The 115,343-nt window shown below is 63.9% G+C and carries 95 protein-coding genes, 3 pseudogenes and 1 other annotated feature; of the genes and pseudogenes, 53 read left to right on the forward strand and 45 right to left on the reverse strand.

Going from position 1 to position 115,343, the window contains the following annotated elements:
* The 4 genes from ACZ1JX_RS12225 to ACZ1JX_RS12240 all read left to right on the forward strand — a co-directional run bounded on the left by ACZ1JX_RS12225 (window position 1) and on the right by ACZ1JX_RS12240 (window position 3,374).
* Complete coding sequence (locus tag ACZ1JX_RS12225; protein WP_465123817.1) at window positions 1-930, forward strand: VOC family protein; 930 nt, start codon at window positions 1-3, stop codon at window positions 928-930.
* Window positions 923-1,684, forward strand: coding sequence for an SDR family NAD(P)-dependent oxidoreductase (locus ACZ1JX_RS12230; protein WP_465123818.1), 762 nt, complete (start codon window positions 923-925; stop codon window positions 1,682-1,684). The genes ACZ1JX_RS12225 and ACZ1JX_RS12230 overlap by 8 nt, the downstream gene beginning before the upstream one ends.
* A 43-nt stretch (window positions 1,685-1,727) precedes the next feature.
* Complete coding sequence (locus ACZ1JX_RS12235) at window positions 1,728-2,555, forward strand: alpha/beta fold hydrolase (RefSeq protein WP_465123819.1); 828 nt, start codon at window positions 1,728-1,730, stop codon at window positions 2,553-2,555.
* Window positions 2,556-2,705: 150 nt separating this feature from the next.
* Window positions 2,706-3,374, forward strand: a complete 669-nt coding sequence (locus ACZ1JX_RS12240) for a TetR/AcrR family transcriptional regulator (protein ID WP_465126408.1) — start codon at window positions 2,706-2,708, stop codon at window positions 3,372-3,374.
* On the opposite strand, the gene ACZ1JX_RS12245 is transcribed toward ACZ1JX_RS12240, so the two are convergent.
* Window positions 3,371-4,111, reverse strand: coding sequence for a MerR family transcriptional regulator (locus ACZ1JX_RS12245; RefSeq protein WP_465123820.1), 741 nt, complete (start codon window positions 4,109-4,111; stop codon window positions 3,371-3,373). The two genes, ACZ1JX_RS12240 and ACZ1JX_RS12245, sit on opposite strands and share 4 nt — an antisense overlap.
* A gap of 146 nt (window positions 4,112-4,257) precedes the next feature.
* On the opposite strand from ACZ1JX_RS12245, the gene ACZ1JX_RS12250 reads away from it, so the two are divergent.
* The gene (locus ACZ1JX_RS12250; RefSeq protein WP_465123821.1) at window positions 4,258-5,373 is read left to right on the forward strand and encodes an alkane 1-monooxygenase; all 1,116 of its coding nucleotides are present in this window, start codon (window positions 4,258-4,260) and stop codon (window positions 5,371-5,373) included.
* 88 nt (window positions 5,374-5,461) lie between these two features.
* On the opposite strand, the gene ACZ1JX_RS12255 is transcribed toward ACZ1JX_RS12250, so the two are convergent.
* The gene (locus tag ACZ1JX_RS12255) at window positions 5,462-6,901 is read right to left on the reverse strand and encodes an aldehyde dehydrogenase (protein ID WP_465123822.1); all 1,440 of its coding nucleotides are present in this window, start codon (window positions 6,899-6,901) and stop codon (window positions 5,462-5,464) included.
* 31 nt (window positions 6,902-6,932) lie between these two features.
* The gene (locus tag ACZ1JX_RS12260; protein ID WP_465123823.1) at window positions 6,933-7,973 is read right to left on the reverse strand and encodes a 2Fe-2S iron-sulfur cluster-binding protein; all 1,041 of its coding nucleotides are present in this window, start codon (window positions 7,971-7,973) and stop codon (window positions 6,933-6,935) included.
* A gap of 189 nt (window positions 7,974-8,162) precedes the next feature.
* Between ACZ1JX_RS12260 and ACZ1JX_RS12265 the strand changes: the two genes are divergently transcribed.
* The 12 genes from ACZ1JX_RS12265 (at window position 8,163) to ACZ1JX_RS12320 (ending at window position 19,610) form a co-directional block, all read left to right on the forward strand.
* Window positions 8,163-10,133 carry a TonB-dependent receptor gene (locus tag ACZ1JX_RS12265; protein ID WP_465123824.1) on the forward strand — a complete coding sequence of 657 codons (1,971 nt, stop codon included), beginning with the start codon at window positions 8,163-8,165 and terminating at the stop codon, window positions 10,131-10,133.
* A gap of 27 nt (window positions 10,134-10,160) precedes the next feature.
* Window positions 10,161-10,778: a hypothetical protein gene (locus ACZ1JX_RS12270; RefSeq protein WP_465123825.1), complete on the forward strand. Its 618-nt coding sequence runs from the start codon at window positions 10,161-10,163 to the stop codon at window positions 10,776-10,778.
* 64 nt (window positions 10,779-10,842) lie between these two features.
* Window positions 10,843-11,562, forward strand: coding sequence for a hypothetical protein (locus tag ACZ1JX_RS12275; RefSeq protein ID WP_465123826.1), 720 nt, complete (start codon window positions 10,843-10,845; stop codon window positions 11,560-11,562).
* 6 nt (window positions 11,563-11,568) lie between these two features.
* On the forward strand, window positions 11,569-12,171 hold the full coding sequence (locus ACZ1JX_RS12280; protein ID WP_465123827.1) for a cytochrome c oxidase subunit 3: 603 nt from the start codon (window positions 11,569-11,571) through the stop codon (window positions 12,169-12,171).
* Window positions 12,168-12,437: a cytochrome C oxidase subunit IV family protein gene (locus ACZ1JX_RS12285; RefSeq protein ID WP_465123828.1), complete on the forward strand. Its 270-nt coding sequence runs from the start codon at window positions 12,168-12,170 to the stop codon at window positions 12,435-12,437. Before ACZ1JX_RS12280 ends, ACZ1JX_RS12285 begins: the two co-directional genes overlap by 4 nt.
* 21 nt (window positions 12,438-12,458) lie before the next feature.
* Window positions 12,459-13,403, forward strand: coding sequence for a DUF7064 domain-containing protein (locus tag ACZ1JX_RS12290; RefSeq protein ID WP_465123829.1), 945 nt, complete (start codon window positions 12,459-12,461; stop codon window positions 13,401-13,403).
* 15 nt (window positions 13,404-13,418) lie between these two features.
* On the forward strand, window positions 13,419-14,552 hold the full coding sequence (locus ACZ1JX_RS12295) for a phosphotransferase family protein (RefSeq protein WP_465123830.1): 1,134 nt from the start codon (window positions 13,419-13,421) through the stop codon (window positions 14,550-14,552).
* Complete coding sequence (locus ACZ1JX_RS12300) at window positions 14,549-15,034, forward strand: hypothetical protein (RefSeq protein WP_465123831.1); 486 nt, start codon at window positions 14,549-14,551, stop codon at window positions 15,032-15,034. The genes ACZ1JX_RS12295 and ACZ1JX_RS12300 overlap by 4 nt, the downstream gene beginning before the upstream one ends.
* Window positions 15,031-16,011 carry a DUF7064 domain-containing protein gene (locus ACZ1JX_RS12305; protein ID WP_465123832.1) on the forward strand — a complete coding sequence of 327 codons (981 nt, stop codon included), beginning with the start codon at window positions 15,031-15,033 and terminating at the stop codon, window positions 16,009-16,011. The genes ACZ1JX_RS12300 and ACZ1JX_RS12305 overlap by 4 nt, the downstream gene beginning before the upstream one ends.
* Window positions 16,012-16,025: 14 nt before the next feature.
* Window positions 16,026-17,126, forward strand: a complete 1,101-nt coding sequence (locus tag ACZ1JX_RS12310) for an NAD(P)-dependent alcohol dehydrogenase (protein ID WP_465123833.1) — start codon at window positions 16,026-16,028, stop codon at window positions 17,124-17,126.
* Between the two features lie 29 nt (window positions 17,127-17,155).
* The gene (locus ACZ1JX_RS12315) at window positions 17,156-17,944 is read left to right on the forward strand and encodes an enoyl-CoA hydratase/isomerase family protein (RefSeq protein ID WP_465123834.1); all 789 of its coding nucleotides are present in this window, start codon (window positions 17,156-17,158) and stop codon (window positions 17,942-17,944) included.
* Between the two features lie 94 nt (window positions 17,945-18,038).
* A complete protein-coding gene (locus ACZ1JX_RS12320) occupies window positions 18,039-19,610 on the forward strand; it encodes a long-chain-fatty-acid--CoA ligase (protein WP_465123835.1) in 1,572 nt (523 codons plus the stop codon).
* A gap of 87 nt (window positions 19,611-19,697) precedes the next feature.
* Here ACZ1JX_RS12320 and ACZ1JX_RS12325 read toward each other — a convergent pair whose 3' ends face one another.
* From ACZ1JX_RS12325 to ACZ1JX_RS12370, 10 genes are read right to left on the reverse strand one after another with little or no spacing between them, the layout of a single operon-like run.
* Window positions 19,698-20,810: an alkene reductase gene (locus ACZ1JX_RS12325; protein WP_465123836.1), complete on the reverse strand. Its 1,113-nt coding sequence runs from the start codon at window positions 20,808-20,810 to the stop codon at window positions 19,698-19,700.
* A 13-nt stretch (window positions 20,811-20,823) separates the two neighbouring features.
* Window positions 20,824-21,768 (reverse strand): NAD(P)H-dependent flavin oxidoreductase, encoded by a 945-nt coding sequence (locus ACZ1JX_RS12330; RefSeq protein ID WP_465123837.1) that lies wholly within the window; start codon window positions 21,766-21,768, stop codon window positions 20,824-20,826.
* Complete coding sequence (locus ACZ1JX_RS12335) at window positions 21,765-22,616, reverse strand: MaoC/PaaZ C-terminal domain-containing protein (RefSeq protein ID WP_465123838.1); 852 nt, start codon at window positions 22,614-22,616, stop codon at window positions 21,765-21,767. Before ACZ1JX_RS12335 ends, ACZ1JX_RS12330 begins: the two co-directional genes overlap by 4 nt.
* A 1-nt stretch (window position 22,617) precedes the next feature.
* Entirely contained in the window at window positions 22,618-23,532 is a 915-nt protein-coding gene (locus ACZ1JX_RS12340) for an SDR family NAD(P)-dependent oxidoreductase (protein ID WP_465123839.1), read from the reverse strand.
* An 11-nt stretch (window positions 23,533-23,543) separates the two neighbouring features.
* Window positions 23,544-24,722, reverse strand: a complete 1,179-nt coding sequence (locus tag ACZ1JX_RS12345) for an acyl-CoA dehydrogenase family protein (RefSeq protein WP_465123840.1) — start codon at window positions 24,720-24,722, stop codon at window positions 23,544-23,546.
* The gene (locus ACZ1JX_RS12350; protein WP_465123841.1) at window positions 24,722-25,048 is read right to left on the reverse strand and encodes a hypothetical protein; all 327 of its coding nucleotides are present in this window, start codon (window positions 25,046-25,048) and stop codon (window positions 24,722-24,724) included. The genes ACZ1JX_RS12345 and ACZ1JX_RS12350 overlap by 1 nt, the downstream gene beginning before the upstream one ends.
* Window positions 25,045-25,920, reverse strand: a complete 876-nt coding sequence (locus ACZ1JX_RS12355; RefSeq protein WP_465123842.1) for an HpcH/HpaI aldolase/citrate lyase family protein — start codon at window positions 25,918-25,920, stop codon at window positions 25,045-25,047. The genes ACZ1JX_RS12350 and ACZ1JX_RS12355 overlap by 4 nt, the downstream gene beginning before the upstream one ends.
* On the reverse strand, window positions 25,917-26,369 hold the full coding sequence (locus tag ACZ1JX_RS12360; protein WP_465123843.1) for a MaoC family dehydratase: 453 nt from the start codon (window positions 26,367-26,369) through the stop codon (window positions 25,917-25,919). Before ACZ1JX_RS12360 ends, ACZ1JX_RS12355 begins: the two co-directional genes overlap by 4 nt.
* Before the next feature lie 13 nt (window positions 26,370-26,382).
* Window positions 26,383-27,582 carry an acetyl-CoA acetyltransferase gene (locus tag ACZ1JX_RS12365; protein WP_465123844.1) on the reverse strand — a complete coding sequence of 400 codons (1,200 nt, stop codon included), beginning with the start codon at window positions 27,580-27,582 and terminating at the stop codon, window positions 26,383-26,385.
* Window positions 27,582-29,009, reverse strand: coding sequence for a hypothetical protein (locus ACZ1JX_RS12370; RefSeq protein WP_465123845.1), 1,428 nt, complete (start codon window positions 29,007-29,009; stop codon window positions 27,582-27,584). The genes ACZ1JX_RS12365 and ACZ1JX_RS12370 overlap by 1 nt, the downstream gene beginning before the upstream one ends.
* A 138-nt stretch (window positions 29,010-29,147) precedes the next feature.
* Between ACZ1JX_RS12370 and ACZ1JX_RS12375 the strand changes: the two genes are divergently transcribed.
* From ACZ1JX_RS12375 to ACZ1JX_RS12420, 10 genes are all read left to right on the forward strand, one after another.
* Window positions 29,148-30,038, forward strand: a complete 891-nt coding sequence (locus ACZ1JX_RS12375) for an SDR family oxidoreductase (protein ID WP_465123846.1) — start codon at window positions 29,148-29,150, stop codon at window positions 30,036-30,038.
* A 7-nt stretch (window positions 30,039-30,045) separates the two neighbouring features.
* Window positions 30,046-31,209, forward strand: coding sequence for an acyl-CoA dehydrogenase family protein (locus tag ACZ1JX_RS12380; RefSeq protein WP_465123847.1), 1,164 nt, complete (start codon window positions 30,046-30,048; stop codon window positions 31,207-31,209).
* Between the two features lie 74 nt (window positions 31,210-31,283).
* The gene (locus tag ACZ1JX_RS12385) at window positions 31,284-31,763 is read left to right on the forward strand and encodes a MarR family winged helix-turn-helix transcriptional regulator (protein WP_465123848.1); all 480 of its coding nucleotides are present in this window, start codon (window positions 31,284-31,286) and stop codon (window positions 31,761-31,763) included.
* Between the two features lie 21 nt (window positions 31,764-31,784).
* Entirely contained in the window at window positions 31,785-32,546 is a 762-nt protein-coding gene (locus ACZ1JX_RS12390) for an SDR family NAD(P)-dependent oxidoreductase (RefSeq protein ID WP_465123849.1), read from the forward strand.
* A 24-nt stretch (window positions 32,547-32,570) separates the two neighbouring features.
* Window positions 32,571-32,999, forward strand: a complete 429-nt coding sequence (locus ACZ1JX_RS12395) for a PaaI family thioesterase (protein ID WP_465123850.1) — start codon at window positions 32,571-32,573, stop codon at window positions 32,997-32,999.
* The gene (locus ACZ1JX_RS12400; RefSeq protein WP_465123851.1) at window positions 32,996-33,787 is read left to right on the forward strand and encodes an enoyl-CoA hydratase-related protein; all 792 of its coding nucleotides are present in this window, start codon (window positions 32,996-32,998) and stop codon (window positions 33,785-33,787) included. The genes ACZ1JX_RS12395 and ACZ1JX_RS12400 overlap by 4 nt, the downstream gene beginning before the upstream one ends.
* 19 nt (window positions 33,788-33,806) lie before the next feature.
* Window positions 33,807-35,048, forward strand: coding sequence for an acetyl-CoA hydrolase/transferase family protein (locus tag ACZ1JX_RS12405; RefSeq protein ID WP_465123852.1), 1,242 nt, complete (start codon window positions 33,807-33,809; stop codon window positions 35,046-35,048).
* A 2-nt stretch (window positions 35,049-35,050) separates the two neighbouring features.
* On the forward strand, window positions 35,051-35,980 hold the full coding sequence (gene kce, locus ACZ1JX_RS12410; RefSeq protein WP_465123853.1) for a 3,5-dioxohexanoate:acetyl-CoA acetone transferase: 930 nt from the start codon (window positions 35,051-35,053) through the stop codon (window positions 35,978-35,980).
* A gap of 10 nt (window positions 35,981-35,990) precedes the next feature.
* Window positions 35,991-37,400, forward strand: coding sequence for an AMP-binding protein (locus ACZ1JX_RS12415; RefSeq protein WP_465123854.1), 1,410 nt, complete (start codon window positions 35,991-35,993; stop codon window positions 37,398-37,400).
* The gene (locus ACZ1JX_RS12420) at window positions 37,387-38,655 is read left to right on the forward strand and encodes an enoyl-CoA hydratase-related protein (RefSeq protein WP_465123855.1); all 1,269 of its coding nucleotides are present in this window, start codon (window positions 37,387-37,389) and stop codon (window positions 38,653-38,655) included. Before ACZ1JX_RS12415 ends, ACZ1JX_RS12420 begins: the two co-directional genes overlap by 14 nt.
* A gap of 36 nt (window positions 38,656-38,691) precedes the next feature.
* Here the strand turns inward: ACZ1JX_RS12420 and ACZ1JX_RS12425 are convergent, their stop codons facing one another.
* The 7 genes from ACZ1JX_RS12425 to ACZ1JX_RS12455 form a co-directional block, all read right to left on the reverse strand.
* Window positions 38,692-39,012 carry a DMT family transporter gene (locus ACZ1JX_RS12425; RefSeq protein ID WP_465123856.1) on the reverse strand — a complete coding sequence of 107 codons (321 nt, stop codon included), beginning with the start codon at window positions 39,010-39,012 and terminating at the stop codon, window positions 38,692-38,694.
* A 28-nt stretch (window positions 39,013-39,040) separates the two neighbouring features.
* The gene (locus ACZ1JX_RS12430; RefSeq protein ID WP_465123857.1) at window positions 39,041-40,012 is read right to left on the reverse strand and encodes a DUF7064 domain-containing protein; all 972 of its coding nucleotides are present in this window, start codon (window positions 40,010-40,012) and stop codon (window positions 39,041-39,043) included.
* Window positions 40,013-40,047: 35 nt separating this feature from the next.
* Entirely contained in the window at window positions 40,048-41,046 is a 999-nt protein-coding gene (locus tag ACZ1JX_RS12435) for a DUF7064 domain-containing protein (RefSeq protein WP_465123858.1), read from the reverse strand.
* Between the two features lie 40 nt (window positions 41,047-41,086).
* On the reverse strand, window positions 41,087-41,581 hold the full coding sequence (locus tag ACZ1JX_RS12440) for a hypothetical protein (protein WP_465123859.1): 495 nt from the start codon (window positions 41,579-41,581) through the stop codon (window positions 41,087-41,089).
* On the reverse strand, window positions 41,578-42,807 hold the full coding sequence (locus ACZ1JX_RS12445; protein ID WP_465123860.1) for a phosphotransferase family protein: 1,230 nt from the start codon (window positions 42,805-42,807) through the stop codon (window positions 41,578-41,580). Before ACZ1JX_RS12445 ends, ACZ1JX_RS12440 begins: the two co-directional genes overlap by 4 nt.
* Before the next feature lie 42 nt (window positions 42,808-42,849).
* Window positions 42,850-43,818, reverse strand: a complete 969-nt coding sequence (locus ACZ1JX_RS12450) for a DUF7064 domain-containing protein (protein ID WP_465123861.1) — start codon at window positions 43,816-43,818, stop codon at window positions 42,850-42,852.
* An 82-nt stretch (window positions 43,819-43,900) separates the two neighbouring features.
* On the reverse strand, window positions 43,901-46,231 hold the full coding sequence (locus ACZ1JX_RS12455) for a TonB-dependent receptor (protein ID WP_465123862.1): 2,331 nt from the start codon (window positions 46,229-46,231) through the stop codon (window positions 43,901-43,903).
* Between the two features lie 258 nt (window positions 46,232-46,489).
* Between ACZ1JX_RS12455 and ACZ1JX_RS12460 the strand changes: the two genes are divergently transcribed.
* Together ACZ1JX_RS12460 and ACZ1JX_RS12465 are read left to right on the forward strand one after the other, a co-directional pair.
* Complete coding sequence (locus ACZ1JX_RS12460; RefSeq protein ID WP_465123863.1) at window positions 46,490-47,731, forward strand: TetR/AcrR family transcriptional regulator; 1,242 nt, start codon at window positions 46,490-46,492, stop codon at window positions 47,729-47,731.
* Window positions 47,732-47,904: 173 nt separating this feature from the next.
* Window positions 47,905-48,177, forward strand: a pseudogene (locus tag ACZ1JX_RS12465) (IS6 family transposase); the annotation flags it as partial.
* Here the strand turns inward: ACZ1JX_RS12465 and ACZ1JX_RS12470 are convergent.
* Window positions 48,174-49,444 (reverse strand): IS3 family transposase gene (locus tag ACZ1JX_RS12470; protein WP_465123864.1). Its coding sequence is split into 2 segments (ribosomal slippage): window positions 48,174-49,156 and window positions 49,156-49,444, totalling 1,272 coding nucleotides; the frame shifts between segments, so codons are not numbered across the junction. The pseudogene ACZ1JX_RS12465 and the gene ACZ1JX_RS12470 overlap by 4 nt on opposite strands.
* Window positions 49,049-49,163 (reverse strand) — a sequence feature (AL1L pseudoknot). (Overlaps the previous gene by 115 nt.)
* Before the next feature lie 51 nt (window positions 49,445-49,495).
* Here ACZ1JX_RS12470 and ACZ1JX_RS12475 point away from each other — a divergent pair.
* Window positions 49,496-49,968, forward strand: a pseudogene (locus ACZ1JX_RS12475) (IS6 family transposase); the annotation flags it as partial.
* Window positions 49,969-50,093: 125 nt separating this feature from the next.
* On the opposite strand, the gene ACZ1JX_RS12480 reads toward ACZ1JX_RS12475, so the two are convergent.
* The 5 genes from ACZ1JX_RS12480 to ACZ1JX_RS12500 all read right to left on the reverse strand — a co-directional run bounded on the left by ACZ1JX_RS12480 (window position 50,094) and on the right by ACZ1JX_RS12500 (window position 56,193).
* Complete coding sequence (locus ACZ1JX_RS12480; protein WP_465123865.1) at window positions 50,094-51,425, reverse strand: family 1 glycosylhydrolase; 1,332 nt, start codon at window positions 51,423-51,425, stop codon at window positions 50,094-50,096.
* Window position 51,426: 1 nt separating this feature from the next.
* Complete coding sequence (locus tag ACZ1JX_RS12485; protein WP_465123866.1) at window positions 51,427-52,344, reverse strand: alpha/beta hydrolase; 918 nt, start codon at window positions 52,342-52,344, stop codon at window positions 51,427-51,429.
* Between the two features lie 92 nt (window positions 52,345-52,436).
* Window positions 52,437-54,800: a TonB-dependent receptor gene (locus ACZ1JX_RS12490; protein WP_465123867.1), complete on the reverse strand. Its 2,364-nt coding sequence runs from the start codon at window positions 54,798-54,800 to the stop codon at window positions 52,437-52,439.
* Window positions 54,801-54,878: 78 nt separating this feature from the next.
* A complete protein-coding gene (locus tag ACZ1JX_RS12495; protein WP_465123868.1) occupies window positions 54,879-55,283 on the reverse strand; it encodes a C-glycoside deglycosidase beta subunit domain-containing protein in 405 nt (134 codons plus the stop codon).
* Entirely contained in the window at window positions 55,276-56,193 is a 918-nt protein-coding gene (locus tag ACZ1JX_RS12500; RefSeq protein WP_465123869.1) for a sugar phosphate isomerase/epimerase family protein, read from the reverse strand. The genes ACZ1JX_RS12495 and ACZ1JX_RS12500 overlap by 8 nt, the downstream gene beginning before the upstream one ends.
* A gap of 142 nt (window positions 56,194-56,335) precedes the next feature.
* Between ACZ1JX_RS12500 and ACZ1JX_RS12505 the strand changes: the two genes are divergently transcribed.
* Both ACZ1JX_RS12505 and ACZ1JX_RS12510 read left to right on the forward strand, forming a co-directional pair.
* The gene (locus tag ACZ1JX_RS12505; RefSeq protein WP_465123870.1) at window positions 56,336-56,950 is read left to right on the forward strand and encodes a TetR/AcrR family transcriptional regulator; all 615 of its coding nucleotides are present in this window, start codon (window positions 56,336-56,338) and stop codon (window positions 56,948-56,950) included.
* A gap of 54 nt (window positions 56,951-57,004) precedes the next feature.
* A pseudogene (locus ACZ1JX_RS12510) lies at window positions 57,005-57,247 on the forward strand (DDE-type integrase/transposase/recombinase); the annotation flags it as partial.
* Between the two features lie 164 nt (window positions 57,248-57,411).
* Here the strand turns inward: ACZ1JX_RS12510 and ACZ1JX_RS12515 are convergent.
* From ACZ1JX_RS12515 to ACZ1JX_RS12540, 6 genes are all read right to left on the reverse strand, one after another.
* On the reverse strand, window positions 57,412-59,073 hold the full coding sequence (locus ACZ1JX_RS12515; RefSeq protein ID WP_465123871.1) for a flavin-containing monooxygenase: 1,662 nt from the start codon (window positions 59,071-59,073) through the stop codon (window positions 57,412-57,414).
* Window positions 59,074-59,144: 71 nt separating this feature from the next.
* Window positions 59,145-60,257: an NADH:flavin oxidoreductase gene (locus tag ACZ1JX_RS12520; RefSeq protein WP_465123873.1), complete on the reverse strand. Its 1,113-nt coding sequence runs from the start codon at window positions 60,255-60,257 to the stop codon at window positions 59,145-59,147.
* Window positions 60,258-60,282: 25 nt separating this feature from the next.
* Window positions 60,283-61,086: an alpha/beta fold hydrolase gene (locus ACZ1JX_RS12525; RefSeq protein WP_465123874.1), complete on the reverse strand. Its 804-nt coding sequence runs from the start codon at window positions 61,084-61,086 to the stop codon at window positions 60,283-60,285.
* A gap of 25 nt (window positions 61,087-61,111) precedes the next feature.
* Window positions 61,112-61,573, reverse strand: coding sequence for a nuclear transport factor 2 family protein (locus ACZ1JX_RS12530; RefSeq protein WP_465123875.1), 462 nt, complete (start codon window positions 61,571-61,573; stop codon window positions 61,112-61,114).
* On the reverse strand, window positions 61,570-62,877 hold the full coding sequence (locus ACZ1JX_RS12535; RefSeq protein ID WP_465123876.1) for an acyl-CoA dehydrogenase family protein: 1,308 nt from the start codon (window positions 62,875-62,877) through the stop codon (window positions 61,570-61,572). Before ACZ1JX_RS12535 ends, ACZ1JX_RS12530 begins: the two co-directional genes overlap by 4 nt.
* 21 nt (window positions 62,878-62,898) lie before the next feature.
* On the reverse strand, window positions 62,899-63,654 hold the full coding sequence (locus ACZ1JX_RS12540) for an SDR family NAD(P)-dependent oxidoreductase (RefSeq protein ID WP_465123877.1): 756 nt from the start codon (window positions 63,652-63,654) through the stop codon (window positions 62,899-62,901).
* Between the two features lie 345 nt (window positions 63,655-63,999).
* Here ACZ1JX_RS12540 and ACZ1JX_RS12545 point away from each other — a divergent pair, with 345 nt between their 5' ends.
* From ACZ1JX_RS12545 to ACZ1JX_RS12585, 9 genes are all read left to right on the forward strand, one after another.
* Complete coding sequence (locus ACZ1JX_RS12545) at window positions 64,000-66,267, forward strand: TonB-dependent receptor (RefSeq protein ID WP_465123878.1); 2,268 nt, start codon at window positions 64,000-64,002, stop codon at window positions 66,265-66,267.
* A gap of 17 nt (window positions 66,268-66,284) precedes the next feature.
* A complete protein-coding gene (locus ACZ1JX_RS12550; RefSeq protein ID WP_465123879.1) occupies window positions 66,285-67,028 on the forward strand; it encodes an SDR family NAD(P)-dependent oxidoreductase in 744 nt (247 codons plus the stop codon).
* Window positions 67,016-68,047 carry a phosphotransferase family protein gene (locus tag ACZ1JX_RS12555; protein WP_465123881.1) on the forward strand — a complete coding sequence of 344 codons (1,032 nt, stop codon included), beginning with the start codon at window positions 67,016-67,018 and terminating at the stop codon, window positions 68,045-68,047. The genes ACZ1JX_RS12550 and ACZ1JX_RS12555 overlap by 13 nt, the downstream gene beginning before the upstream one ends.
* The gene (locus ACZ1JX_RS12560) at window positions 68,044-69,699 is read left to right on the forward strand and encodes a long-chain-fatty-acid--CoA ligase (RefSeq protein ID WP_465123883.1); all 1,656 of its coding nucleotides are present in this window, start codon (window positions 68,044-68,046) and stop codon (window positions 69,697-69,699) included. Before ACZ1JX_RS12555 ends, ACZ1JX_RS12560 begins: the two co-directional genes overlap by 4 nt.
* Window positions 69,696-70,352, forward strand: a complete 657-nt coding sequence (locus ACZ1JX_RS12565; protein WP_465123884.1) for a TetR/AcrR family transcriptional regulator — start codon at window positions 69,696-69,698, stop codon at window positions 70,350-70,352. Before ACZ1JX_RS12560 ends, ACZ1JX_RS12565 begins: the two co-directional genes overlap by 4 nt.
* Before the next feature lie 31 nt (window positions 70,353-70,383).
* Window positions 70,384-71,151 carry a CaiB/BaiF CoA transferase family protein gene (locus ACZ1JX_RS12570; RefSeq protein WP_465123885.1) on the forward strand — a complete coding sequence of 256 codons (768 nt, stop codon included), beginning with the start codon at window positions 70,384-70,386 and terminating at the stop codon, window positions 71,149-71,151.
* Window positions 71,152-71,247: 96 nt separating this feature from the next.
* Window positions 71,248-72,774, forward strand: coding sequence for an IS21 family transposase (istA, locus tag ACZ1JX_RS12575; protein ID WP_277788710.1), 1,527 nt, complete (start codon window positions 71,248-71,250; stop codon window positions 72,772-72,774).
* Complete coding sequence (istB, locus tag ACZ1JX_RS12580) at window positions 72,764-73,543, forward strand: IS21-like element helper ATPase IstB (RefSeq protein WP_086740912.1); 780 nt, start codon at window positions 72,764-72,766, stop codon at window positions 73,541-73,543. The genes istA and istB overlap by 11 nt, the downstream gene beginning before the upstream one ends.
* A 47-nt stretch (window positions 73,544-73,590) precedes the next feature.
* Window positions 73,591-74,040 carry a CoA transferase gene (locus ACZ1JX_RS12585; protein WP_465123886.1) on the forward strand — a complete coding sequence of 150 codons (450 nt, stop codon included), beginning with the start codon at window positions 73,591-73,593 and terminating at the stop codon, window positions 74,038-74,040.
* Between the two features lie 365 nt (window positions 74,041-74,405).
* Here ACZ1JX_RS12585 and ACZ1JX_RS12590 read toward each other — a convergent pair whose 3' ends face one another.
* Both ACZ1JX_RS12590 and ACZ1JX_RS12595 read right to left on the reverse strand, forming a co-directional pair.
* Window positions 74,406-79,406: a choice-of-anchor L domain-containing protein gene (locus tag ACZ1JX_RS12590; protein WP_465123887.1), complete on the reverse strand. Its 5,001-nt coding sequence runs from the start codon at window positions 79,404-79,406 to the stop codon at window positions 74,406-74,408.
* Window positions 79,407-79,764: 358 nt separating this feature from the next.
* Entirely contained in the window at window positions 79,765-80,904 is a 1,140-nt protein-coding gene (locus ACZ1JX_RS12595) for an ROK family transcriptional regulator (RefSeq protein ID WP_465123888.1), read from the reverse strand.
* 288 nt (window positions 80,905-81,192) lie between these two features.
* Between ACZ1JX_RS12595 and ACZ1JX_RS12600 the strand changes: the two genes are divergently transcribed.
* From ACZ1JX_RS12600 to ACZ1JX_RS12640, 9 genes are all read left to right on the forward strand, one after another.
* Window positions 81,193-83,556 (forward strand): TonB-dependent receptor, encoded by a 2,364-nt coding sequence (locus ACZ1JX_RS12600; RefSeq protein WP_465123889.1) that lies wholly within the window; start codon window positions 81,193-81,195, stop codon window positions 83,554-83,556.
* A gap of 81 nt (window positions 83,557-83,637) precedes the next feature.
* On the forward strand, window positions 83,638-84,870 hold the full coding sequence (locus tag ACZ1JX_RS12605; protein WP_465123890.1) for a glycerate kinase type-2 family protein: 1,233 nt from the start codon (window positions 83,638-83,640) through the stop codon (window positions 84,868-84,870).
* Window positions 84,871-84,872: 2 nt separating this feature from the next.
* Window positions 84,873-86,141 carry an MGH1-like glycoside hydrolase domain-containing protein gene (locus ACZ1JX_RS12610; RefSeq protein ID WP_465123892.1) on the forward strand — a complete coding sequence of 423 codons (1,269 nt, stop codon included), beginning with the start codon at window positions 84,873-84,875 and terminating at the stop codon, window positions 86,139-86,141.
* The gene (locus ACZ1JX_RS12615; RefSeq protein ID WP_465123893.1) at window positions 86,138-87,403 is read left to right on the forward strand and encodes an MFS transporter; all 1,266 of its coding nucleotides are present in this window, start codon (window positions 86,138-86,140) and stop codon (window positions 87,401-87,403) included. The genes ACZ1JX_RS12610 and ACZ1JX_RS12615 overlap by 4 nt, the downstream gene beginning before the upstream one ends.
* Window positions 87,387-88,292: an ROK family protein gene (locus tag ACZ1JX_RS12620; RefSeq protein ID WP_465123894.1), complete on the forward strand. Its 906-nt coding sequence runs from the start codon at window positions 87,387-87,389 to the stop codon at window positions 88,290-88,292. The genes ACZ1JX_RS12615 and ACZ1JX_RS12620 overlap by 17 nt, the downstream gene beginning before the upstream one ends.
* A gap of 3 nt (window positions 88,293-88,295) precedes the next feature.
* On the forward strand, window positions 88,296-89,126 hold the full coding sequence (locus ACZ1JX_RS12625; RefSeq protein ID WP_465123896.1) for a class I mannose-6-phosphate isomerase: 831 nt from the start codon (window positions 88,296-88,298) through the stop codon (window positions 89,124-89,126).
* A gap of 451 nt (window positions 89,127-89,577) precedes the next feature.
* The gene (locus ACZ1JX_RS12630) at window positions 89,578-92,079 is read left to right on the forward strand and encodes a TonB-dependent receptor (RefSeq protein ID WP_465123897.1); all 2,502 of its coding nucleotides are present in this window, start codon (window positions 89,578-89,580) and stop codon (window positions 92,077-92,079) included.
* 169 nt (window positions 92,080-92,248) lie between these two features.
* Window positions 92,249-93,040, forward strand: coding sequence for a FadR/GntR family transcriptional regulator (locus ACZ1JX_RS12635; RefSeq protein ID WP_465123898.1), 792 nt, complete (start codon window positions 92,249-92,251; stop codon window positions 93,038-93,040).
* Window positions 93,041-93,222: 182 nt separating this feature from the next.
* Complete coding sequence (locus tag ACZ1JX_RS12640; RefSeq protein ID WP_465123899.1) at window positions 93,223-94,860, forward strand: flavin-containing monooxygenase; 1,638 nt, start codon at window positions 93,223-93,225, stop codon at window positions 94,858-94,860.
* Window positions 94,861-94,968: 108 nt separating this feature from the next.
* Here ACZ1JX_RS12640 and ACZ1JX_RS12645 read toward each other — a convergent pair whose 3' ends face one another.
* Both ACZ1JX_RS12645 and ACZ1JX_RS12650 read right to left on the reverse strand, forming a co-directional pair.
* On the reverse strand, window positions 94,969-97,302 hold the full coding sequence (locus ACZ1JX_RS12645) for a CaiB/BaiF CoA-transferase family protein (protein ID WP_465123900.1): 2,334 nt from the start codon (window positions 97,300-97,302) through the stop codon (window positions 94,969-94,971).
* Window positions 97,299-98,537: a CaiB/BaiF CoA transferase family protein gene (locus ACZ1JX_RS12650; protein ID WP_465123901.1), complete on the reverse strand. Its 1,239-nt coding sequence runs from the start codon at window positions 98,535-98,537 to the stop codon at window positions 97,299-97,301. Before ACZ1JX_RS12650 ends, ACZ1JX_RS12645 begins: the two co-directional genes overlap by 4 nt.
* An 81-nt stretch (window positions 98,538-98,618) precedes the next feature.
* On the opposite strand from ACZ1JX_RS12650, the gene ACZ1JX_RS12655 reads away from it, so the two are divergent.
* The 3 genes from ACZ1JX_RS12655 to ACZ1JX_RS12665 are packed head-to-tail and all read left to right on the forward strand — an operon-like array spanning window position 98,619 to window position 102,196.
* A complete protein-coding gene (locus ACZ1JX_RS12655; protein ID WP_465123902.1) occupies window positions 98,619-100,292 on the forward strand; it encodes an AMP-binding protein in 1,674 nt (557 codons plus the stop codon).
* Window positions 100,289-101,107 (forward strand): enoyl-CoA hydratase/isomerase family protein, encoded by an 819-nt coding sequence (locus ACZ1JX_RS12660; protein WP_465123903.1) that lies wholly within the window; start codon window positions 100,289-100,291, stop codon window positions 101,105-101,107. Before ACZ1JX_RS12655 ends, ACZ1JX_RS12660 begins: the two co-directional genes overlap by 4 nt.
* Before the next feature lie 39 nt (window positions 101,108-101,146).
* Window positions 101,147-102,196, forward strand: a complete 1,050-nt coding sequence (locus ACZ1JX_RS12665; RefSeq protein ID WP_465123904.1) for a zinc-dependent alcohol dehydrogenase family protein — start codon at window positions 101,147-101,149, stop codon at window positions 102,194-102,196.
* Window positions 102,197-102,260: 64 nt separating this feature from the next.
* Here the strand turns inward: ACZ1JX_RS12665 and ACZ1JX_RS12670 are convergent, their stop codons facing one another.
* From ACZ1JX_RS12670 to ACZ1JX_RS12710, 9 genes are all read right to left on the reverse strand, one after another.
* A complete protein-coding gene (locus ACZ1JX_RS12670) occupies window positions 102,261-103,736 on the reverse strand; it encodes an aldehyde dehydrogenase family protein (protein ID WP_465123905.1) in 1,476 nt (491 codons plus the stop codon).
* Window positions 103,733-106,027: a hydantoinase B/oxoprolinase family protein gene (locus tag ACZ1JX_RS12675; RefSeq protein WP_465123906.1), complete on the reverse strand. Its 2,295-nt coding sequence runs from the start codon at window positions 106,025-106,027 to the stop codon at window positions 103,733-103,735. Before ACZ1JX_RS12675 ends, ACZ1JX_RS12670 begins: the two co-directional genes overlap by 4 nt.
* Window positions 106,028-106,038: 11 nt before the next feature.
* The gene (locus tag ACZ1JX_RS12680; RefSeq protein WP_465123907.1) at window positions 106,039-108,165 is read right to left on the reverse strand and encodes a hydantoinase/oxoprolinase family protein; all 2,127 of its coding nucleotides are present in this window, start codon (window positions 108,163-108,165) and stop codon (window positions 106,039-106,041) included.
* An 83-nt stretch (window positions 108,166-108,248) separates the two neighbouring features.
* Entirely contained in the window at window positions 108,249-109,019 is a 771-nt protein-coding gene (locus tag ACZ1JX_RS12685) for an SDR family NAD(P)-dependent oxidoreductase (RefSeq protein ID WP_465123908.1), read from the reverse strand.
* A gap of 20 nt (window positions 109,020-109,039) precedes the next feature.
* Entirely contained in the window at window positions 109,040-109,978 is a 939-nt protein-coding gene (gene meaB, locus ACZ1JX_RS12690; protein WP_465123909.1) for a methylmalonyl Co-A mutase-associated GTPase MeaB, read from the reverse strand.
* Window positions 109,979-109,992: 14 nt separating this feature from the next.
* Window positions 109,993-110,427 carry a cobalamin B12-binding domain-containing protein gene (locus tag ACZ1JX_RS12695; RefSeq protein WP_465123910.1) on the reverse strand — a complete coding sequence of 145 codons (435 nt, stop codon included), beginning with the start codon at window positions 110,425-110,427 and terminating at the stop codon, window positions 109,993-109,995.
* A 14-nt stretch (window positions 110,428-110,441) separates the two neighbouring features.
* The gene (locus ACZ1JX_RS12700; RefSeq protein ID WP_465123911.1) at window positions 110,442-112,127 is read right to left on the reverse strand and encodes a methylmalonyl-CoA mutase family protein; all 1,686 of its coding nucleotides are present in this window, start codon (window positions 112,125-112,127) and stop codon (window positions 110,442-110,444) included.
* Window positions 112,128-112,195: 68 nt separating this feature from the next.
* Window positions 112,196-114,016, reverse strand: coding sequence for a flavin-containing monooxygenase (locus ACZ1JX_RS12705; protein WP_465123912.1), 1,821 nt, complete (start codon window positions 114,014-114,016; stop codon window positions 112,196-112,198).
* Window positions 114,017-114,051: 35 nt separating this feature from the next.
* Entirely contained in the window at window positions 114,052-115,281 is a 1,230-nt protein-coding gene (locus tag ACZ1JX_RS12710) for a CaiB/BaiF CoA transferase family protein (protein WP_465123913.1), read from the reverse strand.
* Window positions 115,282-115,343 lie beyond the last annotated feature (62 nt).

Raw genomic sequence — 115,343 nt, forward strand, 5'->3', positions numbered from 1 at the left:
ATGGAACATCCTGATCATCCGCCGATCCGCTTTGCGCGCCTGGGTTATTGCCGCCTGCAATGCTCGGACCTTGCAGCGACGACCCGGTTCTATCGCGATGTGATGGGGCTGGCCGTCAGCCGCGACACGGGCGGCGAAGTCTGGCTGCGCTGCAGCGACAAGCCCTATGACATCATGCTCACTCAGGGCGAGCCGGGCCTAGTCGGGGCCGGCTTCGAGATGGAAAGCGCAAGCGATCTCGATCGCGCCTTCGCGCGGCTTGAGCGCCTTGTCGGCGATGCACGCTGGCTTTCCCCGGACGAATGCCTGGCGCTCCAGGTTGAACGCGGCCTTGCCTTCACCGACCCGGTCGGCGGGCTGTGCTGTACGCTCTACGTCGGGCAGGCTTGCGCACCCTCATCGTACGTCCCGCAGGGGGTCAAGATCGCCCGGTTGGGACACCTCGTCCTGAATGTCCCCGACCTTGAGGCCGCGCACGAATTCTGGTGCGATGCGCTGGGCTTTGCCGTTTCCGACCGCGTCGAAGGCGTGGCGGAGTGGCTGCGCTGCTGGCCCAATCCGCTGCATCACAGCCTCGCCTTGCTGCAGCATACGGCAAGCACGTTGCACCATATCAACTTCATGGTCACCGATATCGACGACATCGGCGTGGCGATGAATCGCATCAAGGCGGCCGACATCCCGATCGTGTTCGGGCCGGGTCGGCACCTGCCCTCGACCAGCATATTCCTCTATTTCCTCGATCCTGACGGGAACACCAACGAGTTCAGCTTCGGCATGGAGCTGTTCGAGGAGCATGGCGCCCGCCTCCCGCGCGAGCTGGAGCACAAGGCCGAAGTCATGGACATCTGGGGCAGCCGGCCCGATCCGCGCTTCGGCAAAGGGCAGCCGGTTCTCCCCGTCCGCGCGCCGGAGGCAGCGCATGGCTGACCGACCGCCACCACTGGACGGACAGGTGGCCATCGTCACCGGCGCAGGTCGCGGGATCGGCCTTGCCATAGCCCGCAGGCTGATCCGCGACGGGGCCAGCGTGGTCGTCGCCGATCTTTCCGCCGAGGCTGCGGCGCAAGCCTGCGAAGCGCTGGGCAAGGAGCGGACCCTTCCGTTCTCTGGCGACCTCTCGGAGGAAGCAACCGCGCGAAAGCTGGTCGATGCGGCAATGGCTTGGCGCGGCAAGATCGACGTCCTGGTGAACAATGCAGGCGGCGGGGTGCTGCGCCCGTTCCTCGACCACACGCCCGAGACGCTGCGCGCCACAATCGACCGCAACCTGTGGACCGCGATCTGGTGTTCATGGCTGGTGCTCCCGCACATGAAGGCCGCTGGCTTTGGCCGCATCGTGATGATCGGTGCGGATTCGGTTCGCAACGGCCTGTTCGACCACGCCGCCTACAACGCGGCAAAAGGCGGCATGCACGGCATGACCACGGGCCTTGCCCGCGAGTTCGCGACCTGCGGCATCACGGTGAACACGGTCGCACCCTGCGCCGTGCAGACAAGCCAGCTTGAAGAAGTGCGGGCGACCAATCCCGACCTTGTCGACAAGGTCTGCGCCATCATCCCGATGGGGCGTCCTGCCGAAGAGGACGAAGTGGCCTCGATGGTCGCCTATCTCGCCTCACCCGAAGCCGCCTTCGTGACCGGACAAGTGATCAGCGTGAACGGCGGCACGACAATGCTCTAAACCAGCGCAACAGCTGGAAAACCGGAATGCTGGGAGAACAAGAGTGACAGACAATCCCGAGATCGGGCGCAACGTCAGTGTTGCAGGGGTGGCGACGAACTACATCGCCGCAGGGTCCGGCGAACCGCTGATCCTGATCCACGGTTCGGGACCGGGTGTCACCGCCTATGCCAACTGGCGCGGCGTCATTCCCGATCTTGCCAAGGACTTCGCCTGCTTTGCGCCCGATACGCTGGGCTTTGGCTACACCGATTTCCCATCGGACATTCGCGGCTTTTCCATGTCGCGATGGGTATCGCATCTGGTCGGCTTCATGGACGCGCTGGGCATCGCCAGAGCCCATTTCATCGGCAACTCCTATGGCGGCGCACTGACGCTCGCGCTCGCTGTCAGACACCCCGGGCGCGTCGGGAAGATCGTGCTCATGGGCGCGGCCGGACTGCCGTTCCCGATCACCGAAGGTCTGGAAAAGGTCTGGGGATACCAGCCTTCGCTCGAGGCCATGCGAGACCTCATGACCACGTTTGCGTTCGACCCTTCGCTGGTCAAGGACGAGATCGTCCGTTCGCGCTACGAGGCGAGCATCCGGCTCGGCGCGCAGGAGGCCTTTTCCAGCCTGTTCCCTGCCCCACGCCAGCGCTGGCTGGATGAACTGGCGACCGCCGAAGAGGACCTCAAGGCCCTGCCGCACCCGACCCTGATCGTGCATGGCCGCGAGGATGTCATCGTGCCCGTGGCGCAGTCCGTCCGGTTCAGCGAACTCATTCCCGACAGCGAACTGCACGTCTTCGGCAACTGCGGCCACTGGACCCAGATCGAGAAGCGCGATCGCTTCGTGGGCCTCGTGCGTGCGTTCCTGAAGCAAACCTGACAAGTAGGCGCTGGGTTCAAGGTCGCCTGGTTTGCGACTACGTGTGCGGCCAACCGGGAAACTGCGGCATTCCGGTGCAAGGGCTGGTAGACGAACCATGACTTGGCCATCAATACGTTTTCAGAGCAGGAGGACAGTCGGCGCGTGACAATGCCCGAGCAGCAGGATGACCAGCCCGGCCATCGCCGCGGGCCGGAAGGGTCTTCGGCAGGGTCCGCGAAGGCCCGGAGCCGACGTTCTCAGGCGGAGCGCACGGAAGCCATGCGCGCCCGGTTATCGGTCGAGGCCTACAGAATCGTGGCCGAAAGCGGGGTGCGGGGCCTGACGATCCGCTCGCTTGCGGCCGCTGCCGGCGTTTCGCAGGGCGCGGTCCTGCACCATTTCCCCGACAAGAATTCCATCGTCCTGCTGGCCATTGAGCAGACGCTGACTATGGCGCGCGAGGACAGCCACCGGTGGCTCGAAAGCACCGGCGACGCCGAAGGCGTTTTGCGGGCCATGCTTTCGGAATTCCATGCGTTCTTCTTCAGCGACCGGTTCTGGGTGGCGATGGGGATCACCATCGAGGCATCGAAGGATGCAGACCTCTTCAGGGCGGTGCGCGCCATGGTGGCAAGCCTGCGCCTGCCCGTGTATCAGGCTTGGGAACAGCGGCTCGTGGAACTGGGGTGGGATGCGGCGCGTGCGCAGCGCGATGTCCGGGCTGCGGCAGCGCTGGTCTCGGGCGCTGCTGTCCGACGGTTCTGGGCCGACCCTGACGACGTGTCGCGGGCCATCGAGGACGAATGGATCGCAGCGCAGCTGGCAGACCTGCGTTAGGCCTCGGCCTGCCGTCCCGAGCCGGGGGGAACGATCCTGACCTCGTCGCCGCGTGTGGCCTTGCCGATGTTGCGCAAGAAGGTTTTCAGGCGGATCAGGCCGAAAAATTCGAGCATAGCTGGCAATGCAAACTCGAGCATCGCCGCGGCCTCATCCTCCTCGATCCGTCCTTCGACCTGATCGAGAAAGATGCGCGCTTCCTTCCCCGCCACGTATTCGGCGGCCTCGATGTAATATCCGAGGATCTCGGGCGGAAAGCCGCGGTCCTCATCAAAGCCATGCTGCCGCATGCGCCCCCAGATGTTGACCAGGCCCGCATCGGTGACGCTGAGCGAAGGCCCGCGCGGACCCTTCTCGATCGAGATCACCCCGATCTTGTCGAGCGCGCGCGCATCATCGGCAGCATGCGGGTTCTGCTTCGCCAGCGTGCTGACAGGGACCAGGCTCTGCCGGACGCCTACGCGCGCCGCCAACAGTTCCTCAAGGTGGCCGAACGCCGTTGCGCCCACGGGTCTCGTTGCGACGCCGCCGCTCAGGACATGCTTGATCTGCGGCAGGGTCATCGCTGAATCGCGTTGCAGCTTGCGTACCGCGAGAATGGCCCGGACATGCTCTTCGCCATAATCCGCGACGTTGCGCGCAGGTCGGCTCGGCTCGGGCACAAGGCCTTCGCGCAGATAGACGCGAATGGTTTCGCGGTTAACCCCGGTTTTGGCTTCTAGCTCCCGCATCTTCATGGCCGCATGCTTAGCGTTTCATAGCGGCGCTGTCTGCCCCCAGCTAAAGCGGAAACGGAGAAACAATTTACCTGTTTACGAATCTCTTTTTTTGCGTATTATTAATACGCGAAATTGAACCGTCGGAGAAGGCGGGGGAGAGAAACATGGACTACGCGCGGTATTATCTGGGTGTCGCCCTGCAGCTGGCAGTGATCGCCAGCTTTGCGGTGGGTGGCCATTGGGTCTGGCTCGGCATTGCATCGCTGCCTGCCTTCGGGATCATCGACTCTTTGCTGCCAAACGATTTTGCCGTGCGCCGCATTCGTCATCGCGCGCTGGCCGATATCCCGGCGTGGCTGTGCTCGCTGCTTGGCCCGGTAATCTACATTGCCGCCGCTTTCTGGGTAGCCCGCACACCCGACGCCAGCGGCTGGGACTATGCCGGAGCCATCCTTTCCTGCGCCTGGCTTAGCGTGATCCCGCTGGTGCCCGCCACCCATGAGCTTTACCACCAACGCGGCAAGTGGCGCCGGTTCATCGGGCGCTATGCCCAGATCTGCTACCTCGACAGCACGCGCGAAATCGCCCACGTTGTCGGCCATCACATCCACGTGGCAACGACCAAGGATGGCGACACTGCGCCGCGCGGCGTGCCATTGTACGTTTTCACGCCCAAGGCCGTGGTGCATTCCACGCTTGAGGCCTGGCGCTCGGAAAGCGACAATCTCGAGAGCCTGGGCAAGGGCCGTTGGTCGATCGGGCATCGACTCTACAAGGCCATCCTCGCCCAGGTCCTGTTCCAGACCGTGGTCCATATGATCGGCGGGTGGACAGCCAATGCCGTGGTCCTGGCTGGCATGGTTGGTGCACGCTTCTGGGTGGAGAGTTTCAACTACTTCCAGCACTACGGGCTGATCCGGCTTGAAGGCTCACCGATCCATCGTCGCCACGTCTGGAACCACTTGAAGCCGCTCTCGCGCATCCTCGGGTTCGAGATCACCAACCACGCCGATCATCACACCAACAGCTATGCTGCCTTTCATGAACTGAAGCCCGATACCCAGTGGATCCCCATGCCATCGGTATTCGTGTGCTTCTTCTCTGCGCTGATCCCGCCGCTGTGGCACAATCTGGTGATCATGCCCGCCCTCAAGCGCTGGGACAACGAACTGGCGAGCCCCGAAGAACGCCAGCTGGCCCGTGAACAGAACCGTCGCGCTGGATGGCCCGACTGGTTCGACGAAACCTCGACCACCCCGGATCGCGCAGCAGCCGCCTGACCCTCGCCAGCGCTACACATGAAAGGGCCTGCCAGTAATGGCAGGCCCTTCGTCATTCGACCGGGCGACCAGCGCGGTCGCCCGGACTTCACCCCATCACGTAGATCGACTTGAGCTGTTGGTAGCTGCTCACCGCTTCGGGTCCGAACTCGCGCCCGAGGCCGCTGGCCTTGATTCCGCCGAACGGTGATCCGAGCGATGGCATGTAGCCGTTCACGCCAACCGTACCGCTTGCCACCTTGCGCGCCACGTCGAGCGCATGGGCGCTATCAGCCGACCACACCGAGCCGCCGAGGCCATAGTCGCTGTCGTTGGCGATACGGATGGCCTCGTCCTCGCCATCATAGGGGATGACGGCGAGCACCGGACCGAAGATCTCCTCGCGAGCGATGCGATCGGTGTTGTCGACATCGGCGAAGATCGTCGGCTCGACGAACCAGCCGCGATTGGTGGCCTTCGGGCGTCCGCCGCCTGCCACCAGCCGGGCCTCATCCTTGCCGATGGCGATGTACCCCTCGACCCGGTCACGATGCGCGGCCGAAGCCATCGGGCCGACGTGCGTTTCCGGATCGAGCGCATCGCCAACCGTCAGCGCCGAGGCAAAACCTGCCAGCGCATCGACGACCTCGCCGTAGCGGCTGCGCGGTGCGAGGACGCGGGTCCCGTTGAAGCAGGCCTGCCCGTTGTTGAGCATGCAGGCAAAGGGCACCCCCTGCAGGAAGCTGCCGATGTCGGCATCCTCCAGCAGGATAGCCGCCGACTTGCCGCCAAGTTCGAGCGTGACCGGACGAAGCAGTTCGCCACAGGTACGCGCGATGGAACGGCCTGCCGGGGTGGAGCCGGTGAACGCCACCTTGTCCACACCAGGATGCGAGACGAGATAGGCCCCGACGTCGCGGTCTGCCGCCACCCAGTTGAGAACGCCCGCCGGAACGCCCGCTTCGAGCGCGGCTTCTGCGATGATGTAGCTGTCGAGCACGGTGCCGGGTGATGGCTTGATCACTACGGTGCAGCCCGCTGCCATGGCTGGCGCAATCTTGTTGAGAGCTAGCGTCACCGGGAAGTTCCACGGCACGATTGCCGCCACCACGCCGATCGGCGAGCGCTCCACCAGCGTTTCCTTGCCCATCTGCGAGGCGCGGACATCGGGTTCGCCCAGCGAACGGGCCAACGCGGCGTAGTACTGAACGACGCCGATTGCGAACTGCCCTTCGAGCTGGCTGCTCACCGCCAGCGGCATTCCGTTCTGTGCACTGACCGCGCGGGCGATGTCGTCGCTGCGGGCGGCAAGCGCACCCAGGAAGCGATCCATGACATCGGCGCGCTCGGCTGGCGTGGCACGCGCCCAAGGGCCTGCGACCAAGGCCTGGCGCGCGGCGGCAACAGCCGCATCGACATCGGCTTCGACCGCTTCGGGCACCGTGCCGATAACCTCCTCGGTCGATGCATTGACCAGAGTGAACTTGCGGCTGCTCGCGGGTTTGACCCATGCATTGCCGATGAAGAATGTGTCTCGTGATTGTGTCATGGATCCTCTTCCAATCAGTATTTGCCGGGCATCAGGATTTTCCGGTGCCGGCATCGGTGAACTTGTCGTAGAAAATGGATGTTATGGGGACGCCCGCCGCGACGAGCGCGGCAACGCCCGCGTCGATCATGCCCGGCGGGCCGCAGAGATAGCCTTGCAGGTCGGCACTGCCTCCGAGGTCCATCAGGGCCGAGGGAATTTCTGCGGTGACCAGACCGTAGCGGCGTCCGGCAACCTGCTCGTCCGACAAGGCGGGACGAAACTCGAACCGGCCGCGCCAGCGCGACGCGATCTGCGCGATTTCATCGATGCAATAGAGGTCGCGCTCGGTCCGACCACCGAACAGCAGGATCGCATCACGCTCGACGCCACGGGCGGCTGCGTCCTCGAGCAGGCTCATCAGCGGGGAAAGGCCGCTACCTCCGCCGATCAGCACGATCGGTCCCCTGCCTTCGCGTAACCAGAACCCGCCGTGCGGCGCCTCGATGTCGAACTCGGCCTGATCGAGCTGCCCTGCAAAGAGCGCTTCGGTGAACGCGCCGCCCGGAACCAGCCGGATGAAGGCGGAAAGGCGGGTCTGGCCTCCCGGTTGGGGCGCGGCGCTGAACGAGTAGGATCGCGGGCCCGGCATGCCTGCGCAGGTGACGCTCATGTACTGTCCGGCCCGATACTCGACCGGTGACGCAACCTCCCAGGTCACAGCCCGGATGTCGTGCGTGAGATCGCGTTGCTCGACGATTCGCCCCTTTGTCGAGCGCGCTGCAGGCCCACCCATTGGAACGTCGACGACAAGGTCGCTCTCGGGGACCGCCTGACAGGCGAGGATGTATCCGGCCTGCAGTTCTTCGCGGCTCAGCGTGTAGCCGAACGGGGTGATGGCATCGACCTTGCCTGCGAGCAGGCGTGTGCGGCACGAGCCGCAAGTGCCCACGGTGCAATCGTGGGGATAGGCGATGCCCGCCTTGAGTGCCGCCTCCAGCACGGTTTCATTGCGCCCGACCTCGTAGCTGAGGCCCGAGTCGGCAATCGAGACCTTGGGCAGGGGTCTCTTTGCAAACCACTTACTGAACATCTCCCATTCCCCTTGAAGCGCTGCCCGATCAGGCAAATTCCCGCCTTGCGCCGCGACCCCTGTAACAAATGCTGGGCCATGTCGTAAAGCAGTTGACATTACCTCCATCTATCCTAAATTACGTAGAGAGGTCACGCAAAAACGACGGCAAGGCCGCGGATCGTGACAAGGGAAGAGAGGGAGGAAGCCATGAAGGCCATTGGGCACGTCAGCCTGTGCGCGATTGCGATTGCCATGACGACACCGGCGCATGCCGCCGATAATTCCAGCGAGACGCCGCAGCAGGCGCAGGCACCTGAAGGTCCGGGCCTTGCCGAAATCGTCGTGACGGCGACGAAGCGGTCCGAGAACTTGCAGAACGTGCCAGTCGCCGTCTCTGCCATTCCGGCCTCGGCGCTGCAGGCCAAGGGCGTGTTCGAAACGTCCGACCTCAGCAATTCGATGCCGAACCTGCAGGTGTCCTCGCCTTACGGCCAACAGCAGCCGAACTTCTCGTTGCGCGGCGTTGGCGTCGGCACCGAATTCAACGCGAATGCGGCATCGCCCGTCGGCGTCTATGTCGATGAAGTGTACCAGGCATTCCGCGCGAGCCATGGGCAGCAGCTTTACGATCTCCAGCAGATCGAAGTGGTGCGCGGCCCGCAGGGCACGCTCTACGGAAGAAACACGACCGGCGGCGCGATCAACTTTATTACCAAGGGTCCCTCGCTTTCGGGCACCGAAGGCTATGTGACGGCGGGATACGGCAACTATAACCGGGTCAATGCCGAAGCGGCGCTGGAATTCACGCCGGTCGAAGACAAGCTCGGCATCCGCATTGCCGGGACTTACGTCAACTCGGACTCCTATGTGCACAACCGGCTGGCAGCTGGCCTCAACACCTCGGCTGCCGGAGGCGCATCGGGCCTCAACCGCAATTCCGGCATCAACCCGGGTGGCGCTGAAACCTATGGTGGTCGCCTGATCATTCGGGCCAAGCCGACGGAAACGATCGACCTCAAGCTCAAGCTCTATGCCGCGCGTTCCGAAGGCGGCACGGAAACCCCGATCCCGACCGGACAGTCCAAGACCAACGACCTGATCGACTACACCAGTTCGAACTTCCTGCTCGGCGGACTGTTCGGCGCACTCTCGCCTGCGGGACTCGTGCCTGCCAGCTACAGCCAGGCGGGCCGCGGACTCGGCATCAACGAGATCGAGGCAGACACCGTCGGGATCGCCAAGACCCGCGCCCGGGGAGCCGTGTTCGATGCCCGCTTCGAACTGTCCGACAACCTGAAGCTCGTCTCCATCACCGGCTATGACGATGGACTCTACCAGCAGACTGCCACCGATTGCGACGCGACGCCGCTGCGTCTGTGCTCGATCGGCTACAAATCGAAGTTCCACGCCTTCAACCAGGACGTGCGGCTCGATTACAATGGCGGTCGCTTCAAGATGATCGTCGGCGCCTATTACGGCAAGGACACGGTGACAGCAGACAACACGCCGGACTTCTTCAACTTCACCAGCGATGTCCGCGCTGCGTTGGGCCTGCCGAACACCTATTTCAACCCCGGCGGCGCTTTCAACGGCACAGCTCTTTCCGCTGGGTCTCTACCCACCGGTATCCGCGCGAACCAGCACTTCAAGCAGATCCGCGACAGCTACGCGATCTATGGCGAAGGCAGCTACGAAGTCACGCCCACGATCAAGTTCACCGCAGGCCTGCGCTACACCTGGGACAAGAACAAGTTCCGCGACGGCGTCACGACCTATTTCGACGACGCCGGCAACGCCCGGCTGATCACGGTTTCGAACTTCCAGCAGGGCGGGGCATTTGCGCCATACTTCCTGCAGGCCGTGCGAAACGAGGCCGGCAACGTGGTGATACCTTCGTTCCAGGACCTGGGCATCCCTGTTCCGGGCGGACTGTCTCGCGACGGCTCATCGGGCAAGTTCTCAGGCCGCGCCATCATCGACTGGAAGCCGACGGATGGCGTAATGGTCTATGCCAGCTACAGCCGTGGCTATCGCGCCGGCACCTTCAACGGCCTTGCCTATGGCAGCGCCAACCAGGTGTACTTCGTGAAGCCCGAGCAGGTGAACGCCTACGAAATCGGCCTGAAGTCGCGTTTCTGGGACAACCGCGCACAGTTCAACATCTCCGCGTTCATCTAAGACTATCAGGGCCAGCAGGGCCAGGTCGTGGACGCCACGGCGACGGCGAACCTGATCTCGCTCGATGGCACGATGAAGGGCATCGAGGCAGAACTCACCGTCAAGCCGATCGAAAGCCTGACTCTGAACGCAAGCTTCGGCCTGCTGGACAGCAAGTACAAGGGCGGTGCCTGCCCCGCCAATCCCGCCACGATCCCGAACTTCCCCGCACAGCTCGGAAGCTGCGTGGTTTCCTCGGGCGGGCCGGTCAGCGTCGCGGGTAACCCCTTCCCGTTCGCGGCCAAGTCCTCGGCCACCCTCGGGTTCGATTTCAACGCGTTCGACAACGGCACGACCAAGCTGACCTTGCATGGCGATGCCAACTACACCGGCCGCTTCTACTTCGACTCCTTCAAGGACTACAGTCGTGGTCCGCTGACCGCCGTGGCATCGGGCAAGTTCGGACAGGGCGAAGGCGACTACTGGCTTCTCAACGGGCGGATCACCCTAACCCATGCGAACTACTCGCTGGCGGTCTGGGGCAAGAACCTGACGAACAAGACCTACTATCCCTACGGCATCGCCATCGAAAACCTCTTCGGCAACGGCTATCGCGTTCGCGCCCAGCCCCGCACCTTCGGCGTAGAGGCGACGATGCGCTTCTGATTTCTCCACACCTGCCGGGGCGGAAGGCCAACTTCCGCCCCGCTTTTTTCTTCGGAGATCATTGATGTCATTGTCTGACGAAAAGACCGTCGACACACGCTACTGGCGCTTCTGCGCCTGGATGGGGCCGCTGTTCGTGGCGGTATTCTATTATTGCTGGGGCGTTCTGGGCCACAATTTCCCGCCCTTCACGCCTGATACGCCAGCCTCTGAAGTGGCCGGATGGTTCCGGGAAAATGCCAATGGCGCAAGGCTCGGCATGGTCGTGGCAATGACCTTTGCACCTGCCTATGGCGTCTGGGGCTATTCGCTGGCCAAAGTTCTCGAACAGGTGGACGGCAAGGACACGATCCTCGTCCAGCTCGCTCGTGTGGGCGCTGCCTGGACGACGATCACCGTGCTGATCCCGTCATCGTTCTGGCTGACCGCAGCATTCAGGCCCGAGGCCCTGCCCGACTGGATGATCCAGATGCTCTATGACATGGCATGGCTGCTGATCGACCTTGCCTATGCCGTGACCTCGGTACAGCTCTTCGCGTTGGGGGTGGGCTTCCTCGGTGACAAGCGCACCAAGCCGCTTATCCCCAAATGGCTGGCCTGGTATGGCATCTGGGTCGGGTTCATGTTCATCATCGAATGCGTGATGCCCTATTTCCGCAACGGTGCATTTGCACGGTCGGGCATTCTCAACTTCTGGATCGAGTTCCTGATCTGGATGGCTTGGGTGCCTGTCCTTACGGGCTACGTCCTCAAGGCCATAGGCCGGATCGAGCGCGGCGAGTAGGCGCAGATGCAAGGCCGCAGTGTCACCGAGGACGAGGGCCGCCTGCCGGGGGACACGCCGGGAGATTCAGGCGTCTGGTTCTTCATCCTGGCCGACATGTGCGCCTTTGCGGTGTTCTTCCTCGTCTTTATGGCAGGGCGCGCCGCCGCTCCGGAGGCTTACGAGGCCGCCCGCACGCACCTCGACCTGCGCTTCGGCCTTGCCAACACGCTGATCTTGCTGACCAGCGGTGCGTTGATGGCCAAGGCAACACGCGAAGCGCAGGCTGGCCGCTGGCGCAAAGTGCAACAGTATCTGATGCTTGCGCTTGTCAGTGGCCTGCCTTTCGGCCTGTCCAAGGCTCTCGAATGGAAGGCCAAGCTGGCGCAAGGGCTGGGGCTGACCACCAGCGAGTTCTTCACCTACTACTTCGTCTTCACAGGCGTTCACTTCTTGCATTTCGTGATCGGCCTGATCGTGCTCGTCGCGCTGTTCGTGATGGCTGGCAAGGAGGATCTGGCAGGTACGGATCGTCTGCGCTGGATCGAGGCTGGCGGGGCGTACTGGCACATGGTCGACCTGCTGTGGATCGCTCTCTTCGCCATGCTTTACCTGCTGCGTGCCGCATGACCGAGGGGCAAGGCAGACCGCTTTCCGTTGCAGCGATATGGCTCATGCTGGCTGGCGCAAGCCTTGCCGGGTTTGCCCTTGCCGAAGGCCTTGCACCTGCGCGCATCGCAGCGACGGCCGCCGTGCTGCTGGCGGGGCTCAAGATGCGCCTCGTCGTCGGCCACTACATGGACGTCGGCTGGAACACCCGGTCGCTTCGCCTGCTGCTTGAACTGTGGCTGATCACAGTGATGACAATACTGCTGGCCGGATACTGGCTGGCATGAACACAAGACCGGGAGATTGCGATGTTTGACAATTCCGTGCTGGCCGAACCAGAAATGGCAATCGATCCAGTGCACGACGGGCGTCACGAACTGCCCGATATCCTGCAGGCGCGGGAGTCCATTCCCTACATCGTCGTCCTGCCCGAACATCGCATTGCCTTCTTCACGTATACCTGGGTGAACAGGAACAGCGAGGCAGGCGCGGCGCTTGCCGTGTTCGGCCCCGGCGTCGGCGGGGCGCCCATCCAGCAGCGGCTTGCCGATCGTCCCGTCCCGCGCGACATGGGTTTCGACGATTGGCGCATCGACAGCTTCCGCATGGCGCAGGACCTCAAGTTCGACCGCGCCTCGCTGTTCTGGGAGACGCCGGAGGCGACGGTCGATGTCACTTTCGAGGCCTTCCACCCGCCCTACTCCTATGGCGCAGACCCGCGTGGCTGCCCGAAGTATTGCGCGGTGGACCGCATCGAGCAGGCAGGGCGCGTGCGGGGCACATTGCGGATCGGCGATCGGGTGATCGAGGTCGATGCCACGGGGCACCGCGACCATTCCTGGGGCACACGCGACTGGGTGCCGTTCCAGCAATACGAATGGTTCGTCGGCCAGGTCGGCACGGACGTGTCACTCCACTTCTGGCGCTTCAACGCTCTCGGCAAGGAACACGTCAGGGGTTACGTGTTCAAGGACGGCCTGATGAGCGGCGTCGATACGGTCTGCGTCGATGTCGACTATGACGAACGGTATCTCCAGACTGGGTACCGCGCCAGCATCGTCGACCGCGCGGGCCGGGCAACCTCTGTCGAGGGCAGCGTCTTCGGGACCTACTGCCTTGTCCCCGATCCCTCAATCAGCCTCAACGAAAGCGGTGCACAGGTCCTGATCGATGGCAAGGCGGGCGTTGGCTGGATGGAGTGCGCTTGGCCCACCACCTACCTTGAGCACATCCGCGCCAATGGGCCCTACTGAGAAGGCAGGAACACCATGAACGACATGGAAACCGTCCACCGCCGCATACTGGATCGGCGCGCGGCCAATCGCAGCCTCCCCCCTTATCGCGCGGCCCTGATCCCCGAAGTGACAGCGCTGCTTGAGGGATACTTTGCCACCGTAAAACCCGGCACAAGCGTTTCGGGAGTCAGTCGCGTAGGTGGCGGCGCTTCGAAGGAGCAGTTCTTCTTCGCCCTCACCGACACCGATGGCTCAGCCGAGCAATACCTGCTGCGGATGGACCCACGCTCGGCCATTACCGAAACCGATCGCGAACGCGAGTTCGTCCTGCTCGAGGCGATGAAGGACTGCGTGCCCGTGCCCGAGGCGGCATGGATCGACGCTGCGGGAAGCCATTTCCCGCAACCTGCCGCGATCATGAAGGTCGTGCGGGGTGTAACCAAGCCGAGCGGCTCGGGCATAAAGGTCTCCGGCCTCGGTACTTGGCTGGGCGATAGCTTGCGCGCGAAGCTCAAGGACCAGTTCCTTGATCACCTCGTCTCGATCCACCGCTACGACTTCCGCGCCAACCCGTTGCCCGGCTTCGACGTTCCCGATCAGGACCCGAAGCAGGCTCCGCGCTGGGGGATGAACTACTGGCGCGAACTCTGGCGGATCGACCAGGGCGAGACGCGCCCTGTCCTCGCGCTGGCGGAGCAATGGCTGCTGGACAACATGCCGGATTGCCCGCCCGAAAACCTCGTGCTCACCCACGGCGATTACCGGACCGGCAATTACCTGTTCGACGAGAATAGTGGCGAAATCACCGCGCTGCTCGACTGGGAGCTGGCACGCATCGGCGATTTCCACGAGGACCTCGGCTGGGTCCTCATGCAGATCTTCGGCACTTGGGAGGATGGCAATTTCCGCGCCAGTGACCTGTTCGGCCGCGAGGAGTTCATCACGGAATACGAACGCCGGTCCGGACGCACGGTCAACCGCCGCACGCTCCACTATTACGACGTCCTGTCGAGCTACAAATGCTACGTGATCTGTGGCGCTAACGGCCCTGCCGCAGCCCGCTCGCAGCACAATCACCAGGACGTACTCCTGACCTTCCTTGCCTCGGCCACCGCAATGTTCGCCGGTGACCTTGTCCGCCTGCTCCAGCAGGGAGAACCAGCATGAGCCCCGATATCGACGAACGCCTCGCCAGCGTGGTGCGAGCGCTGTCTGAAGTGATCCTGCCCCACCTGCTGCCCGATACCTCGCTCGCGCAGGAGCAGGTCCACCTCTGCATCGGGCACCTGCAGATAATCCGGGCGCAGATCGACGAGGCCCCCGCCTTCGAGCGCGGCGAACTGGAAGATGCCCTGACCTTGGCAGAGGCCCTGTCGGCAGGCATCTCGGGCGGTGAGCAGACGACGATGGCTCTTTCCGCATTGACAGTTGCGAGGACCGAGGCAGCGACGCTGGGCGAAAGCCCCTCGGCCGTCAGGGTCGGTCGCCAGAACGTCCTTCAGGCAATCGACGCGCTCGTCAAGGCTGCGGCCTGCGATGCCGATGCGCAATCGCGGGCATTCCTTTCGGCAGAGATCCTGCGCCACGAGAGCGAGCGCTCGCTGAAGGACCGCCAGTGGTTCGCCCCCTTTGGCTTTGACACGCTGTGATCCGCCCGGAAGATTTCGACTTCCATTTCGGCGAGGACAGCACCTGGCAATGGGCTGAAACGCTTGCGCTGCCCTTCTGCGTTCCCGAAGCGAACATCAACGCGATCGTCTATCTCGTCATGCGGCCAAAGCTCGGGGTGGCCATGTGCGATATCACGATGATCGACCGCATCGCCCCGCTCTGGGAGGAGCAGCTTTACGTCGACAACATGCAGCACCTGCCGTGCCCCGAAACGCTGCTGCGGTTCTCCCTGCCAAACGGCCTGTCCTTCGAAGTGATCGAGCCGCTCAAGCTTTACCGGCTGCGCTACGAGGGCTTCGACGAAACCGGCTTCGACCTTGAATATCGCGCCCTGCACGAACCCTACGACATCAACGATCCGGCGATGGACCCTACTGCCGCTGCCCGCACCGGGCCAGCCTGGGACGCAAGCTGGTCGGGACATTATGAACAGACGTACCATATAACGGGAACGCTTATCGTGCGGGGGCGCGAACTGCGCGTAGACTGCGTAGAGACTGGAGATCGCAGCTGGGGGCCAAGGCCCGAGCGCAACAACGGTTCCGTGATCTGGTGGCATGCGAGCTTCGGAGAGGGCTTGACTGTTCACCTGTTTACTGGTCACGATATTGCAACCCGCACGACTCTTGGCCCGCATGTTTCGGGTTACGTTCTCGAAGGCGGGGAGGTGTTCGGCCTCGTGTCGAGCGAAGGTGAGCAGGACTACATGGGTGCCATGGCAATGGGAGGGAGGCTTTCGGTGACCGACGTTCGCGGCAAGCGCTTCGACCTCACCTATTCCACGGTGAACGGCTGCTACTGGGCGCCCTGTCCTTCCAACACCTACCTGCAAAGCTCGCTCCGCGTCTCGTGCCAGGCGCCCGATGGGCTGCACCTCGGCCATGGCGTGCAGCAGATCGGCCTGAGCCGCGGATATCTCACGCGCAACCGCGATGCGATCCGCACCCGCTATTGAAGGAACAGAACCACATGCAAGCAACCGCCGCCGTATTGAACCAGCCCAACGGCCCGTTTGCGGTCGAAACCGTCGACGTCGCGGCACCGCAGGCGGGCGAAGTGCGCGTGGCGATCAAGGCGGTGGGCATCTGCCATACCGATCTGGTCATTGCCTCTGGCGTCATGGGCCTGCAGTTCCCTGCAGTGCTGGGTCACGAAGGCGCAGGGATCGTGGAGTCCGTCGGCGAAGGCGTCACCAGCGTGAAGCCAGGCGACAAGGTGCTGCTGACGTTCAATTCCTGTGGCGGCTGCAAGCCCTGCGCGCACCACGAGCCGGCCTATTGCAACAGTTTCGTGCCTCTGAACATGGTGGCTGCCCGCGCCGACGGATCGACCCGCATCACGCGTGACGGGCAGCCGGTGGCCGACAACTTCTTCGGTCAATCCTCGTTCTCGTCTCTGGCGGTCGCCAACGAGCGCAATGTGCTGAAAGTCGATGACGATGCCGATCTTGCGGCACTCGCCCCGCTCGGCTGCGGCATCCAGACCGGCGCGGGCGGCGTGCTGCGCTCGCTCGGCGCACGCACGGGAGAGACGCTGGTGGTGCTGGGCGCGGGTGCAGTTGGCCTTTCAGCCCTGCTCGGCGGATGCATCGCCGGATGTGCGACGATCATCGTCGTCGAACCACAGGAAGCCCGGCGCGCGATGGCGCTCGAACTGGGCGCGACCCATGTTCTCGACGGACAGGGCGACGTTGCCGCCGCAGTGCGCGCCATCGTTCCCGAAGGCGCGGACATGGTGCTGGATACCAGCGGCTTCATGCCGGTGGTGCAGCAAGCGGTAAACATGCTTGCCAATCGTGGCAGGCTGGGCCTGCTGGGCGTTCCGGGATCGCTTGACGCTGCACTGTCGGTGCCGATGCTGCAACTCCTGACCCAGGGCGGGACCGTACGCGGCATCGTCGAGGGGGATTCCGATCCTCAGGTCTTCCTTCCCGAACTGCTTGCACACCACAAGGCCGGGCGGTTGCCGATCGAGAAGTTCTCGCGGACCTACGCCCTTTCGGAGATCAATCAGGCCATCGAGGACGCGCACCATGGCAAAGCCATCAAGGCCATCCTGCTGATCGACTGACATCGCGTGCTTTCAGGAGCGAATCCCACATGACCTACAGCGCCATGCGCCTCGAGCGCGAGGACGGCCTCGTCCGTCTCACCTTTTGCCAGCCGGCCCGCGGCAATCCGATCGACGGCACGTTCTGCGCCGAGTTCTGCGACGTCGCCAACGAACTGGCGTCGGACCCGACCGTGCGCGCCATTCTCGTCACGGCGGAAGGGCGCAATTTCAGCTTCGGGGGGGACATCGCGATGTTTCTGCAGAACCTCGATGCCCTGCCGATGCAGATCCGCAAGTGGACGGCCGACCTGCACATGGGCATCGCCCGGATGCAGCGCCTCGATGCCCCCATCGTTGCCGCCGTTCAGGGCATCTGCGCGGGCGGCATGGCAGGCATGATCGCGGGGGCCGACATCATCGTGGCCGAATCCTCGACCCGGTTCGTCGCCGCCTATGCCGGGATCGGCTATTGCTGCGATGCCGGAAGTTCGATCATGCTCAGCCGCCGTATGGGGCTGGCACGTGCGCGCAAGTACCTCCTGCTCAACGAAACGCTCGATGCCCAGACCGCACTGGCCGCAGGGCTGTGCGACGAAGTGGTCGAAAGCGAGGCGGTTCTGGCACGGGCCGAGGCGATAGCCCGCCAACTCGCATCGGGGCCGACCGCGGCCTATGGCGAGATCCGGCGCCTTCTCGTCTCGGCCGCGAGCGAGCCCTTGGACGCGCAGCTCGAGCGCGAAGCGCAAGGGCTTGCCCGCATTGCCGGGACCGCCGACGCCCGCGAAGGGCTCACCGCCTTTGGCCAGAAGCGCAAGGCCCGGTTTATCGGGCGCTGAGAACGGCTCCGGCAACATTCTATAATTTGCAAGCGAGCGCAGGATGGTTTAGGCCTCACTTAGTAAACTGGTTTCCTTTGGAGAGGATTCGGAGATGTGGGTCTATCCCGAAGTGCGCACGCTTGGGGAATTCATCGAATACCATGCGCGCCACAGCCCTGACCGGCGCGCACTGGTAAGCGGCGCAAGGACGATCGGTTTCGGCGCCTACGATGCGATCGCCAACCGCATCGCCAACGGCCTGCTGGCGCGCGGCATCGGCGGGCAGGACTGCGCAGGCGACCGTGTCGGCTTCCTCGGTCTGAACAGCCCGGACTTCTACTTCGCGCTCATCGCCTCCGCCAAGACAAGAGCCGCCTTCATCCCGTTCAACTGGCGGCTCTCTGCGCCGGAACTGGCGCAACTCCTGCGCGACAGCGCGGCGCGGCTGGTCTTCGTCGAGCGCGGACTGACAGACCTGTGGCACGCCGCCGCCGACCTTGCGGACGTGCCGGTCGAGGTCGTGTGGTTCGATGGCGAAGACACGCTCGAAGCGCAGTTTGCCGCGCAGCCCGCCAGCCGTCCTGCCTTGCACATCAGCGAGGAGGACACAGCGATCCAGCTCTACACCTCCGGCACGACCGGCGTCCCCAAGGGCGTGATGTTGAGCCACGGCGGGTTCAACCGCATGCGCCTGTGCGAGCATCTCGAACCTGCCTATGACTGGCACGACGGCGACATCTTCATCAATCCGCTGCCAAACTTCCACCTCCTGTCCATCGGCATTGCCTTCCAGTGCCTCTACAATGGCGTAGCCATCTCGATCGTGCGCCAGTTCGATCCGGCCGTCGTGTGCGAGACGATCCAGCAGGACCGCCCGACGCTGCTGACGCTGACCCCGACGATGATCCAGATGCTGCTCGATCATCCCCGGGCCGAGACGACCGATTTTTCTTCGATCCGCCTCACCCTCTATGCGGGATCGGCTATCTCGCTCGGCCTGATCAAGCGCGCCATCGTGCGGATGCCGGGCAAGTTCATGCAGTTTTACGGTGCAACCGAGGCAGGCGGGGCGTTCTCGATCCTGCGGCCCGAAGAGCATGACCTCGAAAACGAAGCCAGGCTCCAATCATGCGGACGCCCGCTGCCGCTGATCGAATTCCGCATCGTCGATGCCGACGGCAACGACGTGGCCGAGGGCGAACCGGGCGAGCTGGTCGCCCGCTCGCCCGCCATCACCACCGGTTACTGGAACCAGCCCGAAGCGACGGCCAAAGTGCTGGAGAACGGCTGGTATCGTACCGGCGACGTCGCGCGGCGCGATGCCGAGGGCCTGTACTACATCGTCGACCGGGTGAAGGACATGATCGTCTCTGGCGGCGAGAACATCTACTCCGCCGAAGTCGAGAACGCACTTTCGACGCATCCCGAAGTGGCGCAAGTGGCGGTGATCGGCGTGCCCGACGATCGCTGGGGCGAGGCGGTCATGGCCTGCGTCATCCGGCGCGAGGGCAGCACGCTCGATGGTCCGGCGCTGATTGCCCATGCCCGCACGATCCTTGCAGCCTACAAGGTGCCCAAGCGTGTCGAGTTCATGGACAGCTTCCCGCTGGTTCCGAGTGGCAAGGTCTCCAAGAAAGACCTGCGCGCGCCCTATTGGGCCGAAGCCGGGCGCAATGTCGCCTGAACCAGTCGGGACCTGAAGAGGTCGGGCGAGGCAGGCCTGTCAAAAGCCCCGGCCTCGCCCTCCCCCGCTTCCGCTTGCCCCGGAGCTTCAGCTCACGTGGGCAGGCGGATAATCGGTATAGCCTTTCTCTTCGCCGACATAGGCGTAGTCGAAGTTGGGCTGTGCCAGCGGCAAGCCGTTGCGCATGCGCGTGACCAGATCGGGATTGGCGATATAGGGCCTGCCGAACGACACGGCGTCGGCCTTGCCCGCCGCGATGCAGGCATTGGCTGCCTGACCGTCGAAGCTGCCGTTCTGCACCAGCACGCCGCCGAACAGGGCGCGGACGCGGTCGATCACCGGGTTCACCGGCTTTTCCATGAAGCCCGAAGCAATCGGTTCGATCAGGTGGAGATAGGCGATGCCGAAGTCCTGTGCGATCTGCGCGACCGCTTCGGCCAGCGCACCCGGATTCTCGTCGCCCATGCCCTTGCGGTCGCTCGTCGGGCTGATGCGGATGCCAACGCGGCCGGGGGGGGCCGAGCGCATCACCGCCTCGAGCACTTCGCGCAAGAAGCGTGTGCGATTGGCGAGGCTGCCGCCGTAGGCGTCGGTCCGATGGTTGGAATTCGACTGGAGGAACTGGTCGATGATGTAGCCATTGGCGGCATGGATCTCGACTCCGTCGAACCCTGCGCGCAGGGCATTCACCGCGCCCCTGCCATAAGCCTCGATCACCCGGGCGATGTCTTCCGCCGTCATTTCACGCGGGACGACATAGGATTTCATCGGCAGGAAGCCGCCGGCATAGTCGGGCGGTGGCGGGGCCATGGTCTCGCCCACGCCGGCAATGGCCGACGGCCCGATCGGCTGCGCGCCGCCGATATAGTCCGGCAGGACGAGCCGCCCCATGTGCCAAAGCTGCGCGAATATCCGCCCACCGGCGTCGTGGACAGCCGTGGTCACGCCTTGCCAGCCCCGGACCTGATCGTCATTCCAGATCCCCGGCACGCGGTACCAGCCCATACCGAACGGATCGACCGCCGTTGCTTCCGACACGATCAGTCCGCAATCCGCGCGCTGCGCATAGTACTGTCCCATCAGCGCACAAGGAACGTTGTCGACACTGGCGCGGGCTCGGGTGAGCGGCGCCATGATTACGCGGTTTGGCAGCGTCAGGCTGCCAAGGTCCAGCGGGCTGAACAGGGAATCGAGGCTCATCTCTTGCATTCCTTCAGGCCGCGAGGCCCATGGCGGCGCGTGCGGCAGCGTAGTCGCCGGCCAGCCAGTCGATCCATGCGCCCGCAGGCTCTGCGCGCTTGACCGCTCCGATGCCTTGCCCGGCGCTCCAGATTTCCTTCCACGCCTTGGCATTGTCGCCACCGCCATCGATGTTGATCCCGCCGCCGCTGCGCTTCTGCAGGTTGTCCGGGTCAAGGCCGTGCTCGATCAGCGAGGGACGCAGGAAATTGGCATTGACCCCGGTGAAGCAGTTGGTGGTGACGATGTCCTTCGAGGCACCGTCCACGATCATCTGCTTGAAGTGGTCCTGCGTATTGGCCTCCTCCGATGCGAGGAAGGCCGAGCCGACATAGGCAAGGTCTGCCCCCAGCACTTCGGCGGCGAGCACCGAACGGCCATTGGCGATGCAGCCCGAGAGGATCAGCAGTCCGTCCCACCATTCGCGGATTTCCTGCATCAGCGCGAAAGGCGAGGTATCGCCGGTGTGCCCCCCTGCCCCTGCGCCCACTGCGATGATCCCGTCGACGCCCATTTCGGCGCACTTGCGGGCATGGCGGTCCTTGACCACGTCCTGGAACACCAGACTGCCATTGGCCTGGAGCTGGCGCACCAGATCGGGATTGGCCGCCAGCGCCAGCACCACGATCGGCACCTTGTGGCGCAGCACCACTTCGAGATCGGCCTCAAGCCGCGAGTTGCTCTTGTGGGCGACGAGATTGATCGCATAGGGCATGTCGCCCACGCTCGCCCTGATGCGGGCAATGTCTGCGTCGAGGTCAGCGGTGGTCCGCGGATTGAGCGCGGGCATCGCACCGATGATGCCGGCCTTGCACTGCGCGATCACCAGATCGGCAGTCGAGGCGATGAACATCGGCCCCGCCATGACCGGCAACCGCAGCCGTGACTTGAGCGATCGGGCGAGTTCGCGTCCGTTCATTGATCTCTCCATGCAATCTCGCCACCGTCGAGCACCTTGCGCTCGCCGACATGGGCGGTGAAACGGGCACCGGCGTCACCATTGCGCCAGATGCTGAATGTGATGGCGTCTCCGGGCATGACCACGCCGGAAAAGCGGCAGGCGAGCATGGCCTGCGACGCAGGGTCACGACCGAGCGCACGGGAAACCGCAACGCCGGTAGTCCCGTAGCTGGCAAGGCCATGCAGGATCGGGCGCGAAAAGCCCGCACGCGAGGCAATGTCAGGGTCGAGATGCAGCGGGTTCCAGTCGCCCGAAAGACGATAGATCAGCGCCGCGCGCGGGGAGACCGCGAAAGTTGTGCGCGCATCGGGTTCGTCCGGCAGCGGCACGGCCTGCTCGCGCGGGGCGGGAGGTCCGCCAAAGCCGCCATCGCCGCGCAGCAGCAGCGTCTGGTGCAGACGGCAATAGACGGCCCCGCTATCGGCATCCGCAATCGTCCGCTCCAGCACCAGCACCGCGCCCTTGCCCTCGCCCCGGTCGGTCAGCGAGACCACCCGGGCCGATCCGCGCACGCGGGCCGAAGGCGGCAGCGGGGCAGGAAACTCCGCCCACTGTGCCGAATGGACCAGCTTGCCGAAATCGAGCCCGAGCGCGGGATCGCGTATCCACATTCCCGGCGTGCAACGGGTGACCGCAAACGTGGGCAGAACCGCCAGCGCCCGCTCGTCGAGAAAGCGCAGATCACCCGCATCCAGCGGATCTGAGCCCAGACCCAGGCCCAGCGCATAGAGGATCGCATCGCGCGGGGCGTAGCTCTCCTCCGGCTCGCCGAAGTCGTAGGCGAGAATGGCGGCAGGATCGATCACGTCAAACCGGGTCCCAGGTGAACCAGTCGCCCGAGCGGTGCAGCGGATAGAAGTCATTGGCGAACTGCGGGAACACGCGCTCGGCAATGGTCTCCGGCGTCCAGCCCTCGGCGGTGTGCGCGGTGCGCACCGGGCGCGGTTGCGAGAACAGGTAGATCTCGTTGTTGCGCACGCCAAAGATCTGCCCGGTGACCTTGGCCGCAGCATCGCTGCACAGCGCCACGCAGAACGGACCGATCTTGTTGGCATCGAGCTTCTTGAGCCCTTCGACCCGCGCCTGCTGCTCGGGCGTGTCGGTCGGGATGGAGTCGATCATGCGCGTCCAGGCCCAGGGCGCGACCGCGTTCGACCGCACGCCGAAACGCTGCATGTCGAGCGCGATGGACTTCGACAGGCCGACGATGCCCAGCTTTGCCGCCGCATAGTTCGCTTGCCCCATGTTGCCGACAAGGCCCGTCGATGACGTCATGTGCACATAGGCCCCGCTGCCCTGCTCCTTGAAGAACGGCGCGGCGGCGCGGCTGGTGTTGAAGCTGCCCATCAGATGGACTTCGATCACCGCACGGAAATCGTCGGGGCTCATCTTGTGGAAGAACACATCGCGCAAGTTGCCCGCGTTGTTCACCACGCCATCGATCCGGCCGAAATTGTCGACCGTGTTCTTGACCATACGGCCCGCGCCGATCCAGTCGGACACGCTGTCGTGATTGGCCACGGCGCGACCGCCCATGGCGCGGATTTCCTCAACGACCAGTTCGGCCGGAGAGGCACCTTCCTGCCCTTCCCCGGTCAGCGACACGCCAAGGTCGTTGACCACGACGGCTGCGCCCGCCTTCGCCATCGCCAGCGCAATGCCGCGCCCCACGCCGCGACCCGCGCCCGTCACGAGCACGGCCTTGCCTTCCATCAGACCCATGTCGAAATTCCTCAGTAGCTCTTGGGCAGATCGAGCACCTTCTCGGCAATGAAGCTGAGAATGAGCTGCTCGGTGATCGGGGCGAGACGGGTCAGCGCGGATTCGCGATAGAGCCGCTCGACGTGATACTCCTTGGCGTATCCGAAGCCGCCATGGGTCGCGACCGCCTGCCAGGCCGCATCGTGGCAGGCACGCGCCGCGAGGAACTTGGCGGCATTGGCCTCGGCGCCACATGGCTGGCCGCTGTCGTAAAGGCGCGCGGCCTTCTCGACCATCAGCCACGCACTTTCGAGATAGCACCAGCGCTCGGCCAGCGGGTGCTGGATGCCCTGGTTCATGCCGATGGGTCGATCGAACACCACGCGTTCGCGGGCATATTTGGTCGCACGACGCAGGGCATCGGTGCCGATGCCCATGGCTGCCGCCGCAATCAGGATGCGCTCGGGATTCAGGCTGTGCAGGATGTAGCCGAAGCCCTTGCCTTCCTCGCCGATGCGGTCCTCTTCGGGGATGAACAGGCCGTCGATGAAGATCGCGTTCGAATCGACTGCCTTGCGGCCCATCTTGGGGATCAGGTGAACATCGATCTTGGTGCGATCGAGATCGGTATAGAAAATGGTGATCCCGTCAGTCGGCTTGGCGCAGTCCTCGAACTTGGTGGTGCGCGTCAGCAGCATGATCTTGTTCGCGACCTGCGCGGTCGAGGTCCAGACCTTCTGCCCGTGGACCACATAGCCGCCCGGCACCTTCTCCGCGAAAGTCTTGATGCGGGTGGTGTTGAGACCCGCGTCGGGCTCGGTGAAGCCGAAGCACACCTGGTCCTCGCCGCTGACGAGGCGCGGCACCCAGCGCGCCTTCTGCTCTGGCGTGCCCTTGACCACGATGGGGTGCGGGCCGAACAGGTTGATGTGGACGGCAGACGAAGCGGCAAACCCGCCGCCGCACGCCGCCACTTCACGGATCATGGTCATCGCCTCGGTCACGCCGAGGCCCGATCCGCCGAATTCCTCGGGCATGGTGATCCCCAGCCAGCCGGCATCGGCCATGGCGCGATGGAACTCGCGCGGGAACTTGCCGTCGTCGTCGCGGGCCAGCCAGTATTCGTCGTCAAACGGTGCGCAGACAGCGCGCACGCCGTCGCGGATGGCGTTGAGATCTTCTTCGGTGGGAAGCGGGCGGTTGTTGGACATCAGGCAAACTCCGAATGTGCGCGACGGATGCGGCGGAACAGGTCAGGGCCGCGCCAGAGCAGCCAGGCGGCGTTGACCATGTTGCCGGTCGCGCAGGTGATGAGAAACAGCAGGATCGTCAGCCCGAGGCGGCGCTCGTAGGCGTAGATCAGCAAGGCGAAGAGCGCGAAGCCGCTGTAGGCATCGGCCCAGACGTAAAGGCCCCAGACGACCTGCCAGACGTGGAACTGGTCGGCCACGACCTCGCCCGTGGCAAAGGCGTAGATCAGGAAGGCGGTCAGGCCGGCCACGATGGCGAGGCAGACCATGCGTGCGAAGGAACTCATGCACTTTCTCCTGCCGATGCCAGCGTCTTGTGCGCGGCCTTGAGGTGGGGAATGTCGTACATCTTGCCATCGATGCCGAGCGTTCCGGCAGCGGGGTTGGCGGCAAAGGCATCGACAATGCGGCGCGCGTGAGCGATCTCTTCGGTCGAGGGCGTGAAGCAGCGGTTGATCGTCTCTACCTGATCGGGATGGATCGCGATGCGTCCGGTGAACCCATCGCGGCGCGCGCGACGGCAATCGCGTTCGAGCCCTTCGGCATCGCGGAAATCGGCGTAGAGCGTATCGATCGGCGCAACCCCGGCAGAGGCCGCCGCAAACAGGCACAGCGCCCGCGCAATCCGGTAGGGTTCGGTCCAGGAGCCATCGGGCTCCTTGTTGTCGGTGGCACCAATGGCAGCGGCTAGGTCTTCGGCACCCCACGTCAGCCCGACGAGCCGGGGATGCGGTGGGGTATAGCTGCCCAATGCAAACATCGCCTGCGGCGTCTCGGTCGAGACCACCGCGATGCGCACCGTGCCCACTGCCATGCCGCACGCCGCCTCCAGCGGATCGATCATGGCTGCAATGGTGGCGATGTCGTGCGCGCCATTGGCCTTGGGTACGAGTATGCCGGCAAGGCCCGGGCGCACGACCACGCGCAGGTCCGCCTCGGTCAGCCCGCTTTCCAGCGGATTGACCCTGACGAACAGGGCGGCCGGAACTTCACCCGCACGGTCGAGCCAGCCCGCCACCTTGGCGCGGGCCTCGTCCTTGAGCGCGGGTGCGACCGCATCCTCGAGATCGAGGATCAGCACGTCGGCCCCGGTGGTCGCGGCGCGGGCGAACTTCTTGTCGCTGTCGCCCGGCACGAAGAGCAGCGAGCGCAGCCTCATGACGGCTTCTTCAGCATCAGCGCATTGCGCACGGTGCGGCAGACGATCTCGTCGCGCTGGTTGAGGCCGATATGCTCGAAGGTGACGATGCCCTGCGTCGGGCGCGACTTGCTCTCGCGCAGTTCAAGAACGCGAGTCTCGGCGCGGATCGTATCGCCCGAGAACACCGGCTTGGGAAAGGTCGTATCGGTCATGCCCAGATTGGCGACCGTGGTGCCGAGCGTCGTCTCCTGTACCGACAGGCCGATCACCAGCCCCAGCGTGAAGATCGAGTTCATCAGCGGCTTGCCGAACTCGGTTTCCGCGCAATAGGCGTGATCGATGTGCAGCTGCGCCGGGTTGTAGGTCAGCGAGGAGAACAGGCTGTTCTCGTAATCGAGCACGGTCTTGCGCACTTCGTGCCGGAACACCTGCCCCACGGTGAATTCATCGAACCACAGACCTGCCATGGACTCTATCCTCTCAGTTCAGTCGGCCAAGGATCGCGACAGCGGCAACGCTGTTGAAGGGCGATCCGCCGAGGTTGTGGGTGAGGCCGAAGTCGGCCTTGGCGCGCTGGCGGTCGCCCGCGCGGCCCTGCAACTGGTTGTAGACCTCGTAAGCCATGCGCAGGCCCGATGCGCCTACCGGATGGCCGAAGCACTTGAGCCCGCCGTCTAGCTGGCACGGTATCGCACCGTCGCGGTCAAAGCGTCCGTCCAGGATATCGGCAGGCGCCCGGCCTTCGTCGGACAGGCCGAGGTCTTCCATGATCACAAGTTCGGTGATCGAGAAGCAGTCGTGCACTTCGGTAAGATCAAGCTCTGCGCGCGGGTCAGATATCCCGGCTTCGGCATAGGCGCGTGCGGCCGCGGCGCGGGTGTTGGGCACCGAAGCCCCGTCCCATGCGCCGAACTGCATTTCCCAGCCGTTGCTGGCCGAAAGCTGGATCGCCTTGATCGTGACCGGATCGGCCTTGCCCAGTGCACGGGCGATCTCGGGCGTGGTGACGATGGCAGCCGCCGCCCCGTCCGAAACGCCGCAGCAGTCAAACAGTCCGAGCGGATCGGCGATCAGCGGCGCGCCGAGGATCTTTTCCATGTCCACCGCGCCGCGCAGGTGCGCCTTGGGCGAAAGCGCGCCGTTCTGGTGGCTCTTCCACGAAACATGCGCCATCGCCCGCTTGAGGTCTGCCGCGTCGATCCCGTGGCGCGCGGCATAGGCACCAGCGAGCTGCGCGAACGTGCCCGGTGCCGAACCATAGGGCATCCACAGGTCGTTCTGCACGCCCTTGGTGCGCAACGGCAAGCCGCCGTAGCCGGTGTCCTTGAGCTTCTCGACACCGATCGCCAGCGCCACGTCGACCGCGCCCGAAGCCACGGCGTAGGCCGCGCCGCGCAGGGCTTCCGTGCCGGTCGCACACATGTTCTCGACGCGGGTGACAGGCACCTTGTCCAGCCGCAGCGCATGCGCAGCAGGGAGCGCGCTGTTGCCGACGTTGATGTCGTCAAGCGCATTGCCGACCCACACCGCCTCGATCCGGCTGCGCTCGATCCCGGCATCGGCCAGTGCCTCGGCATAGGCCTCGACCATCAGCCCGTCAGCACCGACGTCCCAGCGCTCGCCAAAGCGGGTGCAGCCCATGCCGACGATGGCCACCTTGTCGCGAATGCCGCTCGCCATCAGGCGTCTCCCAGTTGCGGGCGGGCCAGCGGCGCCGCCTTCCAGAAATAGGTACGAAAGCCAAGGCGCGCGTTGCGCGACTTGATGCGCAGGCGCATGCCCACGCGCTGGCCCACGGCAAAACCTGCCTCGGGCCGGTCAACCATCTCCATCAGCACGCGTGCGCCGTTTTCGAACTGGACAAGGCCGAAGTCGAACGGCGGGTCGGGCGTGAAATTGAGCCGGTCGGCCGTGACCGAGACGATCGTCGCCTCAAGGTCAGCGAGGCGCACATCCTCCAGCACCTCGGGCGCATCGAGCGCCGGGTTGACCGGAATGGGGCTCTTGGGAAACTGCACGTTGCCAAGGCTGTCACGCCCGCCGATGAAGCCGATCATGTCGCGCCCGACGCGTTCCAGCACCGTGGCCTGAGCCTTCTGCTCGAACTCGGAGCGCATACCCCAGTCGAGATCGACGCCGTCCGCCAGGCTGAGGAAGCGCGAATAGCTCGTCAGGCGCTGCCCTTGCCCAAGCGCTTCGGCCATTGCCGCGGCGCCCGGCACAGGCGCGTCGACTGCAAGAACCAGCGCATCGACGCCGCTGCCAAAGCCCAGGACGAGCACGAATTCGCCCGGCTGCGCTGCCGCAAGCGCAAGGCCTGCGCCATAGACCGCATGGGCTGCGCCGAGGTCCCCGGCGACATGCGCAAGCGCCTCGCAGTGGTTTGGTGCCGCACATCTCAGCGCGCGCGCCGCCACCTTCCATGCAGCACCAACCGGTTCTGCCACCGCGACATGGGCCAGATCCGAAGGCTCGATGCCCGCATCAGCGCAAGCGGCCTTCACTGCAGGCACAAGCAACTCGCCCACCGCAATGTCGCGCACGAAACGCTCTTCGTAGGCGTAGGACGCAGGGTGCTCCTGCGAGGAATAGCGATCGACCAGATCGTGCGTCACGCTCGCATGGCCGACCAGCCGTGCTGCAGCATCGGCCCCGGTCCGCACCGCTGCTGCCCCGTCTCCGAAGGCGAGCTGTGCTGCGCTGCCGGGCTGGGTAAAGCGCTTCTCGCCTGCCGCCACGATCTCGTCACGCCCGCCGAGCAGGGCATCGAGCAGCGCGCTGGTGCCAGCCCGGCGCGAATTGGCCGCGTCAGTGCAGCGCGTGGTGCGTGGCAGGGCAAGGGCATCGAGCGCGATTGCGCTTTGCGCCCGGTCGGTGAAGTAGGCCGAAGTCGAGGCGAATCGCAGTGCAGAGGGCGCAGCATCGCCGACCAGGCCGCGCGCCGATTCGACCGCCATGGTCAGCGCATCCTCGTCCCACCCGGCAACCGCGCGCGTGCCGGCTCGCGGCATGGGCAGGCCCGACCACGCCAGCTCCCGCGCGGCGGCCTTCCGGTCGAGGCGAAGCAGCGGGAGATATCCGCCAATCGCTGTAATGCCGTGTCCCAAGCAGCCCTCCGATAACTACATTACTATCATCTGCCTTACGGGTGTGACCGGCCAAAATCCGCCACTCCGCCTTGACAGCTTCGAATCATGTAGTAAACAGCTTCACATTATCTGGCAAGGGCCGAGACGGAGAGGACAATGCCAATCTTCACGAACGATGCACTGGCTGGCAAGTCCGTGCTCGTCACCGGTGGCGGTGGCGGACTTGGGCGCGAGATCGCCCATGCCATGTCCGCGCTCGGCGCGCACGTCCACATCTGCGGACGCCGTCAGGCCATGCTCGATGCGGCAGCGCAAGACATCTCGGCGGCCACCGGCCAGCCCGTCGGCGCTTACGTGTGCGACATTCGCGATGCCGATGCGGTCGATGCGATGATCGATGCGATCTGGCAGGTCGGCCCGCTCACCGGGCTGGTCAACAACGCCGCAGCCAACTTCATCGCCCCGACCAAGGAGCTCTCCGCTCGCGGCTTCCGCGCAGTCACCTCGACCGTGATGGACGGCTCGTTCCACGCCACGCTTTCGTGCGGCAAGCGCTGGATTCGCGACGGCCTGCCCGGCTCGGTCGTGTCGATGCTGACAACCTGGGTCTGGACCGGGTCGGCCTTCGTCGTGCCCTCGGCCATGGCCAAGAGCGCGATCCACGCGATGACCATGTCGCTCGCGGCCGAGTGGGGCCCCTACGGCATCCGCCTCAACGCCACCGCGCCCGGCCCCTTCCCCACCGAAGGCGCATGGGAAAAGCTCAATCCGATCCCGGACACGCAAAGCTCGGCCACGAACTGCGATACAGTGCCGATGCGCCGGTTCGGCCAGATGCCCGAACTGACCAACCTCGTCGCCTATCTCCTGTCCGACGCCAGCCCCTACCTAACCGGGCAGACCATCGCGATCGACGGCGGCCAGCATCTCGCAGGGCCGGGCACATTTGCCGATCTCACCAATCTGACAGGCGAACAGTGGCGCGCCGCCCGCGAGGCCATCGCCGCCTCGGTCGCCAAGGAAAAATCACAGCGCAGCGAAGGCTGATACTTCCATGATCGAAAGAAACATCTTCCAGCCAGAGCACGAGATGTGGCGCGAGACCGTTCGCCGCTTCATCGAAAAGGAAATCGTGCCCCATCATGAACAGTGGGAAAAGGACGGCATCGTCCCCCGCGAGCTGTGGCTCAAGGCCGGTGAAGCAGGCCTGCTGTGCTGTACGGTGCCCGAGGAATACGGCGGCCTCGGCCTCGATTACCTGTTCGACGTGGTCGTCTTCGAGGAACTGTGGCGCGTAGGCGCAAGCGGCCCCGGCTTCCTGATCCACACCGACCTTGTCGCAACCTACATCCTCACCTTCGGCAGCGAGGAGCAGAAGCGTCACTGGCTTCCCAAGATGGTGCGCGGCGAGGCCATTGGCTCGCTCGGCATGACCGAACCCCACGCCGGTAGCGACCTCAAGGCCCTGCGCACCAAGGCCGAGCGCGACGGCAACCACTTCCTCATCAACGGCCAGAAGGTGTTCATCTCGAACGGCCAGATGTGCGACGTGATCGTGCTGGCGACCAAGACGGACTCGACCGCTGGCGCCAAGGGCGTCACGCTTTTCCTCGTCGACGCCAGCCTGCCCGGCTTCAATCGCGGCAAGAATCTCGAGAAGCTCGGGATGAAGGCACAGGACACGTCGGAACTGTTCTTCGACAACCTGCGCGTGCCCGCCGATGCCATGCTCGGCGAGGAAGGTCAGGGCTTCTCGCTGATGATGACCAAGCTCGCGCAGGAGCGCCTCGCCCAGGCGATCCGCTCGGCAACGGTCGTCGAAACGGTAATCGACTATACGGTCGAATACACCAGCGAGCGCAAGGCTTTCGACCAGACCATCGCCGACTTCCAGAACACCCAGTTCGTGCTCGCCGATCTCAAGGCGCGCAGCGTGATGGCCCGGGTCTTCACCGACAAGTGCATCGAGCTGTTCATGCAGGGCAAGCTCGACCCGGTCGATGCCGCAATGGCCAAGATGGTCACGTCCGAGCTGCATTGCGAGACGGTCGACAAGTGCCTCCAGCTGTTCGGCGGCTGGGGCTACATGTGGGAGTATCCGATCGCGCGCGCCTATGCCGATGCGCGCATCGTGAAGATCGCGGGCGGCTCGATCGAGGTGATGAAGACGATCATCTCGCGCGACCTGTTCAAGGGCCGGCTGGGCCGCAAAAGGTGAACCGGCTTACCCAACCTCTTGCTAACGGCGCATCTGTCACTAGTCCGGGAACGTCACTTTCCGGAGTTCTCCAGATGATCCAGAAGAATCTCGATTCAAGCCTGCGTTTCGGCTTTCTCATCCACGACGTGTCGCGCCTGCGCCGCATCGTCGTGGACCGTGCGCTGAAGCCTCTCGGGCTGACCCGTTCGCAGTGGTGGGTACTGGCGTTTCTTTCGCGACGCGATGGCATGACGCAGACCGCGCTCGCCGCCGATCTCGACCTGACCAAGGTTGCCGTGGGCGGCCTGATCGACCGCATGGAAACGGGCGGTTTCGTCGAACGTCGCGCTGATGAACGCGATGCGCGCGCGCGCCGCGTCTATCTCACGCGCGCTGGCCAGAAGCTGGTCTCGACCATCCGCGAAAGCGTGGACGCGGTCGAAGCCGACATTCTGGCCTCGGTTACCGAAGACGAGCTCGATGCCGCTGCGGCCGTGCTGGTCAAGATCAAGGGCCGCCTGCTCGAACTCGTGGGTGGCGAAGCTGAAGGCGGACAGGACTTCGACACCTGACCGCAATCGATGGAGGAATACGTGAAGGGACTTGAAGGTAAGGTCGCAATCGTCACTGGCGGAGGCCAGGGCATCGGGCGCGCGCTCAGCCTGCGGCTGGCGGCAGAAGGTTGCAAGGTCGCGATCTTCGACCTCAGCACCGCTGCTGGCGAGGAAACCGCCAAGCTAGCAGGCGAAGGCGCCACCGTGCGCACCTGGCAGCTCGACGTGAGCGATCTTGCCGCCGTGCAGGCAGCGGTCGAGGCGGTCGAGGCAGAACTCGGCCCGATCTGGACGCTGGTGAACAACGCCGGCTGGGACCGTCCGGCGCCCTTCCTCAAGACTACGCCCGAATTCTGGGACAAGGTCATTGCCATCAACCTGACCGGCAACCTCAACACCCACTTCGCAGTGGCCGGTCGCATGGTCGCCAATGGCGGCGGGCGGATCATCAACATCGCGTCCGATGCCGCCAAGGTCGGCACCGCGATGGAAGCGGTCTATTCGGCCTGCAAGGGCGGCCTGATCAGCTTCACCAAGTCGATCGCGCGCGAACTGGCCCGCAAGAACGTGCTGTGCAACTGCGTCTGCCCGGGGCCGACCAACACGCCGATGATGGCCGAAGTTGCAGGGACCGGACCCGAAGCCGAAAAGTGGAAGGCATCGCTCGAACGCGGCATCCCGCTCGGCCGCATGGGCGAGCCAGAGGACTACGCCGGCATCGTCGCCCTGCTCGCTTCCGAAGACGGCGGATACATCACCGGTCAGGCCATTTCGGTCTCCGGCGGCATGAACATGGTCTGATCGCCCTAGGGGTGAGAGCGAGCCATGCTTACTGACGCGAGACCTGATCTTCCCGGCGACTGGACCTGCGACTTCAATACCGGGGTCGGGCAATGGTCGCTCGGCGGGCTGTGGCTCGACCGGCAGGGGGCGCGGCTCGCGGTCCGCGTGGCCGAGCGTCACTGCAATGCCTTCGGGGTCATGCACGGTGGCGCCATGGCAACCTTTGCAGATGCCCAGGCGCTCGCCGTTCGGAGTTACAGCGGAGAAGGAAGCGATCACACGCCGACCGTTTCCTTGTCCGTCGACTACCTCGGCGGTGCCCGCCTCGGAACCTGGCTCGCAGCCGACGTCACCCTGCTGCGCACCACCCGCGCACTGATCTTCACCCAGGCGCTCATCACCGCAGACGGCAAGCCCGTCGCCCGCAGCAGCGCCATTTACCGGAACTTCCAAGGAAAGGATGCACAATGAGCACGCCCCAGTTCGAAGACATCATCTACGAAGTGCGCGGACGCGCCGCGTGGGTCATCATCAACCGCCCCAAGCTCTACAACGCCTTCCGCGCGCAGACGATCGAGGAACTGATCGCCGCGTTTAAGCTGGCCGCTGACGACAAGGGCGTCTCGTCGGTCGTGCTCACCGGCGCTGGCGACAAGGCCTTCTGCACCGGCGGCGACCAGAGCGCCAAGGACGGCCAGTACGATGGGCGCGGCATCGTCGGCCTGCCGATCGACGAATTCCAGTCGGCCATTCGCGACATCCCCAAACCGGTGATCGCTCGTATCAACGGCTTCGCGATCGGCGGCGGCAACGTCTTCGCCACGCTTTGCGATCTGAGCATCGCCGCCGATACAGCCAAGCTGGGGCAGGTCGGGCCTAAGGTCGGCTCGGTCGACGCAGGCTGGGGCACCGCCTTCCTCGCCCGCCACGTCGGTGACAAGAAGGCGCGCGAGATCTGGTATCTCAACCTCCAGTACACCGCGCAGGAAGCGATGGAGATGGGCCTCGTCAACAAGGTCGTCCCCGCCGGCGAACTCGACGATGCGGTCAACGAATGGACCGAAATGCTCGGCCAGCGCTCGCCCACCGCACTCGCCTTGGCCAAGCGCAGCTTCAATGCCGACAGCGACAACATTCGCGGCATCTCGATGCTCTCGCTCAACGCGGTGAAGCTCTACTACGATTCCGAGGAATCGAAGGAAGGGATGCGCGCATTCCAGGAACGTCGCACGCCCGACTTCCACAAGTACGTCAAGTAAGGGCGAAGGGGCGCGGACCATGTCTGCAAAGCACCTGCGCCCCGGCGACCTGCCCGGCGCTCTCCCGCCTGGCGGGTTGACGCTCGTCTCGTCGAGCCCAGCGGAATCCGATCTGCTCGCAGCCGAAGTCTCCGCCGCCGGACCCGCACTGGGCGCGATGACCTTCTCCGGCATCTTCGTGCCCGGCCTCAACAAGGCGACATGGAACGCAGGGCCCGACAGCCGCGTGCTGACATTCTTCCAGACGCCCGAACTGCGCAAGGAAGGCCCGCGCAGCGATTTCCGGCCCTTGTGCTACCAGGACATCCTGCGCCTCTACCGTCGGCAGAAGCCCGCCGCCGCGCTGTTCATGTGCAGCCCGCCCGATGCCGAAGGCTTGTGCAGTTTCGGCGCTGAGACCGGCTTCATCGCCGCGCTCTGGCGCGATATCCCGGTGCGCATCGCCCACATCAATCCCGCCATGCAGCGCACGCCGGGCGATCCGGGCATTCCCCTCTCCGCGATCACCGCCTTCTATGAGAGCGAGCAGCCGCTGCGCACGATGGCAGGCGGCTCGGACGCGGTGAGCGAAGCCATCGCTGCGGCCATCGCACCGCTCGTACCCGAAGGCGCCACGCTCCAGACCGGCCTCGGCAAGATCCCCGATGCCGTGCTGCGCGCGCTGTCCGGGCACCGCAACCTGCGTCTGCACAGCGGCTTGATCGGCGATGGCGCGCTCGAGCTGGTCCGTTCGGGTGCGATGGCACCGGGGCCGTCTGCGCTTGCCGGCGTCGCCATCGGCAGCCCCGCGCTCTATGCCGGTCTCGACCACGAACACTTCCAGTTTCGCCCGGTGACGGTCACCCACGATCCGGCGATCCTTGCCGGGATCGATTGTCTGGTCACGATCAATTCGGCAATGGAAGTCGATCTCTATGGACAGGTCCATGCCGAGGCATCCTCGCGCGGGTTCATGTCCGGTCCGGGCGGCGCGGGCGACTATGCACGCGGCGCACGCGCAGGCGGGGGTCTCAGGATCATTGCCCTGCCTTCTGCCGCTGGTTCAGCAACCCGCATCGTCCCTGCCGGGCAAGGCCATGGTCCGGTCTCGCTCTCGCGCTTCGATGTCGATCTGGTCGTGACCGAACACGGCGTCGCGGACTTGCGCGACCTCGGTCACGAGGCCCGCGCACAGGCGCTCATCACCATTGCCGCCCCCGCGCACCGCGAAGAGCTCGCCAGGAGCTGGCGCGACGGGATGCACGCCCTTCAGGAGAGATAGCCATGGCGTCGAACAAGGTCATCATCAGCTGCGCAGTCACGGGTTCGATCCATACCCCGTCGATGTCGCCCTACCTGCCCGTCACGGCCGAGGAAATCGCCGAGAGCGCTCTCGGCGCGGCAGAGGCGGGCGCGGCCATCGTCCACCTCCACGCGCGCGATCCGCACGACGGCAGGCCAGTTCACACGCCCGAGGACTTCGCGCCGTTCCTCAAGGTGATCAAGCAGTCGAGCAACGTGGTGGTCAACATCACCACCGGTGCCTCGCCCTACATGCCCGTCGAATACCGGGTGAAGCCTGCCGAGACATGGAAGCCCGAAGTCGCCAGCCTCAACATGGGTTCGATGAACTTCGGCCTGTTCCCGATGCTGCGCAAAGAGCGCCAGTGGAAGCACGCGTGGGAGCCCGAGATGCTCGAGGCCAGCCACGACCTCGTCTTCCGCAACAGCTTCAAGGACATCCGCTACGCACTCGACACGCTGAACGCCACCGGCACCCGCTACGAATTCGAGTGCTACGACACCGCCCACCTCTACAACCTGCACTACTTCTGGACCGAAGGCCTCGTGCAGGGGCCGCTGTTCATCCAGACCTGCTTTGGCCTGCTCGGCGGCATCGGCGCGCATCCGGATGATGTCATGCACATGAAGCGCACCGCCGACCGGCTGTTCGGCGACAACTACCGCTGGTCGGTTCTGGCCGCAGGCGCAAACCAGATGAAGGTCGCGGCGATGGCCGCCAGCATGGGCGGACACGTCCGCGTCGGCCTCGAAGACTCGCTGTGGCTCGACAAGGGCAAGCTGGCGCCCAGCAACGCCGCGCAAGTGGAGCGGGTTCGCCAGATCATCGAGGGGCTCGGTCTGGAGGTCGCTACGCCCGACGAAGCGCGCGCAATTCTCGCCCTCAAGGGCGGCGACGCGGTGGGCTTCTGAAATGGAGCCGTTGTCGCTGGCAGCGACGCTTTCCCGTCATGACCCCGCCCGCGAGGCGGTGGTCCAAGGGCAGGAGCGGCTGACCTTCGGACAACTCGATGCCCGCGCGCGCCGCCTTGCCAGCTGGCTGGTGGAACGCGGCGTCGCGCGCGACGATCTCGTCGCCTTCGCCTTGCCCAATGGCCCGGACTTCATCGCGCTGGCCTTTGCCATCTACTTGGCCGGTGCCACCCCTGCTCCGCTCTCGGCAAGGATGGCCATTCCAGAGCGTGACGCAATCCTCGAAACGATGCGCCCGGCGCTCTTTGCCGATGCAGCTGACGTTGCCATGGTCCTTGCTGCGGATCGGCCTCTCCTGACCGGCGATCCGGTAATCGCCGCCTCGTGGAAGGCCTGCACCAGTGGTGGCAGCACCGGACGACCCAAAGTCATCGTCGATGGCCGACCTGCAGCCTTCGCGCCCGAAACCGGCTTCATCGCCATCCCGCGCGACGGGCGCGTGCTGGTCCCCGGTCCGCTCTATCACAACGCCCCGTTCAGCGCGGCGGTCTTTGCGCTGTGGAGCGGTTCGACCGTGGCCACCATGGACCGCTTCGAGGCCAGTGCCGCGCTTGAACTGATCGAGCGGGAATCGATCCAGTGGGCGATGATGGTGCCGACGATGATGCACCGCATCATGGCCCTGCCCTTGGCCGAGCGCGACGCCTTCGACCTGTCGCGCTGGCAGACCGTCGTCCACACCGCCGCACCAATGGCGCGCTGGCTCAAGCAGGCATGGATCGACTGGCGCGGGCCAGATCACATCTGGGAAGTCTATGGCGCGACCGAAGGCCTCGTGCGCTGCTGGATCGGTGGACGCGAATGGCTCGCCCGGCCCGGCTCGGTCGGTCGGCCGCTGGGCGATGCGCGCATCCGCATCCTGCGCGCCGATGGCAGCGAGGCGGTGACCGGTGAAACCGGAGAGATATTCGCCATGCCCGCGACCGGCCCCGGAACGACCTATCGCTATATCGGTGCTGATCGCCGGACCGGCCCCGATGGCTGGGAAAGCGTGGGCGACATGGGCCACGTCGATGAACAGGGCTATCTCTTCCTCGCCGACCGCAAGGACGACCTGATCATCAGCGGCGGCATCAACATCTGGCCGGCCGAAGTCGAAGCGGCCATCCTGCGCCATCCGGCCGTGCGCAGCTGCGCCGTCTTCGGCGTGCCGCACGAGGATCTGGGTGCCGCCGTCCACGCGGTGATCGAGACCGGCGAGAACCTCGCCCTGCCCGAGCTTGCCCGTTTCCTTTCATCCCACCTGACGCGGGCCAAGCACCCGCGTTCGATCGAATGCACCAGCGCGCCCGTGCGCGACGATGCGGGCAAGTTCCGCAAGCCGCGCACGCTGGCAAGGAGTTCCCATGACGCTTCCTGACCTGACCCAGTTCCGCCTCGAAATGCAGGACAACGGCCTCGTCCACCTCGTGTTCGATTGCCCCGGCAAGTCGATGAACGTGTTCTCGAACAAGGCGATACACGAGCTGGGTGCCTTCGCCGAATGGCTGCACAAGGCAGACGTGCGCGGCGTCGTGCTGCGTTCGGGCAAGCCGACCGGCTTCTGCGCGGGCGCGGACCTGACCGAACTCGGCGTGGCCTACGACATGATCGTCGCCGCCCCGCAGGCTGACCGCTTCGACATGGCCTTTAACCACTTCTTTCCACTCAGCCACGCCATCCGCCGCATGGAAACGGCAGGCAAGCCGATTGCGGCGGCCATAGCGGGCGTTGCGCTCGGCGGTGGCTGCGAACTCTCGCTCGGCGCGCACTACCGCGTTGCCACGGATTCGAAGCGCGCCATGCTCGGCCTGCCCGAATGCGCTGTCGGCCTGCTCCCCGGCGCGGGCGGCACGCAGCGCATGCCGCGCCTCGTCGGCGTGGACCTTGGCCTTGAAGTCCTGCTGCTCGGGCGCAACCTCCAGGGCACGGACGCACTGGACGCAGGCCTCGTCAACAAGATCGTCGCCGAGGGCGAAGAGGTGGCCGCAGCGGAGCGCTGGCTGCTATCGCCCGAAGCCCACGCGGTGCAGCCATGGGACCGCGAAGGCGTGGTTCCGCCAACCCATGCCGACTATGCCGAAGCGATCACGCGCCACCGCACGCGCGAACTTGCCCGCATGTTGGGCCACGAACCTGCCCCCATCGCCATTCTCGATTGCGTCGAACTCGGCCTCATGCAGCCGATCGATGGTGCGATCCGCGCCGAGATGTCGGTCTTTGCACATCTCATCCAGCGTCGCGAAGCACGCAACATGATCCGCACCATGTTCCTCGGCAAGCAGGCCTACGACAAGGCCGCGCGCGATGGAGGACCAGCTCAGCCGGTTAGCGCTGCCGCCGATGCCATAGCGCAGGCAAGCGCAGCGGCGCTGGCAATCTGCCCGGACCTCGCATCAGCCGGTTTCGGCAATGGTTCCGCAGATCCGGTGCAGTCACGCGTACCGGCACGCACCTGGCTCGAAGGCCAACCCGTCCTCGTCCAGGCGCTCAAGGGCCTTGCCGAGGCCTGCCGCACGCAAGCCGCCGCGCTCGACGAAGCCGGATGCCTCCAGCTCGATCATGCCGTGGTCCGCTCGGGTGCCGTCCCGGCCTATCTCGGCGGCGCCACCGGCTTGGCTGACCTGATCGGCTGACGCCCAGCCCGCCGAGGCGTTGCGCACCCCGACGGCCTACCGCGCCAGATAGACCAGCGCGATGCCCGCGCAGATCAGCGCTATGCCTGCGCCCTGCGCCAGCCCGATCGTGTCGCGATAGACGAGCACGCCGACCAGCGTCAGCACGGCAATGCCGGTGCCCGACCAGATCGCGTAGGCAACGCCGAGGGGAATTGTCCGCAACGCCCGCGCCAGTGCGCCAAACGCGATGACATAGCCGACGAGCGCCACAGCCGAGGGCAGCAGCCGACGCAGCCCCTGGCTCTCCTTCAGCGCCGACGTCGCCACGATCTCCATGGCGATGGCCAGCGCCAGAAACAGCCAGTTGGCGCTCATCGGGTCCCCTTGCGGCAGGGTCCGCCCGTCAGTCGCGGGCGAACGTCAGTTCCTTGAATGGCTGGAACTGCTGCACGTAAGGCTTGGCGAATTCAAGGTAATCCCTGTTCCAGCAGAATTCGCACCAGCCGGTGCCGCTTTCATCGCCGATCTGCACGGTGATGGCGGATTCGCGCAGCAGGATCTTCGGATCGGTCTCGTAGTCGAACTTGCCAAAAGTCTTGCAGGTAACCAGCGTGGTGCGGCCCATGTCGTCATCAAGCTGCGCGTTGAACGCCACGTGGTGCATGTCGTCGTCGAACAGGTATTCGTGCCGTGCGTCGGTAACCTGCGCCATCGCGCCATCGCGGAAGACGAAGCCGATCACGTGCTTGATGCCGAAGCTCTGCATCTCGAAGAAGTGCAGCGCGGCCGAGGGCGTGGTGGCGTGGAACCACTTGTAGTGCTGGTTGAGACCCCAGATGCGGTGCCCCCAGGCATGGTCGCGCTGGCTGAAGCAGCGGAATTCGAACCGGTCGCCATCGATCTCCATCGTGCCCGTGGCGTGGCCGTGCTGCTCGGTGCGGTCATCGGCGTAGTAGGGCGGGCAACCGTTCGGATGGGCGCTGAACGGGAAGACGGGGTGGAAGGCCTCGAAAGTGCAGTCGATCTTCACCCGCTCGCCCTGGAAGGAATAGAGCACGGTCTTGTGCGGCTCGATCACCTGCATCCGCAAGCCCTGCACCTGCCAGTCGCTGAAATCCATGTCGGCCGGCACCGCCACCGCCTCGAACCGCTCCTGGATCGGCGCGGCAAGGCCGGGACCGAACAGGCACACCGCGGCACCTGCCGTGCGGTCGGCATTGATCCAGGGATAGATGAACCCGGCAATCCCGCGTTCGGGAAGCTGCAGCATCAGCGCCACGGCCTCGCGCGCATGGGGTTCGTCGCGCAGCTGGTGGCGATTGTCGTGCTCGTCGGCAAAGGCGGGGATCGTCGAGGGGATGTGTTCGAAAGCCATCGGCCTGCATTCTCCGAAAGGTTTGGCCCTGCCGCTCAGGCAGTCGTTGCGCCGAGGCGCGACAGGCGCTTCGACAATGTGGTCACGCCGATCACGTCGGTCACGTTGCTGAAGCCAACGCGGCTGCCCATGGTCCAGCGGTAGAGGCTCTGGAACGAAATGAAGCTGGTATAGGCGGTGTGCCAGGGCGCGGCCGCAATCGCCGCGCCGTGCATTTCCCACTGGCGCCCCTTGGCATCGGTGATGCGCACTACGCGATGTATGCCGAGCATGCCGACGCTTTCCGCCTCGACTTCCGCTGCAACCACCGCGCAGCTCTCACCATCGACCACAGCATATCCGAAGCGGAACGTGGTATAGACCTGCTGCCCGCCGACCACGTCGAGCGTGACGACCAGATGGAAGGCAAGATCGTCGCCAAAGGTCATGTGCATCCACGAGACCGGCGCCGAATTCCACTCTGCCCTTGGCCCCCAGCTGCGGTCGAGGCCGTCGACGCAGGACACCTCGAAATTGCGCCCGTAAAGCTCCAGCTCGCCCTCGATCCGACCGACCAGATCATAGTGGCCCTTGGTCCATGCATCGCCCGCCCCGGTCGAGGCCTCGGCGTCGCCCTTGAACGCTTCGAGCATCGGGTTCTGCGCCGCATCAAGCGGATCGAACGGGTCCATCAGCCCACGGAACGACAGGTCGAACCGGCACAGCCCATCGCGCCCGTCATAGCGGAAGCGATAGTCGCGCGCGCCGTTAGTGCCTTTGACCGAAAGCCCGTTCTCCAGCGTGAAGTCAGCCATCGTCGGCGGGCATGGCACGTGCATCGGCGCGTCCGAATAGTCGACGGTCCAGGCATTGGCATGAATGCCCTGGTGCACATAGATCGACGACAGGCACACGCCGAGGTTGGGCCTGCACAGGACATAGGCGTTGCCGCTGATCCGCTCCTCGGGGACCGAGAAGATCAGGAATAGCGTTTCGGCATGGTCAAGCGACGGCGAGTTGCCGTTGTGCAGGTGCAGGTCCTGGTCGGTAATCACGGTTTCGGTCCACGGTTGGCAGGGCGGGCGCGCGGGCGCTTCACCATGCGGGCGGGGGAAGGTCCTCGGGCTTGAGCTCGAAGCCGAAGGGGCTGGTCCACTGTCGCGCCTGCGCCACCATGGCAGCGCCATGATCGAGCACCAGCGCATCGAGGTCCCGGCGCACGGCGGGGTCAGTGCAGCGGCTGCCAAGCGCGGTCACCTCGTCACGCAGGGCACGGCAGGCGTCCTCGATCCCGGCAGTATCGGCCTCGGCGCTCGCCATCACGGCCCGCGCGCCTTCGAGCGCTGCGGCCAGGGCATCGGCGCTGCCGGCGCGGGCGAGTGATTGCTCTGCCAGCGTCACATACGCGGCCAGCTCCATCCGCGCATAACGGCGGGCATCGGGCAGGCGGGTCTTGACGAAGCCGATCGTGGCGATGGCAAGGTGCAACTGCTCCACCACGTGCTTCTCGGCATTGCCGAGCGCAGGCGCCACGACTTCTTCCAGCGCCCGCAGCGCAACCTGCAGCTGTACGTCCAGTCCGAGGTTCATCGCACGACCTCCATGAAGCTCTCGCGCAAGTCCGAAAGCGCGCCATAGCCGACCGCGACGACATAGTTCACCAGCACGTCCTGATGTGTGCCCCTCATGCGCGAGGCGCGCGCCGAGGCGGCCAGCGTAAGCACCGCGATCAGATAGCGGTTGAAGATGTTGTAGTACTGCAGCCTCACCGGATCGACCGAGAGCCCCGAAGCCTCGCTATAGGCGGCATAGAGCGCATCGGCCGACATCATGCCCGAGCCCAGCTGCGTCGCGCCATCTTCGGCATAATGCGAGAACGAGGGCATCGCCGCGTAAGTCAGGTCCTGATGCCGGTCACCCAGCGTCGCGCCTTCCCAGTCAAGCCAGGCGGTGATCCGTCCCTCGGCCTCGTCGAACAGGAAGTTGCCGCTGCGATAGTCGCCGTGGACGATCGAGACGTGATCGAGCGCGGGCGCATTGGCCACGAGCCAGCGATAGACCACCTCGAGCACCGGCTCCTCCTCTACGCGGTCCTCTTCCCACACCCGGCGCATGGCGTTGACCTGCCGGATCACCGAATGGTTCGATCCCACCTGCGGCCGTTCGAAATGCGCAAGGCCGTCTGCGGCGGCAACGTCGATGCGATGCAGCCTGGCCAGCAGGCCGACGAAGTCGGGCGCAAGCTTCGCGCGCAGTTCCGGGCCGTAGTTCTGGCCGAGACCCGAGACCTTGCCGGAATCGTAGGAAGGCTTGGCCGCACCCGTGACGAAGCCATAGATCATCGCCGGATAGGGCAGGAATTCGCCCTCGCCGTCCACCCACCAGGGCTTGGGCGAAGGAATGATCCCCTCGACCGCCTGCAGGACCTCGAATTCGCGATGACGGCTGGACTCGGTGACCGAAGCCGCCGGTTCCATGCGCAGGACCATGCGCTCTTCCTGCCCGGCCTTCGCGGTGCCTTCGGGCCAGCGCAGATCGAACAGCACCTGCAGCTTCGAAGCGCCGCCCGAAAGCCAGCGCCCGTTGACGATCTCGACCGGCGTGCCCAGCCGTGCCGCGATCAGCGCCTTGGTTCCGTCGAGCAGACGCTCGAGCGTCACGCCTTCATAACCCGGACCGTTGCGGCGGTGCATCTTGCGCGTCAGCACCGTGTCGATCTCGCGCTCCACCGGATAGCGTGCGCGGATTGCGTCAATCGTCGCCTCGTCAGGATGGCGGCGCCGCGCCTCGTCGATAATCTCGTATTCGCCGGCCATGTCTTCTCTCCCAGCCCGGACCCGTCTTTTCGTTCGTCGCTTCTAGTACAACGCATCCGCCATGTTCAGCGACAGCGCATACTGGCCAACGAAATCGGCGATGTGTCCATAGCCTGCGCGGCTACCGGACTCCCAGCGCAACAGCACCTGGTACCCGCAGCTCGACGGATTGAAATTGTACCACGGCCCTGCCGCAATGCTCTTGCCGCGCGCGAAGTATTCCTCGCCCCGGTCGTCGACGAAGCGGACGTTGGCGCTGGTCACCAGCATGTCGGTGCGCTTGGCATCCATCTGCGCCGACATCAGCGGGCGCCGCTCGCCGTTGACCAGCACGTAGCCGTAGCGCAGCCCGCCATAGACCATGTCGCGGCCCTGGAAATCGATGTCGAGGATCAGGAATGCCCGGACGTCCTCGCCAAGATCGACATGGATCCAGGTCGCGCCCTTGTTGCCCCAGTCATTGCGCGGGCCCCAGCTCTTGTTAACGCCTTCGATGCAATCGACCTGATAGGTCTTGTCGCGCAGGCGCAGCGTTCCTGTCACGCGGCCCTTGCCTTCGAGATGGCCGTTGTTCCAGCCGCTGTAGCCCTGCACGTGGCTGCCTGCCGCCTGCGGCACCTGCGCCGGATCGCGCGCATCAGTCGGCTCGCAGATCGCCGAATAGTGCAGTTCGAGCGAGCAGATCCCGTCGCGCGATTCATAGCGCCAGTCATGCTCGCGCTCGCTGTGCGCCTTGAAGCTGAGCCCGTTGGCCAGCGTGAAGTCCGAATAGTCCTCCGGGCAGCGCAAGTGCATCTGCGCATCGTTGTGATGCAGCTGCCAGGGGTGGAAGCACATGCCCTGGTGTATCTCGATCGAGCTGTGGCAGACCCCAAGGTTCGGCCGCGCCACGCAGTAGAGATTCCCGCTGATCCCGAACTCGGGCACCGAGAATATCTGGAAGATCGTCTCGGTCCAGGTGTCGTCAGCCGGATCGCGGTCGTGGAACTTGTAGTCTTCGGCGGTGATCATCGACCAGGACTTCCAGAGGAACGGGAATGGGTCACAAAGGGGCGGCAGGCCGGCACAAGGGAACACCGGCCTGCCTGGTGCATCAGAAGCGGTACCGCGCTTCGAGCATGTAGGTGCGCGGTTCGCCCGGGATGACGAAGTTCAGCGCGAACAGGCTCGCGAAGCCGACGCCGCCGGTATAGAACGTCTTGTTGAAGGCGTTCTTGACCAGACCCGAGAACGACCAGCCACGGCCATCCTGCTCCTCGATCCCGAGCCGGAAGTTGGCGAGCGTGTACCCGTCGATCTTCGTGTTGGGGTTGAGCGAAAGGCCCGTCGAGCTGAAGTAGTTCGACGACTGGTGATAGGCATCGCCGTGCGCGGTCACGTTCCAGCCATCGGTCACCGGAAGGGTGATGTCGGCCGCAATCGTGCCCGACCAGCGCGGGGTATCGGGGTAAGTGTCGAAAGTGGCGAAGCTGGTGCCGCCGTTGGTGCCAAGCACCGCAACGCGATTGTCGGTGAAGCGGGCATCGGTGTGGTTCAGGCTGCCGCTCAGCGTGAGCCATTCGGCAGGCTGGATCATGCCGTCAAGCTCGAAGCCGGTGATCTTGGCCTTGGGCACGTTGACGGTGATCCCGGCGAGAGCACCATAGACCGCGACATAGTTGGCGCGCTGGATGTTCTCGACCCACATGTTGTAGACCGCGAGGTTGAGACGGACCGGCATGCCGCCCGCATCGCCCTTGAACTTGGCACCCAGTTCGACGTCGGTCGCCACTTCCGGACGGAACTCGCCGCCCGAGGTGTTGGCAAAGCCCGGCGTCGGCGGAGCGTGGAAGTTGAAGCCACCGCTGCGGAACGAACGGCGCGTCATCGCATAGAGCATCAGGTTGCTGTTGACCTGGTTCTGCAGGCCTGCGGTCCAGCTCACCTTCTTGAAGGTGTCTTCCTGATTGGTGATGAAGCGGCCATCGGCATAGAACGGCGCATAGACAGGGTTTCCGGTGACGGTCCACTGGTCGTCCGGATCGCGGACGAAGCTGATCTTCTCCGAAGTGTAGCGCAGGCCGCCGGTCAGCTTGAAGCCTGCAAACCCGGTGTCGAGCGTTGCCTGGGCATAGCCTGCGAACGTCTCGCTGGTGGTGGTGCCGGCGTTGATCTGCGGCGGCAGACCCAGCCCGTTCAGGATGAAGCTGGTGTTGCGCAGGTGATCCTTGATGTGGGCATAGTAGCCGCCGATCACGTACTCCAGCTTCTCGTTGAAGGCCTTGCCCTGCAGCTGCAGTTCTTCGGAAACCTGCTCGATCTTGCTGTCGCCGCCGAAAGCGCCCGTGGTCGAATTGCCGCGACCGTCGATGCCAAAGCGCGTGCCGTCGATGTCGCTCGCGCTGAACGATTTCGACCGGGAATAGCCGAAGACGTTGCGCAGCTTGACGTTGTCGCTCAGCTCGGCCGAAGTGATGTTCGAGACCACCCAGTTGCGGGCGCGGAACACGCTCAGCGAGTCCACGTCGACCACGAAGGGCCCGCGCTTCTGCTGTTCCTTGCCGAAGTTGACGAGGTCAGGGAAGAACACGTTGTTGGGCACGAACGGGTTGCCCGGCACGTTGTTTGCCACCGGCACGACATAGGACACGACCGGCTGGATGTTCGAGCCGTTCGAACGGAAGTAGTCCACCACCAGATCGTTGCTGATCGGGCCATCGGGCATAATCGAAAGGCTGAAGCGCAGGCCGAGGCGATCGATCTTGCCCTCGTCGGTGTCGTAGAACAGATTGTGCTGATAGCCGTCACGGTTGCGGTACGAACCCGCCACGCGGACAAGAACCTTGTCCTCGACCAGCGGCCCGCTGACCGCGCCTTCGACCTGAACGTCGTTGAACCGGCCATAGCGCACTGCGCCATAGCCGCTTAGCTCGCGCGTCGGCTTTGCAGTGGTGAACAGCACCGCGCCACCTGTGGCATTGCGGCCGAACAGGGTGCCCTGCGGCCCCTTGAGGACCTGGACCGACTGGAGGTCGTAGAACGCAGTGGAGCCGCCACCGGTCGCCACCTGCACTTCGTTGACATAGGGCAGGACCGAGGGCAGCGAGCTGGTGTAGGCGTCGACCGTCTGGCCACGCAGCGAATAGTTCAGCTGGTTATCGTTCTGGCTGCTGCGGACGATCAGGCCCGGTGCCACGAACTGAAGGTCACGCTCGGACGTGACGGCCTGCTTGGTCAGCGCTTCGGCACCGACAACCGCGACGGCCACTGGCGTGCGCCCGAGCGCTTCGCTGCGACGCTGCGCGGTGACCACGATTTCTTCCGATCCTGCAGCCGGGGCTTCGTCAGCCGCCTGTGCTGCTGCCTGCGCCATGGCAACGCCCGGCGCAAAACCGCACGCAAGGGCCGAGCCCACCAGCAATGCGCGTTGCAAGTCCTTCAACATCCTTCCCTCCTTCGACGCGGGAGCCGTCCCTGTTTTTGGCCGCTTTCACGGCCTCATCCGACTCATCACGCCTATAACGATAAAGCTGTTTATTTTTAGATCAACCGTTTTCTGCATCGGCCTGTTTCGTCCATTTATCCTGATTTATATGGGTTTGAAAGGAAACATTTTGATGATCATACGTTTTCCCGATAGCAGCGTTGACGGGATGATGGTTCCTGCCCATAACGAAGATGACCATTGCCGGAAGCCGAACGAGTGCCATCTGACCTGCATGAAGACCTCCTCAGACTGACGATCGCGCTGGGCGCCGAAAGCGGCCTGGAGCGCCTTTCGCTCCGGCAGATCGCCACGGCGGCAGGGGTCTCCACCACGGCAATCTTCCAGAACTTCGCCGGCAAGGCCGAACTCTTCGCCGCCGCCGTCTCGCAGGCAATCGCGCTGGACGAAGCGTTCCAGCAGCGCTTTACCGAAGACGCCTTCCCTCTCGTCTCAGGGCACGACGCGCTGGCGGATGTAATGGCAGCATGCGTCCAGTTGCGCGCATCGCGGTGCGAGGCACGCTTTCTGTCCGAGATGCTGATCAATCTGCGCGATTATCCCGAATCCGCAGAATCCATCGGACGCTGGCACGAGAGGCGTGTGGATCAGTGGCGGCAGCTGCTCGTTCGGCTCGGGATCGATGCCGCCTTTGCGCCGCTCCTGGTCGGCTACCTGCTGATGGAGGGCTTCTATGCCCACGCGCTCACCGATTCGGCCTCATACCGGATGCTGCTCGCGGAAACCTGCCGAGCCCTTTGCGATACCGTTACCCGCGAGCACGGCAACGAGCGGAAGAGCGGCGGCGTCAGCATGGCATTGGACGTGCAGCCCTTTGCCGTGCGCGCGCCTTCCCTGCCCGAATCCACGCTGCCAATGGCCGAACACCTGCTTGCCTGCGCGGTCGAGATTATCAATGAGGGCGGCATCCGCAAGCTCAACCAGCGGTCGCTGGCCTCCCGCGCAGGCGTCTCGGGCTCGCTGATCGCCTACCACTTCGGCGACATGAAGACCCTGACCATCCAGGCAATCTGGCGTGCACTTGTGCAAGGCATCCCGCCGCAACTCGATCCGGGTGGCGATCAGTCAACCTTCCCCAAATCGCTCGGCGAATGGTTCGACGCACTTGAAGCCATGCTTGACGTGTCAGACCATGGTTCGAATGGATTCTACATCAGCGTCTCGCTGCTGTCGGCAAGTGCCTGCCTGCTCGCTTGCAACAATCCCGAATTAATGCCGCTGGTTACCTACTTGCGTGGGCTTGAAGGCTGGGGAACCTACCGCGTGAGCCAGGCGCTCCCTTCCACGGGCGGCGCGATTCACCGCGACCATGCGGCAGCCTTCGGCATATGGATCAAATCGGAAGCCTTGCTACGCCACCTGCGCGTCCGTTTCCAACTTGCAGCGCCGGTCCTCGTTGCAGATGCTGCGGCAATGCTTTTTCCGGTTCGGCAGCCATAGCACCGAAGGGCACTGACAAACCTAACGCACCGTTTGGAGATGAACGCTCAGTTCGCTACCTTCACCCCATGCCAAGATTGCGCAAATCTGCGAGCCCCTTCCGCTATTTCAACGGCACCATCAAAAGGAATGCACCACTAGCGATGGATGAAGGTGGATTGCAGGATCCGCTTATGGGCCGCCCTCGCAAACCAGAAAATCCGTTCCGCTATTTCCATTCCTCGCCTGAGGTCATTCGCCTGATGGTGATGCTGTATGTTCGCTTTCCGCTAAGCCTGCGAAACGCGGAGGATTTGCTGTTCGAGCGCGGCATAGACATTTGTCACGAAGCGGTGCGGCTATGGTGGAACAGGTTCGGGCCGATGTTCGCGGCCGACATCCGGCGCCAGCGCGTGAGCCGCATGCGCAGTTTCCGGCATTGGAAGTGGCACCTCGACGAGGTCTATGAAGCGTCCCGGGTTTTCCGGAGGCAGTTTGAATTGGGACATGCCACCAAATCGAGGGTCTCGTTGGCTGCATAGTAGTTGGCCTCGGCCTCAGCAGGCGGGATGTGTCCGATGGGGCCGAGCAGGCGATGGTTGTTGAACCAATCGACCCAGCGCAGGGTTGCCATTTCCACGGCTGACACGCTGGGCCATGACCGCTGCCGCCAGATGACTTCGGCCTTATAGAGGCCGTTGATCGTCTCGGCCAAGGCATTGTCATAGCTGTCGCCGACGCTGCCGACCGACGGCACAAGGTTCGCCTCGGCGAGGCGCTGGGTGTAGTTCATGGCAAGGTATTGAACGCCCCGGTCGCTATGGTGGATCAGTCCGTCATCGGGGCCGGGGCGGCGGGCGTGGATCGCCTGTTCGAGGGCATCTAGGACGAAGCCGGCGGTCGCCGAGCTGCTAACCTTCCAGCCCACGATCCGTCGGGCATAGGCATCGATCACGAAGGCTACGTAAACGAACCCTGCCCAGGTGTGGACGTAGGTGAAGTCGACCACCCACAGGGCATTGGGGCGACTGACGCGGAACTCACGGTTGACCTTGTCCAGCGGGCATGGCGCCTTCGGATCGCCGACCGTGGTGATAGTCTTCTTGCCACGCCGCACACCTGCCAGCCCCATGGCTGCCATCAGGCGTTCCACTGTGCACTTGGCGATCACCACGCCTTCGCGCCGCAGCTGGTGCCAGACCTTGCGCGTCCCATAGAGACCGAAGCTGGCCTCATGGACGCGCTTGATCTGTGCCCGCATCTCATCGTCCCGTCGTGCCCGAGCCGGTCGCCTGCCGGGATCGGCAAGGCGGGCAGCATGCTCGTGATAGGAGGACGGGGCGATCGCCAGTTCACGGCAGATCGGCTCGATACCCAGGTCCTCGCGATGGGCGTCGATGAACGCCATCATCATCTGCCGTGGCGGTCGAGCTCCGCCATCGCAAAATACGCGGAAGCCTTGCGCAGGATCTCGTTGGCCCGCCGTAGCTCCTTGACCTCCCGCTCCAGCAACTTGAGGCGTTCCCGGTCAGTGGCGGCCTGCGCCACTGGCCCCGCTCGTCGGCTCGCCTCCTCGCGGCACCAGCGGCGCAGCGTCTCGGTCGTGCAGCCAACCTTCCCGGCGATCGAGGTCATCGCCGCCCACTCCGACGGATAATCCCCTCGATGCTCATCGACCATCCGCACGGCACGGTCGCGAAACTCAGGCGAAAACTTGTTCCTTGTAGCGCTCATCACAGCTCCTTCTCACAGATAGGAGCCTCCGGAAAACCCGGGACGCTTCACTACGTGAAGTTCAACGGCGAGATGCACTACCTTTGGCGGGCGGTGGACCAGGAGGGCGAAATCCTGGAATCCTACGTCACTAAAAGTCGCGACAAGGCGGCTGCCTTGCGCTTCATGCGCAAGGCATTGAAGCGGCACGGTCGGGCAGAAACGATCGTGACTGACGGCCTGAAACCCTACCCGGCGGCGATGAAGGACCTCGGCAACGAACAGCGCCGTGAGGTTGGCCGCCACGCAAACAACCGGGCCGAGAATTCGCATTTGCCATTCCGCCGACGAGAGCGAGCCATGCAGCGATTTCGGCAAATGAGGTCGCTGCAGAAATTTGCCTCAGTGCACGCCTCGATCCACAACCACTTCTCACAGGCACTTCTCACAGGCACTTCTCACAGGAACGCCACCTAGTCGACCGCCAGACCTACAAGCTTCGCCACTCGGCCGCGCTGGCCGAGTGGCAGGCGCTTGCAAGCTGAGATCTGGCCTACAACAGGGACGCTTTGTCCACAGAGAACGTTTCGCATCAGACTGACACCTCCAGACGGACCGTTGAACAGTCTGCGACTTGTCACGCCCCTATCAGCCCGCAGGTCGGTCCCTCTCAGAGACTATTTCGCCGCGCAATTCTGCCCAGAATTGCTGCGCTGGCTTTGGCGGTTCTCTGGAAGGTGGTTTTGTCGAACGAGTGAAGGCCGAACCGGTACTTGTAACCGAAGCCCCATTCGAAATTGTCGATCAGCGACCAGTGGATATAGCCGCGCACCGGCACACCATCGTCGATTGCACGCTTCAGTTCGGTAAGCGCTTCGGGAATCAACCACTGGCGCAACGCGTCGTCGTCGGAATTGACGCCGTGTTCGGTGACATAGACCGGCAGCTTCGTCACCTCGTGAGCGTAGCGCACCGCCCCCGCCAGAGACCCGGGCCAGACTTCAGTGCCGCCGGTATTGCGCGGCGCATCGGCAGAAGGCGGCAGTTCGCCCTTGTCGTTCCAGACTTTGCGCTCGTAGTTCTGCACACCGATGAAGTCGCAGGTCTCGCCCGCAAGGCGCAACCACTCGTTGTAGTAGCGCTCGCGGATCCGGTCGCGCATCGAGTTCTTGCCGACCGCCTGGTCGTCGATCATCGCGAGGCTCACGCCCACTGGTAGGTCCGGCCGCACCGCCTTGATCGCGGTCAGGCCTTGGCGATGCCCTTCCATCATATTGGCGCGATAGGTCTTCGGTTCCTTGATGTAGAGCGCTACTCCCGGCGTGTAGAGCGCGACGCCAAGCTGCCTCGCTGCCGCTTCTTGCGTCGCCTTGTCGCCTGCCATCAGTTGCGGCGGCAGGATCTCGCCGATCACGCCAGCCAGATTGGGCTCGTTCAATGTCGTGGCGAGTTCGATTCCTGCCGCAAGATGCCGTGCCGCCCGGTCGCAGAAGCGGGCGAACAGCGCGGGCGATTGAGGATTGTGCCAGCCGCCCTTGGCTGCAAACCAGCGCGGCGTGGTGAAGTGATTGAAGGTGACGACCGGCTTGAGTCCCCGCGCCCGGCAACCCTCGATCATCGCCTTGTAATGATCGAGCATGGCATTGGAGAAATGCCCTTCATCCGGCTCGATCCGCGCCCATTCCAGGCTGAAGCGATAGGAATTGAGGCCTATGCCCTTCACCAGATCGAGATCGACCGGCCACAGTTCGAAGCTGTTTGCCGCATCGCCCGAGCGCTCGGCAAAGATAGTGCCGGGGACGTTCTCGATCACCCACAGGTCGGCGTTGAGATTGTTGCCTTCGATCTGGTGGGCAGCCGTCGCCGCGCCCCACAGGAAGCCGTCGGGGAACTTCGGCTCCACTGGCCTGATCTTCGCAGCCCGTGCCAGCGCGGTGCTGCCCGCCAGAGCGGAAGCTCCCAGAGCCAGGGCCGAGCCCATCACGCTGCGACGATCGATCATCTCACTTCTTCTCCGTTGCCAGCAGGCCTTGCGTGCGCATCCACCGGTACATCAGGTCAAGCCAGCCTTCCTCGGGCGAGCCGACAGGTCCAGCCCCGAAGCCATGGCCGCCTGAGGAAAACAGGTGGAATTCTATCGACTTGCCCGCCGCACGATAGCTTTCCAGCAGCGGCAGTCCCTTCTCGCGCGCCAGCAGGAAGTCGTCGGCGGCAATCGCCACGAACATCGGCGGCGCGTCGGCAGGCACGGTCATGGCAGCCATGTTGGGATAGATCGGCGCGGCGAAGTCCGGGCGGTCAGCGCCGCCCTTCTCCACCATGCTGCGGGTGAGGAAGCCACCAGCGGAAAAGCCCATGAACCCGACCCGCTTCGGATCGATCCCGAACTGCGCGGCGTTCGCGCGTACATGGCGCAGCGCGGCTATGCCATCGGCCAGAGCCTCCGCAGGCGTGTCGGCAGGCGGCGCGAAAGCGGCCTTCTTCCCGGAAATCATCTTGTCGAGTTCGCCTACGAAGACCTTCTGGTCAGGCGGCGTCGGCAAGGTGCGGTATTTGAGAACGAAGGCCGTCACGCCATGGTTGGCGAACCAGCGCGCCACTTCCCAGCCTTCCTTGTCCATCTCCAGGCCGAGGAACGCACCACCGGGAGCGATGATGACCGATGCCGGCGATGGCTTGCCGACGGGCTGGAACACGGTGAGCGTGGGCCGGGTGACATTGCGCACGGCATAGCGGCCCATGTCGCTGGGATGCCAGACCTCGCGGTCGACCTTTTCGGCCGTGGGCAAGGTGATGGTGTTCGGTTGAGCGGGCGCGACAACTGTCTCGGTGGAAATGCCGGTCTGTGCCAGAACCGATGAGCTTGCGAGGAGGGCGAGGCCAAGGCCAAGCAGCGAACGCCGAAATGCAGGCAGTGTCATCAGTTCATCCGTCTCTGTGGCTGGCTGCTCCGATCTTGGCCGGACACAGCAGAAAATGGGGCCGCCACCCGAGGGCAGCGGCCCCTTTTACATCAGAAGTTGATGCCGGCACGCACGCCGATGGTGCGGACGGATTCAAAGCTGAAGCGCTGGTTCAACGTCAGCACAGGCGGTGCCACGCCAACAGGGTTGGCATCGCCACCGTCCGAACCGATCGAGATCGGGCGGATCTCGTTTGTGCAGTTCTTGCAGAACAGGCTGATGTTCCAGTTCTCGGCCTTGATTCCGGCGCGCAGGTCGATCGTGTCCCAGGTGGGGATGGTGAACGGCGCGCCGATGCCGGCCGACTGCGGCGAGCGGTGGTAGTACCCAACGCCGAATTGCGCCTCTAGCCCGTCCGTGATCGGCGCGGCATACTCAGCGCCAAGTGTCGCCGTGAACTTGGACGACAGCGGCAGCTGGTAGCCCTTGGCGTTGAATGTGCCGACAAAGCCCGGCAATGACGAATTGATATCCGCCTTGCAGCCACCGGTCGTCTGCGTCGGGTAGCACTGGGCGCCCGGGTAGTCGTCGAACGTGGCATCGGCATAGGACGCCGAACCCGACAAGGTCAGGCCTTCGAAAGGCCGGGCCTGGAACGAGAAGTCGATGCCCTTGGTTGTCGCCGTGGCGGCATTGCCGAGCACGAAAGTGCGCAGCGCCTGCACGAAGGCCTGGACCTGCAGGTCATAGAACTTCGTGTAGAAGCCCGAGACGCTGAACGTCAGCGCGCCGTCGAGCGCCTTGCCCTTGATGCCCAGCTCGCCACCGCGCGAGATTTCCGGACGAACCGACAGATCGGCACCGGGAGCGGGAGCCGTGTTCGAGAAGCCTGGGCCCTTGAAGCCTTCGCCGTAGAAGCCATAGACCATCAGGTCAGGCGTTGCCTGCCAATCGAAGCCCAGCTTGTAGCTGAGGTCGGTCGCATCGGTCGTCTGGTCGGTGACGTTCTTCTTCACGCCGAGCGTCACGAAGTAGTTGCCAAAGTTCTCGCGCAGGTTGATCTGGGCCTTCTCGTACGTCAGGCGCGCACCGGCGGTCAGTTTGAGAGTATCAGTCAGTTGATAGCCGAGCTGGCCGAACGCGGCGTAGCTGTCGTTCTTGAGACGATACTGGAAGTCCTGGCCCAGGAACGAGGTATTGCTGACGCCGCAGGCAGGCGGCGGACCGGCGCTGACGGTGGCGCCGATGCAGAACGGGAAGCCACGCAGGACGAAATCCGGAATTCCGGTGTTGCCGCCACGGAAGCCCACGTTGCTTCCGATCGAGCGGTAATAGTACAGGCCGAACTGACCGGTCAGCGCATTGCCGCTTGGCAGGGCAAGGCGCAGTTCCTGCGAGTACTGGTCATACTTCTGGGTGGCACCGTTGAAGCTGAAGAAGTTGAACGGCGTCTGGTCTGAGTCGAACTGAAAATCGGTCTTGGCCTGCTTCCATGCAGTGATGCTGGTCAGCTCCATGCCGTTGCCGAGCTTGAGGCTCACGTTCGCCTGTACGCCGCCCGTATCGCTGTCGCGATAGTTGGGCGCTTCGGCGGCAAAGTTCAGGTTCTCTGACCCGGCGACCAGGCCACGCGCCGGATAGGCGCTGCCGGGGCCGAATTCGCGGAAGGTGATGTCGTAGCGCCCGGTGATGCCGCGCTGGCGATTGTAGTCGCCGATCAGATAGACCGAGAGGCTGTCGCTGGGCTCATAGAGGAACTTGGCGCGAAGCCCGAGATTCGTCAGCCCGAGGTCGTTGCGGACAGCCGGGTTGACATTGGATACCGTAATCGGGTCCTGATCGCTGTAGATCGCGTTCAGGCGAAGCGCGGCCTTGTCGCCCACTGGCACGTTGATCGTGGAGCGGACCTGATAGCCGTCGCCATCCTTGCCGGGACGGGCGCGCTGGACCAGTTCGCCATCGGCGCTGAACGACATCTCGCCAAGCTTGGGCTTGTTGGTGGTGATGTTGACAAGGCCTGCCGAGGCGTTCTTGCCGAACAGCAGTCCTTGAGGCCCGTTGAGCACTTCGACGCGGGCAATGTCGTAGAAGGCGTTAGCTGCATATTCGCGGTTGCCGAGAACCACATCATCCACGACCTGCGAGACGCTGGCTTCGACGGTGTTGGCAAAGGTTGCCGTGCCGACGCCGCGCACCGAGAAGGTGTTGTCCTGCGCCACCTGAAGGCTCGGCGCGAGCTTGGTCACGGCGGTCAGGTCGTTGGCGCCACGCTGGATCAGCTCATCTGCGCTGACCACGGTGACGCTGACCGGAACCTTGAGCACGTTCTCGCTGCGGCGCTGTGCGGTGACGATGATTTCGCCGGGAGCCGCCTGTTCGTCCGCGGATTGGGCGAATGCGGGTACTGAAGATAGCAGCGCAATGGCTGCAACTGATGCCGACTGGACGAGCCGGGTCTTCCTGCTGATGTTCATGGATTATCCTCCCTCAGAACCTTCGTGCGGATGTGAGTTGTGCCCCGCCGGTCCGCACAACCGGCGCCCTGCCCTTGCTCAGGGCAGGATGATCGTTGCGTGACGTTCGTTGCGGACGATGGCGGGCTGAAATTCGGGTGGAAAATAGGGATGGCGATAACGGATCGCGCTGCCGACAAGGTGGACGCCGCGTGCCAGCCCGCCCTCCTTGGGGACCACAACCGTAAAGTGGTCGCCAACGTAGAGGCGGGTCTGCGTCGCCTCGTTCATCTCGTCACGGGTGTATTCCTTGTCGCCAAGCCGGAACAGGTTGTGCTCGGCCGGGTAAAGGACGCCGTCGACGGTGATATCGACGCCCTCGATCAGGCTCAGCCGCGAGGAGCGGTAGTTGGCCTGTCGGATGCGAAGCTCGAAGCCGGTGCGTGCGCCCTCTGGGCCGATATTGCGAAAGCCGGTGCTCTGGATGTGGCTGCGCTCAAGCATTGTCCGAGCCCCCGTTCGCTGCGTCATATTCTTCATCGAGCTTGCGGATCAGCGCGTGCTGGCGGCGCACCTGTTCGATCGCCACCCACGGATCGCGCTTGCCTTCGTATTCGCTCGAGAGGTAGCCGGCGTAGCCGAGCTTTTTGAGCATCGGCACGATCCGCTCCCACGGGATCTGATGATCGTGCAGGGTCTCGTCGATGTTGTGGAACTTGGCCTGGATGAACGGGACGTACTGGATCACGTCGGCCAGATGCTCGACCGGCGTGTGGATGCCATTAAGGAAGCTCAACGCCCCCTTCTTGATCTCGTCGGTAATGCCACCGCCCCAGTGATCGATCGGGCGATCCTGGAATATGCCGGTGTCGATCATCAGGCCGAAGTTCTTCGTGCCGGTACGCTCGATGAACTGCACATAGGCATCGGTCACCGGATGGCGGATCGGCGTCGGCGAATGAATCTCGGGCAGAATTACCAGGTCGAGTTTGTTCGCCAGATCGAGATTGCGTTCGACCGCGCCTTCCCAGATCGGATCGGGCGTCAGGTCATGGTCGATCACGCCGAACTTCGGGCGGATGAACTTGAACCCAAGCTTGTGCCCCAACCGCAAGTCCTGCGCGATCTGGGCTGCACCTTCCTCAACGCTCATGTTGCGGTTCAACTGGATGCGGGTGTCGACCCAGCAGGCAAAGTTGGTTGGCTCAAGCTTGTAGCGGTCGAGCTTCGCGAACCAGTCGTCGATCCACGCGACAGGCGGTTCGGGGTAGAGCGGCACGCTCGTTTCGCCGAGGATCTCGATGCCGGTCGAACCCGTATCTGCCACGTGATCGAACGCATCGTCCAGCGTCATCACCGTGCCGAAGTCGTCCGTGTAGCTGTACAGCGAAACGCCGTACCTGAAACTGCTCACTCTTGCCTCTCCCATCACGATGCGCCGGAATGGTCTATTAATCACCGATCATTTGAGCCTCTATTAATCGACGATCAATAAGAATGCAACAGGCGAACGCGCGCGCTTGCGCATCGCGTGCAAAGCAAGCAAAGCTGCAGGAATGACGGGGACGACAGCGACAAGAGAGCGGCGGGGCAAACCCTCGCACCGGGATGACTTGCGCAGCGAGTTGCTCGCGGCCGCCTATGAACTTGTGGTGCGCGAAGGCCACGAAGGCCTCTCGATTCGCAAGCTGGCAGAGGAAATCGGCGTTTCGCCCGGCGCGCCGTACCATCATTTCCCTGACAGGCGCTCGCTGCTCATTGCGGTCGCACTTGAAGGATATCGTCAGCTGCTTGCCGAAACAGAGAAGGCCATCGCAGCATCACCAGAGGGATTGCTGTTCGCCAATCTGCTGCACTTCATCCGCTTTGCCGCAGCCAACCCGAACATGTTCACCCTGATGTATGAAAGCGAACTGGTCCGCCCTCAGGTTGCGCCTGAACTGGCAGAGGCACAGGACATCGGGTTTCAGATGCTGCGCCGGGAAGTTACGCGCGCCACGCAGCATCTGTCCGAGCACGAGCGCAGCCTGCGCATTGCCACGATCTGGAGCGCGATCTTCGGCTTTGCCCTTCAGACCAACCGGGCCATGTTACGCGCACATCCGCTGGAACCCATGCCGGACGAACTCGCACCGGAGATTGTCCGGCAAGCCCTCAGGCTCATGGCCTGAGTTGGCGCTGTCATGTCTGGACGGGGCCCTGCGATCCAGGATGATGTTTGGTGATCCGACGGTCTGCGCTCGTATCGCGCCGCGATGACCGAGCTCGGTTGCGAGGACAAGCAGGAGATCGGGCGATGGGCGAACAACCGGGTGGAGAACAGCCACCTGCCCTTCCGGCGACGAGAGCGTGCCACGCTCCGCTTCAGGCAGATGAAGGCACTAAGGAAGCTCGCCTCGGTTCACGCCTCACTCCACAACCCCTTCTCCCAGGAGCGCCACCTCGTCGACCGACAGACTTTCAAATAGCGACGCTCGGCCACTCTTGCCGAGTGGCAGCCGCTCGCATCTTGACGTCAGCGCGCCTCTGGGACCACTTTGTCCGCAGGGAACGTTTCGCTTTAAACTGACAGCTCCCTGCGCTCGCCTGATCCCGTCCGGCGCCGCACCATGCAGCGCCGGAGCCGTCGCGCTTAGTCGCGCTTTTCGAATTCCAGTTCGGGGAAGCCCTCGTCCGCCGACTTGTCGAGCGCGTCGTAGTAGAAGTTCGCCCCGCCGAAGTAGATCAGCACTCGTGGTGGCTTATCCTCGCGGTTGGCCCCCATCATCCACGAATTGACCTTGTACCCTTCAGCCATGAGCGTCTGGCCGTGGATATCGGCTGTCTGCGCGGTCCATGCCTCCTCGGCCTCGCGGCGGGGATGGAATACGTCGATGCCTTCGCGCTCCATCTTGGCGATGCACTTGCTGATCCAGATCACGTTCTGCTCGATCGAGGTCGGCAGGTTGGCGAAGGGAGCCTGCGGGCCGGTCACCATGAACATGTTGGGGAAGCCTGCTGCGCAGACGCCCATGATGCATTCCGACAGCGACTTCCACTTCTCGGCCAGCGTCTGCCCGCCCTCGCCCCGGATCGGGAAGGCTTCCAGCGCGCCGGTATAGGCCTTGAACCCGGTCGCGAGTACGATGATGTCGAACTCGTACTCGTGCTTGCTCGTGCGCACGCCCGTCTCGGTGATCTCGACAATCGGCTGGTCATTCTTGATGTCGACGAGGTGGACGTGATCCTCATTGAACGCCTCGAGATAGCCGTGATCGAGCGGCGGGCGCTTGGCGAAGAGCGGATAGTCATCGAACGTCGGCGTCAGCAGGTCGGCAAGGCGCTTGTCCTTGACCCGCTCCTTCATTTTCGCGCCGATGAAGTCTGCTGCCATGCGATTGGCTTCGGGGCTGGCGAGCAGGTCGTCGAAAGTCTCGAACACCCAGCGGAAGCTGCCGGTCCAGTTCTCCTCGAAGATGCGCTGGCGCTCCTCGGGCGGCGTGTCGAGCGCATTGCGCCCCACCGGGCTGTCGAAAGCCATGCCGAACACGTGGGCGCGGCACTTGGCAATCACAGCCTCGTAGTTGTCCTTGATCTCCTTTTCCCACTCGGGCGTCATCTCGCGCTGCATGGCGGGGAGGATGTAGTTGGGCGTGCGCTGGAACACGGTGACGCTGGTCGCCGTCTTGGCGAGTTCGGGCACCATCTGCACCGTCGTCGCGCCCGCACCGATGATGCCCACGCGCTTGCCGGCATAATCAACCCCTTCACGCGGCCAGCGCGAGGAATGGAACAGCGGTCCCTTGAACCTGTCCATGCCCGGAATGCGCGGGATCACCGGTTCGGAGATCATGCCCATGCCGCTGATGAAGTATTTGCAGGTAAAGGTCTCGCCGCTGCCCGTCGTAACCTGCCAAATGCCCCGGTCCTCGAGATACTTCGCCTCGACGATCTCGGTGTTGAGCTGAATGTGCGGCCACATGTGGCAGCGGTCGGCCACGAACTGCAGGTATGCCTGCGTTTCTTGCCGCCCCGGATAGCGCTTGGTCCACGACCACTCTTGCAGGATCTCCTTCGAGAAGGCGAGGCAATAGTAATAGCTCTCGCTGTCGGTCGCCGCGCCCGGATAGCGGTTCCACGCCCAGGTCCCGCCGACATCGGCAGCGCGATCAAAGATGCGGATCGAAAGCCCCGCCTCGCGCAGGTAATGGATCAGCGCGAGACCGGCAAAGCCCGCCCCGATGCCGATGGCATCGAAATCGACCTTTTCGGATGTGACGGGCCGTTCGGCCACGCTGGTCTGGGTGGTGTTCATTGCTCGTCCTCTCCTCGCAACCTTCGTGCTTCGCGCGGTTGCTTGCTTGATGTGCGGTGCCCGGGCTGCGCTCAGTAGAGCGTGTCCATGCACTCCTTCGAATAGGGCTTGAGCTGGTCGACCGCGCCAGCGCGGACTTTCTCCAGCCAGTTGGGATCGGCCAGCAGGACGCGGCCCAGCGCGACCAGATCGAAATCGCCCCGGTCAAACCTGCGGGCGAGTTCGTCGAGCGACTTGAGCGTCGGCACCGACTGGCCCTCGACAAAGTCCTGCATCAGGTCACGGTCGAGCCCCACCGAACCGACGGTGATCGTCGGCCTGCCGGTGATCTGCTTGGTCCAGCCCGCGAGGTTGCGATCGTCCTCGTTCGGGAAGGCCGCTTCCCAGAACCGCCGTTCCGAGCAGTGGAAGATATCGACGCCTGCCTCGGCCAGCGGCCCGACCCATTGCTCCAGTTCGGCAGGCGAAGTCGCGATCTTCGCTTCGTAGAGGTAGGTCTTCCATTGCGAGATGCGGAAGATGATGGCGAAGTCCGGCCCTGCCGCCTCGCGGATCGCGGCAACCACGTCGGCGGCGAACCGCACGCGCGAGGCGATGTCTGGCCCGCCGTAACGGTCGTCGCGCTGGTTGGTCACGTCCCAGAAGAACTGGTCGAACAGATATCCATGCGCGCCATGAAGCTCGACCGCCGGGAAGCCGAGCCGCTGCGCATCGAGCGCGCCGCGCACGAACGAGGCGATCACTCCGTCGATATCCTGCGGGGTCATCACCCGCCCGCCCTCGATGCCCGGTCCGACAAGGCCGGACGGGCTTTCCAGCGGATCGTGAGGTGAATCGGGGAAGTTGAAATCGGTGCAACCACCCACGTGCCACAACTGCGGGATCATCACCCCGCCCGCCTCCTCGACCCCGGCGCGGGCGCGGTCAAAGGCTGCCAGCGCTTCCTCGCCATAGAAGTGCGGCACGGTGTCGGCGGCAACAGAGCCCGGACGATCTATCGCCACGGCCTCTGTGATCACTGCGCCGACGCCGCCTTCGATGCGGCGGCGGTAGTAGTCCGCCGATTCCTGCGTCAGCACGCCTCCGGGCGCGAAATAGCGGGACATCGGGGCCATCATGAAGCGGTTGGCAAGCTTGAGCGACTTGCATTCAAACGGCGTGAAGAAAGGATCGAGAGCGGTCATCGGTGTGCCCTATGTCCAGCCGTCATCACAGACGGCCCAGAAAACTGCGCAGCGCGGCAAGATAGGCCGGTGCATCCTCGATGAAGGGCGCGTGGCCGCAGCCCTCCATTTCCGCCACTTCGCCCTTGGGCGCGAGCGACGCTGCGATCCGGCCGATCTCGGGATCGAGGATCACGTCGGCAGTGCCAACGATCGACAGCAGCGGCACCGCAAGCTGCGCAAGGACTACACGCTGGTCGGTCTGTGCGAGGCTGCGCAGGGAATCGAGCGCATCCGGCCCGCTGTCGATAAAGGCGTTCCACATCCAGTCGATGGTCGGCGGGCTGACTTCCCTGGCGCAGACGCCTTCAGCAAGACCACGGAAGAACCCGGCACGGTCAGCGGCCATCGCCTCGGCTGTCGCATCGAGCGAGCCCGGCTCGCCGCCATAGGGGAAGTCGTCAGAACGTACGAAGCGCGGCGATGCGCCACAGGTCAGGACCACGCCTGCCGCCTTGTCGCCCAGCAACCGCGCCGCTTCCACCGCAACCGCGCCGCCGAGCGACCAGCCGTTCAGCACCACCGGCGCCGAGACTTCCTGCCGCACGATGCCTGCTACATCGCCTGCGATGGCACCAACCGACATATCCTCGAAATCGCGGTCGGACTGGCCGCAGCCGCGATGGTCGATCACCAGCACGGCGTGCCCATCGGCTTTCAGCGCCTCCACGGTGCCAGCCCAGATGCGGCCCGACATGGCCCAGCCGTGGATGAGCACGACTGGCGTGCGCGGCCCACGATAATGCTCGAAGTAAACCGTCCGCCCCTTGTCGGCGTCGTAACGGGCCATCTTCACTCTCCCTTTTCGCAGCCCGCTATTGCGGTGCTGCAAGCGTGATCCCGACAAGCGGGCTGAAATGCTGCATGGTCACGCGGCGGCGGGCGATCTTCCACACCCCGTCGCGCCGGGTGAAGCTGTCAAAGTAGCTGGCGGCCACCGTCTGGGCCTGCCCGTCGCTGGTGTTGCCGATGCAATAGACGTCGCACACGCCGCTCGCCGCATCAGGGCCTTCGGGCGCAATGCGCAAGTTGGTGGTATAATGCGTCGACATCGCCCACGCGGGCCACAGGATGTCGAGCACAGCATGGCGGATACCGGCATGGCCGTCGAAATTGCCGAAGGGCGCGCCGATTTCCCAGACCGCGTCCTCCCACCAGATGGCCATGAACCGGTCGAGATCGCGCTTGTCGAAGCCGTGGCAGTAGTCGCTGGTCAGATCGACCAGCGCCATTCGCGTCTCAAGCGCATCGAGGCGCTGTTCCATCGTGCTGCTCATTGCGAAGTCTCCGTGTCGAGATAGGCGGCGAACTTCTCCATCGCGGCGGCGCGTCGGTCGGGCACGAAGTAGCTCGGCCACTTGCCGGTGGCAGGAGCAACGTTGCGCAGGATGTCCCTGGCGACCGAGACCTTGTGCACTTCAGTCGGGCCGTCGACGATGCCCATTTCCGGAACGTACTGCCACATGTCCATCAACGGCATTTCATTCGACATGCCGAGCGAGCCATGAATGTGCAGCGCGCGATAGACCACGTCCTTGAGCACGCCCGGCATCGCCGCCTTGATCGCCGAAATCTCGCGGCGCACGCGGTGGGTATAGACCTTGTCCTGATCGAGCAGCCACGCGGCGTAGAGCACGTGCAGGCGGAACTGCATGATCTGGGTGTAGCTGTCGGCGATGCGCTCCTGCACCATCTGCTTGTCGGCCAGCCGCTCACCCTTGGTGACGCGGCTGACGGCGCGCTCGCACATCATGTCCATCGCCTTGTTGAGCATGCCGACGGTGCGCATGGCATGGTGGATTCGCCCGCCGCCAAGCCGCGACTGCGCCACCTTGAAGCCCTCGCCTTCCTCGCCCAGCGCGTTGGCGCGGGGCACGCGGCACTGGTTGAAGCGCAGGTAGCCGTGGACGCCGCTTCCGATCTCGTCCTTGGGGCCGACGGCTGTGTTGCGGATGATCTCCAGCCCCGGCGCATCGCGCGGCACGATGATCGTGGTGGACCCGGCATGGACCGCGACGTCCGGATTGGTGATGCACATGACGATCAGGAACTCGGCCATGTCGGCGTGGCTGGCGAACCACTTCTCGCCCTCGATCACCCATTCGTCGCCGTCGAGCCGGGCCTGGCAGGTGAACTCGCCGGGATCGGCCCCTGCCTGAGGTTCGGTCATCGAGAAGCACGAGACGATTTCGCCATCGAGCAGCGGCTCGAGATAGCGCGCCTTCTGTTCAGACGTGCCGAAGCGGGCGAGGATTTCGGCGTTGCCGGTATCGGGAGCCTGCGTGCCGAAGACGGTCGGCGCAAAGCGGCTGCGGCCGAGAATCTCGTTCATCAGCCCGAGGTGGAGCTGGCCATAGCCCTGCCCGCCAAGATCGGGACCGAGGTGGCAGGCCCACAGGCCCTTGGCCTTCACCACTTCCTTGAGCGGCGCCATCGCCTTGCGCGCGGGCGAGCGCGGGTCGAACGGGTCACCCGGTTTGCGGAACACCAGATCCATCGGCTCGATCTCGCGGGCGACGAACTCCCGCATCCATTCCAGCTTTTCTTCGAACTCGGGCTCGGTGGAAAAATTCCAGCTCATCAGTCAATTGCTCCGAAGCGTTCAGCAGCCGGCATACCAGCCGCCATCAATCCATAGTTCCGCCCCGGTGATGTAGCGGGCCTCGTCGGAGGCGAGGAACAGCGACCCATGGGCAATGTCCATCGGATCGCCGACCTCGCCCATCGGGATCGAAGCCTTGATCGCGGCGTCCTGCTCGGGCGTGATGTCACCCAGAATCGGGGTGCGTATCTGGCCGGGGAAGATCGTGTTGACGCGCACGCCCTGCTTGGCGAATTCCAGCGCCGCGCCCTTGCCCATCACCCGCACCGCCGCTTTCGAAGCGTGGTAGCTGATTGCATCGGGGCTGCCGATCAGGCCATAGAGCGATGAGATGTTGACGATCGCCGCGCCTTTGCCCGCCTTGAGCAGTTCGGGCGTTGCCGCCTTCATGCCGTAGAACACGCCCGTCTGGTTGATCGCCACCATGCGGCCCCACCCCTGCGGAGTCTCGGTGACGATGCCGCCGGGGTGGAAGATGCCGGCGTTGTTGACCAGCGTGGTCAGCTTGCCGAAAGTCGAGACTGCAAGAGTGACGGCAGCATGCCAGCTGTCGAGATCGGTCACGTCGAGCCGGGTGAAGGCCGCGTCTCCGCCCTCTGCCTGGATGCGGGCGACAACGTCGGCACCCTTCGCGTCCTGCAGGTCACCGATCATCACCGCCGCGCCTTCGCGGGCATAAAGGATGGCCTGCGCCTCACCGAGGCCGCTGGCCCCGCCCGAGATCAGGGCAACCTTGCCTGCCATTCGTTGGCCCACGGATTCTCTCCCATCCAGATGCTTCTCGTTGCGGTTTGTGGATCACATTTACTAGTTCGAGACAAGCAAAAAAGAGCGGGCAGGCTTCCAGATCGAGAGCCTGCATCCTCGTAAACTCCATATAACAGAGACTTTTTGGCGCATTCATGACCTAGCGGACAGGCCAAGCGTCAAGATTCAATATTACTTGCTCGGATATAGCAAGTTTGATACGCCTCATGACAGGTCAGGCGGTCAGCTCCTTCCCGCAGGTTCCGGCAATGGACCGAAAGGAAGGCTCCGACTCAGCATTGCCCGGTCAAAAACGGTCACGTCGACAGAGCGTGAGAGATGGGAGAGTTAAACATGAGCATGTCGGGAAAATCCGTACGCGTTCTTCTGGCAATGTCGATTTCGGCAACAGCCCTTGCCGCAACGCAAGTGCAGGCACAGGAAGCTGAAGCCGAACAGTCGTCGGGTCTCGAAGCGATCGTCGTCACCGCACGCAAGCGGGTCGAGAACCTGCAGGACGTGTCCTCCTCGATCAGCGCCCTCGGCGCGACCGACCTTGCCAAGCGCTTCGATTCTGACGTGCGCGACTTTGCCAATGCATCGCCCAACGTCCTGATCGACGATACCCAGCAGGGCCCCGGCGGCGTTGCCGCAGTCTACATCCGCGGCATCGGCGTTGCCGACGTCGAGAAGTCGGTCGACCCTGCCGTCGGCGTGGTGATCGACGACATCTACCTCGGCCAGAGCTCGGGCAGCCTGCTCAAGGCCATCGACGTGGATCGCGTCGAAGTGCTGCGCGGACCCCAGGGCACGCTGTTCGGCCGTAACGCCACCGGCGGCGTGATCAACCTTGCTCGCTCCAAGCCGACGCAGGATCTGACCGGCAAGGTGCGCGGCACCTACAGCAGCTTCCAGACCTATGACCTGCAGGGCGTTGTCAGCTTCGGGCTGGCCGAGAACGTCGCGCTCAAGGTCAGCGGCGCCTACAACACGTCCGACGGCTACATCTTCAACCGCACCCAGAACCAGCCTGGTCAGAAGTCCGACTTCCGCGCCATCGGCGCACAGCTGCTGTTCACGCCGACCGACAAGCTGGAAATCAGCGTCAGCTACGATCACCAGCTGACCCGACAGGACCCGCCGCAGCTTCAGGCGATCACCAAGCCGACCGACCTGTTCTGCGCCGGGTTCGGCTATTGCTCGCCCAAGCCCGGCGTGCCGATCTCGGGCGACCGCTATGTCTCGGTCGGTGATGCTCCGGTCGACAAGAGCGCCCGCTTCAAGCTCGACATGGGCATCGGCAAGATCAACTACGATCTCGGCGGCGATTACGAGCTGCAGTACATTCTCGGCTACCTGAAGACGACCGAGTCCATCAACCAGGACTTCGATTCCACCCCCGAGACGCTCTATCACACCGACCGTCCGGCTCGCTGGCGGCAGATCACCAACGAGGCCCGCCTGATCAAGGGCGGCGACGGCCCTATCACCTTCGTGCTCGGCGCCTATCTGTGGGACTCGCGCTACACGATCAACCTCAAGAACTACATCGGCTTTGCAGGGGCGCCGCTGCTGACCAGCGCGCAGACCGTGACGCAGACGACCAAGTCCTGGGCTGGCTACTTTGAAGGCGACTACAAGTTCACCGACAAGCTCAAGCTCACCCTTGGCGGCCGCTACACGCATGACCGCAAGACCAGCATCGTCAACGACGGCACGATCTTCATCTACGGCACGCTCGAAGAGCAGAACCCGATCCTCACGCTGCCGCCGAGTCTCGCCAACGGCAACATCGTCATGGCCAAGCCGGTCAAGGAATCCTGGTCCGAATTCACCCCCAAGGTCAGCCTCAGCTACAACTGGACCGACGATGTCATGACCTACGGCCTATGGTCGCGCGGCTATCGTGCAGGCGGCTTCAACGGACGCCCCTCCACGCTCAGCGCCGCAACCACGCCCTACAACCCCGAAACGCTCGACAACTTCGAGCTGGGCTTCAAGTCGCAGTTCCTCGACAATCGCGTCCGCCTCAACGGCGCTGTCTATCTGATGAAGTACAAGGACATGCAGCAGGACCTCGACGTACCTGCCCCCGGCACGTCCACCGGCCGCGAGAACCGCACGATCAACGCTGCGGAAGCCGAACTCAAGGGCGTGGAAATCGACCTGACCGCACAGGTCACCGATCACCTGACTCTGGCCGGCAACCTCGGTTACCTCGATGCCAAGTACAAGAACTTCGTCGGCGACATCTACAGCACCGGCACCCCGGTCGATGCCACCTTCCTGCGCATCCGTCGTGCGCCGAAGTGGACCTGGGACATTCGCGCCTCCTACGAACGCGAAGTTGGCCCCGGCACGCTGATGATCAACGGCGAACTGCACCACATCGGGGCGCACGAGATCACCTTCCTCAACAACCCCAACCTGCGCAATGGCTCGCAGAACATGCTCGACGCCTCGATCAGCTACAAGATCAACAACACCATGATCAGCGTCTTCGGCAAGAACCTGCTCGACGAGAACGGCTGGACCATCGGCTATGACGTCCAGAACGTCTGGAGCTACGCCGCTCCCCGCGCGCCGAAGGCCTGGGGCGTCGCCATCACGCAGACGTTCTGAGCCAGGGCCTGAACCGGATGGTCGATCAACCTGTCCGTACCGCACCGGTCCAGCGCCGCTGGCTGGTGACGGGGGCATCGCGGGGCATCGGCCTCGCGATTGCCCGCGTCGCCAGCGAGCGGGGCGACCGCGTCTGCCTCGTCGGTCGCAGCCCTGGCATTGCCCAGGTTGCGGCCGCGCTGGGCCCAGATGCCATCGGCATCAGCGCCGATGTGACCCGCCCCGATGACATAGCCCGCCTTGCGCGCGAGGTGGAGACGCGCTGGGGCGGCCTCGACGTGCTCGTCAACAACGCCGGGCTCCATCGCGGCGGCACGATCGATCGCGTCGCCGACGAGGACTGGGACGCGACCCTTGCCACCAACCTCACCGGGCCGATGCGCCTGATCCGCGCGCTCCTGCCGCAGATTCCGGGGGGCGGCGCGGTGGTCAACGTCGGCGCGGTCGTCGGCTTCCGCGGTTTCCCCGGCGACAGTTGCTATGGCGCATCGAAGGCCGGCCTTGCCGGATTGACCCAGGTCCTCGCCGCAGAATTCGCCCGGCGGCAGGTGCGCGTGAACATGGTCGTCCCCGGCTTCGTCATGACCGAGATGACCGCCACCGTATCGGAACGCGCGCGCAAGACCATCGTCAACCGCATCCCGCTGCAACGCATGGGCCAGCCCGAGGAAATCGCCGACGTCTGCTGGTGGGTGGCAGGCTCGACCTACATGACCGGCTCGGTGATCTTCACCGACGGAGGGCTGATGTGCAACCTGTGACGGCAGGAGACAGATTTGCCGAATGGTTGCACGCGGCGACGGGGTACGAAGAGATCACGCTCGGGCCGGTGCTCACCGGCGGAAACTCCAACGTCACCCGCGTGATTGAAACGCGGCAAGGTCGGCTCGTGCTGCGCCACCCGCCGGTCAACGTCGTGTCCGACAAGGCCGCCGCCGGGATAGAGCGCGAATACCGCGCCATCTCCGCGCTCCATGGCCGCGCCCCCGTCCCGCGCCCGGTAGCGTGGTGCGATGATACCTCGGTGATTGGCCAGCCCTTCGCGGTCACAGAATTCATCGAAGGCGTCGCCCTGACCGAAACCCTGCCGCCGTCGTGGCCAGACAGCGCGCAGACCATCGACGCGCTCGGCCACGAAATGGTGCGCGGCCTCGCCCAGGTTCACGCCATCGACTGGCGCGACGTGCTGCCCGAAAGCTTCGGACGGCCCGAAAGCTTCGTCCAGCGTCAGGTCGAACGCTGGCTGGCGGTGCGCGCGAAAGACAAGGTCCGCGAACTCCCGCTGCTCGACCGGATCGGCGCGTGGCTGCAGGAAAACCGCCCGGCTTCGACCCGCGCCAGCGTGATCCACTGCGATTTCCACCTCGACAACTGCCTGATCGCACCCGACGGCCCGCGCCTCCTTGCCATTCTCGATTGGGAAATGGCCACGCTCGGCGATCCGCTGATCGACCTGGGGCTATGCCTGTTCTTCTGGCGGCGCGATGCCTCTGCGGCGCGCCTCGGCTTCGGGTTCGTGCAGGGCCTGTCCAACCGCCCCGACGTCACCCCGCCCCGCGCGCTGGCCGATGCATGGTCGCAGGCGAGCGGCCTCGATCACGCGGGGATCGACTACTACGTCGTCTTTGCCGCATGGCGTCTGGCCGCCATCGTCGAAGGTGCATGGGTGCTGTGCCATCAGGGCAAAGTGGACACCCCTTACGCGCGCGGGATCGAGCATGATGTGCCCGCATTGCTGCGCGAGGCCGAGGCAATCATTGCGGGAGGCTGGGTGCAATGATGCGCAGCACCATGATGGACCATCCGCTGTCCACGCAGATGATCTTCGCGCGCGGCGAGCGCCTGTTTGCCGACAGCCGCGTGGTCAGCTTCGATGGCACCGATACGACCGTCGCCAGCTTTGCCGAAGTCGCCGACCGCGCTCGCCGCCTCGCCAGCGCCCTTGCCGCGCTGGGCATGGAACCGGGCGAAGTGTTCGGCACCTATTGCTGGAACACGCAGGCCCACCTCGAGGCCTATCTTGCCGCGCCGGCGATGGGCTGCGTCCTGCACACCCTCAACGTCCGCCTGCCCGAAGCACATCTCGAATACGTGATCGGCCATGCCGACGGCCGGGTGCTGCTGGTCGATGCCGTCCTGCTCGATGCGCTCGCGCCGGTCCTCCCCGCGCTTCCCGGCGTAAAGCATGTGATCGTCAATGGCACATGCCCCGAGAGCATCCCCGGTTTCGACGGCACGCTCCACGAATATGAAACCCTGATTACCACACACACCCCGATGCACGACTTCCCCGCGCTAATCGAAACCGATGCGGCGGCGGTGTGCTACACCTCGGGCACCACTGGCCTGCCCAAAGGCGTGGTCTACAGCCACCGCTCGGTCTATCTCCACAGCCTCGCCTCAATGGCGGCGGATGCCTTCGCGATCTCCAACCATGATCGCATCCTGATGGTCCCGCCGATGTTCCACGCCAACGCGTGGGGCATGCCGTTCTCGGGCTGGCTGGCCGGCAGCGACATGATCCTGCCCGGCCGCTTCCTTCAGCCCGCGCACATGGCCCGCCTGATCTCGGCAGAGCGCCCGACGCTGATGGCCGCCGTGCCGACCATTCTCAACGACCTGATGCAGGCCCACGCCGCAACTCCGCTCGACCTATCGAGCTTCCGCACCATCGTCTCGGGCGGCTCTGCGGTCTCGCCCGTGCTGATCGAGCGCGTAAAGGCGGCATGGGGCGTCGATGTCGTGCAAGGCTGGGGCATGACCGAGACCAGCCCCATGTGCGTCCTCTCGTTCCCGCCGCGCGGCACCGCGAAAGACGAAGAAGCCATGTGGCGCGCGAAATCTGGCCGCCCTGTCCCCGGCATGCACGTGCGTATCGTCGATGACAAGGACCACCCCCTACCCGAGGACGGCCAGACAACCGGGCACCTGCAACTCAAAGGCCCATGGGTCTCGGGCGGCTACTTCCGCGAAGACCCTGCCGCCTCGCCCCTCACCGCCGATGGTTGGCTGCGCACCGGCGATGTCGGCCGCATCGACCGGCTGGGCTACGTGCAGGTAACCGACCGCGCCAAGGACCTGATCAAGTCCGGCGGCGAATGGATTTCCTCGGTCGAACTGGAAAACGGCATCGCGGCGCTCGATGGCGTGGTCGAAGCCGCTGTCATCGCTATACCGGATCCGCGCTGGGAAGAGCGCCCGCTCGCCGTGGTGGTGGTCGACGAGGCAACCCGCCCCGATCCTGCCACTCTTCGTGCCGGATTGCGCGGCGGGTTTGCCAGATACATGATACCTGAGTATTGGGCCGTCGTGGAATCCTTGCCGCGAACAAGTGTTGGCAAGGTCGACAAGAAAAGAATCAAAGAACAGTTTGATGGAGGGGATCTGGCTGTTTTGGCGGAAACGCGCTTTGGCTCCGGAGACCGTAATTGAGTACAAATCCTTCCAGCGTAAGGACTTTGCCGGGCGAACGGGTTCGCCTGACGCAAGTTGAACGCACGGCCCTCTCGGATGCGCGGATGTTCGAGGCGGCGATGTACCTCATCGTCGAGCGTGGATCGCACAACACGACTCTCAAGGAAGTGGGCGAAAAGGCAGGCTACAGCCGCGGCCTTGCGAGCAACCGCTTCGGCTCCAAGGAAGTCCTGTTCAGCCATCTGGTGCGAGACTTCAACGAGAAGTGGGCCGCCGAACTGCGCCGCTTCGTTGGCGCGAACAGCGGTCTCGCAGCGCTGGAAGGCGCGCTCGATGCGCTTGAATTCTTCCTGCTCAACCGCACCGTGCAGATGCAGGCGATGTACATCCTGTGGTTTGAATCGATCAGCAGCTACCCGGTCGTGCGGCGTCGGCTGGCGGCAAACCACATCGCCTATCGTCGTGACACCGCGCGCTGGCTGACCCAGGGCATCGCCGAGGGCGAGGTCCGCGCCGGGATCGATCCGGAAAGCTACGCGGTGGAATTCAGCGCGTTCATTTTCGGGCTGGTCTACCAGTGGCTCGCCAATCCTTCCGCGATCAATCTCCACACCGTGCTCCAGCACTATCGCCAGAACACGCTCGAACGCCTGAGCGCTGCTTCCGTCTGACCGCTGGCGCCGCCCAGACAAAGGCCGCCCGATGACCCTGCCCCCGCCGCTGACCGGCCTCAGAATCATCGAGATGGCAGGCGTTGGCCCCGGCCCGTTCTGCGGCATGATGCTGGCCGATCACGGCGCCGAAGTCATCCGCATCGACCGCGTCGGCGGGCTGCAAGTGGGCGTCCCGATTGACGGAGCGCGCGATGTCATGCTGCGCTCGCGCCGCACCATCTCGCTCGATCTCAAGTCGCCCGCTGCAGTCGAGATCGTAAAGCGCCTCGCCGGGACCGCCCACGGCCTGATCGAAGGCTTCCGCCCCGGCGTGATGGAGCGGCTTGGCCTTGGCCCCGACGTGCTGATGGGGATCAACCCGGCGCTGGTCTATGGGCGGATGACCGGGTTCGGACAGGACGGCCCACTCTCCGCCATGCCAGGGCATGACATCAACTACATCGCGCTTTCGGGCGTGCTCGATGCGGTCGGGCCCAAGGGCGGTCGCCCAGTCCCGCCGCTCAATCTCGTGGCGGACTACGGCGGCGGCGGGCTGATGCTGGCGTTCGGCATGGTAAGCGCGCTCCTCGCCACGAGGGCGGGCGCGCCGGGCCGGGTGATCGACTGCGCGATGAGCGAAGGCGCCTCGCTGCTCATGGCCGGGACATGGACGCTGATCGCCAATGGCTGGCGCAGCGATGGGCGCGGCACCGGTCTGCTCGATGGCGGCGCACCGTTCTACGACACATACGCAACTGCCGATGGCCACCACGTCGCGCTCGGCGCAATCGAAGACAAGTTTGTAGATTTCCGCTGAGAAGTGACCCGGTAAGGGCATAAATTTCCATTGAGAATTGACCCATGTTTGAACCCGCCCCTGGCTGACCAGTCAGGGGTATCGGGAGTGATCGACATGGATTTATTGAGTGTAATTCGCCGGTGGCGCCTTCGTGATAAGATCCCGCTTCGTGAGATTGAGCGGCGCACCGGTTTGTCGCGCAACACGATCCGCAAGTATCTGCGCGCGGATACGGTGGTGCCGCAGTTCAAGGTACCTGACCGGTCGAGCAAGCTGGACCCGTTTGCTGAGAAGCTGACGGGTTGGTTACAAATCGAGGCTGGCAAATCGCGCAAGCAGAAGCGCACGGCGAAGCAGATGCATGCTGATCTGGCCGTATTGGGCTACGAAGGGTCCTATAATCGTGTCGCTGCCTATGTGCGGGATTGGAAGGCAGGCCGTCTCTTGGCACAGCAGGCCAGTGGCCGCGGAACATACGTGCCTTTGGTTTTCCAGCCAGGTGAGGCGTTCCAGTTCGACTGGAGCGAAGATTGGGCAATTCTTGGTGGCGAGCGTGTCAAGCTGCAGGCGGCCCATACCAAACTATCACACAGCAAGGCGTTCATCGTGCGGGCCTATCCGTTACAGACGCATGAGATGCTGTTTGATGCACTGACGCAGGCATTCCGCGTGCTGGGTGGTGTGCCGCAGCGCGGGATCTTCGATAACATGCGAACTGCGGTCGATAAGATCGGCAAGGGCAAAGCCCGACAGGTCAACGCGCGCTTCACCGCAATGGCCAGCCACTACTTGTTCGAGCCTGCATTCTGCAATCCGGCCTCGGGGTGGGAGAAGGGCCAAGTCGAGAAGAACGTGCAAGATGCACGGCGGCGGCTGTGGCAGAAGTTGCCGAGCTTCCCGGATATCCATGCGCTCAATGCCTGGCTCGAGGAACAATGCATCGCGCAATGGGGTGAGATCCAACATGGCAACTTGCCCGGCACCGTAGCCGATGTACACGCCGCTGAGGTTGGTAGTCTGATGCCGCTGGGGCGGACCTTCGATGGTTTTGTCGAACACACCAAGCGGGTGTCCCCGATCTGCCTCATCAGCTTTGAACGCAATCGGTACAGCGTCCCGGCATCCTTTGCCAACCGCCCGGTCAGCATCAGGATCTACCCCGAGCGGATCGTGGTGGCGGCCGAGGGGCAGATCCTTTGCGAACATGCCAGAATCATTGACCGATCCCACCACACTGGCGGGCGGACAATTTATGACTGGCGGCATTATCTGGCAGTAGTCCAGCGCAAGCCGGGAGCACTGCGCAATGGCGCGCCATTCTTGCAGCTCCCAGAGGCCTTCAAGCAGCTGCAAAGCCAGCTCCTACGTCGTCCCGGCGGAGACAAGGAGATGGCGGAGATATTGGCGTTGGTGCTGCAACATGACGAACAGGCAGTGCTTTGCGCTGTCGAACTGGCGCTGGATGCGGGCGTCGCCACCAAGACCCACGTCCTCAATATCCTGCACCGCCTGATCGATGGTAAGGCTCCACCGGCAGCGCCGATTGACGCACCGCAGGCTTTGCGCCTTGCGCAAGAGCCGTTGGCCAATGTCGGACGTTATGATGCCCTGCGTGAGGGAGGGCTGCGTCATGCGTCATGACCCCGCCAGTGCCGCCGTTGTCGTCATGCTCAAGGCGCTGAAGTTGTATGGCATGGCCCAAGCAGTGGGGGACCTTATCGAGCAAGGCGCCCCAGCCTTCAGTGCCGCAGTGCCGATGGTCTCCCAGTTGCTCAAAGCCGAGATGGCCGAACGTGAGGTCCGCTCGATTGCTTATCAGATCAAGGCCGCCCGGTTCCCAGCTTACAAAGACCTGGCCGGGTTCGACTTCGCATCCAGCGAGGCCAACGAGGCCCTGGTTCGGCAACTCCATGGTGGCGAGTTCATCGACGGCGCTGACAACGTAGTACTGATTGGCGGGCCCGGAACCGGCAAATCGCACATCGCCACTGCGCTGGGAGTTCAAGCCGTCGAACATCACCGCAGAAAAGTGCGCTTCTTTGCCACGGTCGATCTGGTCAATGCGCTCGAACAGGAAAAAGCAGCCAACAAGGCGGGGCAGATTGCCGAACGTCTGCTCAAGCTCGATCTCATCATCCTTGATGAACTGGGCTATCTGCCGTTCAGCCCATCAGGCGGAGCTTTGCTGTTCCACCTGCTCAGCAAATTGTACGAACGCACCAGCGTCGTGATCACCACTAACCTCAGCTTCAGCGAATGGGCCGAGGTATTCAGCGATGCCAAGATGACCACAGCCCTGCTGGATCGGCTAACCCATCATTGCCACATCATCGAAACTGGCAATGACAGCTTCCGGTTCAGGGCCAGCTCTGCCTCACCAAAACCACGAAAGGAAAAATCACCAGCTTGACCCAAAACCCGCTCTGCGGGACATACCATCACCCGGGTCAATTCTCGATGGAAATACCGGGTCACTTCTCAGCGGAAATCTACAACAAGTTCTTCCGCCGCCTGTGCGCCTTGCTCGGCGTCGCGGACGAGCCCGTTTTTGCTGACCAGTATGACGAGACCGGCTGGGACACGATGCGCGCCCGTCTTACGGAAATCTTCGCGGCCCAGCCCCTCGCCCATTGGCAAGGCCTGCTGGAGAACGAGGACGTCTGCTTCTCCGCCATTCTTGCGGTGGAGGACGCCCCTGCCCACCCGCACAATCAGGCACGGGCTGCGTTCATCGAATCCGGCGGCGTAACCCAGCCCGCCCCGGCCCCGCGCCTTGGCAACACGCAACCTGTCGAACCGGTGATGTGGCGCGAGGATGCCGACAAGGCCGCCCTGCTCGAAGAACTCGGCTTTTCGCCCGCAGAACAGGACGACCTTACCCGTGGCGGCGCGTTCGGCTCGGCCTAGCCGACGAAGGCGCGCTCGATCACGAAATCGCCGGGGCGGTTGTTGGACCCTTCGAACAGGCGGCCATTTTCGACCAGATCGCTGATGCGGCCCATGGTGTGGAACGGCACTGTCAAAGCAAACGCACCTGTTGGAGCGAGATGCTCCGTTCACTAGCCTCACCCCATGTCCAGACCGCGCAGACCTGCGAGTCCTTTCCGCGATTTCAGATCCTCGCTGGAGATCATGCGGTTGGCAGCCATGATGGATGTCCGCTTTCCGCCGTCACAGCACAACGTGGAAGACCGGCTGCTCGCGCAGGGACATCAGCAGATTACAGTTCCCTTTGATCCAGTCCCCTCGCCAGCAGCTCGAGGCCCCTCACGTTACAGCACAACTTGAACGTCGCTGAAGGCAAGCGACGGATGGCTTGTCGTGCCCAGCACCGCCACCTGCACTATCGCGCTTGCCGTGCCCGAGCCGTCAGCGTCATAGTAAAGCACGCCGGTGGTGGTGTTGTAGATTAACCGGTCGTCGGCATCGTGCGCAGAAGTCACCCCGGCGCCCGACCAGAACGCGGTTGACGGCAGCGCTCCCGTGGCAAGGCCTGCCAGCCCTGCGAATGCGGCCTTGCTGAAGGCGATCGCGTCGGTCCCGGACACGAAGTCGGTGATCGTATCGAGGTTCGACTTCGCATTGGGCGCGGTGTCGAAAACGAAGGTGTCGGATCCCGCACCGCCGGTCAGGATGTCGTTGCCGAGCCCGCCGCGCAGCCGGTCCGCGCCATCCCCGCCAGAGAGGGTGTCGTTTCCGGCATTGCCGATGAGCAGGTTGGCAAGCGCGTTGCCGGTCAGGATGTCATTGCCGCTCCCGCCGGAAAGTGCCTCGATCCCCGTCAGGGTGTCGGTCCCGGCACCGGTCGCGCTCCCTAGAAGGAGGTTGGCGGTAATCGCGCTGGTGCTTGCCGAATAGTCGGCGGTATCGAAGCCCAGGCCGCCGTTGAGCGCGTCGTTGCCCGCACCGCCGACCAGCACGTCGTCTCCGGCGCCGCCTGTCAGGGTATTGGCACCGGCGTTGCCGACCAGCGTCAGGCCATAGCCGAGCGCCGAAGCATCGACGTTGATCGCGGCCGTGCCGGTGGTCACTGCCGCAGCGGCGGTGCCAGTGCCGATGACCACCCGTTCAAGGCCGGTATCACCCGCGAAGAGCTGCAGCGTCGCGGCAGTCGTTCCGGCGTAGCGCAGCTCGTCGATCCCGGACAGGCCGGTGTCGGCGATTTCGGCTGCGGCATGGTCCGTGACCGCGCCAACCATGTAGATGTCCGAACCTTCGCTTCCGTTCATCGCATCAGTGCCGCCGCCGCCGGTGATGATGTCGGCGCCAGTGCCTCCGGTGACCACGTCGGCCAGCGCCGATCCGGTCAGGCTGGTCGCGCCACCGGTGTTGACGATCGTGTAGCCATTGTTGCCTGCCGTGGTGGCGGTCACAGCGGCGAGGTTCACGGCGAACCCATTGGTAGAGAGCGACGCGGTACCGCGATTGACCGTGGCCGCGTTCGCGGTCCAAGCGGCGGCGAGCGTCGCGACGGCACTCGCGCCAGCCGCGACGTTGAGGACGTCCGCGCCGCCAAGGCCGAGGTCTGTAATGGTATCCTTCCCGGCGCTGATGGTGAAGGTGTCGGTTCCGCCGCCTCCGGTCAGCGTGTCGTTGCCCGCACCGCCGGTCAGGGCGTTGGCCCCGGCATTGCCGATTATGGTGACGCCGTAGCCGAGCGCTGTCGCATTGACGTTGAGCGCGGTCGTGCCGGTTGTAACAGCGCTGGCCGAGGTGCCCGTGCCGATGACGATGCGCTCGATTCCGGTGTCGGCGGCGAACAGCTGCAAGGTCGCGCCTGCCGTGGTGGTGGAGAAGCGTACTTCATCGACCCCGGCGATCCCGCTGTCGGCGATCTCGGCAGCAGCATGGTCTGCGGGAGCGGCGATCATGTAGATGTCCGAGCCTTCGCCCCCATCCATCACATCCACGCCGCCCGCGCCGGTCAGCACGTCGTTTCCGGCAAGCCCGCTGATGATATCGATTCCGCTCGTGCCGGTCAGTGTGTCCGCACCGGCCGTGCCGGCGATCACGTTCCCGGCGACCACCGTGGTGAAATCGTAGGTCGCGGTACCGCCAAACCCGTTCCCGGCGACATCGGTGACGGTGCCCGCCGCCAGCACCACGAAGTAATGCGTGCCGTTGGCGAGATTGGCGGTGGGGTCTATCGTCAGCGTGCTGCCCGATATCGACAGGCGCGAACTGGTCGCCGCGTTGAAGCTTTCCACCAGCGTGCCCGTGGCAGATCCGGCGCGTAGCTCGATGGTGCCGGCGCCACGCGCGATGGCTTCCGAGAAGGCGATGGTGATGTTGCTGCCCACCGCGACGCCGATCGCGCCGTCGGCGGGGGTAAAGCTGCCGGATAGCGGCGCCTGCGTATCGACGATCAGCACGCCAGCAGGATTTACTGCGTCGAAGCCGGCCGCCTTGACGGCGTTGCCAGCACCGTCGCGGATCGTCCCGGTCAGCGCGCCCGATGCCGCAGTGGCAAGATCGGCGGTGTCCTGACCGGAAGCCACGGTATAGCCGAAGGTCAGGACCGTGCTGCCGCTGCCGCCGACATAGGTGGCCGTGCCGCCATTGGCGAGGGCGATGGTCGGAGTGCCGCTGACCGTGACCGCTTCGCTGAAGGTGACCGCCAGCGTGACCGTTTCACCGGCCTTGAGCGTTCCATCGTTGGCGCCATAGGCCATGGCCGATACCTCGGGCGCCTTGGTGTCGACCGCGACGCCCGCCGCGCTCGCCGCTTCGCTGAGATTGCCTGCCGCATCGCTGGCCGCGCCGGCGTTGATCGAAAGCCCGACCGTGCCCTCGAACCCTGCGTCGGGACTGACCACAACGGTGTAGTCGCTGCCCGACCCGCTGACCGAGTTGACCGAGCCATTGACGGCTACGAAGTCGTCCACGCCGATGCCGTCGACCGCCTCGCTGAAGGTCAGGGCGTACCGCACCTCGCCCGCGACGAGCACGCCGCTGAGCGTCGCGACGGCTGCCGTCGTATCTGCGCCTTCGTCGATCACCGCCAGGGTCGTGCCACCGTTGGTGCTGCCCATCCCGTCCGATACGATGAAGCTCACCTCGACCGGGCCGGTGTATCCGGCAATCGCCTGGACCGTCCAGGTGCCGTCATTGTTGTTGATGCAGGTGTGGCCAGCATCGGTCCAGAGCGCATCGATGGACAGCGCCGAGCCTTCGGGGTCGGAGAAGCCGGCGAGCAGCGTGGCCTCGTCGATGACTTGGTCCTGGCCGGACACCCAATGATCGGCGAATGCGGCAGGGGCGTAGCCAACCGGCGCCTGGTTGATATGGATGCTGACCGTCTCGAAGTGGCCGATATACGGCTTGAGGTGGTCCTGCTCTCCGCAGAAGTCGTTCCACACCAGCTTCATCTGGTCGAAGGTGGAAGCATCGGCCATGTCGGCATTGCGGCCCTGCACCAGCGACAGCGAAGCGCTGTTGACGCCGGCCAGCACGGTCTGGAGCGTTGCCGCATCGGACAGGTCGAGCACTTGGCCGTTCGCCGCCGCCTCGACCACCGCAAGAGCAAGGTTGAGGCCGCTCGGATCGGACACCGAGGCCGCCATGGCGAGTTCGCCACAGATCTTCAGATAGGCCTTGGCGACCGGATCGGTGGCATCTGCGGCGAGCGCTTCGAACGGGTTGTAGTGCTGGATCGCGATGGCGGGATCGATCCCGAGGCCCGCCTTGATCGCGGCAGCTGCCTCGTTGGGCGAATAGCCGAAGCCGATCGCCTGCAATACCAGCGTGGTCACCGGGTTCTCGACCGAGGCACCTGCCGGGGCTTCAAGCGTCATCAGCTTGATCGTCACGCTCGAAGTCTGCTTGGCGACGGTTGCCGATGCGCTGACGGGCGTCTCCAGTTGGCCCTTGGCATCTTCGTAGCTGACGCTGACGCGGATCGCCTCGCCGGCGTCTCCCGCGGTCAGCACATAGTCCTGCGAGGTCACCGCGGTATCGGTCCAGTTCGCGCCGCCGTCGGTCGATACCTGCCAGACGAAGCTGGGCGTACCGGCCAAACCATCGGCGTCGAGCACTGTCGCGTGGAGCGTGTTGCCGACGATTGCGATACCGCTGACAGCTACCACGCCCGGGCTGTTGCCGGCGCCGCCGGAACCTCCCGAATGCGCGACGAAGCCATCAGCGGTCAGGTCATAGAGGCCGTCGGCAAACCGCACCTGCTGGATGTTGACCAGCGTATCGGTGCCGTCAGCGCCAGTCAGCGTGATCTTGCCGAATGTGTCGTGTCCGAGGAGATAATCCTTGGCGTAGCCTGCATAGACCGCCTCGTTGGCGGTGCCATCGCCACCATCGAGGTAATCGTTGCCGTCATCCCCCTCGAGCACGTCGTTGCCCGAACCGCCATAGAGATGATCGTTGCCCGCGCCGCCGATCAGGATATCGTCGCCGCCGCCCGCATAGGCGGTGTCATCCCCGCCGAGCAGGTTGACGAGATCGTCAGCCCCCGTGCCCGATACGATGTCGTTGCCATCGGTGCAGGGTACGTCGGGGGTTATCAGCACACCCGAACCCGGGGTAGTGCCCGCGGTCATGTTGGCGATGAACAGGCCGCTGTCATAGATGTGGTCGCCCGTGTCGGCGATGCCGATCTTGATGCTGTTGATCTCGCCCGGACGGATCGGTGCGACGATCTTGAGGACGTGGCTCACCCCGTCGTATTCGATCGGCAGGATGTTTCCGGCGTTGTCTTGGAAATAGCCCGCCGCGAGGTTGGGGCTGATGACGCTCAGCGGGGCGTTGGGATCGTGGTTGAAGTAGGCATAGTTCACGCCATTGACGATCACCACGGCGCAGTCGACGAACTGGTCGACCCATTCGGGATATTCCTCGGTGCCGAACACGATGTCGAAGCTGATCGAGGTGGCGGCGGGATCACTGACCGTGAAGTCGAACGAAAGCGTGGTTGCGTCGTAGGACTGGGTCTGGAACACCGCGTTGACCACCGCGTCGATCGCGCCATCGCCGTTGTAGAGATTGATAGGCGTACCGTCGGCGGCATACTGGGTGTTGTCCTGGCCGAACCAGCCCACGGTATTCTGGGTGCCCGGCGTTGTGCCCGAGGTCAGTAGCAGGCCCGATCCAATACCGAGCGCGGCAAGGCTGCCGTCGTAGTAATTCAGCGCGGAAGGATCCGAAGCCGAGAGCACGATCGAGCCGGAGACGATCTGGATGCCGGAGTTCGCAGCCAGGAAGCTGTCGACGAGCGTGCTCGTGCTGCTCGTTCCGTCGTAGGCGGTGAATGTCTGTGCCAGCATGATGTCGCGTCCCCCCGATGTCGGCCTCGATTTCGGCCGCTGTCGTTATCGTACCCTGACTTTGATTTTCTCGGGTTGATATCGATCAATAGAAAGCAAAATGCTGCAAAAATCTAGAGCTTACCACTTAAATCATTAATATTGCAGATAAAATCACCATAAAATCATATCGATAGATCAAAATCAGTGAGAAAAACCATCGGGTCATTTCCCAAAGGGTGAAGCGGTCTGCCGCAGAGGACACTGTCAAACCAAACGCACCGGTTGGAGCGAGATGCTCTGTCAGCTAGCTTTGGCTGGTGCCGAGAGAACGTTCGCTTCAGTCTGACAGCTTGGTCTCTCGCTATGGACGCGCGCGTCAGACCATCTTCGTGAAGAAGGTCTTTTCAAGCGGAATGATCGCTGAACCGATCGCGCAGGCGTCAACGTGCGTTTGTGAGACAATGATCTTTGGCAAGGGTCTCGGCTCTTGCCTCCGCGCATCATCGAACAACTCAATGGACGGAATGACTTTTTGCGCGAGGGCATGCGGAATGCGCCCACCGAGCACGATCACTTCAGGATCCAGCAGGGCAGCGATTGCCGAAGCGATAAGCGACAGCGGGTCCCTGCTTTTCTCGATCCATTCATCAACACCAGGCCATTCAGGATCGAAATTAGAGACCAGATCGGAAATGCTGGCTAGATCGACACCAGCCGAGCGGACCGATTGCAGAAGGGTTTCAAGGGTTGGAAGCTGGTAGAGCCGCCACGGCAGAATCAAGCCAAGTTCGCCGCCATTGCCATGCGTACCGCGCATCAAGCGGTGATTGCTGACCACCCCGCCCCCAAGCCCTGCCGCCATGAAAACGTAGACGAAGTCGGAGTGACCCCGACCGGCTCCGAGAAAGCTTTCGCCGATTGCTGCCGCATTTGCGTCGTTCTCTATCCACGCCGGGAGGGAAAGCGCATCGCTGAAGAGTTCATCGATCGGGACCATGGCCCAATCGTCGAGTGAACGTGGCGGATTGTAGCGGGACTTGCCATCCAGACAATATCCAGAGATGCCGATCCCGACCCCGGTGAGCCTGTTCCGGGCCACGGGAGTACGCTCCAGAAAGCGCTCCATGACCCCGCCAAGGCGCTGGAAAACAGCTCTGCGCGTCATTGCGGGCATCGCGGCGTAATCGTAGTCAACCACGTTGCCAGCGAAGTCCATTAGCAGCACCGACATCGCATCGGTCATCAACGCAACGCCGAGCGAATAGGCATAGTCCGGGGCAATGGTGATCGTAGCGCTGGGTTGCCCCCGGCGACCGCTGGTCTTTCGCGCGCCAAGTGCCAAAGCGCCGCGATCAACCAGTTCGTTGACCAGACGCGAAACTGTCTGCTGCGAAAGCCCAGAGCTGCGGACGATTTCCGGCTGAGTCGTGCCCATGTTTCGCAGAACATGGCTGAGGATTGACGCTTCGCTCTCTGACGGCAGCTGGAAGGTTTGCATTTTGGAATCGTCGGCCATGGACACCCTTTTTGCACGGCATTTGGAAGCTGGCAACAATTCCACTCATTTTAATACCCATTGTGGGTTGTATGTTGCCTTCCGGTTTGATATGCCCTCCCTCAAGATCAGCCCGGAAAGGGCGTTCAGGCGAGGAGAGGTTTTATGAAGCGCATACCGTTTGCAGCTCTGGCCAGCGTTTCCGCTGCAGCTTTGATACCTGGTTTAGCTGTTGCACAGACAGCCGCAGTCACGACCGAAGCTGCTCAGGACGAAGCCTCCTCCGAACAAGCGAATGCTGAAATCATCGTGACGGGAACAAGTCGGTCACGCATCGCGCTCGACACGCCGCTGGCAATCAGCCAACTCAGTGGCGATGCGATCGCCCGGGCCGGCGTGACCAGTCAAGCGGACATTCTCAACACCATCCCCTCGATCAAGGCCGACGGCGGTGGCGGCGAAGTCGCCTCAAACGTGTTCATTCGCGGGCTTCCCTCCGGTGGTCAGTACCAGTTCACACCGCTGATGTACGATGGCATCACTGTCCTTTCGTCATTCGGGCTCAATTCGTCGGCCTATGACGTCTATGCCCGCAACGATCTGGGCATCAGCAAGCTGGAATTCGTACGCGGTGGCGTTTCCAACCTGTTCGGCCCAGGCTCGGTCGCCGGCTTGATCAACTACATCAGCAAGACCGGCGGCGACCGTCTGGAAGGTACGGTGCAACTCGAAGTGGCGCAGCGCGACCGTTATCGTGGCGACATCGCCCTCAGCGGCCCGCTCGGCAACAACCTCTACTTCGCATTGTCGGGCTTCTATCGTACCGACAAGGGACCGATCCGCACAGGCCTCGACACAAAGGGCGGGCAGCTCCGTGGAAATCTCGAGTACCGCTTTTCCGATGGCAGCGGCAACGTAAAGCTGGTTGGCCAGTTCATCGACGATCAGGTCCAGTTCTACCTGCCGATCCCCCTCGATGGCCCCACGCGCCAACGCATTGCGGGCAACGATGGGAAACTCGTCAACTCCGTGCAGAACGATTTCGCTTCTGGACTGGGCTTCAGCATTCCGGGTGGTGGCACGTTCAACTCGGATATTGGCGACGGCGTTTCAACCCGGGGCGGGATGGTCGGCCTGACGTTCGAGAAGGATCTGGGCGACAGCGGCTGGGGACTGAACGGCCGAATCAAGTACAGCGATTACAAGCACAAGTTCGGCCTGTGGTCGGACGGCGATGGCGTGATCAACGTCCCCGAAACGTTGCAAAGCTTCCTCACCAACCGCAATCTCGGCTCTCTCGCCAATGCCCAGTTCACGTTTGCCGGCGGTGGGGCGATACCGGCAAACTACCTGCTCTTCGCCAACCGTTTTACCGATCGCGACCGTCCGGTTCACGATTTCACGGCGGAGCTGAACCTGACCAAGAAGTTGCAGACCGGTTCGGTCGACCACGCCTTCACCCTGGGCGGTTTCTATGGGAAGGCCAGCGCGGGCGACCGGAACGTCACCACCACATATCTCGCCGAATTCAACAACCAGCCCCGTCTGGTCAACGTGGTAGTGACCAACCCGGATACCGGTGCTCAGACGATCGTCGCCCGCAACGGCCTTTTCAACGCAGGCGCCGGTTATGTGAACAACCGCCACGAAGCCGAGCGTTACGCCGGCTATATCGCTGACCAGATGAAGATCGGCGATCGGGTCAATTTCGACATCGGCTTCCGCGTCGAGCATATCGCCGGCTCGATCCGTCGCGAGCGCACGTCGACAGTGGTGACCGACGCATCGACCCCGAATCTGTCCTCTGCTCTGCGCGACGTGGTCTGGGGCAATGGCGGGTTCCTCACCGGCAATGTGGCTGCCACCGAATGGGCGCTTGCCGCAGGCGCGCTCTACAAGCTGACCGACGAGATGAGCATCTACGCAAACGCATCGCGGGGGTTTTTCTTCCCCGAACTGCGCTCGGCCGCGTTTAGGCCGCTGCCAGGCGGCACGGCAGCAAATGCCAGCGCAACGCCCGGTACGCAAAGCTACACCGCCGAGATCATCAAGCAGGCCGAGGCAGGCATCAAGTTGAGCCGTTCGGGCTTGTCGCTCACACTTTCCGGCTTCTACACCAAGCTCGACAACCGGCGGCAGGTGCTTTTCGTCAACGACGGATCGGGTGGGTTGATCGAGAGGGTCAATCTGGTCGGCACGGAATCGTACGGTGCGGAAGGTACGATCGACCTTCGCCTGATGAAGAACCTGCGTTTCAACGGCAACATCACCCTCCAGAAGAGCAAGTTTACCGCTTTCGACACCACGCCCACCAATATCGGGAAGCGTGTCGAACGGCAGCCGGAGGTGCTCTACAATGCAGGGCTTTACTTCGACGACGGCAGGTTCGACCTCTCCGTCTTCACCAACTACACTGGGCCGAACTATACCGCATCGAGCAACCTGATCCGGCTCGAAGGCTGGAACATTGCCAACCTCGACGCAGGTTACCGGCTTGCACTTGGCGCCAGTTCGGTGCGGGTCAGCGTAAACGTGTTCAACCTGTTCAACAGCGATGCCGTGACCGAAGGTTCGCCGCGTCAGGACTCCAATCAGGTTGCCAATGGAGCATTCTTCGTCGGCCGTCCGGTGCTGCCGCGCAGGATCACCGGCCGCCTGACCTATTCCTTCTGATGGCCGGTTGACCGCCGCGGCACTTGCTGCGGCGGTCAACCTTGCGCACCAATCCCGGACACCGCCACCGAAAGGCCTGTCATGCTGCTGCGCGATCAAATGCTTGAAATCTTCATGGCTGGCGTCACTGCGGCCAGTGCCCCTGCGGCACTGGCAGGTGTCCTTCCCACCCAGCCCCCTCGTGGCCGCACCATCGTCCTGGGATGCGGCAAGGCCGCTGCGGCAATGGCAGAAGTGGCGGCGCATCGCCTTCCCGGCGAAGTAATCGGATGCGTTGTAACGCGCTTCGGGCACGGCGCCCGCGGATACACCGGTGCGATCGAAGTGATCGAAGCCAGCCACCCGGTGCCTGATAGCGCAAGTCTGACGGCGGGACGGCGCATCCGCGAACTTGCCGAAACAGCACAGGCAGGCGATCGCGTGATATTCCTGATTTCCGGTGGTGGCTCTTCCCTGTTAGTGGACCCGCTGCCCGGCCTTCCTTTGGCCCGCAAGGCAATGATAAACGAACACCTTGTGAAGTCGGGCGTGCCCATTACCAGCATCAATCTCGTGCGCCGTCATCTCTCGCTAGTGAAGGGTGGGCGGCTGGCTGCTGCGGCCGCAGCAGCGGCAAACGACATGCACAGCTTCATCATCTCCGACGTGGTGGGCGACGATCCATCGGTCGTGGCTTCAGGCCCGTCGATCGGCAGCGATTTCGATCCTGAACGCGCTTTGGCCATCCTCGATGAATCCGGATGGCCTGTAGATGCAGAGCTTGCCGCCATTGTGCGAAAAGGCAGCGTCACCCAGGCGCCGGACCACTCTGTCCATGTCATTGCCACTGCAGCCACTGCTCTTGATGCAGCGGTGGAACATGCCAGGGAGATGGGCTGGCAAGTCATCCGGATGGGCAATGACCTTGACGGAGAAGCTGCCGAAGCAGGTCGCACGCACGCCGCAGTGGCGCTCGATCACCTTGCGCGCAAAGAGCGATGTCTGCTGGTGTCCGGCGGAGAACTGACCGTCACCGTCCGCAACCGACAAGGTCGCGGCGGACCCAATCTCGAATACCTGACAGGGCTGATGGCCGCCCTGCCTGAGGATGTCCCGATCGCCGCGCTTGCCTGCGACAGCGACGGCATCGATGGTAGCGAGGACAACGCCGGTGGCTGGTTCGGCAAGGGCGCGCGCGCATCCTCGGGAGATTGTCTGGCGGCGCTCGCTCAAAATCGCACTTACGACCTGTTTGCAGGCCTCGGCGGTCTGGTCATCACCGGGCCGACCCGCACCAACGTCAACGATATCCGCCTGATCGCCGTGGGAGAATGAACGTGACCCAGCTTCCCGACCTCGACACCCAGGCGCGGGCAATTCTCAGGCGCAATGATCGGGATGGATACACTGTCCCTACGCATGGCCTGTATCCGTTCCAGTGGAATTGGGATTCCGCGTTCGTGGCTCTCGGCTTCGCGGAGTTCGATCGCGAACGGGCATGGCAGGAGATCCTGACGCTGGTCAGCGCACAGTGGGACGATGGCATGATTCCGCACATCGTCTTCCATCAGCGCGACGAAGGCTACTTCCCTGGGCCGGACATCTGGGCAACTGGGCGGACACCGCCAACCTCGGGAATCACCCAGCCGCCTGTTCTGGCCACAATCGTGCGCACGTTGTGGGAGCAGGAAGGCGCCGACCCTGCCAATCCGCGCATGCGTGCACTCTACGCGGCTTGTTTGCGAAGCCACCGTTGGTTTCATCGCTTTCGCGATCCACTCGAAAACGGGCTGGTAATGGTGACGCACAACTGGGAGACCGGGCGTGACAATTCGAGCGAGTGGGACGATGCTCTGGCCCGCGTCGACACCTCAGGCGTCGGCACCTACCAGAGGCGTGATACCGGCCATGTCGATGCGGCGATGCGACCAAAGCAGAGCGAATACGATCGCTATGTTGCCATCCTCCAGTTCGGTCGCGCCTCGGGTTGGGACCATCAGGTCATAGCTGATCAGGGACCGTTCCGCGTGATCGACGTGGGAATGTCAATGGAACTGCTCCGAGCCAATCGCGATCTGCTGGTCATGGCAGAAGCCATTGGTGACGGCGCGGTCGCCGCCGAGCTGCGCCACCGGATCGCGCTGTCCGAAGACGGCATCGAGTGGCTTTGGAACGAGGAGGTCGGCGCCTACTGCTCTCGCGATGCCACGACACATGAAAGCTCCGGTCTCGTCACCAATGCCAGCTTCCTCGCGTTCTACGCTGACATTGGCAGCAAACGCCAGCGCGGGCGACTGCTCGATGCCCTTACCCGGCTGCGCCGAACCGCAGCATTCCTGCTGCCCAGTCTTGAGGCCGGGAGCCGCGAATACGATCATCGCCGCTATTGGCGCGGGCCAATCTGGCTGGTGGTGAGCTACATGGTCGCGCTCGGCCTTTCCGAACAGGGGCATGCCGAATGGGCCGAGCAGATTAAGGCTGACTCAGCGCGCCTGATCGAGACTTCAGGATTCTATGAAAGCTTCAGCCCCGAAACCGGTGAGGGATCGGGCGGCCCCGATTTTTCCTGGACCGCCGCAATGTGGCTCGCGTGGTGCGGCAAATGAGCACGGCACTTTTCGGTCAGGGCCGCAAACCAGCCCCGGCACTCTATCCATGGATCCTCGTCGGACTTCTGTGGATGGTATCGTTCCTCAATTCGGCCGACCGGGCGATCCTCAATGCGGTCAAACCGTTGCTTCGCGATGCTTTCGCGATCAGCGACGTGCAGCTTGGCTTTGTCGATACCGTGTTCTTCTGGACTTACGCCGTTTGCGCCTTCCTCTTCGGACGGATCGGCGACAGCGTGCGCCGTCGCAACATGATTCTTTTTGGCCTGCTCTTCTGGAGTACTGCCACCGGCTTCATGCCGGTCGCCAGCGGATTTGCGATGCTGCTCGGTATGCGCACGCTGGTGGCCGTGGGGGAGAGCACCTATTACCCCACCGCGACCGCCCTGATCGGATCATGGCACAAGCCCGCGATACGCAGCCGCGCGCTGGCAATCCACCAGACTGCCGTGTTTGCCGGTGGCGGCTTCGGCAGCTGGGCAGCAGGTCGGCTTGCGGACCACTACGGCTGGTCGATGCCCTTCATGGTCTTTGCAGCACTTGGCATCGTGGTGCTGGGCGTCCTGATCTTTACCTTGCGTGATGATGCGCCTGTGGCCCGAACGCGCGGAACACAACCGGGCGGCGAGCCACTGCGCCTGATTCTGTCCAACCCGGCGGCCCTGATACTGTGCGGCGTGTTCATGCTGGCAACGGCGGCGTCATCGGCAGTGCTCAACTGGTGCAATACCTATGCCCATGACGTGCTCGGCCTGAACCTTGCCGACAGCGCGCTGGTCGGGCCAGTGATGATTACCACGGCGGGGTTCTTCTCGGTCCTTGTGGGCGGATGGCTGTCTGATCGCTTTGCGGCAAGAAGCACGACAGGGCGCTTTACCGTCCTGACTCTCGGCCTTGCGCTGGCAGCGCTCTTCCTGCTGCCGTTCCCCTGGGCGACATCGGTGCTCACCGTCGGTGCGCTGCTCTTTGCCACCAGCTTCGGCAAGGGCCTGTTCGACGGCTGCATCTATGCTGCGCTGCACGATGTCATGCCCGATTCAGCCCGCGCCACAGCAGCCGGGCTGATGACCATGATGGGCTTTCTGGGGGCCGGCATTTCCACCGTCGCCCTGCCCGCCATCGCGGTCCGCACCGGTCTTGCGGCAGGCTTCACTATGATGGCGGCGCTCTATCTTGTGGCTGTGCTGGCGCTGCTCGCAGGTCGACCCACAGTGCGCCGCATGATAGCTGTTGGAAGCGGTGATGCTGCCCATGTCTGAGCCGGAACTACTTGGCGGGATCGAGCTTGGCGGGACGAAAACCGTGTTCGCCATCGGCGATAAGAGCGGCAAGCTACTAGAACGCCACACTGTCGCGACCAGAGAACCCGCCGCCGTCGTTGCCGACGCTTGCGCATTCTTCGGCAGTCAGCCTCAGCCGATTGCCGCGCTTGGCGTCGGCGCATTCGGCCCGGTGGTGGTTGATCCGCTTGCAAGCCACTACGGACATCTCCTGCAAACCAACAAGCCTGGCTGGAGCGGCTTCGATCTTGCCGGGGCTCTGGCGCGTGACATTGCGGCGCCAATCAGGCTGGTGACCGATGTCGGCGCAGCAGCCATCGGCGAGGCGCGTCTTGGTGCTGCAAGAGATGTGGCTTTGTCCGTCTACCTTACGGTCGGCACGGGCATCGGTGGTGCGATTGTCTGCAATGGAGAGCTTCTTCCCGCCCTGCTCCACCCCGAAATGGGTCATGCAATGCTCGAGCGCGCCCGAGATGACGTTGCAGCCTCGGTTTGCGCCTTTCACCACAGTTGCGCCGAAGGCCTCGCTTCCGGTCCTGCCATCATGGCGCGATTTGGCCGCTCGCTGGACAAGTTCGCTCCTGATTCAGCCGAATTCGGTCTGATCGCAGATTACATGGGGCAGCTTTGCTGCAATCTCGTGCTTACGCTTTCCCCTCAGCGGATCGTGCTCGGTGGTGGGGTGACCGGGGCCTCTGGGCTGGTTCAAGCCGTACAATCGGAAATGACCCGCCGCTTGGGCCGTTATGGCCCTCGCGGGGCTGCACAGCCTGGATACTTGTGCTTGCCCGAACTTGGGCAGGACGCCGGCGCTGTCGGCGCCGTGCTATGCGCCAGCACACTTGTACGCGATCACGCGAAGGCCTGACGCATGGACTTGCGCCTCTTGCTTCGCACAAATCGTGAAAAGCCGTGGGGTCGCAGTGATCTGCCCAGGGACGTTGCAGACGGAATGCGCCGTATCGGCGAAATCTGGTTCGATCTTGCGGATATCGACCTCTCGCTCCTGGTTAAGAGGATATACACTTCAGAGCGCCTTTCGATTCAGGTGCACCCTGACGACGCTCTTGCGCAGCGGCATGGCCTGACACGTGGAAAGGAGGAATGGTGGCTGGTCACGGCAGCAGAACCTGGGGCCACTCTCGGATTAGGCACGGTCCGGGCCATCAGCTCCAGTGAACTGGCCTCTGCAGCGGTTGATGGCAGTCTCGAGCATGAAATGTGCTGGTTCCCTGTGTCTGCAGGGGACTGGTTCCACGTCCCGCCTGGCACGATCCACGCCATAGGCGCAGGCGTCAGCATCGTCGAAATCCAACAGAACTCAGACGTGACCTACCGGCTGTTTGACTACGGTCGGCCACGGGAGGTGCATCTTGCCGCAGGCATAGACGCGTGCGAGGCGAAACCTTATGACCCTGCCTTGTCCGGACGGTTGGGCGACAACGTAGATCGTCCCCTGCATCTCCTTGTGGCCGGGGCGCATTTCCGAATCTGGTTCGGGACCGGGACCAAGGCTCTTGCCGGACTTCCTGATGGCGACCTGTGGATTGTTCCGCTGCAAGGCACGCTCGCTCTGGATTGCAGGCACTGCTCTGCAGCAGACGTACTTTACGGCAATCCCGTGACGACCGTTGCTACTGGTCGGGTCGCTGCTTCTGCGGACTTCAGCTTCATTGCGGCGCAGGCCAAAGCAGCCGAGTAGGGCGCTGCCGGCCCGCTTTCCGTTGTCGTTGTGCAACGTCGAGGACCAATGTTCGCAGGCGACAGCGGGTGAACCGCTTGCGCGACTTCAGGCAGGGCCCGCAGCGGAGAACCTGGTCTGGAGCCGATGCCGAAGCATGAAGACTTTGTGATCCAGCGCTGCGGTTTTGCGATGATTTAATCCCGCCCGTCGTGCAGATCTGGGTCTGCCTTCCGTAGCCAACGTGTGTCGCAAGTGCGGTTTCCAACGCTGGAAGAGGCACATCGCATCAGGTTGACACTTCGTTCCTGAGCCTTGGCCGACAGCTTTCACGACAGGGTTTGCATGCATCGTCAGCGCTTGCACGCGCCACGTTCTTAGGTTCAAATGTTCTACGGTCCTATAATTGACATTTAGAATTTTTCGTCGCAGGTAGGGAGAAACAACACCCCAACGGGGAGAGGAGAGAGCTATGAGGTCTGTGATAGGCGCGCTCAATGGAGCTGGCATGGTCGCTTTGGCGATCGGAATTGTTTCGGTTTCTCAGGCGCATGCTCAGGAGGCCGCAGGATCGTCAGCCACATCGGCGAACCAGTCTGTGCCTGAGAACAACGATTCGATGGACATCGTGGTCACCGCCAACAAGCGCGAGCAGAACCTCAACGACGTCGGTCTCTCGGTCGTGGCGATTGGCGGCGATACGCTGGCTGAACGCCGGATCACCTCGGTGCAGGACATCGCTGCGGCTGTCCCGGGCCTGAAGTTCGCCGAAAGCGGCGCGGGCACCCCGATCTACACCCTGCGCGGCATCGGTTTCAACGAAGAGAGTCTTGGCGTCTATCCTTCGGTCAGCGTTTATACTGATGAAGTCCCGCTGCCGTTTCCGGTGCTCACCCTGCGCTCGGCCTTCGATCTGGAGCGCGTCGAAGCGCTCAAGGGGCCGCAGGGTACGCTGTTCGGCCAGAACGCCACCGGTGGCGCGATCAACTACATCGCGGCCAAGCCGACCGACGCCTTCGCTTATGGCGCGGACATCAGCTATGGCCGGTTCAACGCGGTCCAGGGCAATGCCTTCATCAGCGCGCCGCTTGGCGAGAAGGCCGGCGTCAGGCTTGCAATCTCCGGCATGGACAGCGACGGCTGGCAGCGGAGCCTGACCCGCCCGAATGACCGCAATGGCGCGCAGAAGTATATCGCCGGCCGCCTCACCTTCACTGCCGAACCGGTAGAGACGCTTCGCCTTCGCGCCACGGTAACCGCTTGGCAGGACAAGAGCGAACCGCAGGCGGCGCAGCTCATTGCCGTGCGTGCGCAGAACCCGACAGCCGTGCAGCCGGGCGTCTTCGCCTCGCCCTTCGGCACCACCGATCCGCGCTCGGCCGACTGGACCACGGTTGCGAACTATGTGACCTTCACCAATGTGGCGACGGGTGACTTTTCGATCGCGCCGAAGCAGACTGGCGACCTTTCGCCGCGCAGCAATCGCAAGTTCATTCAGGGATCGCTGCGCGCAGACCTCGATATCGGCGACTTCGCCACGCTCACCTCGATCACTTCTTACCTCGATTTCGACCAGCACCTGTTCAGCGACAAGGACGGTACGGCACAGGCGGTCGCCAACATCGGCGATGGACTGGCAAACATCCATTCGTTCAACCAGGAACTGCGCCTTGCCAACCAGGGCAGCGGGCCGTTTCGCTGGGTCATCGGCGCGAACTACGAGAACAGCCGCACGTTCGAGGATCAGGGCCTGACTTTCGCCAACGGCTCGTCCTCTGCTCCCGGCACGCTATTCATCAACACCACCGGCAGCGAAGTGCTCCAGCGCATCCGCAACTATGCGTTCTTCGCCAACGGTGAGTATGACCTGACCGATACGCTCGCGCTGAAGATCGGTGGTCGCTACACCAATTCGCGCAACCGGGCCGAGCTCTGCTCGAAGGGTAACGGCGACGGACTGGTCTCCACCCTGTTCAACATCATCGGTGGCTTTTCGGGCAATCCCTTCACCCCGATCGGCGTGAACGGCTGCTACGTGCTCAATGCGCAAGGCGTTCCGGGAGAGCGCCTGAAGGACACTCTGGCGGAAGACAACTTCTCGTGGCGCGCGGGCCTCGACTACAAGCCCAATTCCGACACGCTGTTCTTTGCGAACGTGTCGCGCGGCTACAAGGCAGGCAGCTTCCCGACCCTGGCCAGCGCCGACTACAAGGCGTACTTCCCGGTCACGCAGGAATCGGTCACCTCGTACGAAGCAGGCTTCAAGCTTTCGATGGCCGACCGCAAGGTGCAGTTCAACGGCGCTGCGTTCTACTACGACTACACCGACAAGCAGATCCGCGGCAAAGTCGTCGACCCGATTTTCGACGTGCTCGATGTGCTGATCAACGTGCCCAAGTCGCGCGTTCTGGGTGCCGAAGCCGAACTGACCGTGCGCCCGATGCGCGGCCTGTCGATCGGCAGCTCGGTGACCTACCTTGAATCCAAGGTTCGCACCGATGGCGGCGCACTCTTTGTCGGCCCGACGGCTTACGGCAACAGCTGCACGGTGAACGGCGCACCTGGGCCTTGCGACTTCACCGGCAGCGAACTTCCGTTCACGCCGAAGTGGTCGTACAGCCTCAATCTCGACTATCGCCACGATGTGGGCGACGGCACGATCATCTTCGGCGCCGACCTGCGCGGCCAGTCGTCGTCCGTTTCGACGCTCAATGGCCGGAGCATCCAGTTCCGCAAGCTGGCCAACGACCGCAATGCGCCGAACATCGCCCAGCCGTTCGTGATCCCCGCCTATGCCACGATCGACGCCCGCCTCGGCTACGAGTTCGGCGGCGGCAACTACAAGATCATGGCCTGGGGCAAGAACGTCTTCAACAAGTACTACGTTACCAATGCCGCACACTACCTCGACACCACCGTCCGGTTCGTCGGCATGCCGGCCACCTACGGCGTGACCCTCAGCATCAAGAACTGAGCGGTACAGGGCAATGCACAGCGGGCGCCGGGGGAAGACTCCGGCGCCCGTTTCATTTGCGGCAACCTGCAAGTAATGCAGGTGCTGCGGATGGTCGCGGAGACAGACAAGCAATCGTGTAAGGTCTGACAATTGACCGAAGACTTGGGGAGCGATACAGGGGTGATCTATGGCAAAACCAAACGAAACGGACCGGCCCGCCGCAAAAGGCGGTGCGATGCTTGAAGGACTGGGCCGCATCAAGGTGCCCAAGTCGAGCGATGTGCTGGCCGAAAGGCTTAAGCAGGAGATCCTGAGCGACGCCTATCATCCGGGCTCCATGCTTCCGACCGAGCGCGATCTGGTCAACGCCACCGGCCTCAGCCGCGGTTCGGTGCGCGAAGCGCTGCGCATTCTCGAGGCGCAGGGACTCGTCCACACCCGCGCCGGGCGCTACGGCGGAACCACGGTTTCGACGCCGAGCGATGATCATCTTGTCGGTCACATCAACCTCTATGCCCGCGGCCGCAGCCTCCCGCTCGGCTCGCTTGCCGAAGTGCGTCTTGCGCTGGAACCGATGGTGGCCGCACTTGCCGCGCAGCGCCGCACCGAAGAGGACCTCGACACCTTGCGGGCGATAGCCGAAAGGATCGAATTGGCCGCCGAGAACGATCTCGACGCATTCCTCGAAGAGAACGTGAACTGGCACGATGCGCTTGCCGTGGCGAGCCACAACGACCTGCTGCGCGCGCTCGCCATTTCTGTCAGCGGACTGATGTTCGAAGCCTCGCAACTCAAGGAGTTCGCCGAGGCCGACGTGCGCCAGCGCGTTTGCGTTGCGCACCGCAAGATCCTTGAAGCCATAGAAGCGGGCGATGCCGATCTGGCCAAGCGCCGCGTCGAGCGTGACGTTCAGGCCTATGGCCGCATCCTCGAGGCTGCCATGGCAGCGGCTGACGCGGAAGTCGTCGAACCGAGCTGACGGCTCCACTCCATTGGCCATTCCAAAGCCGCGGCAGCCCTATACTGCCGCGGCTTTTTTTGCGCCAGATCGACTGCACGGCACCACCAGATGCCGATATTTCTTACGGTAGGACAATTGACATATTTGGACTAATTGATAGGTTGCGGGCAACAAGACTCAACGAGAGGAAGTCTGGAAACATGGCCGAGCAATCCCGTCCATCCGAAGTCGATGCCATTATCGTGGGAGCCGGCTTCTCCGGGCTCTACATGCTTCACCGCCTGCGCGGCGAGGGCTACACTACCCGCGTTTTCGACGCCGCAGGTGATGTCGGCGGCACGTGGTACTGGAACCGCTATCCCGGCGCGCGCTGCGATTCCGAAAGCCACTATTACTGCTATTCGTTCTCGGAAGAGATCCGCCGCGAATGGAAATGGAGCTGCCGTTATCCCGCCCAGCCAGAAATCCTTGAGTACCTGAACTTCGTTGCCGACCGGCTCGACCTGCGCAAGGACATCGAGTGCAACACCCGCGTGCTTTCGGGACACTACGACGAGAAGACCCACACCTGGCTGGTCGAAACGAGCAAGGGCGAGATTGTCCGAGCGCGTTACCTGATCACGGGGGTAGGCAACACATCGTCGCCTGCCCGTCCGGACCTGCCGGGGCTCGATAGCTTCAAGGGCAAAGTCTATCACACTGCGCTCTGGCCGCACGAGAAGGTGGATTTCACCGGCCAGCGTGTCGCGCTGATCGGCACCGGATCGAGCGGCATCCAGAGCACGCCGCTGATCGCCGAGGAAGCCGCGCACCTCACCGTGTTCCAGCGCACGGCGAACTACAGCGTGCCGGCCCGCAACCACCCGCTGACCGATGAGATGCGCCGCGAGCAGCTCGAAAACTTCCCAGAAGACCGCAAGATCACGCTTGCCTCGCCCATCGGCATGACCATCGTGCCGCCGACGATTTCCGCGCTCGAAGTCTCTCCCGAGGAAGCCCGCGCCAAGATGGACGAACTCTGGAACATCGGCGGCTTCCGCTTCATGTTCGCCAGCTTCAACGACATCGTCACCGACATCAACGCCAATGCGGTGGTCGCCGGATACATCACCGAGAAGATCCGCGAGACGGTGAAGAACCCGGCCGCCGCCGAGGTGCTGTGCGAATTCAACCATCCCGTCGGCACGAAGCGTCCGCCGATCGACACCAACTATTACGAAACCTTCAACCGCGACAACGTCAGCATCGTCAGCCTGCGCAAGAACCCGATCAAGGAAGCGACTGCCGACGGCCTGACGATGTCGAACGGCGATCACCACAAGTTCGACGCCATCGTCTTTGCCACCGGCTTCGACACTGTGACCGGCTCGCTGATCAAGATGAACCTGCACGGTCGCGGAGGCCAGTCGCTGGCCGACAAGTGGCAGGATGGCCCGAGCGCCTATCTCGGCCTGGCAACAGCCGACTTCCCCAACCTGTTCATGATCACCGGCCCGGGCAGCCCGGCGATCCTCACCAATTTCCCGGTCTGCATCGAACAGAACGTGGACTGGATCACCGACGTCATGAACCACATGCGCGATACCGGCGCGGTCGAGTTCGAAGCATCGCCCGAAGCCGAAGCCGAGTGGGTCAAGCAGATCACCGAGGAAGCCGACCAGACGCTCTTCCCGACCGTCGACTCCTGGTACATGAACTCGAACCTGCCGGGAAAACCGCGCGTGTTCACCGCCTATCTGTCAGGCATGCCCTCCTACGCAGCGATCTGCGAGGATGTGGCGCGCAACGGCTACAAGGGCTTCGAACTGCGCGGCGAGGAACAGGTCGCAGCCGCCTGACACCTCACAGCCGACACAAAAGAGAGGGGGGCCAAAGTTCGCTTTGGCCCCCCTTCCTGTTGGCAAAAACCCGCAATCCCGCGCGGCACCGCCGCAGCGTGACCAGCCTCAGCTGATCACGCCACTCGCAGTCATCCTTTCGAAGTCCGCCTGAGGAACGCCGAGCTTGCCCGTTATGACGCGCTGGTTGTCCTCACCAGTCAGCGGACCGCGCGTGCCGGTGGCAACGGCAAGGTCCGAGACGGTCCACGGAGCGCGGAACAGGACCTCATCGCCCAGCCCCGGAATCTCGACACGATCTGCAAGACCTCGCGCCGCGATCTGTGCGTCGGTCCAGACCCCTTCGATATCGTTGACGGGCGATGCCGGGACACCTGCTCCACGCAGTTCGGCGACCAGGTCATCGCGCTCCCGGCTCGCGGTCCAGTCGGCGATCATGGCGTCGAGCGTCTCGGCATGGGCAAGGCGATCCGCAGCTTGTGCGAAGGCGGGATCCTGTGCCCATGGCTGGTCCGGTGCCAGCCGGACGAGGGACTTCCAGTCGGCGTCATCGCGCACCGCGAGCGACAGCCAGCTGTCGTCCCCGCTCGCAGGATAGATGCCGTGAGGCGCCATCGCCGGATGGGCATTGCCCGCCGGCAGCGGCTGACGCCCCTCGACCTGCGCCTGCAGCACATAGGGTGTCAGCGTCGCGAGCAAGGCCTCGGTTTGCGACAGATCGATGTAGCAGCCCTGTCCGGTGGCTTCCCGGCGCGACAGTGCGGCAAACAGCGCCACGAGCGCATGCGCAGCGGCGTTGGGATCGCCAATGGCAAAGTTCAGCGCGCCGGTGGGCAACGAATCCGGATAGCCGACGAGCGATTCCAGCCCGACGAAGCTCGACATCGTCGGAGCATAAGTGCGCATGTCGGCAAGCGGTCCGAACTGTCCAGCGCCCGACATGGCGACCATGATCAGCTTTGGATTGAGCTTCGACAGCGTATCGAAGCCAATGCCCGAACGCTCGAGCGAGCCTGCCGACATGTTCTCGAGCACGATGTCGCTCGACGCAACAAGCTGCTTCAGGAGCGCAACGCCTTCAGGTTCCTTTAGGTTCAGCGTGATACCCGCCTTGCCCTTGTTGATCTGGTGGAACATCGGCGACATGTCGGTCGTGTCGCCTTCAAGCTTGACCCCGTCGCGGATGATGACGCCCGAGAGGCGCGAATTGTCGGGCCGCGCGCGATGCTCGACCTTGATCACCTCAGCCCCGAACTGAGCAAGGATGCTGCCAACCTGCGGGGCCGACCAGACCCAGCCCATGTCCAGCACCCTCAGGCCGCTCAGCGGACCGAATGAACCAAGCTGCTCCTTGCCACCGGTCTCGGCGAGCAAAGCATCGGCATGGCTGGCCTGTTGCGAAGTCCCCCGCTGGCTGGAGGTGCGGAATGGCAGACCAGGGCCGAGAAGCTTGCGGTTGTCGAGCGTCCATTCGCGCAGGAAGCCGCGCTCGGTGAGCTGCGACGTGGCGATCACGTCGGTCAGATCGCGCAAGGGGGCGATGGTCAGGCGGAAGCGGTCGGCGATCTCCTCGATCTCGGCCTTGGTCCGTTCGGCAAGCCAGGGCATGACCAGCGCATCGACTTCATCAGGATATTGCTGCCCCATCGCGCGCAGTTTCTGATAGCGCGGCTCCTGCGACCAGGCTGGCGTGCCCATGGCCTCGACGAAGCGCTGCCATTCGGCGCGCGTGCGGCCCGACAGGCAGACGGCGCCGTCCTTGCACGGGAGGATCACGAAAGGATAGGCCCCGCCCGAATCCGAGGCGCGCCGCCCTGCCCTTCGCCATGTCATGCCGTGATGGATGTAGAACCGGCAATTGACGCCGACATAGTGGGTCAGCACATCGTGCAGCGCGATGTCGACAATGCGCGCGCTCTTGCCATCAGGCCCGACAAGTCGCGCCATGAGTGAAGCGGCGGCGAGATGCGCGCCTGCCTGGCATTCGAGTACGCCCGGCGGAATGGCCAGTGGCGGTCGCCCCGGTTCGCCCAGCGCCCATGCCACGCTGGACTGTGCCTGTGCATTGAGCGGAACGGCGGCGATGTCGGCCAGGGGTCCGGTCAGTCCGAACACCGAGGTTACGCCGAATACGGTTTCGGGCTGAGCCGCTGCAAGATCGTCCAGCGACCGGCCGCACATTTCGGCAAGCCATGCCGCATCGTCGGTGATGACGATGTCCGCAGATGCGATTGCCGCAGCGGCATCGGACACGTGGATCTCCGTCTTGCGGCTCGCGTAGTAGGCGAGCGCCATGCAGATCGGATCGGAGCCCTCGGGCGCTGTGCCGATGCGCACCACCTCTGCCCCCATTTCGCGCAGCAGCCACCCGCAATAGGCCCCGCCGATGCCCCGGCTCGCCTCCACGACTTTGAGCGGCGCGTGCGTGGCAACGGTCATCATGCTGTCTCCTGAACGCCCGAGGCAGTGACTGCCGCACCGTCGTCAATCAAGGTATCGATCTTGGATTGGTCGAAGCCGCATTCACGCAGCACTTCGACCGTGTGTTCGCCTAAACGAGGCGCGCGTCGCACCCACGGCACAGGGCTGCCATCCGCCATCCACGGCAGGCGCACGTGGGGCACGCCATCGAGTTCGGCAAACGTCTGGCGCTCGGCAGCAGCAGTGGTGTTGACGGACTGCTCGAGGCCCGAGACCGGCGTCACCGGGACGCCTGCTGCATGCAGCCGTTCGACCCAGACCGCTGCATCGGCGCCCGCAAGCGCTGCAGTCATCTCTACCGTCAGCGCGGCATTGTTGCTGCTGCGATCGGCGACGGTGCGGAAGCGCGGATCGTCCACGAGGTGCGTCAGAGAAAGTACCTTGGCGACGCGTTCCCACAGGCGCTGGTTCGGCGCAGCAATCATCAGGTCGCCGTCGCGGGCGCGATAGACTTCGTAAGGCGAAGCGATCGGATTGCCCGATCCGGCCCGGCGCGGCCTCTGACCCGAGACTTTGGCAGCGGTGGCCTGATAGGCGACAAGGCTGAAGGCGGTATCAACCAGCGCGGTCTCCATCGCCTTCACCTGCTGGCCCTTCTGCCGCGCGAGCATCGCGGCAAGCACGCCCATCGCGATCCATTGGCCGGTACCGAGATCGATCACCGAAGGCGCGCAACGCACCGGTGGCGCGCCGTCATGGCCGTTCATCTGCATGATGCCGGTGAAGGCCTGCACCAGCGGATCATAACCCGGCAGTTCGCGCCCGGTCGGACCGTCGCCAAAGGCATTGAGCGCATAGTAGAGGATATCGGGATTTACCGCGCGGACCGCTTCCTCGCCGATGCCGATACGGTCCGCAACGCCGGGGCGCATGCTCTGCAGCAGGACGTCGCATCCCGCTGCAAGTGCCAGTGCCGCCTCGCGTCCTGCTCCGGTCGCGAGGTTGAGCACGATGCCGCGCTTGCCCGCGTTCATGTGGCGATGAACCACGCTCGCACCCTCGATCTCTGGCGCCCAGGCGCGGGCGTCGTCGCCCGATGGCGCTTCGACCTTGATCACGTCGGCGCCGAGCTGCGCGAGGATCATCGTGGCATAGGGGCCCGCCATGTTCGTCGAGAAATCCACGATCCGTACGCCCGCCAGCGGCGCAAACGGAGCGTGGTTGTGCCCTGTCCCGGACGTGTTTGGATTTACCATCAGACCCTCTAGCCATTTTGAATATTCTAAAGTAGGACCATAGAACGAAGTGGTCAAGCGCTGCAATGGTGAGAGGCGAAGATGCAAGCGAGTGAAGTGTCAGATCCGGCGCTCCGGCAAGGCGCAGTCCGCAATGCGGAATGGACGTTCGCAAGCGTCTGGGAAGCCGTGGCTGATGCGCTTCCTGACCGCATTGCCCTCTCGCATGCCGACAAGCGAATCACGTGGGCCGAACTGGACCGCCGCGCCGATAGCGTTGCCGCAGCCCTGCTGGCAGCGGGCCTGCAGCGGCAGGACAAGGTCGCGCTCTACCTGCACAATTCGCCCGCCTACATGGAAGGCGCTTTTGCGGCGCTGAAGGTCTCGCTGGTGCCGGTGAACACCAATTACCGCTATACCGGCGAGGAGCTCGTCCAGCTCTGGACCGATGCCGATGCGGCTGCGGTAATCTTCCAAGGCGCTTTCCTCGATCAGGCCGAGGCCCTGCGCAGTCGCTGTCCCACGGTGAAGGCGTGGCTCTTCGTCGACGACGGAACGGCACAGTGTCCCGACTGGGCGATCTCCTATAAAAACGCAGCCCATCGCGAGGCCGAGCGGCACATCGGCAGTGCCGACCGGTCGGGCGACGATCAGGTGATGATCTATACCGGCGGCACGACCGGCCTGCCGCGCGGGGTCATGTGGCGACAGCACGATTTCTACCTCGCCTCCAACACCACCCGCGACCCGGAGATTGCCGACTACGGCCACGTGCGCGCGCGACTGGAGGGTGCAAAGTCCACTGTCGGGCTGCCGGCCGCACCCCTCATGCACGGCACCGGCTTCGTCTTTGCGGCCACGATCCTCAATCGCGGCGGCACCGTGGTGACCCTGCCCGGCACCTCGTTTGACGTCGAAGCACTGCTGAACGCGATGACGGATCAAGGAGTCACCGATCTGTGTATCGTCGGCGATGCCTTCTGCCGCCCGATGGTCGACGCGCTCGACAATGCGCCCGAGCGCTGGAACCTCAAGGCGCTGCGCGTGGTCTCCTCATCGGGCATGGCGTGGAGCGCAGGGGTGAAGGAACGCCTTCTCGTCCACGCCCCCGACGCCTTGCTGATCGATTTCCTCAACGCAAGCGAGGCAAGCGGCATGGGCCGTGCGCTGACATCCAACCGCCGCAAGGACGGCCCGGCGCGCTTCGAGCTGGGGCGCAACGCCTGCGTGATCGGCGATGATGGCAAGCCGCTCGCACCCGGCGATCCGGTGCAGGGGCGGCTCGCCGTGCGCGGACACATTCCGCTCGGCTACTACAAGGACCCGGTCAAGACAGCGGCGACCTTCCCGGTGATCGACGGTATCCGATACTCGGTGCCGGGCGATCTTGCCAGGGTTGAGGCGGACGGAACGATCACGCTGCTCGGACGCGGTTCGACAAGCATCAATACCGGCGGAGAGAAGGTCTTTCCCGAGGAAGTCGAGGATGCCATCGTCTCGTTCCCCGGCATTGCCGATGCCCTGGTCGTCGGCGTGCCGAATGAAAGGTTCGGCCAGATGGTCACGGCAGCGGTTGAGACCAGCGACGGCACGCATGTCGACGAGGCGGCCCTGCTCGCGCACCTGCGCGGCAAGCTCGCCGGACACAAGATACCCCGGGCCATCATGCCAGTCGCCTCGATCGGCCGTGGTCCGAATGGCAAGGCCGACAGACCGGGCGTGACCGAGCGCATGATCGCGTGGCTCGAACAGCTTTCAACGGAGAAGCAAGCATGACCGAAACCGCACCGCATGTGCTCTACGAGAAGCGGGACGGCATTGCCCGCATCACGCTCAATCGGCCGGACAAGCGCAATGCGTTCTCGCCAGAGATGCTCGTGCGCTTGTGCGACATCTGGAAGGACGTGGCCGAAGACCGCGAGATCCGTGTCGCGCTCGTCACCGGCGCGGGAGACCAGGCCTTTTCGTCGGGCGGCGACCTTGGCAGCGTGATCCCGCTGATGATGCGCACGCGCCAGCCGGTCGGCGAATGGGAAGAGCGATTCTCGCAGGACCGCAAGCAGCTCTACAGGGCGATCCTGCGTGGCGCGAACTTCTTCAAGCCGGTGGTTGCGGCGATCAATGGCCATGCGCTGGCAGGCGGGGCCGAGTTCGTGCTGGCGACCGACATCCGCGTGATGTCGGAAACGGCAACGATCGGGGTAACCGAGGTGCGCCGTGGCTTGATCGCAGGCGGCGGCTCCCTGGTCCGGCTGGCCAGACAGGTGCCGTGGGCCATGGCGATGGAGCTTGCCCTTGTCGGCGAAGCGGTGACTGCGCAGCAGGCGATGGCGATGGGCCTCGTCAACCGCGTCGTCCCACCTGATCAGGTTCTGGCCGTGGCAGAGGACCTTGCCCGCCGCATCAGCCTCGGCGCGCCGATGGCGCTCGCCAAGACCAAGGAAGCCATGGTGCGCTCCAACGGCCTGCCCTTCGACGAAGCCTTCGCGATCGAGGCGCAGTGCACCAAGGACAACGCAGCCACGGCAGATGCCAAGGAGGGCCCCCGCGCCTTCATGGAAAAGCGCCCCCCGGTCTACACCGGGCGCTGACCGTAACTGGACACAGGCAAAAGAGAGAGGATACGAACGATGCGCGGCGTGGTCTTCACCGGCGACAGCACCCTTGAACTCATCGAATTCCCCGACCCGACCCCCGGCCCGCGCGATGTCGTGCTGGAAATCAAGGCCTCGGGCATGTGCGGCAGTGATCTCAAGCTCTATCGCCCGCCCGCAGGGGCCGCCTTCAAGGCATTGGGCCTCATGGACAGCGGCGAGCCGGTCATCGCCGGACACGAGCCTTGCGGCGTGATCGCGGCGGTCGGCAAGGACGTCGATCCGCGCATCGCCAAGGTCGGCGACCGGGTCACGCTGCACCATTACCAGGGCTGCATGACCTGCCCCGAATGCCGCAGCGGCTGGACCCAGATGTGCGACCGCACCGCCGTGATCTACGGTGTCACAGGCCATGGCGGCCACGCGCCCTACATGCGCGCTGCGGTGGAAACCGTGTTCGCGCTGCCAGAGGAAGTCTCGTTTTCGACCGGTGCTGCGGTCAGCTGCGGCACCGGCACGGCGTACGGTGCGCTGCTCCGGCTCGATCTCTCGGCGCGCGACACCATCGTGATCGTCGGGCAAGGACCGGTCGGCCTTTCCGCCACCCAGTTCGCCGCCGCCATGGGTGCGCGCGTCATCGCGGTCGACGTGAGTTCCGAGCGCGCTGCCACGGCCATGGCTTTCGGTGCACAGCATGCCATCGACGCCAGCGCCGAAGATCCGGTCGATGCGATCATGGCGCTCACCGGCGGCAAGGGCGCGAACAAGGTGCTCGACACCTCGGGCTCGCCTGCCGGTCGGCTTGTGGCGGTGCGTTGCGCCTCGCGCTGGGGCACGGTCTGCCTCGTCGGCGAAGGTGGCGAGATGACGCTAAACGTCAGCATCGACGTGATCCGCAAGCAGCTGACCATCGTCGGTTCGTGGACAGTGAACAGTGCCAAGCTGGCAGATTGCATCCGCTTCATCGCCGATCACGGCATCGAGGTGGACAAGCTCTTCACCGACCGCTGGGCACTCGACCAGGCAGAAGAAGCCTACAAGGCATTCGACAAGCAGGCCGCCGGCAAGGGCGTCTTCCTCAACTGACAAAAAGAGGCCCGGCGGTTCACCCCCTCCGGGCCATCAGTATGAAGAGAGGCTTTGCAGGGCCTCAGCCCAGATTCATCCAGACGGTCTTGTTATAGAGATATTCCTCCACGTGGCGGCGGCCGCCCTTCATGCCATAGCCGCTCATGCGATAGCCTTCGGACTGCACCGTCGGCTCGGTCGTGCCGTAGCAGTTTACCCACATCATCCCGGCGCGGACATCGCGCGCCACGCGGTGCGCCGTGCCGACGTCGCGCGTCCAGACCGCACCGCCAAGGCCATACTGCGTATCGTTGGCAAGGCGGACCACTTCTTCCTCGCTGTCGAAAGCGATGACCGAGGCAACCGGGCCAAAGATTTCTTCCTGCGCGGTGCGCATGTCGTTGCGCATGCCGGCCAGAACCGTGGGCGGCACGAAGAACCCGTCTGCCAGTTCGCCGCCGAGCCTCTCTCCGCCAGCGGCCACTAGCGCGCCCTCCGACCTTGCGAGGTCGAAATAGCCCGAGACGTTGGCCAGCTGCTTTCTCGAGACGAGGGGACCAAGCTGCGTCTGCGGATCGAGCGTGTCGCCCACGCGGATCGTCTTGCTGAAGGCGGCAAGCCGTTCGACGAATTCATCGTAGATCGGGCGCTGCACGAAGATGCGCGTGCCCGCGTAGCAGATCTGCCCGCTGTTGTTGAAACAGCCCATGCCCGCACCCGGCACCGCGCGGTCCAGATCAGCGTCGGCAAAGACGATATCGGGCGACTTGCCCCCGAGCTCGACCGCCACCCGCTTCATGTTCCCGGCCGAGGCTTCGATGATGCGGCGGCCGGTGACGGTCGAGCCGGTGAAGGCGATCTTGTCGACGTCCGGATGCGCGGCCAGCCGTGCCCCGGCGATCGATCCCATGCCGGTCACGACGTTGATCACGCCATCGGGCAGCCCCGCTTCCTGCATGATCTCGGCAAAGCGCAGCACGCCCAGGGACGCGTCCTCGGCCGGCTTGAGCACCAGCGTGCAGCCTGTGGCGAGCGTCGGGCAGATGCTCCAAAGTTGCGAGATCAGCGGCCCGTTCCACGGGATGATCCCGCCGACGACGCCGATCGGCGCGCGCAGGGTGAAGCTGAACATGTCACCGGGGAAGCTGTTGTGCGACGTCTCGCCCGCGAGTGCCACAGCCTGCCCGCCATAGAAGCGCAGAGCCTGGACGATCCAGCGCTTGTAGGTGCTTGTGCGCGCAATCGGCGCGCCCATGTCGAGCGTTTCGAGCACGCACAGTTCGTCGAAATGCTTCTCGACCGCATCGGCAATGGCCAGCATCAGCGCCTGCCGGTCAAACGGCTTGAACTTGCTCCACGGTCCCTCGAAGGCCGCACGCGCAGCCGCAACAGCGCGGTCGACGTCTTCTGCGCCGCCCTCCGCCAACTGGGCGATGACCTGTCCCGTGGCCGGATTGACGCTGTCGAAGGTGCGACCCGACAGGGCGTCGACCCACTGGCCGCCAATGAGCATGCGCTTGGGGCGACCATCGAGAAAGGGATGTTGCGTGCCGGTCATGCGAAAATCATCTCCGCTTTGACGATCTCGTTCGCCTTGGTGACTTCAGCCCCCACCTGCACGTGACAGGACGGGCAGGCAAAGCGGCGCAGGACGATGGGTTCATCACAGAAGTGCGCCGGATCGACGTTGGAGGGAATGACCGTCGCGGGGGTCTCCTCCATCAGCGCCGCCGCCTTGTAGTCGCCGCCATGGCCGCAATAACGGTGTCCGCAGCGGTCGCAGGCCAGCACGCGCTCGCCGTCCTGATCGACCGAGGCGATATAGGCGTGAACGCGGCGAGGTGGCTCTCCGGTCGCAGGTGTGAACGGCGAGGCATCGTTGATGCCCGACGCCTTCCATCCGGCACGGGCACCGCGCAGCTTGCCACGGAGCGCTTCGGTACCAGCCGCATCCACTTCGCCGTCAGCCGTGAGTGCCACGCCGTAGATGTCAGTTGCCGAACCCAGCGACGTGTAGCCGAGCGCAACATCGCGCGCGACCAGCGCCGGATCACGCTCGAGCGGATCGCCATAGCCGCCACCACCGCCGGTGCGGATCTCCATGACGTCGCCATTATCTAGCGGCGCACCATTCGACTTCGCCCGCAGCGGCACCACCTGATCGGCCTTGAGATCGTAGATGCTCGCAGGAACCGAACCCGCCTGCACGCGCTCGAGCAGATCGGTGCCGTAATACACCAGATAGTGCCCCGCAGGTGCGGGCAGACCGCCAAACAGGCCGCCGCAGTTCTGCGCCGAGATGCACTGGCCGCCCGAGTTGGTAACGACCGTCATCGACGCCGCGCGATAGGGCGTGATCGCTGAGCGCATGCCGTTGCCGCCGCGCCACTCGCCTGGCCCCCCGCCGTCCGCATCTTCCTTGCGGTAAAGGAACAGCAACGGGAACCACTGCTCGATCTGCTCGACATTGAGCACCATCGACAACGGGCTGAACGTCGGACCGCTCGAATCCACACCGTCGCCAAACGAGCGCGCGCCCGATCCGCAGCCGAACGAGTCGAGGATCGCCTGACCGAAGTACTTGCCGCGATCGTCATGGCCGATCAGCACAGGCAGCATGAAGTCGCCGCACGGCGCAACAAGATCAGAGCGCAAGTCGTCGCTGCAGGCCATCATGCGCGAGAGGATCGACTGGACCGCGTTCATCATCGGGATGGTCTGGAGAATGCCGCCGCTGACCGCCGTCGGGTAGTCGCAGCACATCAGCAGGCCTGGCGTCAGGTCATAGTCGATCTGCCGCTCGCACCCGCCATAGGCGAAGAGCTGCGAATAGAGCATCGACACCGAAATGATGCCGGTGATGCTGCCCGAGAACGAAGTGAAGGGAATGCCGTTGGTGCCCGGCGTCTGGGCATCGGTGCCGACATTGTTGATCGTGATGCGATCACCCTTCTTCGTCACCGTCAGTTGCGTGCGCTGGGTGGTGCGCTGGCCGGGCAGGGCTTCATCGAGATAGCGGATCTCGGTCCAGGTCCCGTCCGGCACCTTGAGCAGGGTCTGGCGGAAGCTCTCCTGTGCCTGATCAAGCATCCGGCGCATGGCCGCCTTGACGGTCTTTGCGCCATAACGCTTGCACAGGCCGATGATCTGGTCGCGCGCCAGCACGACGCCCGCAATCTGCGCGCGCAGGTCGAGCGCCACGAGATCGGGCATGCGCGACTGGCGCAGGTAGAGCGCTTCCATCTCGGGACGGATCTCGTCCTTCTCGACCATCTTGAACGGCGTCAGCACGACCGGGTCGGCATAGACGTCCTCGGCGTTCTGGGGCCAGCCGCCCGGCACGATGCCGCCGAGATCGTACTGGTGACCCGCGTTCGCCACCCAGCCGAAGAGCTGACCTTCGAAGAAGATCGGCGCGGTGAACATCACGTCCATCTGATGGCACGCGGCGATCCACGGATCGTTGCAGCACCAGATGTCGCCCTCGGCGATGCCCGGTTTGCCGCTATGCGTTTCGAGAATGTAGCGGATTCCGAGCGGCGCGCCTGCATTGAGGAACTGCACGTAGGGCGCGTTGACCACGACCTCGGCGTCCTCGGTCAGGATCGACATGTTGAAATCGAGCGAAGCGAGCAGGGGCGATCCCGAAATGCGGGTGATCGTGTCACCGTGGGCAAGGTTGATCGTCCACAGCTTCTGCCGGATCACCTCGAAGGTAACCGGATCGAGGTCCTCGTCATAATCGGTGTGCAACTGGAGGTTCGGCGAAATGCGCGTCATCCAGTCGGGCTTGGGCCGATAGCTGTGCGTGCGCCCGTTCCAGTCGATCTGAGCTTGTTCGGTCTGCATGAAAACTCTCCTCAGGCGCTGGCGTGGAGATCGATGACGACGCTGCCGGTCGGATCCACGCTGGCAGTGCAGCCATGCGGCACGACGACAGTCGTATCGGGGAATTCGATGATCGCAGGCCCCTGCGCCTTGAACCCGATACCGAGCCGCGCGCCGTCATAGACTGCGGATGACTCGGGCTTGCCGCCGCGTCCGTACCAGATCACGTCGCGAGGCTTCTTCGCAGCATCGCCCGTGGTATCCCCGCCCTGCTGGACGAGATCGCCGAGACGCAAGCCGGAAAGCTTGGCCGTCCCGTGAACCTGAAGGCTGGTCAGGCCGAAGCCGACGCCGGCAAAGCCGCTGCCCTTGCCGTAGAGGCGCTCGTATTCGGTCTCGAACGTGGCGACCAGCCGCTCGACAGTGGCCGCATCGTACGTGCCGCTTTCGGCAGGCACCGCCACCTGGTTGATCTGCAACTGGTAGCGCATTTCGGCGAAGCGATGGAACTCCACTGCCTCTGCGGGAACGCCCTGCTTGGCCAGCTTGGCAGCAACGCGCTCTTCCAGCGCGGGCCAGCGTGCGTTGATCTCTTCAGGATCGAATGGGCTCGAAAGGCTCATAGCGGTCTGTTCGGTCACCAGCGCTTCCGATGCGGAAATGCCGAAAGCAGACCAGCCTGCCGCAAGGTTGCTCATCGGGATGACGACGGAGCGGGCACCCAGTTCGCGCGCGATGGCCGCGCTGTGCAAGCCGCCGCCGCCGCCGAAGCCATAGAGCGAGAATTCGCGCGGATCATGGCCCTGCTGCGTCAGGGTAAGCCAGATCGCGTCTGCCATCTGACTGTCGATGATCTGGAGCGCGGCCGCTGCGGTCTGCTTGCCGTCGAGCCCAAGCGGAGCGCCGATGCGCGCCAGCGCCGCTTCTGCCGCCGCGACATCGAGCGTTATCTTGCCGCCGAAGAAGTAGGCCGGATCGTAGTAGCCAAGCACCACCGCCGCATCGGTGACGGTCGGTTCGGTACCGCCGCGCCCGAAGCAGACCGGCCCCGGCCGCGCGCCTGCGCTGTGCGGGCCGACCTTGAGAACCGATCCTTCCGTGCGGATGATACTGCCGCCACCTGCGCCCACCGAGCGGACATCGAGCGTCGGCACGAAGTACTCGTACTGGCCGTAGCTGGCAGTAGGACGCCGGACCGGCACGCCGTCATAGATTGTGCCGATATCGAGCGTGGTGCCGCCGACGTCTGCCGTGATCACGTTGCGCCCGCCTCCGACTTCGGCCGCCTTGGCAAGGCTCGCCGCGCCGATCAGGCCTGCGACCGGGCCCGACCCCACTGTCAGCACCGGCACTTCACGCGCGTGGTCGGCATCGATCAGGCCGCCCGTGCACGACATGATCTGCAGCGAGCCGGTATAGCCGTTCTTGTCGAGATCGACTTCGAGCGCTTCGAGATAGTTCCGCATCGGCGGGCCGATCAGCGAATTGACGATCGTGGCGATCGTGCGCTCGTACTCGCCCACGCGGGGGCTGACTTCCGATGAGATCGAGACAAACATGCCAGGCGCGATCTCGTGCACCAGTTCGCGCAGGCGCTTTTCGTGGGTGTCATTGACCGAGGACCACAGCAGCGAAATGGCGATGGCCTCTACGCCCTGATCGACGATGCGCCGGATGGATTCGCGGGCGGTGTCCTCGTTCAGCGCGGCAAAGACCTTGCCGTCGAACGTGATCCGCTCGTCGATCCCCTCGCACAGTGACTTCGGGACCAGCGGAGCAGGCTTGGTCTGCTTGGCAACGTGGGCGATTTCGATTGCGGGCTGGTATTTGAGCCGGTTGCCGGCCTTCATGATGAACACGGTATCGGTATGGCCCCGGCTTGCCAGCAGACCGACCTTCGCCGTCTTGTGCTCGACCAGCGCGTTCGTGCCGACGGTGCAGCCGTGATAGACCTGTGCGTTGGCCAGCATGTCTTCCAGCGACACGCCGTGCATGTCGGCAGCGGCGCGCAACGAGCCGATGAAGCCGGTCTGGAAGTCCGGCGGGGTCGACGACGACTTGCCGATCCTGACGACGGGCGGAGACCCGTCGTCGAGGGTCTTCAACGCGACGCAGTCGGTGAATGTGCCGCCAATATCGACACCCACAATGAATCGCACGCTACACTCTCCCGGCACATAAAGTTTATTGGTCTAATAATTAGACTTTGCGTTGTGAGGGCTGTCCTGTCAAGCCCGTTGCGTCAGGCGACAACCGCATTGAGGGCACCATCGACGACCATCACCGCACCGTTGACGAATGACCCGGCATCGCTCGCCAGCAGGATCACCGGCCCGACGAGTTCCTCGAGTTCGCCCAGACGTCTGGCAGGCATCCGGCGGATGTAGTCCTGCCCGGCGGGTGACTCGAAGTAGTCGGCATTGAGTTCGGTCCTGAACCAGCCGGGTGCCAGCGTGTTGACGCGGATCCCGTGCTTCATCAGGTCGACACTCATCGCCCGGGTAAGCTGGATCGTCGCGCCCTTGGACGCGCAGTAGGCGGTCTGCCCCGGTTGCACGGCAAGGCCAAGCACCGACGAGACATTGACAATGCTGCCGCCCTTCCCCGCCGCGATCAGCCGCCGCGCGCCTTCCTGCGCCACGTCCCAAACGCCCTTGAAATTGGTGTTCATCACGAAGTCGCGCGCCGCGTCATCCATCTTCATGAAGTTGGCAGGCGAACTGGTCCCTGCATTATTGACGATCACGTCGATCGTCCCGAAAGCCGCTTCGGCCTCATCGAAGGCGGCGATCACGCTGGCCTTGTCGGTCACGTCCATCGCCACGGCTGTGGCAGCGCCACCCGATGCCACGATCTCGGCGGCCAGCTCGGCAACCCTATCCTTGCGCCGCGCAGCACAGACCACCCGTGCCCCCGCCTCGGCAAGCCCCTTGGCGAGCGCATGGCCGATACCGCTCGAAGCGCCGGTGACGAGTGCGGTCCGTCCGGCCAGAGAAAACTTGTCCAGCACCATGTGCGGCACTCCCTTGATTGTCAGTGGGATGGGGGCTCCGGCGCAAGGCCGGGGAATGTCCTGAGCATCAGCGCCACCGCGCTTGCCGGAGCGAGGTCACCCGATTGCACGCGCGCGCAGATCGCCTCGACCTCCGGCCCTGCCAGATCGCGCACGAACTGACCCGCCAATGTGGAAGCCAGCACGCCTAGCATGCGCTGCGTGCGGAAGGTGCGGTTTGGCAGCGTGGCGTTTGCGGGTGTCCGGCTCTCGATTGCGGTGGCCAATTCCGCCACGCCTTCGCCGCTTGTCGAGGACGTTCGCATCACCGACCGCTCGCGAGGATCGGCAGAGCAGTGCAGCATGACTTCGAGCTGCCGTGCCGTCTCCTCGGCCCCCGGCAGGTCCGCCTTGTTGACCACAAGGATGTCCGCGATCTCGAGAATGCCCGCCTTGATCGCCTGCATCTCGTCACCCAGGCCCGGCGGGCAGATCACCAGCTTGAGGTGGGCAAGGTCGGCGATGCCGATCTCGGACTGACCGGTGCCGACCGTCTCGATGATCACCACATCCATCCCGGCCGCGTCGAGCACGTCGACCACGGTGCTGGTCATCCGCGTCAGGCCGCCGAGGTGCCCCTTGGTCGCAAGCGAGCGGATGAACACGTTAGGATTGCGACTGTGCGTGGCCATGCGCACGCGGTCACCCAGCAGCGCGCCGCCGCTGAAGGGACTGGTCGGATCCACCGCGACGACCGCGACCTTGCGGCCACGCCCCGTCAGCTCGGTAATCAGCGCGCTGATCAAGCTCGACTTGCCCGCGCCCGGCGGGCCGGTCACACCGACGACCTGCGCGCGGCCGAGGTGCGGCTGGATCAGCCGGACGATGTCTGCCGCTGCCGCAGACTCGTTCTCCACCGCCGAAATCGCCCGCGAAATGGCGATCGGCTTGCCTTCGAGCAGGTCGTCATGAAGCGGCATCGTGTGCGCCGTCCTCAGGCCTGACGGACGGACTGGTATTCGGCCGCAAGGCTGAAAAAGGTTTCGACCACGTCGGCCATCTTGGCGCCGCCCCGGAAGATCGACTTCACGCCCGCCTGTTCAAGCGGCTCGACATCGAACGGACGGATAGTGCCGCCGATAACCACGGGAATGTCGGCCACGCCCTGGTCGCGCATGATCTGCATGATCTTCTCGGTGGTCTGGACCTGCCCGCCCGACATGAAGCTGATGCCGATCACATCGACGTCTTCCTGAATGGCCGTGCTCACCACGTCCTCGGGCGTCTCGTAGTCGATCAGGATCACTTCCATCGCTGCGTCGCGCAGCGCCATGGCGATGGTGGCGATGGCGCGGTCGTGGCTGTCAATGAAGCTCTTGGTCAGCAGCACGCGCGGCGTGACCGTGGCGGAAGGGGCAGGGGGAGTCATGGCATTGTCCTTGTTCACTTGTTGCGACCGAAGACCGAGAACAGCACCTGCTGCATCTCGCCCAGCGTGGCATCGGCACTCGCCGCATCGACCAGCGCGGCCATGACCGATCCGATCTCGCGACCGTCCTTCACCGCAAGGCATGCCTCGCGCAGGCGATTGATCGCGGCGACGCACTTGGCATGGTCACGCTGCGCCTTGTGGCGCGCGAGGTCCTCCATAGCGAGGCGCGCGGCCTCCGGATCGGGCTGGAAGACCTTGGTCATGTCGGGCTCTTCGGTGACGTACTTGTTCACGCCGACCATGACCCGGATCCCGTCTTCCACCTCCTTGCGCCACTTGAACGCCGAGGCCGAGACCTGCTGCTTGATCCAGCCGGATTCGATGCAGGCGACCAGACCGCCCCGCGCATCGATGTCGGCGATGATCTCGTAGACCTTCTCCTCGATCTGGTTGGTCAGGCTCTCGACGTAGAACGAGCCACCCAACGGATCGGACACGTCGGTCACGCCGATCTCTTCGGCGATGATCTGGCTGGTGCGCAGGGAGAGCGTGACCGCTTCCTCGGTCGGCAGGCCAAGCGCCTCGTCATAGGCGTTGATGGTCATGCTGTTGACGCCTGAAAGCACCGCCGAAAGCGCGCCATAGGCATTGCGCACAAGGTTGTTCAGCGGCTGCTGCACGGTCAGCAGCGATCCTGCCGTCTGGGCGTGGATGCGCGCCTGCATCGAGGCGCTCTTGCAGCAACCGAAACGCTCCTTGTTGACCTTGGCATAGACGCGGCGCAGCGCGCGGGTCTTGGCAATGTCCTCGAAGAAGTTCTCGCCAAAGCGCATGTGGAAGCCGAAGCGCGGAACAACATCGTCCGGATCGATCCCCAGCCGCACGCATTCCTCGTTCACCGCGATGATCGCGGCGATCGAATAGGCCACGGCCTGCACGTTGTCGGCGCCGGCCTCGCAGATGTTGTGTTCGCTGATCGTCAGCGTGTTCCACAGCGGCACATGGACGCTGCAGTATTTGGCGATGTCGGCGATCAGGCGGTAGCTGCCCTTGGGCGAGAAGTTGACCCCGCCACTGTGGCCGAAAAAGTCCCAGATATAGTTGGTGATGTTCCCGCCCAGTTTGTCGAGCGCGAAGCCCATGCGCTGCGCGGCGGCAAGATAGAGCGCCAGCATCGGCGGCGAGCCCGCGTTGCAGACCATCGACAGCGTCGTGCGCTCGAGGTCCTTGCCCGCCATCAGCACTTCGTAGTCGCTGGCCTTGCAGATCGAGACGCCGCAATCCCCGATCGAGCCCTGCACCGCCTCGTAGTCCGGGTCGTAGCCCATCGAGGTCGGCATATCGAAGATGATGTTGTAGGCTTCTCGCCCGAAGTAGCCCTTGACCCCGCCTTCCTCCTTGAGAAGGTCCATTCGCGTGCGGGTCTGTGCAGGCGTGCCGAAGCCGATGATCTGCAGGTCCATCCACGGCTGGTACTGGTAATGGATCGGATAGATGCCGCGCGTGTAGGGATATTGCCCCGGCATCGGCGCATCGACGAGTTCGCCGCTGGACAGGTCGCCCGAGTGATAGACAGGACGCACTTGCGTGCCCGACCGGTTTTGCGAAACGAAGGTCTGCTCGCCATAGCGCTTCTGCAGCGTTTGCAGCCACGCTGCGTAGTGGGTGCCAGTGCTGCTGGCGTGGGTATCTGTCATCGGAAGCTGTCCTTCCTGAAAATGCCTGGGTGTTTTCCGGGTCGACAGGTTCGACCCCTGGAGTTGGATCAGGAGGGCAAGGCCTCGGCGTTCTCGCGGCGCAGTTCCATGTCGGGTTCAAGCCCCGAGGCCAGCCAGTCCTTGAGCACTTGCATGTACTCGAACGGGCCACCGCCATAGTTGCTGAGCCAGATCGAATCCCGCTCGTTGTGCCCCTCGTTGTTGTAGTAGCCGGGGGTGCATTCGCGCAGGAACGTGGTGTCCTCCACGGCCTTGCTCCGCAGCACGTCGAGCCAGCGCGCCTCGGCCTCGCTGGTCACCTCGAAGGTTGTCACATCCGCTTCCTTGCAACGCCGGACGATGGCGGCATAGTGCTCGGCCTGACGGCGGTTCATGAACGTGATGTTCCAGGTGATCCCCGCCTGTTTGAGACCGCTGATGACACCCATGTTCGGGAAGTTGCGGGTGAACATGCCGTGCAGCGTGTGCCGCCCGTCCTTCCAGTTCTCGCTCAGCGTCACGCCGCCTCGGCCGTGCATGTCAAAACCCGCAGTGCGATCAGGGGGCGAAGCGACCTCGAAACCCGAGGCGAAGATGATGCAATCGACCTCATATTCGACGCCGTCGAAGACGATCCCCTTCTCGGTGATGCGATCAAGGCTGCGACCGAGCGTGTCGATCAGCGTCACGTTGGGGCGGTTGAAGGTCTCGAAGTAGCCATCGACGAACAGCGGCCGCTTGCACATCCAGTTGTACCACGGCTTCAGTGCTTCGGCAGTCTTCGGGTCCTTGACGATGCTGTCGATGCGCGCGCGCATCTCGTTCATCTTCTCGAAGTCGGCAATCTGGCGGCGACGGGCCATTTCCTCGGGGCCCTCGCTCTGCGCCGAAAACATCGCGTCAGTCATGCGAGCCCAGTTGCGGGTCCAGCCATCGCCGATCAGGTCTTCGTTCTGCGGGATCGAATTGACGAAGCCCTCGAAGTTGAGCGCACGCCGCTCCCACCAGCCGGGCTGCTGGCTGTTCCACCAGTCGGGATCGGTCGGCGCGTTCTCGCGCGCGTCCACCGCCGCAGGCGTGCGCTGCACGACATAGAGGTGACCTGCCGAAGCGCCGAGGTGCGGGATCGCCTGCACCGCACTCGCGCCCGTGCCGATGATCGCCACGCGCTTGTCAGCCAGCCCGGTGAGTCCTCCGGCATTGCTGCCGCCGGTATAGCCGTAGTCCCATCGCGCAGTATGGAATACATGGCCCTTGAAACTCTCGATCCCGTGAATGCCGGGAAGCTTGGGCCTGCTGAGTATGCCGCTCGCCATGCAGATGAAGCGGCCACGGATTTCATCGCCCCGATCGGTGGTGACGATCCAGCGCTGGCGTTCCTCGTCCCAGTCCGCACCGGTCACCCCGGTCTGCAGATAGGCACGGTCATAGATGCCGGCGTTGCGCGCGATGCGCCGCGCATGCTCGAGAATTTCGGGGGCGGCAATGTACCGCTCGGACGGCATCTCGCCGTAGTCCTCTATCAGCGGAAGGTAGTTGTAAGCGTCGACGTCGCACCGGCAGCCGGGATAGCGGTTCCAGTACCAGGTCCCGCCGATGTCGCTGCCCTTCTCGATCACGCGATAATCGTCGATCCCTTCGCGGTGCATGCTCACCGCCATCAGCAGTCCGGAGAAGCCGCCGCCGACGATGACCATTTCCACGTCCTCGCTGATCGGATCGCGGGTGACCGGCGCTTCGGCGTAGGGATCGTAGATGTCCCCGAAGAACGGGTGATCGACTTCGCGATACTGCTCGACGCCCTTCTCGTGGATGCGCTTGTCGCGCTCTTCCAGATACTTCTGCCGCAGCGCTTCGAAATCGGCCACGGGATCGAGGGTCTTGGTCATGGCACTCTCCGGATTCTTGGTCTTATTGTTCGGCTTCAACGCGATCTGTTCACAGGGTCGAGCACGACCCCGTCGGCGATCAGGGATTTGATGTCCGCTTCGATCAGCCCCAGACTGGCAAGTACGGCGGGACCATGCTCACCCAGACGAGGCGGAAGCGAGCGCAACGGCAGGCGCGCGCCATCGGCACGGATCGCGGTCGCCACCGAGCGCATGCCGCCTTCAGCCTCGTGGACCATGCCTGAGGCGGCGGTCTGCGGGTGGGCACTAAGCTCGCCGAAGTTGTGCACGGGCGATGCAGGAATGCCGCTCGCTTCGCAAAGCGCCAGCCAATCGGCCCGGTTGCGCGTCAGCAACAGCTTGCCGACCATCCCGACAACCTCATGCCGATGCGCCACCCGGGCTGCGCCCGTGGCGAAGCGCTCGTCCTCGGCCCAGGCGGGATTGCCGGTCAGCGCGCAGAAGCTGCGCCACAAGGCGTCGTTGGCAATGCCCAGGATGATCGGCGCATCGGCCGTGTCGAAGGCTTCGTAAGGGCAAAGCGAATCGTGCGCCGATCCGCGCCGCTGCGGCTCCACTCCGGTTTGCCAGAAGCCCTGCAACATGTAGCCCAGCAAGCCGACCGCCGAATCGAACAGCGAAGCCTCCAGCTTCACGCCCTTGCCACTCGCCTGCACCTGAAGCAGCGCCGCGAGGATGCCGATGACGGCATTGAGGCCGGTGGTCTGGTCGACCGGCGAGAACGGGCTGCGCGCCATGCCGCCGTCGGGATGGCCGGTGATCGGCAGCATCCCGCAGAAGGCCTGCGCGATCAGGTCGTAACCCTTGCCCTCGCGCATCGGACCCTGCGTGCCGAAACCCGAAATACTGGCATAGACGATGCGCGGATTGATCGCGCGCATCGCCTCCCAGCCAACGCCCAGCCTGTCCGCCACGCCAGGCCCGAAGCTTTCGACCACAACGTCTGCCTGCGCACAAAGCCGGCGGACGAGATCGAGCCCGCGCGGCGCTTTGAGATCGACCGCGATGCTCTTCTTGTTGCGATTGACCGAAAGGAAGATCGTACCGGTGCCCTCGCGGAACGGAGGCCAATGGCGCGTATCGTCACCACCCATCGGCTCGACCTTGATCACGTCCGCACCCAGATCGGCCAGCACCTGCGTGCATAGCGGCCCGGCCAGGATCTTGGTGAGATCCAGCACGCGCCGACCGGCCAGAGGGAGAAATGCTCCATCATCGGACTGCTGCGGTTCGATCTGCCTCACCCTTTCATTGGTTGGGAAATTAAATGGTCCAACAATTGACTTGTTGCCTTATTGCCCATATC

The sequence above is a fragment of the Novosphingobium sp. BL-A-41-Hi4A-0G genome (assembly GCF_055521735.1).

Excerpts from the sequence above, each read along its gene's own strand:
- ACZ1JX_RS12360 (WP_465123843.1), bottom strand. The coding sequence starts at position 26,369 with ATGGCAGGTCTGTGGTTCGATGAATTCACCGTGGGGCAGGTGTTCCGG.
- ACZ1JX_RS12615 (WP_465123893.1), top strand. The coding sequence starts at position 86,138 with ATGAGCACGGCACTTTTCGGTCAGGGCCGCAAACCAGCCCCGGCACTC.
- ACZ1JX_RS12655 (WP_465123902.1), top strand. The coding sequence starts at position 98,619 with ATGCAAGCGAGTGAAGTGTCAGATCCGGCGCTCCGGCAAGGCGCAGTC.
- ACZ1JX_RS12320 (WP_465123835.1), top strand. The coding sequence starts at position 18,039 with ATGTGGGTCTATCCCGAAGTGCGCACGCTTGGGGAATTCATCGAATAC.
- ACZ1JX_RS12385 (WP_465123848.1), top strand. The coding sequence starts at position 31,284 with ATGATCCAGAAGAATCTCGATTCAAGCCTGCGTTTCGGCTTTCTCATC.
- ACZ1JX_RS12290 (WP_465123829.1), top strand. The coding sequence starts at position 12,459 with ATGTTTGACAATTCCGTGCTGGCCGAACCAGAAATGGCAATCGATCCA.
- ACZ1JX_RS12260 (WP_465123823.1), bottom strand. The coding sequence starts at position 7,973 with ATGTTCAGTAAGTGGTTTGCAAAGAGACCCCTGCCCAAGGTCTCGATT.
- ACZ1JX_RS12650 (WP_465123901.1), bottom strand. The coding sequence starts at position 98,537 with ATGGTAAATCCAAACACGTCCGGGACAGGGCACAACCACGCTCCGTTT.
- ACZ1JX_RS12350 (WP_465123841.1), bottom strand. The coding sequence starts at position 25,048 with ATGAGTTCCTTCGCACGCATGGTCTGCCTCGCCATCGTGGCCGGCCTG.
- ACZ1JX_RS12700 (WP_465123911.1), bottom strand. The coding sequence starts at position 112,127 with ATGACAGATACCCACGCCAGCAGCACTGGCACCCACTACGCAGCGTGG.
- ACZ1JX_RS12635 (WP_465123898.1), top strand. The coding sequence starts at position 92,249 with ATGGCAAAACCAAACGAAACGGACCGGCCCGCCGCAAAAGGCGGTGCG.
- ACZ1JX_RS12570 (WP_465123885.1), top strand. The coding sequence starts at position 70,384 with ATGACCCTGCCCCCGCCGCTGACCGGCCTCAGAATCATCGAGATGGCA.
- ACZ1JX_RS12645 (WP_465123900.1), bottom strand. The coding sequence starts at position 97,302 with ATGATGACCGTTGCCACGCACGCGCCGCTCAAAGTCGTGGAGGCGAGC.
- kce (WP_465123853.1), top strand. The coding sequence starts at position 35,051 with ATGGCGTCGAACAAGGTCATCATCAGCTGCGCAGTCACGGGTTCGATC.
- ACZ1JX_RS12670 (WP_465123905.1), bottom strand. The coding sequence starts at position 103,736 with ATGACCGGCACGCAACATCCCTTTCTCGATGGTCGCCCCAAGCGCATG.
- ACZ1JX_RS12525 (WP_465123874.1), bottom strand. The coding sequence starts at position 61,086 with ATGGCCCGTTACGACGCCGACAAGGGGCGGACGGTTTACTTCGAGCAT.
- ACZ1JX_RS12365 (WP_465123844.1), bottom strand. The coding sequence starts at position 27,582 with ATGGCGAGCGGCATTCGCGACAAGGTGGCCATCGTCGGCATGGGCTGC.
- ACZ1JX_RS12420 (WP_465123855.1), top strand. The coding sequence starts at position 37,387 with ATGACGCTTCCTGACCTGACCCAGTTCCGCCTCGAAATGCAGGACAAC.
- ACZ1JX_RS12660 (WP_465123903.1), top strand. The coding sequence starts at position 100,289 with ATGACCGAAACCGCACCGCATGTGCTCTACGAGAAGCGGGACGGCATT.
- ACZ1JX_RS12490 (WP_465123867.1), bottom strand. The coding sequence starts at position 54,800 with ATGAACATCAGCAGGAAGACCCGGCTCGTCCAGTCGGCATCAGTTGCA.
- ACZ1JX_RS12250 (WP_465123821.1), top strand. The coding sequence starts at position 4,258 with ATGGACTACGCGCGGTATTATCTGGGTGTCGCCCTGCAGCTGGCAGTG.
- ACZ1JX_RS12480 (WP_465123865.1), bottom strand. The coding sequence starts at position 51,425 with ATGATCGATCGTCGCAGCGTGATGGGCTCGGCCCTGGCTCTGGGAGCT.
- ACZ1JX_RS12545 (WP_465123878.1), top strand. The coding sequence starts at position 64,000 with ATGAGCATGTCGGGAAAATCCGTACGCGTTCTTCTGGCAATGTCGATT.
- ACZ1JX_RS12230 (WP_465123818.1), top strand. The coding sequence starts at position 923 with ATGGCTGACCGACCGCCACCACTGGACGGACAGGTGGCCATCGTCACC.
- ACZ1JX_RS12495 (WP_465123868.1), bottom strand. The coding sequence starts at position 55,283 with ATGCTTGAGCGCAGCCACATCCAGAGCACCGGCTTTCGCAATATCGGC.
- ACZ1JX_RS12425 (WP_465123856.1), bottom strand. The coding sequence starts at position 39,012 with ATGAGCGCCAACTGGCTGTTTCTGGCGCTGGCCATCGCCATGGAGATC.
- ACZ1JX_RS12515 (WP_465123871.1), bottom strand. The coding sequence starts at position 59,073 with ATGAACACCACCCAGACCAGCGTGGCCGAACGGCCCGTCACATCCGAA.
- ACZ1JX_RS12625 (WP_465123896.1), top strand. The coding sequence starts at position 88,296 with ATGGACTTGCGCCTCTTGCTTCGCACAAATCGTGAAAAGCCGTGGGGT.
- ACZ1JX_RS12665 (WP_465123904.1), top strand. The coding sequence starts at position 101,147 with ATGCGCGGCGTGGTCTTCACCGGCGACAGCACCCTTGAACTCATCGAA.
- ACZ1JX_RS12245 (WP_465123820.1), bottom strand. The coding sequence starts at position 4,111 with ATGAAGATGCGGGAGCTAGAAGCCAAAACCGGGGTTAACCGCGAAACC.
- ACZ1JX_RS12310 (WP_465123833.1), top strand. The coding sequence starts at position 16,026 with ATGCAAGCAACCGCCGCCGTATTGAACCAGCCCAACGGCCCGTTTGCG.
- ACZ1JX_RS12705 (WP_465123912.1), bottom strand. The coding sequence starts at position 114,016 with ATGACCAAGACCCTCGATCCCGTGGCCGATTTCGAAGCGCTGCGGCAG.
- ACZ1JX_RS12520 (WP_465123873.1), bottom strand. The coding sequence starts at position 60,257 with ATGACCGCTCTCGATCCTTTCTTCACGCCGTTTGAATGCAAGTCGCTC.
- meaB (WP_465123909.1), bottom strand. The coding sequence starts at position 109,978 with ATGCCGCTTCATGACGACCTGCTCGAAGGCAAGCCGATCGCCATTTCG.
- ACZ1JX_RS12275 (WP_465123826.1), top strand. The coding sequence starts at position 10,843 with ATGTCATTGTCTGACGAAAAGACCGTCGACACACGCTACTGGCGCTTC.
- ACZ1JX_RS12630 (WP_465123897.1), top strand. The coding sequence starts at position 89,578 with ATGAGGTCTGTGATAGGCGCGCTCAATGGAGCTGGCATGGTCGCTTTG.
- ACZ1JX_RS12640 (WP_465123899.1), top strand. The coding sequence starts at position 93,223 with ATGGCCGAGCAATCCCGTCCATCCGAAGTCGATGCCATTATCGTGGGA.
- ACZ1JX_RS12450 (WP_465123861.1), bottom strand. The coding sequence starts at position 43,818 with ATGATCACCGCCGAAGACTACAAGTTCCACGACCGCGATCCGGCTGAC.
- ACZ1JX_RS12535 (WP_465123876.1), bottom strand. The coding sequence starts at position 62,877 with ATGAGCTGGAATTTTTCCACCGAGCCCGAGTTCGAAGAAAAGCTGGAA.
- istB (WP_086740912.1), top strand. The coding sequence starts at position 72,764 with ATGCGTCATGACCCCGCCAGTGCCGCCGTTGTCGTCATGCTCAAGGCG.
- ACZ1JX_RS12225 (WP_465123817.1), top strand. The coding sequence starts at position 1 with ATGGAACATCCTGATCATCCGCCGATCCGCTTTGCGCGCCTGGGTTAT.
- ACZ1JX_RS12430 (WP_465123857.1), bottom strand. The coding sequence starts at position 40,012 with ATGGCTTTCGAACACATCCCCTCGACGATCCCCGCCTTTGCCGACGAG.
- ACZ1JX_RS12400 (WP_465123851.1), top strand. The coding sequence starts at position 32,996 with ATGAGCACGCCCCAGTTCGAAGACATCATCTACGAAGTGCGCGGACGC.
- ACZ1JX_RS12675 (WP_465123906.1), bottom strand. The coding sequence starts at position 106,027 with ATGCAGACCGAACAAGCTCAGATCGACTGGAACGGGCGCACGCACAGC.
- ACZ1JX_RS12315 (WP_465123834.1), top strand. The coding sequence starts at position 17,156 with ATGACCTACAGCGCCATGCGCCTCGAGCGCGAGGACGGCCTCGTCCGT.
- ACZ1JX_RS12355 (WP_465123842.1), bottom strand. The coding sequence starts at position 25,920 with ATGAGGCTGCGCTCGCTGCTCTTCGTGCCGGGCGACAGCGACAAGAAG.
- ACZ1JX_RS12395 (WP_465123850.1), top strand. The coding sequence starts at position 32,571 with ATGCTTACTGACGCGAGACCTGATCTTCCCGGCGACTGGACCTGCGAC.
- ACZ1JX_RS12405 (WP_465123852.1), top strand. The coding sequence starts at position 33,807 with ATGTCTGCAAAGCACCTGCGCCCCGGCGACCTGCCCGGCGCTCTCCCG.
- ACZ1JX_RS12455 (WP_465123862.1), bottom strand. The coding sequence starts at position 46,231 with ATGTTGAAGGACTTGCAACGCGCATTGCTGGTGGGCTCGGCCCTTGCG.
- ACZ1JX_RS12300 (WP_465123831.1), top strand. The coding sequence starts at position 14,549 with ATGAGCCCCGATATCGACGAACGCCTCGCCAGCGTGGTGCGAGCGCTG.
- ACZ1JX_RS12560 (WP_465123883.1), top strand. The coding sequence starts at position 68,044 with ATGATGCGCAGCACCATGATGGACCATCCGCTGTCCACGCAGATGATC.
- ACZ1JX_RS12530 (WP_465123875.1), bottom strand. The coding sequence starts at position 61,573 with ATGAGCAGCACGATGGAACAGCGCCTCGATGCGCTTGAGACGCGAATG.
- ACZ1JX_RS12255 (WP_465123822.1), bottom strand. The coding sequence starts at position 6,901 with ATGACACAATCACGAGACACATTCTTCATCGGCAATGCATGGGTCAAA.
- ACZ1JX_RS12285 (WP_465123828.1), top strand. The coding sequence starts at position 12,168 with ATGACCGAGGGGCAAGGCAGACCGCTTTCCGTTGCAGCGATATGGCTC.
- ACZ1JX_RS12325 (WP_465123836.1), bottom strand. The coding sequence starts at position 20,810 with ATGAGCCTCGATTCCCTGTTCAGCCCGCTGGACCTTGGCAGCCTGACG.
- ACZ1JX_RS12685 (WP_465123908.1), bottom strand. The coding sequence starts at position 109,019 with ATGGTGCTGGACAAGTTTTCTCTGGCCGGACGGACCGCACTCGTCACC.
- ACZ1JX_RS12240 (WP_465126408.1), top strand. The coding sequence starts at position 2,706 with ATGCCCGAGCAGCAGGATGACCAGCCCGGCCATCGCCGCGGGCCGGAA.
- ACZ1JX_RS12595 (WP_465123888.1), bottom strand. The coding sequence starts at position 80,904 with ATGGCCGACGATTCCAAAATGCAAACCTTCCAGCTGCCGTCAGAGAGC.
- ACZ1JX_RS12330 (WP_465123837.1), bottom strand. The coding sequence starts at position 21,768 with ATGAACGGACGCGAACTCGCCCGATCGCTCAAGTCACGGCTGCGGTTG.
- ACZ1JX_RS12380 (WP_465123847.1), top strand. The coding sequence starts at position 30,046 with ATGATCGAAAGAAACATCTTCCAGCCAGAGCACGAGATGTGGCGCGAG.
- ACZ1JX_RS12620 (WP_465123894.1), top strand. The coding sequence starts at position 87,387 with ATGCTGCCCATGTCTGAGCCGGAACTACTTGGCGGGATCGAGCTTGGC.
- ACZ1JX_RS12295 (WP_465123830.1), top strand. The coding sequence starts at position 13,419 with ATGAACGACATGGAAACCGTCCACCGCCGCATACTGGATCGGCGCGCG.
- ACZ1JX_RS12695 (WP_465123910.1), bottom strand. The coding sequence starts at position 110,427 with ATGACTCCCCCTGCCCCTTCCGCCACGGTCACGCCGCGCGTGCTGCTG.
- ACZ1JX_RS12505 (WP_465123870.1), top strand. The coding sequence starts at position 56,336 with ATGACGGGGACGACAGCGACAAGAGAGCGGCGGGGCAAACCCTCGCAC.
- ACZ1JX_RS12265 (WP_465123824.1), top strand. The coding sequence starts at position 8,163 with ATGAAGGCCATTGGGCACGTCAGCCTGTGCGCGATTGCGATTGCCATG.
- ACZ1JX_RS12280 (WP_465123827.1), top strand. The coding sequence starts at position 11,569 with ATGCAAGGCCGCAGTGTCACCGAGGACGAGGGCCGCCTGCCGGGGGAC.
- ACZ1JX_RS12605 (WP_465123890.1), top strand. The coding sequence starts at position 83,638 with ATGCTGCTGCGCGATCAAATGCTTGAAATCTTCATGGCTGGCGTCACT.
- ACZ1JX_RS12585 (WP_465123886.1), top strand. The coding sequence starts at position 73,591 with ATGGAAATACCGGGTCACTTCTCAGCGGAAATCTACAACAAGTTCTTC.
- ACZ1JX_RS12345 (WP_465123840.1), bottom strand. The coding sequence starts at position 24,722 with ATGTCCAACAACCGCCCGCTTCCCACCGAAGAAGATCTCAACGCCATC.
- ACZ1JX_RS12485 (WP_465123866.1), bottom strand. The coding sequence starts at position 52,344 with ATGACACTGCCTGCATTTCGGCGTTCGCTGCTTGGCCTTGGCCTCGCC.
- istA (WP_277788710.1), top strand. The coding sequence starts at position 71,248 with ATGGATTTATTGAGTGTAATTCGCCGGTGGCGCCTTCGTGATAAGATC.
- ACZ1JX_RS12375 (WP_465123846.1), top strand. The coding sequence starts at position 29,148 with ATGCCAATCTTCACGAACGATGCACTGGCTGGCAAGTCCGTGCTCGTC.
- ACZ1JX_RS12440 (WP_465123859.1), bottom strand. The coding sequence starts at position 41,581 with ATGAACCTCGGACTGGACGTACAGCTGCAGGTTGCGCTGCGGGCGCTG.
- ACZ1JX_RS12445 (WP_465123860.1), bottom strand. The coding sequence starts at position 42,807 with ATGGCCGGCGAATACGAGATTATCGACGAGGCGCGGCGCCGCCATCCT.
- ACZ1JX_RS12340 (WP_465123839.1), bottom strand. The coding sequence starts at position 23,532 with ATGGGTCTGATGGAAGGCAAGGCCGTGCTCGTGACGGGCGCGGGTCGC.
- ACZ1JX_RS12550 (WP_465123879.1), top strand. The coding sequence starts at position 66,285 with ATGGTCGATCAACCTGTCCGTACCGCACCGGTCCAGCGCCGCTGGCTG.
- ACZ1JX_RS12590 (WP_465123887.1), bottom strand. The coding sequence starts at position 79,406 with ATGCTGGCACAGACATTCACCGCCTACGACGGAACGAGCAGCACGAGC.